This window comes from Mesorhizobium sp. WSM4983 (genome assembly GCF_029625765.1).
Taxonomy (GTDB): domain Bacteria; phylum Pseudomonadota; class Alphaproteobacteria; order Rhizobiales; family Rhizobiaceae; genus Mesorhizobium.
In genome coordinates this window covers 1-110048 of record NZ_JARTVM010000001.1, presented here as the reverse complement: position 1 = coordinate 110048, position 110048 = coordinate 1, and the positions used below count along the sequence as shown (strand labels likewise).

Genomic DNA, 110048 nt, shown 5'->3' with positions numbered 1-110048 from the left:
CGATCGGAATCCGGTTGCCGCCAATGATAATCGGCGAGGGCCAACTGGCTGGCCGCTTCGAGAGCAATTCAACCGCGGTGAGCTTGGAATCAGCGAAGCCGAGAATAGGCGTCACTTCTTCGCGGCCGGCCGCTTCCGGCGCGATTACGAGGTTGCGGGCGCCTATCAGGAGGACAGAGCCGATGAAGATTGGCGCGAGTTGCTTTTAGAGGCAACGCACCTGGCCGGCTTCGTTCCGATCGGCGAAAATGGGAACACCATAGTCTTCGATGAAGCGGCCGGTGACTGGAAGGACGGCGGCGAGATCATCTCCGACGTGGTCGACAACGGCGGGTTTAACCTGTTCCGCGATCTGCCATACGCCGCTGGGTCAATTCAAGCGCGGCAGGTGATCGCGCTCGCCGCGGACGTGCTGGGCTCGTGCTATCCGATTATTGTGGCTGGCGCCTGCCGCAACTGGACGTTATTGCAACTCGGCGAGACCGAAGCGGATATCGGATCCCCGCCAGCAACGCTGCGGTCAATTGGCAAAGGACTTCTGCGGGTGGCACTTCGGGATCTATCTGCCTTCTATGTGAAGCTGGATCGCGCTGAGGCCGGTGAGGCAACGCAACCAACGTGGCCACTGGTTGGCACGCCCGCCTGGCGGTTTGCAGACATGCCGACGCCAGCATGGCGACGAGGCGAAACCCAACCTGCATGGACGGACGGCGGCGCATTCGCCTACGAGCGCGATCTAGCCGCATAGCATCAACCCCATGTCGGCGAAGTGGAGTACAATAAGAATATAGAGTTTCGTTAGTGAGTGTGTTCCCCGCTTGCTGACACCCGGCTGCGTCGCCAGCGCACCGGCAACCCGTCATTGGTGCAGTTCACCAGACGGGACCAATCAAGCCGCCGCACCTTCGGGTGTGCGCGGCTTTTTTTGAAGCTTCAACTGACAATTTGGATTTAAACAATGGTCACGACTAAACAGGCCGTGGACGCGATCGCGCGCCATATCGGCTTTGATCCGCCGCGCGTTGCCGCGGTGGCTCGCCGCCTCACCGAGGCGGGTGTTCTGCCTTCTGGAGCGCCCAAGGCCCCGCCAGTACTCAACCCTGAGCATGTGGTTAGCATCATCATGGGCTCGGCCGGCGATGGATGGCCGCTGCACAAGACGGCAGCGGTGGTTGCCTCTCATCGCGATCTGACGCCTGCAGGCGTGTCGATCGACGCTCTACCGGGTCGCCTGCAGTTCACTGCCGGCAATTTTCTGGATGCGCTCGCTGACGAGCCCGAAAACGCGCGCCACCTTCGAATTGAGATCGTGTCAACCTGGCCAGAGATCGCAATCTTCTACGACGATGGCACGGTTAGACGCTTCGTCGAGCCTGGTGCCAATCCTAATCGTTGGCAGGGTAGCGGCCACCGTCGATCGACTACAATCAACGGACCCGCTTTTGCCGGGACCTTCCAAGACCTTTTCGGAGGCGCGAACTAGATGCCGATTTTCAACAAAACGAAAAAACTCAAGCCCGACGCTCGGCCGGCCAAGGTTGCACCGCGCGTGCTTAGTTTCGTTGCCCTGACGGCACGGCAGGCGCTGCCCTCGCTTGGCGAGGATGAAGACAGGCGCGAAGCCATTTTCAAAGACCGCGCAGCCCATGTCGTGGAGCGCAAGGCACTGCAGGCCGAGATTGAAGCCGACAAGACACTCGACATCGCGCCTGAGGTTGCCGCGCTGATCGGTGAGGCACCCTCAGCCAAGGCACAGAAACGCGAGCGGGTTGCTGAGTTGCGCCGCTTGGAAGCGGTGGCCGGCCAGGCAATCGAGTTGATCGAAAAACGCATCGCCGCTGCAAGGCCATTGGCTGAGCGCGCAATCTGCGCTGCAGCTCGCCCGGAGGCTGAGAAGCGCGTGTCTGCCCTTGTGGAGGCGCTGAACGCCGTTGATGCTGCACACAGCGAACTCCACGACCTAATCTTGGCGATCGAAGCGCAGGGCGTGTCGGCTGGTGGCCTGGGCCAAATCAAGCCGTTCTTCCTTGGCGCTCCCGAGGATCCGCAGCGCAAGATTGCTGAGTATTTCAAGGAACTGAAGGGGGCGGGCTATGCGGTCTGATCACGTTGATGAACGAGCCGAATACGCAGACCGGCGGCGCAAAGGCTCTGGCAGGCGATTGGTGAAACTGCCAGGCGATAATGGTTACATCACCAGGAGCGATACGCCGGAAGTCATTGCCGCACGCTTGAAGCTTGACGCCGCAGAGAAGAGGCATCGGCGAAATGGCGGCAAGTAGCAACACCGTCTCAGGCTGGGCCATTCGTTACAATGAACCGACCATGATAGGCGGCGCTTTCATTGAACGGATTGCGCCTGGCGCTTTCGCAAAGTCGCTCAATGATGTGGTTATGCTCTGGAGTCACGATGACGACCGACCACTTGCCAGGACGATCAGCGGCACGCTGTCGTTGCGCGACGAAGGTGGGATGGGTCTTTGGTTTTCGGCCGATTTGGATCCCGAGAATCCCGACGCCGCAGTAGCGCTGTCATCCATTGGCCGGCAGGACACTCGTGGCATGAGCTTCGGCTTCAGGGTACGAAAGGAAGCCTGGCTCGAGCCGGAAAGCTACGACGCCTTGCCCGAACGAACGATCCTCGAGGCAGACCTGTTTGAGATCAGCGCCGTGGTCCACCCTGCCTATCCGCAGTCCGAAGTCAGCCTCACCCGTGCCGATCACAATGCGATGGCCGCAAGCGGACGGCGAGCCGAGGCTGCTATGCGGCTGCGGGGGATCAACTAGACCCCCGTGGGCTATATCGACTCTCTGGCGCAGCGAAAATGCCGTACCGCCGTGGCCCGCTAGCGATAGTGCTATTACAGATTTTTCTATGAGGACGATTTGCGATTCACGTGCGCAAGCGCGCGCGAAGGGGTTAGAACCAATCAAACCACTGCAGCGCCGTTTGCAGCGCCGTTCCAAAACGCGTCATAGGCGGCTACCTTCAGGGGTATGATATCAAGGTCTTCCACTCGGCTTATGAGTGCTGGAGAGCGTTCTGCGAAATTCCTTAGGGATTGGCTTAGCGTGTACACCGATGCACCATCAATAAATATCAAGCGATCGTGCAGGTCGTGCTTGCCGGCTAGCCTAACCTCCAATGGTCTCTTGCTTCCGTACTGCTGAACGAACTTCTGAGCAGCGGGAATCAACGCAGCTTTGTACATCGGACTGCCAAGTAATTGGATATTGACCCCTTCATTCGCCAAGAGGGCAAATTCTGTAAGAGCCTTCTCGTCCATGTAGGGGTCAACAATGCGAACCTTAGCCTTGGCAGTCGTTAGCACCTTACCTACCGCCATCATCGCATCAAATGGCTTTCCGGCCACTACGAACGATCCTTGAGACGGCTGCGGCGCTTCCATTTCAGCTATGGCAAGTGTTGCGTATAGATGCATGTTCACGCTTTGAATGGTCTTTATAGTACCGTTGCTCTGCATGAACGTTCCAGCGTGCGCAATGCCGTTCGCATTACGATCTGACACTCCCTGAACTAGCGCCTGAGCACGCCCCATCCACCGCAATACGCTATGGATATCGGCTGCATCTGGCTGCTCCTCAATTAGACGCGCAAGGGCAGCGTAGCGTTCGGCGGCATTCATCAACCTTCAATCTCACCTTCTGCGCGCAAATATTCAGATCTTGAGGAGTACGGGCCGCTAGCCCGGATTGAAGTTACGGTCAACTGACACCACGACGGCGGAATGGCCGAACCCAACAACTAGACCATACTTATCCCGCGCCATTTCGGCGATGCTCACCTGACGTTCCTTTTTCCATCGGAAAGCGTTGTTCATGTCGTAAAATTCCGGCCAAGCGAACGTTACGACCTCGCTGCCTTTGGCGCGAAGTCTGGAATGCATCTCATCTACAACGGTGCTGATTGGCGTAGGCATTGTGTAACGTCTCCCCTAAGGTCTCTGTAAGCCTGTCGTAAGCTATTCCTAAGGCTCTCGTAACGCTGCTTACGGCTTCCGTCAACGTCGCCACCCCAAAAGGACAATCATGACCCCCCAATTCGAAGCGGCCTCCGCCGCGGCGGGCCGCGCCGCTGCGCGCTTGCTCGCCAAATACAAACAGGAAGACGTCGCTGCGGCACTGCTTGTCGCCGCGCTAGGCGTCGCTGCTGCGGACAAGGGCGAAGGCGCGCTGCTTGCCGCCAAGCTGATCCTGGCGAAAGTCGCAGGCGGTACGCATGGCTAGCGACGTCGAAAAGTTGTTAGTGCAACTTGAAGCCAAAACGACCCAATTCAACAACGCGCTAAACAAGGCCAACCGCACCGCGCAAACCCAACTGCGCAAGATCGAAACGCAGTTCGCTCAGACCAACAAAAAACTGACGCTCTCCGCGAGCTTTGCAGGTGTGGGAAACATTGGTGGACTCGTAAAGCGCGGCACCGCTGGATTGGCGGCCGCCTTGGCGACGGACAAAATCAAAGATTACGCAGATGCGTGGACCACGGCCGGCAATAAGATCGCAGCCGCTTCGGTCGTTAGCGGACAGCAGGCAAGGTCGCTGGATGATCTGAACAAGCTCGCCACCGTAACCCGCTCGGGTCTCGGCGAAACCGTTGACCTTTATGCCAAACTGCTAAAGGCAACATCGGGCGTCGCCAAGAGCGAGCAGGAGGTGGCTGACGCCACCGAGATCGTCAATAAGGCCTTTAAAGCCGGTGGCGCAGAGGCCAGCGAGCAGGCTGCGGGCATCCTGCAGCTTAGCCAGGCGCTATCGAGCGGACTCTTGCAGGGCGACGAGCTACGGTCAATTCGTGAGAATGCTCCGCTTATTGCGCAGGCAATTGCCAATGAGTTTAAGACCACAATCGGTGGTCTCAAGCAACTTGGTGCCGATGGCAAACTGACTGTCGATAGGGTCTTTAAGGCCATCCTTGACGCGAAGCCACTCATCGACAAGGCGTTCAACGCGACCAATGCAACGATTGGCGACAATATCGGCCTGGTCAATAATGCTCTGACCGCCTTCATTGGCAAATTGAGCGATGTGACTGGTGCTGGTGGCGAAGTCAGCCGCTTTCTCGGTCAGGATCTTGTAGCCGCCATCAACGGTCTTTCGGCGGGCCTGGATGAGCTTAAGAAGGGTGCTGGCGTTGGCTATCTCGAGAAGGTCGCCAATGTCCTCAATCGCATCAATGAAATTGCGCAAGGTCTGAAGGGCGGAATTGTCAGCCAGGCATTCAACGCCAACGTCGACAAGTCGTTTTTTGGAACCGGCGGCAACCCGTTCCAAGATATGCTGGACGGCCTGGAAAAGATCCAGCCAGCCTTTAAGGAAGTCCAAGCCCTAGACGCCGCCTTTGCCGACTTCCGCGATTCCGTTGCAGAGGTGAAGCCGGAAGCGGTCGTTGCATTCGACGCGCTGCAATCTGGGATTGACGAGGGCACGGTCAGTGCCAAGAAGGCAAAGCAGGCTCTTCGGGACCTGTTTGGCGACGACCCAATGTATAGTCGCTTGCTGGCCGTTTTTGACGAGCTTCTGGACAAGTTGCAGAAGGTTGAGGCGCTTGCTCGAGCGTCGAAAGCCGGCATCGACACTATGGCGCCTGATCCGCGGGCTGCCGGATTTGCCTTTCAGCACGATCGCGAGAAGGTTGACGACTTTTTCGACAAGCGCAACGCCGATGCCAAGCGCTCCGATCTGCAAAAAGAGATCGATGAGCGGGCTGCTAAAATCGTTGAAGCGGCAGGCAAAGTTGGCGTCGCCATAACCGATGCTGCCGCCAAAATTCAGGCGGCAAAGGAGCTTGCTGACGAGGAGGTAGCCAAGTCGAGCAGCAAGTCGATTGAGACGTCAGTCGATTTGATTAAGGAGTTTGAGGGGTTCATTTCCAAGCCGAAATGGGATGTCAACGCTTTTCGCGCTGGCTACGGCTCGGATACCGTGACCCTGGCTGATGGCTCAGTTCAAAAAATCACGCAAGGCATGTCGGTTTCAATCACCGACGCCAACCGTGATCTTGTGCGCCGCATCGGCGAATTTCAGGACACCATAAAAAGACAAATCGGTGCCGACACGTTTGCGAGCTTTGACCAAAAGCAGCAGGCCGCGCTGACGTCGATTGCGTACAACTACGGCTCACTGCCTGACCGTATCGTTGATGCCATCAAAACTGGAAATCAGCAGACAGTCGTTGAGGCCATCCGCGGTCTTGGCGGCGACAATGGCGGCATCAACAGAGCACGCCGCAATACCGAAGCGGACGTCTTTCTTGGCGGCGCGCCATCTGGCGTGCAAAAGGCAGTGAAAGGCCAAGACAGGTTCAACGAAAAGCTGTCTGACACTCAGTTGCAAATCGACCTTCTGAACAAGGAGGCCGAGGCGCTAGGGACCGTCAATCCGCTCATCAACGACTACGGCTACGCTCAGAGCAAGGCGGAAATCAAGCAGCGGCTCCTGAACGACGCGATGGATAACGGCGTGGAGATCACGCCGGAGTACGCCGCGAAGATTGACGAGCTCGCCGAGAAGTACGCACAAGCCGACGCGGCCCGCAATCAAATGCAGCAGGGCGTCGAAAACCTTAGCGAAAAGATGGCGGCGTCTTCCGCCTTCGGCAAGGATTTGCTTGGTGGCTTCATTCGTGATTTGCGAGACGGCAAGTCCGCATCCGAAGCCTTCGCCAACGCTCTAGGCAAGGTCGCCGACAAGCTCTTGGATATGGCCTTAAATGCCCTCTTCGATGGCGGCGGCATAGGGTCTACGCCTGGCGGCGGAATCCTTGGTGGGCTGTTCAAATTCCTCTTCGCGGATGGCGGATATACCGGAGCAGGCGGGAAGAACGAGCCAGCCGGCATTGTCCATAAGGGTGAGGTCGTCTTCAGCCAGGATGACGTTAAGCGTTTTGGCGGGCCGCGAAATGTAGAGCGTATGCGCCGCGGCTATGCTGACGGCGGCATTGTTGGGTTTCCTTCTGTGCCGAGCTACCTCGGGCGCATTCCGACGACACCCCGCATGCAGCGGGCTGCCAACGACAATGGCCGGCCGATGTCGGTAAGCATCACCGTTGTGACGCCCGACGCGCATTCCTTCGTAGAATCCCAAAACCAGATTGCCGCGCGCACCGCGGCCAGCCTCGAGCGCACGATGCGTACTCGCTGACGAATAAGGAGACTTGATATGGCAAGATCATTCGCAGGCGGAACTGACAGACTGCAATGGACCGTTCCGGGCAGCTTAAATGGCACGGCAGGGTGCTTTACCTTTCGCCTGAAAACCACGCAGACCACGACCAATGCGGCACCGATTGCCTATTGGAACACTTCCAGTCGTAACGGGCTCGGCTTTGTCCTTAACAACACGGCGAACAAGATACTTGCGCAGGGGTATTCATTCTCCGCGGCCCAAGTGAGCATTTCATCTACTTCGAACATCAACGACGGAAACTGGCGCTCCGTTGCCTTCAATTACAACCAGAATTCAGGAGGCGCGAATGCCCTTTTCATTGACGGCGTTCAAGAGGCCACCGTCAATACAGGCGCCAACTGGGGCATAAATGCCAACACCGATATTTGTGCCGGCGACTTGCTTGACAGTTTTTGGCCCTCATACGTGGGCGATATTGCAGAGATCGGCCATTGGAACACGCAACTCGACGCGGCGGAAATTGCGGCATTGGCCAATGGTTTTTCGCCGATGCTCGTTCGCCCGGCATCGCTGATCTTCTATGCGCCAGTGGTTCGGGAGACGCGGGAATTGAGGGCCGGGCTCGCAGGCAATACGACGGGCGGTTCCGTGTCCGATCATCCGCGCAAGATCGGTCCTGGTTGTTGATGCTAGCCGGCGATTGCCATTCCGATCGCGAAGCCAATGCCGATGGCAATGCCGGTGAAGAACTTGCCGGCAGCATCGAGGACCATGGCGCGGACCTTGCCCCAAACATCGCTGTGGGGCTTCCTGAGGGCACTGGAAAGGTCATCGAAGATCGCGTCCATAAGTTGAATCTTAGATCGAACTCGACTCGCCGTGAATCCCCCTTTTGTTCTCCTCCGTTAGCACCGGCCGTGAAACCTCTTAGCAACGGCTATGAAACGCACCTTTCAGCGACAGCTAACGGAACGGAAAGGTACCTTCGATATTGAATCAAATTCGAGTGTTGCGTTGGGGTTCGTATGCGTAAGCCTGCCGGCGGCGCCCGGCTATCCTTCATTAGGCCCCTGGACCCGATCCAGGTTGAAACACCGCCGATCAGCAACGATTGGCTGCACGAAATCAAATACGATGGGTTCCGCACACAGCTCGTTCTCGACTGGGCTGGCGCGCGCGCCTTCTCTCGAAATGGCCACGACTGGTCGAAACGGTACTGGCCGATCGTCGCCGCGGCCGAGAAGCTTCCGGCCAAGGCCTTTATCATCGACGGCGAGATGATCGCGCCCGATCCCGACGGCCGACCGAACTTCCACCGGATGCATTCGCGCATGGTCTGGAATGCCGAGCAGCTCGCCTTTGTCGCCTCCGACCTCCTGCACCTGGACGGCGAGGATCTTCGCGCCCTGCCGCTGGTCGAGCGCAAGGCGAGGCTCTGGAACCTGATCAAGCCGGCCGACGGGATCATTCAATACAGCGACCATGTAGAGGGCAATGGCGCTGCATTCTTCGAACAGGTCGAGAAGATGGGCCTTGAGGGCATGGTCTCGAAACGACGCGAGAGTCCCTATCGAAGCGGGAAGGTTGAATCCTGGGTAAAGACGAAATGTTGGGATGTCGACGACTTCGAACTGCTGGGCATCAGGCGAGAGCCTGGGAAGCCAGCAGCAGCGTTAATGGCGCGCGATGGTCGTTTTGCCGGCACAGCGTTCATAACGCTGCCCAGTGGCCTCAGGGAACGGCTGTGGAAGCGTGTCGAGGAGGCTAGGGCCTCGAAGCCGTCGCAACGGGTGCCGAGTGCCTTTGCCGATGATGTCGAGTGGGTTAAGCCCGGCATCACCGGCCGGGTGAAATTCCTTCGCGGCGAGCACACGCTACGCCACGCGACCCTGCAGGATTTCGAGGAAGGAACCTAAGGCAGCCTGCTAGCTTGACCTAGTATGAGCGCGCGAGCTTTGGAATTCCTGGATAGGTGGATGGCGGATCACCTGCCAAACGTCGTCGTCACGGATGATCCCGCCGCAATCAGCGATCTGGTCGATGAAATGATGGCGGCTGCGAAGCGAGAAGGCATCTCGCCCAAAGAGATCCACCAAGAGGTCGACAGCGTGTTCGAAGTCATCTTCGAGGCGATGAAACATCGGGAGGGCGGTTTGGCCGGCTGAAGACCCCTCTGCGGCCCGACCCGCCTAACCTAGGTGACACAGGATCATTGCGGGTCGGGCCCACCCCACCGCTTGAAGATGGGGAGCATTGATCCTGCATCTATATGAGCGGGATCGCAACTTTCGGTGTTTGCGACTGAAGTCCGATGGTAACCATGCTGCATCAATCGGGGTGCAGCCCGTCCCTCACAGACCAGATTGCACTGGGAAGGTTCCCATGTCCCATTATGGAACGAATTCACGGGTTGCTGATTAATAAGAAAGCGGTCGATTCCTTAAGGATGCAGCCGTCTCAGTGGCAACCTGAAAAGCCCGTCGCTTACGCTCATTAGCCGCGACGGGCTTTTCATTAGACAGCCATCATATCGGGGAACATTCCACCGTTCAGCAAGTTCGGGCTCGCGGCGCGCTTTTCGACCGAGAGGCAAACGCCGTAGGGTCCACCCCCGAAGCCCGCCCGCCATCCCTCAAGGCGAGCGGGCTTTTGCCGTTCTAGGTCCCATTTCGCTGTCTATACCTCGCCCAATGATTGCCGGGCGGACCCCCAATTGTGTTTTGACTATTTGGCTGCTCGGGCGCGTAAGATATCAGGTTCGCCCAACCGGGCGGACCAACTCAGGGAGGATGTTATGAAGATGAATCGACGTAATGCTCTCGCCCTTGCTGCCACCTCGATGGCCGCCCCTCTAATGGCCGCAAAGTTCACCCCGGTAGCGGCCAAGACCTATAGCCCGACTGAGGGCAAGGAGATTTTTCCTGGCGTTCGGCTAGTCGAGCGGGGGACACGAGACTCCCATATCAAGGGGTATAAGAAAATCGTCATGGAAGACGTGATCTATCAGCCGAAAGGAACTAGCCCGCTGGGGGATGTGATGGCCGACGACATGGTATGCACGGTCACTGAAGGCGAACTGGAAGTTACGGCCGGCGATATGAAGTTCACGGCCAAGGAAGGCGACGTTTGGAGCTGCGGCAAGGGCAGTACGAAAGAGGCTGCTACGAACAACGGAACAGTGGTCGCAGTGATGCGCGTCATTAACCTCAAGGTCGCATAAGTTCACAGGCCGGGAGATTTAGAGCTTTGCCAGGCCAAAAGCGGCGTTGGACATATCGATGACACGGGAGCGGCCCGGTAGCTCTTCTCTTTGGGTGGCAAAGGGGCGTGGCCACCGGGCCTTGGCCGGCAGGGGCCCGAGGGAGCGCGATGCCGACGAGCCAGTATATGCGCGTCTCCTAATAAATAGAAATTCAGCCAAAAGGCCGAGCAGCCTTGAATCGCCAACATGACGGCTGGACGCTTCAAGGACTGATCGACGCGGGTATGTCTGTCACGACGGGCTGCCTCGACTGCAATCGGCATCAGAAACTCGATCTTGCAGCGCTCCGCGATCGCTTCGGCGCCGATGCTCCGGCGATGGAATGGGATCTGCGGCCGAAGATGAAATGCGCGGTCTGCGGCGGAAAGCGTATCACGCTGACCTATTCGCCCGACACCAGCCCGAAGGATCTCAACCGTAAGACGGCTGGTCCGTAAAGCCGGCTCTTAGTTCGCAGATCCCTTTGCTCGGTCTCGAAGCTCTTGCCACGTTATAGAGTGGCCATCCTCGGAAATAGTGACGCGCTCGTCGCTTTTCATCAGCGCATCAACGGCGATCCACGCCTCGCGGGCCGATTCCTTTTCGACCATTTGTGGCTGAACACCGGCAATCCGGTTCAAAGGCTCATAGGTGATTTTGAAGGCCACGCCGCTTTCTCCTCAGTTCCCACCCCGCCGGCGGGGGTGGGATCGATGCTGTCATAGCGATCAAACCGAAGGCTGCCTTCATTGCTTCCGCAGCCTCACACCAGCGCCGCCGCCACGATGAGGCCTTGCGGCCATTGCTGATCATATATCCCGCCCGGCGGCGACGGCCAACCTATATTCGCTTTTGCGCCAAGCTTCGGGCGAAACCGATCAACACGGCGCCGATTGTTCCGAGAAGGCAAACAAGGATCCAGTTGAATAGCTGGGCCAGCATGCCGGGCGCAAAGATAGCACCGAAGGCAAACGGATTGACGTCAGGGTAATCGTAGGTAATCCATTGAAGAAAGGCGGCGACCAGAAACAGACCGCCAACCACTTTAAGAACCGCCACGCAGAGGGATTTCATCTCGCGCCGCGGTTTACCGGGCCTTCCTCGCCGGCTTGGCGACAGGCTTCCGTCCCAACCCGCTCGCCTTTGCCAACTCTGACCGCTGCGCCGCGTAGTTCGGCGCGACCATCGGATAGTCAGGCTTCAATCCCCACCTGGCCCGATACTCGTCTGGCGTCAGTCCATGGTCGGTCGACAGATGCCGCTTCAGCGACTTGAACTTCTTGCCGTCCTCAAGGCAGACGATGTAGTCGGGGAATACCGAACGCTTCGGATTTACCGCAGGTTCCTGTTGCTGCTGCTCAACTGCAGTCGCATGACCGATACCGGTGAGCGATGAATACACCGACGCGATCAGATCTGGCAGCCCTGACACGGGCAGAGGATTGTTGCTGACGTAGGCGGACACGATATCCGCGGTCAGGCTGATTACTTCGGCACGGTCTTCGGCTTGTTCCTGCAATTTACGAACTCCTGTTGCTGTTCAGTGTTCGTAGTAGCGAGGTGGGGAAAGCGCAAGTATGTCGTAGCAGTCAGCCTTGACCGCGACGGCTAGCCAGCCAGCACCCGCCCAACAGCAATACCAACACCGTTCGCAACGCCAGTCGCCAGGCTCTCAGCCAGGCGCAGTGCGAGCGCGCTGTAGCGGACGCGTGCGGGCCGCTGTGCTGTTAGGATGCTGGTGAGTTCATTGAAGGTGCGTTCCATGGCCTTTACTCCAGTTCGGGCGCGCGTACATGGATTCCACAGAACAACGTTGGAGTCCAGCGGAGAAGTGCCATAGGCGTTTTCGCCTAAACTACTTGCCAGCTTAGGCGGTTTCGCATATTTCAAAAAATAACTCCCAAAAATAATCTGTGATTGTGGTTTGACAAAACTGCGAATCTCGGCCAACTTGATCTCCAAGGGGAAGGGGTTTCCTGCACAAAAGTACGGCGGTGAAGAGACCTCTGGCCGGGGTGGCCAAGCCATGTCCAAGGCCAGAGCCTAAAAGCTTGCCGGCGCTCTCCAGGCGCCTCTCACCCCCGGCTTGCCGGTGCCTTGTCCGGCGCGGCCTGAGGGGCCTACTGGAGAACTTGCAGATGAACGCTCATGTATTGGCTGCCGCCGAGAACTGGCAGTTCGAAGTCGGCGCTTGGATCACCCACAAGGATCAGTCGATGCCGTCACTTGTCCTCGGTAGGATGCGAACGAGCCGGGGTGACGAGATCTATTCGGTGCGTTCATTCGCATTCGAAGATCCGAACCGAGATCGGATGATGCTTGGCGAGGCGCTGCGAACGATCGATGAAGCGGCATGGGCGGTGTGTTTGCTGACCCCAGAGTTGGCGGCTGAGTTGGCAGTAGCTTGACCCTTCAGATCGCGCGGCCATTGCCGCAGTGAAAACCACCGTCCGGTTGCCGCGCGGCGCCCGCCTCCCTTTCGGAAGGCGGGCTTGGCTATACACAGGATCGACGCGCGCTCACGCGCCGCCTTGCCGGATATGTCGGGCGAGCAGTTCTCTCGAAAGATCCAGAATGAGGTTCGCGCCTCGTTGATAGTTTTTCCCATCCACCGAATACATGTGGGTGAGATCCTGCATGAAAGAATAGCTCACCTCATTGTGACCAAGAACTGTTGCGAGGTTCACCAAGGTCTCTTCTATTTTCTCGCGCGATGATAGCTCCCGATTCCTGGTCGGCGATCGGACGCGCCCAGTCGACGTGCTTTTGATTAGCTTGGCTATGTTCATGAATGCCCTATTACATTTAACGCCTCGGCCCGACGAGCAATTCAGCGGCGGGCCGAGCCCCTTCTAGAATGAGATCCGCCCAAATTTGAGCCAGTTCCTTGCGTCGCTCTAGATGCAGCGCGCGGTTATAGGCTCCTTCGACCTTGTCCTTGGGGGTATGGGCCAGCATCAAGTCGATTACAGGCTTGTCGGGCCGAAAACCCTCATTCATCACCGAAGAGAACGTGGCGCGCCAACCATGCGGAACGTGCTTGCTGTGGTAGCCGGCGCGATTCAGGAGATAGCCGATCGCATTCTCGCTCATAGGCTTGTGCGCATGCCGGGTGTTGGGGAAGGCTAGGGGACCGCGGCCGGATATCGTGCGCAGAGCATCGATCGCCTCAATGGTCTGGCGGGATAGCGGCACGAAATGGTCGCGGGCTTCGTCATCCTTGTGCTGTAGCCGCAGCTTCATTCTTTCGGCCGGGATTTGCCACAGGTCGCCACCAGCGGGCCACTCGGCCCAAGGTGTCGCCGCCAGCGTGCCGGGGCGCACTGCCGTCAACGCCAGAATTCGGAGGGCAAGTTTGGTGACTGGATGCGCTGTCTCGGACTCAGCCTTAGCGAGCATTTCCCGCGCTTTGTCCAGATCAGTGATCGCAGGCTGCTTGCCCTTTTTCATTGGCGTCATGGCTTTCTTCACCATGGCTGCGGGATCATTGTCGGCTCGGTCAGAGGCGACCGCATAAACGAACACGGCGGACATGCGCTGCCGGATCCGGCGCGCTGTCTCCTTGGCGCCGCGCTTTTCGATAGGTCTTAAGCAGGCTAGCACATCGGCGGCGGAGATGTCTCTGATGGGCGCGCCACCGAGGGTTGGAAAGACTTCCGCCTCCAGGCTTTCGATAACGTCGGCGGCGTGGCGCGCAACCCATTGTTCTTTGTTCAGCGCGTACCATTCGCGAGCGATCGTCTCAAATGTGCCGTCGCCGCTTACCGCCTCCAACTTTCGGATCTTCTTCGCAACGGAAGGGTCTTTGCCGGCACGCAATTGAGCGCGAGCATCGTCCCGAGCGTATCGAGCCGCAGCCAGGGTAACCTCAGGGTAGGGGCCAAAGGAGAGCAGTTTTTCTTTGCCGCCGAACTGATATTTCATTCGCCAAAGCTTGCCGCCCGTTGAAGCGATGACGAGGTGCAGGCCGCCAGAGTCGTAAAGCTTGTAAGCCTTTTCGCGTTTCTCAGCCTTTCGGGCCACAACGTCAGTCAGCATGCTATCGCCCCGCGGTTGGATTCCAATTCGACTCCCACTTTACCCCAAATACCCCAACCTTCAAGAGGCGATACCCCACCTAATACCCCGGCACGGCGCAGGATTGCTTGCTATCGCTTGGGGCGGATTGGGACAAGGAAAACAACGCAAACTGTTTGTTTCTGCGCTGTTTTTGGAGTTTCTTTGGATTGCCTGGGAAAGGTCGTTGGCGGAGGGAGTGGGATTCGAACCCACGGTGAGCTTGCGCCCACGCCGGTTTTCAAGACCGGTGCCTTAAACCGCTCGGCCATCCCTCCAGCATGGTCTTTCAACCACTTAAGATCGTCGCTATCGGTCAATTTTCAATGGTCGGCGCAAACTTGACGCCGAGGCATTTGCGACCGGTTAGCGCTTCATTGCTGTAGTGCGGCGGTCAGGGCTGCGTCAACCACCGCGACGTGCCTTCCTGCGGTCGAGACAGACGATGCATTGCCCGGTTGCCTGGTTGGCCGGGCGCTTTTATGTCTGTGGCGAAAATGTCACGCAACCAGAATATGCGGCGGCTCAACCGTAGCGCGCTTATTATCCAGCCAAACGAGGCGTACCGTCCTTAGCGGGGCAAGGGGACGACCCAGACCGCAAGCGTCTCTCACTTCCTCCCGAACTAGCGCCCGCTACGAAAAACGTGGTGGGCGTCTTCTTGTCCAGTCCGAAGGCAACGCCTCCGGCTAAGGCGCGATAGCGTCTCCCAACTGATCCGTGAAACCACTGCTCATATGGATGAGCCGAGTTCATCCGTTCGATCTAGGCAGGCCTTGCGGACGCCCATGCTAAACTCCTGGTTGGCGCGGGCAATTCCAGCGCTGTGAGCGCCGGTTGGAAATGGAAGTCCCCCTCCAAAAAGCTGCCCCTCCATCCGGCGCTCATCCACGCAAGGCTCATCCTCGCCGGCAGTTTTTTCCCCGCCATAATCTCGCCCGGTTCCGGCCATAATCGATTAACATCGTAATAAACATTTCCTGTGCACAAAGATATTGGGGATCAAGGTGTTGCTGCATTCGGGGGCGCTTGGCTCCGATTGATGGCGGCGAGACTGTAGGGGACAATCGAAAACATGCAGACCTCGGCGCGCCCGCGTCTTCGTCGCGCTCCTGCCTTCGTGCTGTGCGCCCTCTCGGCGGTGCTGCTTGCCGGCTGTACGTCGACGCCGCAACCGAAAGGCATGGTCGACAAGCGGCCGCGCTCCAAGGAATATTTCGCCGAGTCCGAATATGGCGTGAAGGCGAGCCCGCGCGTTGCCTTCATGCGGCGCGGCGGCGGCCGCGACCAGCTCGGCAAGCCGTACCAGGTGCGCGGCAGGTGGTACTATCCCAAGGAAGATAAGAAGTACGCCAAGGTTGGCCTGGCTTCCTGGTATGGCGATGCCTTCCACGGCCGGCTGACCGCCAATGGCGAAGTCTATGACACGATGCAACTGACGGCGGCGCACCCGACAATGCCGCTGCCGAGCTATGCACGCGTCACCAATCTCGAGACCGGCAGTTCGATTATCGTCCGCGTCAACGACCGCGGCCCATATCATGAGGGCCGCATCATCGACGTCTCGGAACGTGCCGCGCAAATGCTCGACTATGGCAAGGTCGGCACGGCAAGGGTGAAGGTCGAATATGTCGGCAGGGCGCCTCTCGACGGCAATGACGACCAGTATCTGATGGCTTCCTACCGTCCCGGCAGCAGGCGGCCCGATCCGTCCGACGGCCTGCCGACGGGCGTGATGGTGGCCATGAACGGCCCGTCGCCCAGCCTGTCGATGAGCGATGCACCTCCAGCGGCCGTGCCGTTCCCCGGCAAGCTGACCAGTTCTGGGCAGGCTTTTGCCACGCAGTCGGGTCTGTCGGAGCAGCCTGCCGCGCAACCGGCGATGTCAGGGCAGGCGCAGGACGCCAGCGATGTAGTGCTGCCGGATTTCGGGCCGATCGTGCCGGAGCGGCCGCAGTTCAGGCTGCCGCCGAACTCGCCTTTCGCCATGGCGTCGCTGTCCTACGCGGATGAGCGCGTCAATCACGCCGACGTCTTTGCCGCCCTCGACGGCAGCGGCATGTCGCCGGCCGACATCCTCCAGTCGTGGAAGAAGTCGAACGGCCAGGAACAGGCGCCGGCCTCCGATTATGTGGCCGCCGGCTCTTTTGACAATGCGGCGCAGGCAAACCGCGTGGCGGCGGCGCTCGAGCCGTTTGGCAGGACTGAAATCCAGCGCACCGAGCTCGACGGCAACGACTGGTACGCGGTCAACGTCTATCCGGATGGCCATGGCAGCATCGCCGACCTGCTGCAGGCGGCCTGGTCGCACGGCGCGCCGGACGCATTGGTTGTGCGAAACTGATCAATTTCGCGCCCGCCGTTGATCCAGCGGAAAGAACCCTGATAGCTTGTCGACGCCAGCACGGCTAAGTGGGTCGATATTTCATGCAGTTCCGCATCGTTCAGCCTTTCGCCGGATTACTAGGCCTGGCGCTGATACTGCTTTGGGCAGCCCCGGTCGGTGCGCAGCTTTTCGAGACCAAGGCGGCCCAGGCCTTCATGATCGACGCCGATACCGGCACGGTGCTTTTCGCCAAGGATGCCGACAAGCCGATCCCGCCGGCTTCGATGGCCAAGCTGATGACGATGGAGGTGGTCTTCAACGCCATCAAATCGAATCGGATCACGCTCGACGATACTTTCGTGGTCAGCGAAAACGCCTGGCGCACCGGCGGCGCGCCGTCGGGCACCTCGACGATGTTTGCCAAGCTCAAATCGGCGGTCCGTGTCGAGGATCTGATCCAGGGCGTGACCGTGCAGGCCGCCAATGACGGCTGCATCGTGCTTGCCGAAGGCATGGCAGGCTCGGAGGCGAATTTCGCCGCGCAGATGACGGAGCGTGCCCGCGAGCTTGGTCTCTCGAAATCGACCTTCGTCAATTCGACCGGGCTGCCGGCAGATGGCCAGCAGACGACAGTGCGGGAGCTCACGATGCTGGCACTGCACATCTGGCGCGACTATCCCGAGTTCTTCCACTACTACGGCCAGCCCGACTTCACCTGGAACAAGATCTCCCAGCGGAACCGCAATCCGCTTTTGGCCATGGGCATCGATGCCGACGGCTTCGTGGCCGGGGCGAGCGAGTCCGCCGGCTTCGGGATTGTCGGCACGGTCAGCCACAACGGCATTCGGGTGATCGCGGCGCTGAGCGGTCTGGCGAGCGACCGGGAACGCTCCGAGGAGGCGCGCAAGCTGCTAGACTGGGGGTCGCGCTCCTTCCAGAAGACGGAGATCTTCGCCAAGGACGAGGTCGTCGGCGAAGCCGAAGTGTTCGGCGGCGCCAAATCCGGCGTGGCCTTGAAAGCCAAGGGCCCGGTGGACATCTTTCTGCCGATAACCAACCGCGACAAGCTGACCGCCAGAATTGTCTATGACGGTCCGGTGGCGGCGCCGGTGGAGGAGGGGCAACCGGTCGGGGAGCTGCGCGTTTGGATAGGCGACACGCTCAGCCAGCGAACGCCGCTTTTCGCCGCCGAGGCGGTGAAGGTCGGGACGTTGCCGCAGCGTGCGCTTGACGCCGCCAAGGAACTGGCTGTCGGCTGGCTGCGTCAGAAACATTTGTGATCGGGCAGGCTCGTGGACCTTTTGCCGGACGGGAGCTATGACAGCGGCCAGCACGGGCGAAGGCATTCACGATTGGCGAGCGGATTTTTCATCACCTTCGAAGGCGGCGAAGGAGCCGGCAAGTCGACGCAGATCGAGCGGCTGGCACGGCGCATGCGCGCCAAGAAATACGAGGTTCTGGTGACACGCGAGCCAGGCGGCTCGCCGGGCGCCGAGGCGGTGAGACATGTGCTTCTGTCCGGGGCCGCCGAGCCCTTCGGCCCGAAGATGGAGGCGATCCTCTTCGCCGCCGCACGCTCCGACCATGTCGAGCAAGTGATCCGGCCGGCGGTCGAGCGCGGCACGATCGTGCTTTGCGACCGTTTCATCGATTCCTCGCGCGTCTATCAGGGCGTCACCGGCGGGCTCGATCCGGATTTCATGGAAGCGCTGGAGGCGGTCGCCATCAACGGCATGGTCCCCGACATGACGCTGATCTTCGACATCGATCCGGCCGAAGGTCTGAAGCGCGCGGCGGCACGGCGCGGCGCCGGCGACAGCGCCGATCGCTTCGAGAAGGAGACTTTGGCCATCCACCAGCGCCGGCGGGAGGCTTTCCTGGCGATCGCCGAGGCGGAGCCGGACCGCTGCATTGTGATCGATGCGTCGGCCGATCCCGAAACGGTGGAAAACGTCGTCACCGCGGCCGTGTTCGCGGTGCTGGAAAAGCGGATGCCGGTGCAAAGGAAGCAGACGGCGCCGGCATGATCTTCGAACGCATCGCCCCCGAACAGCACGACACGCTTGACGGCGTTCCCGAGCCGTCGGAAACGTCGCGACTGATCGGCCACGTGCAGACGGCGGGCATGCTTGCCACCGCTTACCGCGCCGGCAAGCTGCCGCATGCGCTAATCCTCGCCGGGCCGCACGGCATCGGCAAGGCCACGCTCGCCTTCCACCTGGCGCACCACCTTCTCAGACATCCCAATTTTGCGGCTGCGCCCGAAGCGCTGGCCGTTCCAGATCCGGCCTCGTCGCTGTTTCGCCAGATCGCTACCGGCGCGCATCCTTCGGTGCTGCATCTCACCCGTCCGGCCAACGACAAGACCAAAAGCTTCAAGACGGTGCTAACCGTCGACGAGATACGCAAGGTCAGCCGCTTCCTGTCGATGACCTCGCATGACGGCAGCTACCGCGTCGTCATCGTCGATCCGGCCGACGACATGAACACCAATGCCGCCAATGCCTTGCTCAAGAATCTTGAAGAGCCTCCGGCGCGCACCCTGTTCATCCTCATCGTCCATGCGCCGGGCAGCCTCTTGCCGACGATCCGGTCGCGGTGTCAGATGGTGCGGCTGACGCCGCTTGCGCCGGACGAATTGATGGCTGTGCTGGAAGGCATCGAGCCGCCGCCGCCGGTCGACCCGTCGGCGCGCGCGGCTTTGGCCGAGCGGGCAGGGGGCAGCGCGCGCAATGCGATCCTGCTTACCCAGTATGGCGGGCTGGAAATCGCCGGCGCGCTCGACGCGCTGGTGGCGGCGCAAAAGCCGGACATTGCCGCTGCCCATCGGCTTGCCGAAGCCGTTGCCGGCCGCGACCAGGCGATCCAATTCGATATCTTCAACCGCCGCGCGCTCGATCTGCTGTCGGCCGCTGCCAGCGAAGCGGCCTTAGCCGGCGACCTCGCCAGGGCCAAAACGCTGTCCGACGCTTGGCACGAGGCCGTGAACACGATATCTGATGCAGAGACCTACAATCTCGACAAGAAGCAGCACGCCCTGACCATGATCGACCGCCTGAATTCTGTGATGCGAATGTGACGGTTTTCTTAGTGCATGCCGCTGCCCCAAAACCGGGCACCACTTTTGGGCGGCATGCATCGGGATGGCAATCGCCATGCCGATAGTTTATCCACCGCCACAACTCAGATTCAGACCTTCATGACGGTTCATTCATGTCACGCGAAAAATCCTACCTGACCACGCCGATTTTTTATCCGAATGGCAAGCCACATATCGGCCACGCCTATACGGTCATCGCCAGCGACGCGCTGGCCCGCTTCCAGCGTCTCGACGGCAAGGAAGTGTTCTTCCTCACGGGCACCGACGAGCATGGCCTCAAGATGCAGCAGACAGCCGAGAAGGAAGGCATCGCGCCGATAACGCTCGCCGACCGCAATTCGGCAATCTTCCGCTCGATGACCGAGACAGTCGGAGGCTCAAACGACGAATTCATCCGCACGACCGAACAACGTCACTACGCATCCTGCCAAGCGATCTGGAAGGCGATGGCCGCCAATGGCGACATTTATCTTGATCGCTACAGCGGCTGGTATTCGGTCCGCCAGGAAGCCTATTTCGACGAAAGCGAAACCACGTTCGGCGACGACGGCGTGCGCCGCGAGCCGCTTGGCTCGCCGGTTGAATGGAACGAGGAGGAAAGCTATTTCTTCCGGCTATCCGCCTATCAGGACAAATTGCTGGCACTTTATGAGAGCCGGCCAGACTTCATCGGTCCAGCGGAGCGCCGTAACGAAGTGATCAGCTTCGTCAAGTCCGGCTTGAAGGACCTGTCGATCTCGCGCACCACTTTCAAATGGGGCGTGCCTGTACCGGGCAACGACAAGCATGTGATGTATGTCTGGGTCGACGCATTGACCAACTACATCACGGCCGCTGGCTATCCCGACACCAAATCCGAGCAATGGCACTACTGGCCGGCGACGCATATCATCGGCAAGGACATCGTGCGCTTCCACGCGGTCTACTGGCCGGCCTTCCTGATGTCGGCCGGCATAGAATTGCCGAAGCGCGTGTTCGCCCACGGCTTCCTGTTCAACCGCGGCGAGAAGATGTCCAAATCGGTCGGCAATGTCGTCGATCCGTTCGCGATGATCGAGCATTACGGGCTCGACCAGGTACGCTATTTCTTCCTGCGCGAGGTGCCGTTCGGGCAGGACGGCAGCTACAGTCACGAAGCGATCGTCAACCGCACCAATGCCGATCTCGCCAACGGCCTCGGCAATCTGGCGCAGCGCTCGCTGTCGATGATCGCCAAGAACTGCGGCGGCACGGTGCCGAAGCGCGGCGAGCTCACCGAAGCCGACGCGGCGATCCTCGACCAGGCGGTGGAGGCGCTTGCGGTGGCGCGCAGAGCGATGGCGGAGCAGGGCATCCATCTGGCGCTGGCGGCGATCTTCGGCGTGGTGGCCGACGCCGACCGCTACTTCGCGTCGCAGGAGCCCTGGGCGCTGCGCAAGTCCGATCCGGAGCGCATGGAGACGGTGCTGTGGACGACGGCCGAGCTTGTCCGGCGCGTGACCTTGCTTTGCCTGCCCTTCATTCCCGGATCGGCGGCGAGGCTGCTCGACCTGCTGGCTGTGCCGGCGGATAAGCGCAATTTCGCGCATGTCCACGCAGACCATGCGCTGTTGCCCGGCACGGCGCTGCCGGTGCCTGAGGGCGTGTTTCCCCGCTACGTCGAGCAGGACACCAAAGCCTGATGCTTGTCGACAGTCACTGCCATCTCGATTTTCCGGATTTTGCCGAGGAGCGGGCGGCTATCGTCGCCCGCGCTCTCGCAGCCGGGATCGGCCGCATGGTGACGATCTCAACGCGCGTGAAGCGTTTTCAGCAACTCCTTCAAATCGCTGAAGCTTTTAGAGAGGTCTATTGCTCAGTTGGTACTCATCCGCACAATGCGGCGGAAGAGCTCGATGTGACCGCAGAGGAGCTGGTACGGCTTTCCGACCATCCCAAGGTGGTGGCGATCGGCGAAGCCGGCCTGGACTATTTCTACGACCGTGCGCCGCGCGAGGCACAGGCGCAAGGCTTCCGCACTCACATCGCCGCCGCGCGCCGGACCGGCCTGCCGCTGGTCATCCATTCGCGCGACGCCGACGGCGACATGGCGGCGATTCTCGAGGAGGAGACAGGGAAGGGCGCTTTCCCCTTCATCCTGCATTGTTTTTCGTCCTGGCGTCGGCTGGCGGAAGTCGGCGTGGCGCTGGGCGGCTATGTCTCCTTCTCAGGCATCCTGACCTTCAAGAACTCGACCGAGTTGCGCGCGATTGCCGCAGATGTGCCGCGCGAACGGCTGCTGGTCGAGACCGACGCGCCTTATCTTGCGCCAATCCCGCATCGGGGAAAACGCAATGAGCCCGCCTATGTCGCGAATACGGCGAAGGTGCTGGCCGAGACCATCGGCGTCAGCGAGGCGGAGATCGCCGACATCACCACCGAGAATGTCTTCCGGCTGTTTACCAAGATGCCGCGACCGGACGTGACGGCGGCCTGACATGGGCGACCAGCTGCGCCTCACCATTCTCGGCTGCGGCTCGTCGCCCGGTACGCCGCGCATCACCGGCGACTGGGGCAATTGCGATCCGGCCAATCCGAAGAACCGCCGCATGCGCACGGCTGCTCTTGTCGAGCGGATCGCAGGGAATGGCGGCCGCACCACCGTCGTCATCGACACCGGACCGGATTTTCGCGCGCAGATGCTGCTCGCCTCGGTCAAGCACATCGACGCGGTGGTCTATACCCATCCGCATGCCGACCACATTCACGGCATCGATGATCTGCGCGGCTTCGTGCTCGAGCAACGCCGTCGTATCGATATCCATGCCGACCAGCCGACCATGCTGCGGCTGCGCCAGGCGTTCGGCTACTGCTTCGAGACGCCCCCGGGCAGTTCCTATCCACCGATCGTAAGGCCGCATCTCATAGACCATGCCAGGCCGGTGGTGATCGAAGGCGAGGGGGGTCCCCTCACCCTTGAGCCGCTGCCGCAGATCCACGGCGACATCATTTCGCTCGGTTTCCGCGTGGGCGAGCTCGCCTATTGCCCCGATATCAGCGACTTTCCAGCTGCCACAGCAGAAAGGCTTGAAGGCCTTGACGTGCTGGTGATCGACGCGCTGCAGTACAACAGCCATCCAAGCCATCTGTCGCTTGCCGAGGCACTGGGCTGGATCGAGAAGCTCTCGCCGAAAAACGCGGTGCTGACGCATATGCATGTGCCGCTGGACTATGCCGCCGTGATGGCCGAGACGCCGGACCACGTGGTGCCGGCCTATGACGGCATGATGATCGAAATTCCTTTTGAGTCAGAGCGATAGAGACGCCTGTTCACTTTGGCGCTTAGTCGTCAATCCGATTCTCTTTGGTGCTTCGGAAACTGATCGATGGTTCAGAATGTGTTTGTTCTGCTGCTCGGTTTCCCTGGCGTCGTCAAGCTGACGATCGCACGGGAACTCGTAACGGCACTTTCCGGCCACGTCATCGACAATCACTGGATCAACAATCCTATATTGGCACTGCTTGCCGATGACGGTCGCCGCACATTGCCTGATGCCGTCTGGGAGCAGACCGCCAAGGTCCGTCAGGCTGTGTTGGACACCGTGGCAACACTTTGTCCTCCCGCCGCCAACTTCATCTTCACGAACTCCGGCATCCAAGGAGACGCGAGGAGCCTCGCGTCCTACCAGCAGATGAAAGATGCGTCGGATCGACGAGGCGCTCACTTCGTGCCTGTGCGCTTGCTTTGCGAAGAGGCCGAACTGGTTCGTCGCGTGATGTCGCCAACTCGACGTGACCGTCTCAAGTCTATCGATCCGGAAGCGGCGCGCCGCCGCAGCCGGACAGTCGCTGTCCTTGACCCGAAGCACCCGAACAGCCTGACGACCGACGTAACAACGATCAGCGCGGCGGAGGCGGCTACAAGGATTCACGAACACATCAAGGACCGCGCTGACGCCTCTGAAGCGCGCACGGAAAGCCCAGGAGAACCGTAGCAAAACCAGCTTCGTGCTACATACGTAAGTTCCATAATCTATCTTATGCGACTTTCTGATATGGATCACGTAGAGGCGATAAAGCGATCCTATCGACGTGCCCTCGCTGCGAGCGCTCACATTCGGACTATTGAACAATGACCTCTTCATCTTCCTTTCTTGGCTTTCCCGATTGCCTCGCCGGAGGCCGCGTGCCTCGCATGGTGATCTACGGTGCCGGTCATGGCAGCACCTATCCGCGAAAGGACAGCAGCGGCCATGCTCTGGCCGCCAACGCCATCCGCGCTGCGAGCCAGGACGATGCGCCGCTGGTCGAGCATTGGGATTTAGATCTCGGCGGTCCATTGTTCGACGGCAAGCCGGTCTGCTGCGTCGATGCCGGCAACATCTCGACGGTCATGCACGACAATGAGGGAAACCGGGCGCGGATCGAAGCGAAGACGCGCGAGGTCCTGGCCGCGTCGGCCGTGCCGATCCTGCTCGGCGGTGACGATTCCGTGGTAATTCCCTTTCTCGCCGGCTTTGCCGGTCACGGGCCGGTCTGGATCCTGCAGATCGACGCGCATATCGACTGGCGCGACGAGGTCGATGGCGAACGCTACGGCTATTCGAGCCCGATGCGCCGGGCGAGCGAGATGCCGCATATCGCCGGCCTCGTGCAAGTCGGCCTGCGCAGCGTCGGCAGCGCACGCCTGGCTGAAATCGAAGCGGCGCGACGCTATGGCAGCCGCTTTGTGACTGCCCGCGAGCTTCATGCCCAGGGCGTCGACGCAGCTCTCAGCCACATTCCGGACGGCGCGCGCGTCGTCGTGACCTTCGACTGCGACGGCCTCGATCCCAGCATCATGCCGGGCGTGGCGGCGCGCACGCCAGGCGGCCTCACCTACACCCAGGCGATCGACCTGATCGCCGGCCTCGGCAAGCGGGCCAGGATCGCAGGATTTGATCTGGTCGAATTCTATCCGCCTGCCGACCTTGACGGCCTGTCGGCGCTGACTGCAGCCCGGCTTCTCGTCAATGTCATCGGCACTGTCGTCCGGCAGGTTTAACTCAGATGGCCTGATGCCCCGACGAGATTCCCCGTTATGGCCGACCGATGTCGCTTCGAGCTCATGCCGGACCACCCTACCCGGTGGGACTGCGCTGCCGGCATCAGCGTTGACGCCACATCCGCGTTTATCTTTGCCAGAAGGGCAGCTTTCCGATCTCTTCCTCGGCCTGCTGTTTCGTCAGTCCGATATCGTCGATCAGATGCGGGTTGGCCTCTGATATCCGCTTCAGATCCCAGCGAAACCGTATCTGCTCGCGCCGGGCCGCGATCATGCCTCGCAGGGTCTGCAGGCTGTAGCGCCGGCGCGATGCCTGCCCGACCAGCGTTGCCAGCTGCGGGATCGATGCAAACGTGTCGTTCATGGCAACCTCCTATGGTTTGCGGCCCCATGCTTTTCGAGTTGGGGCCTTCCACCTGAATGAGGTTGGATTCTGCAGGATGCGGGCTGCGCCGTAATTAAGCGCATCCAAATAGTTCTCAAAACTTCCAAATCGGCCTGAGCGGTTCATCGGACATGACGAACTGCTCTACCCGTCTCACACTTTTCCTGGAATTGCTCTATAGATGCGCCGCATGCAGGGATCGCGCTTTGCCTTCGGCCCGTACGTGCTTGATTCAGCTGCGGGAACGTTGCTTCGGAACGATGTCCCCGTGGCCGCCGGCTATCGGGGGCTGAAGCTGCTTGCCGCGCTCGTGGAACGTCCCGGCGAAATCCTGGCCAAGGCCGAGCTGATGGACGCGGCATGGCCGGGCACGGCCGTCGAGGAAGGCAACCTCACCGTCCAGATCGCGCAGCTCAGAAAGCTGCTCGGCCCCGCCGCCGACGGCGGTGAATGGATCGCTACGGTGCCGCGCGTCGGCTATCGCTTCACGGGGGTCATCGAACAGCTTGGCGAGACGACACGAAAACCTTTGCCACTGCCCGGCAAGCCTTCGATAGCCGTGCTGCCCTTCGTCAATTTCGGCAATGATCCCGAGCAGGAATCCTTCGCGGACGGGTTGACCGAAGACCTGATCACTGACCTGTCCAGGAACGCGGGACTGTTCGTCATCGCGCGCAACTCGGTCTTCGTCTACAAGGGAAAGCCGATGGATGTGCGCGCGATCGCCGAGGACCTTGGCGTACGTTACCTACTTGAGGGGAGCGCAAGGCGCGCCGCGGGGCGTGTGCGCATCAACGCGCAGCTTGTGGACGCGGTGAGCGGTGAGCATCTGTGGGCGGAACGCTTCGATCGCAGCCTGGAAGATATTTTTGCCGTCCAGGACGAGGTAACGGCCAAGATCGTGGAGGCGCTGCTCGGCCGGCTGCGCACGCAGCCGCCGCGCAATCGGCCCAAGAATCTCGAGGCCTACGATCTGTGCGTGCGGGCGCGAAAACTGATCGACGACTCGCCTCAGACGGCGCGGGAGGCGCATCTGATGCTGACGCGCGCGGTCTCGCTCGATCCGGAGTATGCCGAAGCCTATCGCTGGCTCGCCATGAACCATTGGATGGGATGGGTGCATTGGGGCGAGCCTGTCGACCCCAACCGGAGCATTGCCTTGGAGTTGGCCCGCAAAGCCGTGACAATCGACCCAAACGACGCCGGCTGCCGCTGGGTGCTTGCTAACCTGCTTGCCTATGAGCATCGCTTCGGCGAGGCGGATGCCGAATTCGCCAAAGCGTTCGAGCTCGATCCGAACGAGGCCGACGCCTGGGCGACATTGTCCGACATCGAGGTCCTAGCCGGGCGGATCGAAGAGGGCCTTGAGCATATTCGCAAGGCGTTCCGGCTGAACCCGTTTCCGCCGAGTTGGTACTATCTCACGCTCGGCGCTGCGCAATATGCGGCCCGCGACTATGAAGCCGCCATCGAGACGCTGCGCCGGGACGAGACCTATCGGACCAGCTCACGCCGTTTCCTGGCGGCAAGCCTTGCGCAGCTCGGCCGGTTCGAAGAGGCGCGCGCGGAGGTCGAGATGTTCCTTATCGCCAACCCGCATTTCACGACCAGCCACTGGGTCTGGACCGAGCCGTTCCGCGACGACGCGATGCTCGAGCATTTCGTTGACGGATTCCGCAAGGCCGGGCTTCCGGACTGACGGCCAGAATGGAATGGCGCGACCTATTCTTCGAAGCGGCTCGTCGCCTCGCGATCGCGCTCGTATCGCTTGCTGACTGGAAACGGCGGCAGCCACGACTCGCGACGGATGATCCAGCTTTCGTAGGTCGGGGCTAGCTGGTCTGGGGCGTCCAGGGTCCCGAGATGCACTTCGATCTCGTCCGCGGTGCGTGCGAAAACGGACGAACCGCAGCGCGGACAGAAAAACCGCCCAGCATACTCGCGCGTCTCACCGTCGATCGTAACCGCGTCCTGAGGGAATACCGCCGAGGCATAGAAAAGCGCGCCATGATGTTTGCGGCAATCGAGACAATGGCAGATGCAGACCCTGTATGGGCGGCCCGACGCCACAAGCCGGACATTGCGACACAGGCAGCCGCCGGTGAATTGGTCCATGTTGCGTCTCCTTCAAAGCCGTGCGGTGGAACGTTAGCAGCGAACTCGCCCAGGCGTCCAAGGCTGAGACGTCTCGCTTGCGTGGCTCTCAAAAGCCGGATTCCATAGAGATCGATTTGATCCGTGGCTTGCCGTCTTAGAAAAACCCATCGAGAAAAGCCGCCGTCCCATGCGAGAGGCTGACGATCTTGTTCGTCGCCTGGCGATAGAATTTGAAGTTGAGCTCGGTCTCGGGCCTGCCATCGCTCCAGTCCTCGAACCGCTTGAGCTCGTCCCGACCCAATCGCCGCGTTGCCAATGCGGTGCGGCGGATGGCAACACTGACGCGCGGCGTCTGCCGTTCGCGGTCGGATCTTTTGGGAATGGCCTCGGATGACGTGACAACGCCCCGTGCGACCAGCCCCTGTCCGGCTTCGTTTTCGCTGGCGAACACAAAGATCGTGTCGCCTTCGGCGATATGCTTGCCGCCATACATGGTTTTCTGCGCCGCGAATGAGAATGTCTCGGCCAGCGGATCCTTGACCTCGGCCTTGATCGCGAACGCCATGCCTTACGCATCCCGGCTGATGGTGATCCGGTAGGTCAGCCTGCGCTTGGCGCCTGGCGGGATCAGCATCACGCCCGGCTTGTCGGCGAATTCGCCGTCGAAATCGACCGGGCTTGCAACGCCATGCCAGGGCTCGATGCAGAGGAACGGCGCGCCGCCGGGCTTGGACCAGATGCCCAATTCGTTGAATCCCTGCCACGACATTTCGATCGCCGGCCCCCGCCCGGCGGCATAGCGCACGCTGGTGCTGGCGGGCCGGTCCAGAATGACGGCGTCGTCATCGAACAGCCGCTCGGAGAGGGCAAGCGTCTTGCCCTCGACGGGCGTTGGCTGCGGCGTCGGCAGCATCAGCCCGTCCTTCAGGCGTCGTATCGGCGCAGGTTCATCGTCGGCAAAGGTCAGCCGGTAGGCTTCCTTGGGCAATTCCGGCAGCAAAGGCCAGTTGAAGGCCGGATGGGCGCCGACCGAGGCCGGCAGCACCTCGTCGCCTGTGTTGGCGACCTCGAAGGTCACGCCAAGCTGGCGGGGGCCGAGGCTGTAGCTTATGGCCAGCCGAAAGGCGAATGGGTAGCGGGTGCGGGTCTCGGTGTCATCGGTCAGGACCAGCGTGCAGGAGGAAGGTCCCTGCTCCACCCAGGCAAAGCGCCTGTCGCGGGCGAAGCCATGCTGCGTCATTGGATAGGCTTTGCCGCGATGGCGCAACTGGTCGCCTTTCAGCCGGCCGACTATCGGAAACAGCACCGGCGAATGACGCCGCCATTCAGGCCCCGCCTGCCACAGAAGTTGCGTGCCTTCGGCATCGCGCAAGGAGACCACCTCGGCCCCCTGCCCGACGATGGTCGCCGAGATGCCGTCACCGTCAAGCGTCAGCTGTTCCATGCGTCCTCGCGACTGGCTGGTCGGGCCGGCAGGCTAGCAAAAGGCCTCGCCTGATCTCAAGGGCAGCAGGCAGTGCGGCACCCCCTCAAGCAGCCGCCGCAAACGACCGACAGCGTTGCCACGCCAGACACGATGCCAAAAGACAAACCGTGGCCAGCGGTTTACCCGTCGGCCACGGTTCGAAGCTGTTGCCTGCTACGGTCCGGACTATTCGCGTTCGCCGGTGAAATTCAGCAACAGCTGGAAGATGTTGATGAAGTTCAGATACAGCGAGAAGGCGCCGAAGACGGCGAGCTTCTGTTGCGATTCCGCGTCGAAATTCTCGGCATACTGCTCCTTGATCGTCTGCGTGTCCCAGGCGGTCAGGCCGATGAAGACCGCAATGCCGATCACGGAGATGGCGAACTGCAGCGCGGTCGAGCCGAGGAACAGGTTGACGAGGCTCGCGATCACCACGCCGATCAGGCCCATGATCAGGAAGGACGAGAACTGCGTCAGGTCGCGCCTGGTCGTGTAGCCGTAGAGGCTGGTGGCGCCGAACATGGTGGCGGCTATGAAGAAGGTGCGCGCGATGCTGGTGCCGGTGAACACCAGGAACACGGAAGCCAGCGACAGGCCCATGACCGCGCAAAAGGCCCAGAACATCGCCTGAGCGCTCGCCGCCGACATCGTCTGCATCTTGAAGGAGAAGAACATGACGAAGGCGAGCGGCGCCAGCATCACCACCCATTTCAGCGGCGTGGAGAAGATCGGGACGTAGAGCGCCGGCGTCGAGGCCACAACAAGGGCGACGAGGCCGGTCACGACGAGCCCGAGGCCCATATAGTTGTAGACGCGCAGCATGTGCCGGCGCAGGCCCTCGTCATAGACGGCACCGGCCCGAACGCCGGTGCCCATTCGGTATCCAAGATTAGGGCTGTTCATTTCGTTTCTCCTTGGTTTGGTCGGTTCGATTGGCTGTTTCAATAGAGAGTGCGGGCGAGCTTTTCGGCGGCCCGGTCGAGATCGCCGGCATCGCCTTGTCCGACGACGGCGTAAGCGACCTCGCCGATCTGGAAATAGGCGGACGAAATATCGCCCAAGGGCGCGACGGTGGGCTTCACGACGTCGAACGTGCCTGGCCTGATCGCAAACAGCGACACCAGCCCGAGGTCCTTCGTTTCGAGTGCCATCTCGACGCTCGGCCCGAACCGCGACGGATAGATCTGAACATCGCGGATCCGCCAGTCGTCGGGCAATGACGGCATGACGATCGCGGTCGCGGCGCGGATCTCGTCGGCATTGTAATTCGGCGCCTCGGCCTGGGAGGGCATCGTCTCACGCACCAGCGTCGTCCGGTGGGCGCTCACCGCTTCCTCGACATAGGCGGGCGGCTGCGTCGAGGCGACCACCTTGCTGACGGCGATCGGCCCGAAGACGCCGTTCGCGAGCCACCCTGCCGCCACCAGCACGGCGGCGGCCGCGGCGCGCTGCAGCACGGAAAAGGCTCGGTCCCTGGCAAGCACCCTTTCCAGCCGACGCGCCGCATCGGTCGTCGCCGGGCGCGCCATTGCGCCTGGCCCGGCCAGCGCCACGCGCAACTCGTCGCGCGTTCTGAGATCCGACATCACACGCGCGGCCACTTCGGGACGAGCGGACAGGAACGCCTCGACCTCGATGCGGCGGGCGACGTCGAGCTGATCATCGACATAGGCGTCGAGATCGGCATCGGTCACCGGATCGACGATAGCGGTCATGATTCACCTCCCACGATCCTCAGGTGATTTTTGCCGCGCGCCGGAGCGCCCTCCTCCATCTCGCGCAGCGCCGCACGAGCGCGGCCGATGCGCGACATCAGGGTTCCGAGCGGGACGCCACTGACCTCGGCGGCCTCTGCGTAGCTCAACCCTTCGATGGCGACGAGATGCAGCGCGGCGCGCTGCTCTTCCGGCAGCGACAGGAAGGCTTCGCGCACCTGCGAAAGGCGCACCGAATGGTCCTGGGACGCCGGCATGTTTTGCTCGGCGAGACGGCCTGCCTGCTCGATGCGCGCTGTCTCGGACCGCCGCGAGCGCATGCGGTCGATGAAGATGTTGTGCAGGATCGCCAGCAGCCAGGCGCGCGGGTTGCCGCCCGAGCGAAAGGTGCCGCGCCGCTCATAGGCGCGCACCAGCGCGTCATGGACCAGATCCTCGGCATCGGCGCTGTCGCGCGTCAGCGAGCGCGCGTAGCGCCGCAGCGATCCCAACTGCCCGACGATATCGAAGCGTGCCATCGACCGTTTCATGCCCTGTTTACGGAGCATGTGGGGATTTTAATCCCTGGCTGCCGTTTCTTTTTGCGATTCCCGCGAGGAGTTGCGCCGGCCTCGGGTGAGCGAGCGCCCGAGCGGCATATGGAGGAAACCGCTGGCGAAGCGCGGCCGATTTGCGTATCACTCCGCCGCCACTGGAGCCCTATCGATGTTCGAGACCCTGCAGCCCGCGCCCGCCGACAAGATCCTTGCGTTGATCGGCCTTTACCACGCCGACACGCGCCCCGGCAAAGTCGACCTGGGCGTCGGCGTCTACAAGGATCGTAACGGCAGGACGCCGGTGATGCGGGCCGTGCGCGAGGCTGAGAAGCGGCTGCTCGCGGGCCAGGAGACCAAGACCTATCTCGGCCTCGCCGGCGACATCGGCTTCAACGCCGCCATGATCAGGCTTGCCTTCGGCGATAACGCCGATCATTCGCGCATCCGCGCAGCGCAGGCGCCGGGCGGATCGGGCGCCCTCAGGCTGGTGGCCGAGCTTCTGCAGCGCACGCGGCCGGGCGCGACGGTGTGGCTCTCCGATCCGACCTGGCCGAACCACCTGCCGGTGATGCGCGCCGCCGGCCTACAGGTGCGCGACTATCCTTATTTCGACGCTGTTTCCGGCGCTGTCCGTTTCGACGACATGCTGGCGGCACTCAAGACCGCCACTAGCGGGGATGTCGTGCTGCTGCATGGCTGCTGCCATAACCCGACCGGCGCCAATCTGGATGCTGCGCAATGGGCGAAGGTTGCCGACGTTCTGCTTGAGCGCGGCCTGCTGCCTTTCGTCGACATCGCCTATCAGGGCTTTGGCGAAGGGCTCGACGCCGATGCCGCCGGCCTGCGGCTGCTCGCCGGCAAGGTGCCCGAGATGGTCGTCGCCTCGAGCTGCTCGAAAAATTTCGCCGTCTATCGCGACCGCGTCGGTTCCGCCATGATCATGGCCAAGGACGGCGCACAGGCCGACGTGGCTATGAGCCAGATGCTGGCAGCGGCGCGAGCGCTCTATTCGATGCCGCCGGACCATGGCGCTGCGGCCGTACGCATGGTGCTGGAAGACGCCGATCTGAAGAAGGTCTGGGAGACGGAACTCGAGGAGATGCGGCTGCGCATGCTCAGGCTGCGTGTCGCCTTCGCCGAGGCGTTGCGCCGGCAATCCAACTCCGATCGCTTCGATTTCGTCGCCAGCCATCGCGGCATGTTCTCCCGCCTGGGGCTCACCGAAGCGCAGGTTGAGCGTCTGCGCACCGAGCACGCCGTCTATATGGTAGGTGACAGCCGCATCAATGTGGCAGGTCTGCCTGAGGACGGCATGGACGAGCTCGCCAAGGCGATCGTTTCGGTGCTCGACTGAGTGCCGGCGCAACTGTGGACAATCGGCTTTTGCCAGCCGGCGGGATTGGTCGCCCGCCGCGGCGCGCGCTAGGGTTTGTTGCATGAAACCCTCCAAAGACATCTCCCGTCTGATCGAGATCATGGCGGCACTCAGAGCGCCGAAGACCGGCTGCCCCTGGGACATCGAGCAGAACTTTTCCACCATCGCCCCCTACACGATCGAGGAAGCCTATGAAGTGGCGGATGCGATCGCGCGCGGCGACTTCGACGATCTGCGCGAGGAGCTGGGCGACCTTCTGCTGCAGGTCGTCTACCACGCGCAGATGGCGCAGGAGATTGGCGAGTTCGCGTTCGGCGACGTTGTCGAGGCGATCACCACCAAGATGATCCGCCGTCACCCGCATGTCTTCGGCGACGAGAAGGCGCGCAGCGCCGGCATGGCCAAGGGCATGTGGGAGAAGATCAAGACGGTGGAGAAGGCCGACAAGCGCAACGCCCGCATCGCGCGCGGCCTCGACCCGGAAGATCACGGCAAGGGCTATCTCGAAAGCGTGCCGGTTGCGCTCCCTGCGCTGACCCGCGCGTTGAAGCTGCAGGAGAAGGCTGCGCGCGTCGGCTTCGACTGGAGCGAGGCAGCACCCATCCTCGACAAGATAGAGGAAGAGATCGGCGAGCTGCGCGAGGCGCTGGCCACGGGCGACGCGGCACCCATCAAGGATGAGTTCGGCGACATGCTGTTTGCAGTCGTCAATCTCGGCCGCCATTTGAGACTTGATGCCGAAGCCGCGCTGAGCGGCACCAACGAGAAGTTCCGGTCGCGCTTCCATTATGTCGAGCGGGAGTTGGAGGCTTCCGGGAGGTCGTTGGAACAGGCGACTTTGGACGAGATGGAATCCCTCTGGCAGCAGGCCAAAAACGCAAGATAAGCAGCGGTCTAGCCGTGGTTCCTGCGGTTCAGCCGGGTCTCGATCTCCTGGCGGGTGCTGTGCGTGGCCGTCAGTGAGATGGTGACGCTGCCGTCCTCATTGTCGCTCCGCGAGACGACATCGCCATTGCGATAGAGCCAGTCGACCTGGCCGAGCTCAGCCGGGCTCAACGTCACCGTCATCGTTTCCAGCTCGCCCGACACTCTGGCCTCGATTAGCGCCTTGAGCGCATCGATACCCTCGCCGGTCGCTGCCGATATCGCGATCGGCGGCGCCTTGCCGCCGGCGCTCTCGGCAAGCAGGCGCTCGCGATTGCCTTCGTCGAGCAGGTCGATCTTGTTCCACACCTCGATCACGCGGCTGGTGTCCGCGGCATCGACGCCGAGATCGCCAAGGATGCGCTCGACATCCTCGGCCTGCGCTGCCGTATCCGGATCGGAGATATCGCGCAGATGCAGCACGAGATCAGCCTCGACAACCTCTTCCAGCGTCGCCCGGAAGGCCGCGACCAGATGAGTCGGCAAGTCCGAGATGAAGCCGACCGTGTCCGACAGGATGATCGGCGTGCCGTGCGGCAGGCGCACGCGGCGCAGCGTCGGATCGAGCGTGGCGAACAGCATGTCCTCCGCCAGCACCCCTGCCCCGGTCAGCCGGTTGAACAGCGTCGACTTTCCGGCATTGGTGTAGCCGACGATCGCAACTACCGGAAATGGCACCTTCTTGCGTTTTGCGCGGTGCAGGTCGCGGGTGCGGCGAACCGTTTCCAGCTCATGCTTGAGCTTGGTGATCTTGTCCTGCAGGATCCGCCGGTCGGATTCGATCTGCGTTTCGCCGGGACCGCCCAGGAAACCCGCGCCGCCGCGCTGCCGTTCGAGGTGGGTCCAACTGCGCACCAGCCGACCCTTCTGATAGTTGAGATGCGCCAGCTCGACCTGCAGGGTGCCTTCCTTGGTCCTGGCGCGCTCGCCGAAGATCTCGAGGATAAGCCCGGTGCGGTCGAGCACCTTGGCGTTCAGTTCCTTCTCGAGATTGCGCTGCTGCACCGGCGTGAGCGGATGGTCGACGATGACCAATTCCGCCTTGCGTTCCTTCACGATGTCGGCGAATTCGGCCACCTTGCCGCTGCCGAGCAGCGTTGCCGGGCGGGGATCGGTGACTGTCACCACCGCGGTGTGGACCGGGTCCAGGTCGATGGCGCTGGCAAGCCCGACCGCCTCGTCGTGGCGGGCATCCGCCGAGCGGCTCAGGCGCGGGCGGCTCGAATCGTCATCGCCCCGCGGCTGGCGCGCAAGCACCGGCACAATGACAACGGCCCGGGTCGGATCCTTGGCTTCCGGCCCAAGTTGATGTCCTTGTTTCCCGCGAACTCTGCGGTCCGCGTCCTGCTCACGTGCCAATCAGGCGCCCTGGCCTTCCTCGCCATCAAACATCTGAACCGGCTGGCTCGGCATGATCGTGGAAATGGCGTGCTTGTAGACGAGCTGGGAATGCCCGTCGCGCCGCAACAACACACAGAAATTGTCGAACGAAGTGACCACGCCGGTCAGCTTCACACCGTTGATGAGAAAGATGGTAAGTGGATTTTTGCTCTTGCGAACTGAATTCAGGAACAGGTCCTGAAGGTTTTGCGATCGTTCCGCCATTGTTTTTGTCTTTCGCCGATCCCCTTCGGTCTGCAGGCCAATGCGCCAAATTACGCGGCGCCTGTCAAGCGCGCAAACCCCCTCTTGCCGCCTAAACGACAAGCAGAACGAGATAGTTGAGGTTCATTCCACCTTTGCGGTTATCAGGCTGGACTTTTTTCCGCAATGTCAAAAAATGCCTGCCGCAACGAAAGTGTCATGGAGCCGGGGTGGCCGTTTGCGATCGGCGCGCCGTCGATTTCGACTACCGGCATAGCGATCGTGGTCGCGGAACTGATGAAAGCCTCGCGCGCTGCCTTGGCTTCGGCGATCGAAAACCCACGCTCCTCGATCTTCAGACCGAGCTTTTCGGCGACGTCGAACAGTGTCGTGCGGGTGATGCCGCGCAGGATGCCGTGTTCGGCCGGCCGCGTCACCAGAACGCCGTCGCGGGTGACGATCCAGGCATTGGACGAGCCGCCCTCCTTGACCGTGCCGTCGGAGTCGACGAACCAGGCCTCCTGGGCGCCGGCTTCCTTGGCCTTCTGCTTGGCGAGCACATTGGCAAGCAGGCCGGTGCTCTTGATGTCGACGCGGTCCCAGCGATTCTCCGGGACGGTGATGACCTTGATGCCGGTCTCAACCCGCTTGGCGGCAGCAGAGGGGTCGGCCTTCCGGGCGGTTATAACCAAGGACGGACGGGTGCCGGCTGCCGGAAAGACGAATTCACGGCTGGCGACGCCGCGCGTCACCTGGAGATAGACGAGGCCGTTGACGACGTTGTTGCGGCGCACCACCTCGCGCAGCAGCATCGGCAGGACGCCTTCCGAGACGGGCCATGCGATCGACAATTCCTTGAGCGAGCGCTTAAGCCGGGCCAGATGGCGCGGCATGTCGACGATAAAGCCGCGCGCCACCTCGCAGACCTCATAGACGCCGTCAGCGAACTGATAGCCGCGATCCTCGATATGGACCCGGGCTTCGGCATGGGCGACGTAGCGCCCGTTCACATAGGCAATGCGCGGCATGGGCTACCTCAGGGAAATGTCCGGCTCTCTTAAGCGATTCCGCCGCTGCCGTAATGAACAATCGCGTGGGCCAGCCGGCTTTGGGCAATTCCAGACGGAAGGGTACGGCGAAGCCGCCGACCCCAACCGGCGCTGCACACTTTTCCTGGATTGCCTTTACACGCCCAGCGACTTCAGCTTGCGGTGCAAGGCTGATCGCTCCATGCCGATGAACTCGGCCGTCTTCGAGATGTTGCCGCCGAAGCGGTTGATCTGTGCGATCAGATAGTCCTTCTCGAATTGCTCGCGCGCCTCGCGCAGCGGCAGCGCCATGATGTGCTGGTCCGACTGGTTGGGTGTGCGCGGCATGACGTCGCCGATCTCGGAGGGCAGAAGGTCAGCGGTGATCGGGGCGTCGACGTCTCCGCCTCGCGCCAGGATCATCAGCCGCTCGACATTGTTGCGCAGCTGGCGCACGTTCCCCGGCCAGTTGTGCGCCTGCAGCACGGCCAGCGCGTCGTCACCGATGCGGCGCGGCTTGATACCGGCCTGCCGCGCGATCTGCTTCATGAAATTGTCGACGAGATACGGAATATCCTCTCGCCGTTCGGCGAGACCCGGCACAGTGACGGGGACCACCGCCAAGCGATGATAGAGGTCCTCGCGGAAGCGGCCATCGGCAATCATGGCCTCCAGGTTTTGCGCTGTGGAAGAGATGATGCGGACGTCGACCTTGACCCGCTTTGTGCCCCCTACCCGCTCGAACTGCTGCTCGACCAGCACGCGCAGAATCTTGTTCTGCGTCTCGCGCGGCATGTCGGCGACCTCGTCGATGTAGAGGATGCCGCGATGCGCCTCCTCCAGCGCGCCGACCTTGCGTTCGGTGCCGTTCGATTCGGTGCCGAACAGCTCGATCTCCATACGTTCCGGGGTGATGGTGGCGGCGCTCAGCGTCACGAACGGCCCGTTCTTGCGCGCCGACAGCGCGTGGATGGCGCGCGCCGTCAGTTCCTTGCCGGAACCCGACGGACCGATGATCATGATGCGGCTGTTGGTGGGTGCGACACGCTCGATGGTCTGCCGCAGTTGGCTCATCGCTGACGACATGCCGATCAGGTCGAAGGTCTCGCCGCTGCGCAGCTTGAGGTCGGAGACCTCGCGCCGCAATTTCGAAGTTTCCAGCGCGCGCTCGGCGATCAGGATGAGACGGTCGGCCTTGAACGGCTTCTCGATGAAATCATAGGCGCCACGCCGGATGGCCGACACCGCCGTTTCGATGTTGCCGTGGCCGGAGATCATCACCACCGGCATGTTCGGATGCATCGTCTTGATCTCGTCGAGCAGCGCCAGGCCGTCGAGGCGCGAGCCCTGCAGCCAGATGTCGAGGAAAATCAGCCGTGGCGCGCGATCGGCAATCGCCGCCAGCGCGCTGTCGGCATCGTGTGCCGTGCGGGTTTCGTGACCTTCGTCGCTCAGGATACCGGCGACCAGTTCGCGGATGTCTTCCTCGTCATCGACGATGAGAATGTCAGACGCCATTACCGACCTTTTCAGTTTCTCGTTCGTGTTCGTCGCGGCCTTCGCCGCGTGGCGGCGCGGCGACGACCGCCGCCGGCGGCAGGATGATCGAGATCATCGCGCCCCGGCCGCCGTGGAAATCGGGCGGCGCGTCGTGCAATTCGAGCCGGCCGCCATGGTCCTCCACGATCTTCTTGACGATAGCGAGGCCAAGGCCAGTGCCTTTTTCGCGCGTCGTCATGTAGGGCTCGAGCAGTCGCTGCCGATTCTCGCGCGGCAGCCCTTTGCCGTTGTCGATAACATCGATTCTTATGGCGCCATCTTGGCGCCCGGCTTGAATCCGGATTGTGCCGTCGGAACGGTCTTGCGCATCAAGTCCGTCGATGGCCTCGGCGGCGTTTTTGATGACGTTGCCGAAGGCCTGCGCCATCAGGCGGCTGTCGAACGTTCCCTTGAGCGGCTCGTTGCCGAAATCACGCTGGAAAGCAATGTCGGAGCGGCTGACTTCCACCAGGAACGAAGCTTCGCGCAGCGACTCGCGCAGGTCTATCACCTTCATCTCCGGCTTCGGCATGCGGGCGAAGGCCGAGAATTCGTCGACCATGCGGCCGATGTCCTCGACCTGACGGATGATGGTGTCGGTGCACTGATCGAAGACTTCACGGTCCTCGGTGATGACCTTGCCGTAACGGCGCCTGATGCGCTCGGCCGAGAGCTGGATGGGCGTCAGTGGATTCTTGATCTCATGGGCAATGCGCCGCGCCACATCGGCCCAGGCCGAGGACCGCTGCGCCTGCACGAGATCGGTGATGTCGTCGATGGTGACGACATAGGATTTTTCCTCCGAGCCGTCGTCTCCGGCCTCGACGGTGACCTGGACATTGAAAGTCCGTTCCATGCCGGCGCGGAAGAAAGTCACCTGCTCGCGATAGACCGGCTTGCCGGATTGGCGCCCGATCTCGAAGACGCGACCGACATGCGGCAGGATGGCGGAGAGGTTCTGTCCGAGCGCGGCACTCGCCGAGATCGCCAGCATCGTTTCGGCCGAGCGATTGGCGATGGTAATGACGCCGTACGGATCGACGCCGATGACCCCTGCGGTCACGCCAGCCAGCACCGCCTCCGAGAACCGCCGCCGCTCGTCGATCAGGTCTTTGGCCGACAGCAGCTCGTTGCGCTGCGATTTGAGCTCGAGGATCATGTTGTTGAAGGTCTCGCCGAGCGAAGCGACGTCGCCGTCCGATTGACGCACGGGGACGGCGACGTCGAGATTGCCGGTGGCCACCTCGTCGGCCGCGCCGATCAGCTGGCGGATCGGCCGGACAATTCGATCCGCCACGGCGATGCCGGTCCAGATCGCCGACAGGATGACGATCAGGGTCAGCGACAGATAGGGCAGCGCGAACGCGACTTGCGAAGTGCGACGGTTCTCTTCCAGTCCGCGATACTCGTCGGTGTTCGACCGAACGATCTGCCGCGCCTTGATAACGTCCGGGTCGACGAGCCGGATCGTGTAGAGATAAAGACCTTCGATCTCGCGCAACTTGACGATGGCGCCCATGATGTTGCGGGTGCGCGGCTCGATCAGCACCGGCTTGCCGTCAGCGGCCGTGTTGACCGCGCCAGGGGGCGGCTCAGGCATGGCGAAGTCGGCGTCGGTCTTGGCGCTCATGACGAAAGAGCCGTCAGGCTTGATCAGCGCCGCATGCGCCAGTCCGCGGCCGACGGCCTCCTTGTTCATGAGGTCGAGGAAGCCGGTGCGGTCGAGCCCGTAGAGCGTGCGCGAGGCATCGAGGTCGTAGGCCATCGACAGGGTCGTGCCCTGCAGGTTGCGGGCATTTTCCTGGACATAGGCATCGGCGATCGACAGCGACGAATTGACGATCGTTTTGGTTCGGATCTCGAACCAGCGATCGAGGCCGATATCGAGCGTGATCGAGGCGATGATCGCGACCATGATCGCCGGGATGGCGGCGACCAGCGCGAACATGGCGACGATGCGCACATGCAGCCGCGATGCTGCACGGCCGTGCCTGCGGGCCATGACGATGCGGCGGATCTCGCGGCTGATCAGAGCGATCAGGAAGAGGACGAAGACGGCGTTGAGCGCGATCAACGCCCAGGTGGCGTTTGCATTCGGCGCGATCGGGGTCGCACCGACAAGGATTGCAAACGAGATCGCTGCGGTGATCATGGCGCCGACGATCGCGACCACGCCGGGCAGCGCCAGCAGCCGGCGGCCGTCGCGAACGCCGGCCCGGCTGAAAAGCGGTTGGTTCAGTGTCGGAGCCTCAGCAGCCATATCGCCGTCTAGAGTCGGTCATTGCGTCGGATGTATGCAACGCATTGTGGCGATTATGCAACAAGTATGGCCGGGACGGAAATCTTTCCCCGACTTAATCCCCAAAAGTGAAGGCAAAGTCAGGGCTGCCTGGCGGCCTTGTAGACGTTGACGCCAAGCTCGCGGATCTTCTTGCGCAGCGTGTTGCGGTTGAGGCCCAGAAGCTCGGCCGCCTTGATCTGGTTGCCGCGCGTCGCGGTCATCGAAGCCAGCACCAGCGGATATTCGACCTCGGCGAGGATGCGTTGGTAGAGCCCGGAGGGCGGCAGGTCGCCGGCGAAGGACGCGAAATAGCGCTGCAGGAAATGCTCGACCGCCTGGCCGATCGACAGGTCGTCGGGGATCAGCGCGCCGCCGTCCGGCACGACAGATCGCTCGCCGGTCTTCAGTTCGGCCTCGATGATCTCGGCCGAAATCTCGTCCTGCGAATAGAGCGCGGCGAGCCTGCGCACCAGATTTTCCAGCTCGCGCACATTGCCGGGCCAGGGATAGCGCTTCATCAGCTCGATGCCACCGGCGGAAATGCGCTTGGTCTGCAGGCCTTCGCTGGCGCCCTGCTTGAAGAAATGCCGGACAAGGTCAGGCACGTCTTCAGAACGCTCTCGCAACGCCGGAAGTCGCAGCGGCACGACGTTCAGGCGGTAGAACAGGTCCTCGCGGAACAGGCCCTGGTTGATCAAGGTCCGCAAATCCTTGTTGGTGGCGGCGACGATGCGCACGTCGGTCTTGATCGGCGTGCGGCCGCCGACGGTCGTGTATTCGCCCTGCTGTAGCACGCGCAGCAGGCGCGTCTGCGCCTCCATCGGCATGTCGCCGATCTCGTCGAGGAACAGCGTGCCGCCTTCGGCCTGCTCGAAGCGGCCGGTGGAGCGGTTCTGCGCGCCGGTGAAGGCGCCCTTCTCATGGCCGAACAGTTCCGATTCGATCAGGTCGCGCGGGATCGCGGCCATGTTGATGGCCACGAAAGGCCCGCCGCGGCGGCGGCCGTATTCGTGCAGCGCGCGCGCTACCAGCTCCTTGCCGGTGCCGGATTCGCCGCTGATCATCACCGTCAGGTCGGTCTGCATCATGCGGGCCAGCATGCGGTAGATGTCCTGCATGGCGGCCGAGCGGCCGACCAGCGGCATCGTCTCCGGCTGATCGTCGGCGCGGGAATCCAGCTTCGGCCGCTTCGGCTCTGCAAGCGCGCGGTTGACGATGTTGAGCAGCTCGGTCAGATCGAAGGGCTTCGGCAGATACTCGTAGGCGCCGGTCTCGGAGGCGCGGATGGCGGTCATGAAAGTGTTCTGCGCGCTCATGACGATGACCGGCAGCTCGGGTCGCGCCTTCTTGATGCGCGGCAGCATGTCGAAGGCGTTCTCGTCCGGCATCACCACATCGGTGATGACGAGGTCGCCCTCGCCGGCAGCCACCCAGCGCCACAGCGTCGAGGCGTTCGAAGTCACGCGCACTTCATGGCCGACGCGCGACAGCGCCTGGTTGAGCACGGTTCGGATCGCCGCATCGTCGTCGGCGACGAGGATATTGCCGCGAACGGTCATTTGCGGTCTCCTTCAGCTTCGTCGCCGGCGTTGGGCAAAGTGTCCTTCCAGGCCGGCATCAAGACGCGGAAAGTGGTTCCACGCTGCGTCGAAACGCATTCGATGATGCCGCCGTGCTCGCCGACAATTTTGGCGACCAGTGCCAACCCGAGGCCCGAGCCGTTCGGTTTGGTGGTGATGAACGGATCGAAGAGGATCGGCAGGATGTCCTCGGAAACACCGGGGCCGTTGTCGTGCACGCAGAATTCCAGCGGCAGCGAGACGCGGTCTTGCGTTCCCGGCACGGAAACGCGGATGCCGGGCCGGAAAGCCGTCGACAGCACGATCTCGCCCTGCGGGTCGGCGCCGATCGCCTCCGCGGCGTTCTTGACCAGGTTGAGGAACACCTGGATCAGCTGGTCACGGTTCGCATAGACTGGAGGAAGCGAAGGATCATATTCCTCCAAGATTTTGATTTTTTTTGCAAAGCCGTTCTTGGCGATCGCTTTCACATGATCCAGAACGACGTGGATGTTGACGGGAAAGCGCTCGATCGGCCGCTCGTCGGAAAACACTTCCATGCGGTCGACCAGCGACACGATGCGGTCGGTCTCGTCGGTGATCAAGCGGGTGAGCGCACGGTCCTCGTCGGAGGCTGAGAGCTCGAGCAGTTGCGCCGCGCCGCGGATGCCGGAGAGCGGGTTCTTGATCTCATGCGCCAGCATGGCCGCCAGGCCGGTGACAGAACGGGCCGCACCCCGATGTGTCATCTGCCGGTCGATCTTGTCGGCCATCGACCGCTCCTGGAACATCACCACGACCGAGCCGGGAAACTCCGGCACCGGGGCGACATAGAGGTCGACCATCTTCTCGATGCCGAGGCGCGGCGAAGAGACGTCGACGCGGTATTCGTTGACCGGCGCGCGGCGCTCGCGCACCTGGTCGACCAAGGTGAGCAGCGGACTGCCGAACGGGACCAGCTTGGACAACGTGTTGCGCGCCAGCATGGTCGCGCTGGAGCGGAAGAAATCCTCTGCATCCGCGTTGGCGAAGGTGATGAAGCCGTCGGCATCGACCATGATCACAGGGCGGCGAATGGTGTTCAGCACGATATTGGCGGCATCCGCGGTGTCGGCCGGCTGTGGGAGGTTCGTATTCATGCCGCGCTCCGCAATTCTGGCGATGCCGCGCTTTCGGTAAAGGTTTGGCGCAGCCCGGCGATCACTTCAGCCGGCTCGAAGGAAGTGAGGATGTGCTTGCGCCGTTCCGCCGAAGCACGAGTCGCGTGCCTGTCCAGATACCAGCCGAGATGCTTGCGCGCCTGGCGGAGCCCGCTTTCGACGCCGTAGAGCGAGAGCATGTCCTCGTAATGCGCAACCACGTAGTCAGCAAGCCTCTTGGGCGTTTCGGGAATATCGGTTGCAGACATGCCAGCGGCGGCTGCCGCGATGCTGCCGGCGGTCCACGGCGCGCCGTAATGGGCACGGCCGATCATCACCGCGTCGGCGCCTGATTGATCCAGGATCGTCGCAGCCGCTTCCGGCGAGCCGACATCGCCATTGGCCACCACCGGGATCGAGACCGCTTCCTTGACGCGCGCAATGGCACGCCAATCGGCCTTACCCTGATAGAACTGGCAGCGCGTGCGGCCGTGGACGGTCACCATGCGCACGCCGGCCAGCTCGGCGCGGCGCGCCAACATCGGCGCGTTGAGCGCGCTTTCGTCCCAGCCGAGCCGCATCTTGACCGTCACCGGCACCGAGACCGCACCGACCACCGCCTCGATCAGCGAGAGCGCGTGATCGAGATCGCGCATCAGCGCGGAGCCGGCATAGCCGCCCGTCACCTTCTTTGCCGGGCAGCCCATGTTGATGTCGATGATGTCGGCGCCCTCGCCCGCCGCGATTCGCGCGCCCTCGGCCATGTGCGCTGCCTCGCGGCCAGCAAGCTGCACCATATGGACGGGCAGTCCGGAATGGCGGATGCGCAGATCGCAGCCGGCCCTGCCCTTGGCCAGTTCGCCGCTCGCCACCATTTCCGACACGACCAGCCCGGCACCATGCGCATGCGCACGCCGACGGAACGGCTCGTCGGTGATGCCGGACATCGGCGCCAGGAACACGCGGTTGCGTATCCTTACGCCGCCGACGTCGAGCGGCGAAGCCAATGTGGTCAATTCAGGCATGCACAAAAACCAAGCATGTTCGATTGCTGCACATTGTGTAGCCAGAAGCAAGCCATTGTGCAACGCGCAATGACGTCACATTAAGGCGCATTTTGGAAAATGCTGGCCTTCCCTGCCAGCCGCGACTAAGCCTCTCGCCATGACTGACACAAGTGAAAAACCGGACGGCAAGGTCGGCGTGGTCATTGTCGCCGCCGGCCGCGGCGCCCGTGCCGGACAGGCCGAGGGGCCGAAGCAGTATCAGCGCATCGGCGGACGCGCCGTCATTGCGCATACGCTGGAAAGATTCCTGTCCCATCCAGCCGTCGGGCCAGTGGTGGTGGCGATCCATGCCGACGACCGCGAGCTGTTCGAGCGCGCGGCAAGAGGTAATGCCGCGCGCGCCCTCGTCGTCACGGGCGGTCCGTCCCGCCAGGCTTCCGTCCGGCTGGGACTTTTGGCTCTGAGGGAGCAGGCGCCGGCAAAGGTGCTGGTGCATGACGCGGTGCGCCCGTTCGTCGATCATGGGCTCATCGACCGAACCATCGAGGCCATCGGCGAGCGCCAGGGCGCCCTGCCGGCGCTGCCCGTCGCCGACACGCTCAAGCGGGAATCGGCCGAGGGCATGATCGAGGAGACGGTGTCAAGGGCCGGCCTGCACGCGGCGCAGACACCGCAAGGCTTCCCGTTCTGGCCGTTGCTGGCGGCGCACGAGAAGGCGCATCATCTCGGCAAAAGCGAGTTCACCGACGACGCGGCGATCGCCGAATGGGCGCATATTCCGGTCAAGATCGTCCAGGGCTCGCCGGACAACATCAAGCTCACCTGGGCAAGGGATATCGCGATGGCCGACCAGCGGCTCTCAAATGCGCTGCCGCGCTTTCCGGACATCCGCACCGGCAATGGCTACGATGTGCACGCGTTCGAAGCGGGCGACCATGTCACTCTGTGCGGGGTCACTATCCCCTATGACCGGAAACTCTCCGGCCATTCGGACGCCGATGTCGGGCTTCATGCGCTCACCGATGCGTTGCTCGCCACCTGCGGCGCCGGCGACATCGGCACGCATTTCCCGCCGTCGGACCCGCAATGGAAGGGCGTTGCCTCGAAAATCTTCGTCGAGCATGCGGCGACGCTGGTGCGCGAGCGCGGCGGGCGCATCGCCAATGCCGATATCACGCTGATCTGCGAGGCGCCGCGGGTGGGGCCGCATCGCGAGGCGATGACGGCGGCGCTGGCGGCGATGCTCGGGATAGCGCCGGAACGCGTTTCCATCAAAGCGACGACCAACGAGAAGCTCGGCTTTGTCGGGCGCGGCGAAGGCATTGCGGCGATCGCGACCGCCAGCGTCGTCTATCCGGGAGACGTGCCGGCATGAGCAACGCGGAATTAGTCAACGCCCTGCTCCAGGCTTGTCAGCAGCGCGGCATCATGCTGGCTACGGCCGAGAGCTGCACCGGCGGTCTGATCATTGCAGCACTGACCGACATTGCCGGCTCTTCCGCGGTGGTCGATCGCGGTTTCATCACCTACTCCAACGAAGCCAAGATGGAGATGCTCGGCGTCTCCGCGGCGACGCTTGAGGCGCATGGCGCGGTCTCTGGTGAGACGGTCAGGGAGATGGCGGCGGGCGCGCTGACGCATTCGCGCGCGAGCCTCTCCCTTGCCGTCACCGGAATTGCCGGCCCGAGCGGCGGCTCGTCGGAAAAGCCGGTGGGTCTCGTCTGGTTCGGGATAGCATTTGCCGGCCAGCCGGTCGTCGTCGAGCGCCAGCTGTTTGGTCATAAGGGGCGCGAATTCATCCGCCACGAGACGGTCCGGCACGCGCTGCAGCTTGGCCTGCGAGCGCTGGACTAGGCTATCCGCGGATCAGGCGTGCCTTGCGCTGCGCCGTAGATCACGTTCGCTCGCTTCTCGAATGCTTCGGAAAACATGCGGAAGGCGCGATCGAACATCGTGCCCATCAGCGCGCCGAGAATGCGGCTCTTGAATTCGTAGTCGATGAAGAAATGCACTTCGCAGCCGCCATCGGCCGGATCGAAGCGCCAGATGTTGCTGAGATATTTGAACGGGCCGTCGATGTATTTGACGTCGATGGCGTTCTCGTCGGGCTTCAGCAGCACCTGCGTCGTAAAGGTCTCGCGGATCGCCTTGTAGCCGATGCTCATGTCGGCGACGAGGATGGTGCGGCCGTCGCGCTCCTTGCGCGAGCGCACCGTCAGCGCCTCGCAGAGCGGCAGGAATTGCGGATAGGTCTCGATATCCGCCACCAGCGCGAACATCTGTTCCGGCGTGTAGGCGACGCGGCGGGTGGCTTCGAATTTCGGCATGAAAGCGTCAGCTGGCCTTCTTGAGCTGCGCCTCGCGCGCCGCGCGCAGCCTGGCGAAATCCTCGCCGGCATGATGCGAGGAGCGCGTCAGCGGGCTCGAAGCCACCAACAGGAAGCCCTTCGTCTTGCCGATCGTCTCAAAGGACTTGAACTCGTCCGGCGTGATGAAGCGGATCACCGGATGGTGCTTCTTCGAAGGCTGCAGGTATTGGCCGACGGTCATGAAGTCGACATTTGCCGAACGCAGGTCATCCATGAGCTGCAGCACTTCGTTCCGCTCCTCGCCGAGGCCAACCATGATGCCGGACTTGGTGAAGATCGACGGATCGAGTTCTTTCACGCGCTGCAGCAGCCGGATCGAGTGGAAGTAGCGGGCGCCGGGCCGCACCGTCAGGTAATTCGACGGCACGGTTTCCAGATTGTGGTTGAAGACGTCGGGCTTGGCGGCAACGACGATCTCAAGCGCGCCGTCCTTGCGCAGGAAGTCGGGCGTCAGGATTTCGATCGTCGTTGAAGGCGCGGCGGCGCGGATGGCGTGGATGACATCGGCGAAATGCTGCGCGCCGCCGTCGTCGAGGTCGTCGCGGTCGACCGATGTGATGACGACGTGGCTGAGGCCCATCTGCTTGACCGCATGGGCGACACGCGCCGGCTCGTCCGCGTCGAGGGCGGTCGGGATGCCGGTGGCGACATTGCAGAAGGCGCAGGCGCGCGTGCAGATCTCGCCCATGATCATGAAGGTGGCGTGCTTCTTGTCCCAGCATTCACCGATGTTCGGACATCCGGCCTCCTCGCACACCGTTACCAGCTTGTGCGACTTCACGATCTCGCGTGTCTCGGCGTAACCCTTCGAAACCGGCGCCTTGACGCGGATCCAGTCCGGCTTGCGCAGCACTTCCTGGTCCGGCCTGTGCGCCTTTTCGGGATGCCGCGGGCGCGGCGCATTGGCGATCGTGTCGAGAACAGTGACCATTTCGAACCCTTCGCGGCCGCCCGCGTCGCGGCCGCCTGTCTGCGTCATCTAGGACTTTTCGGAATAAAGAAAAAGGCCACGCCGGCGCATGCCGCCACGGCCATTTTCGCATAACGGACTTCGCTGGGGCTCAGCGCCGTACCAGCCGGCCGACAAAGATCAGCAGGCAGGCGCCGATGAAACCGGTGATGAGATAGGCGAACCAGCCGGCGCCGAAGGACTGGATGTTGAGAGCCTGTAAGATCGCATTCAGAACGATCGCGCCGACGATACCCAAAATGATGTTCATGAAGATGCCGGTGTTGCTCTTCATGACCATTTCGGCGAGCCATCCGGCCAAGCCTCCGATGATGATGGCTGCTATCCAGCCCACGCCATTCACGTCCATATGCCAATTCCTCCTTGATCAGGTGAAAATGCATCCGGATACGAACTGCTTTGCCCTCAGAATCCTCCGGCTGCCGCGTCTGAGTCTCGCGCGAGCAGTCTATCATGCGTTCAAAGCGCGGCCATAGGCGTCGAGCACGCTTTCCTTCATCATCTCCGACAGGGTCGGATGCGGGAAGATCGTGTGCATCAGCTCTTCCTCTGTGGTCTCCAGGTTCATCGCCACGACGAAACCCTGGATGAGCTCGGTCACCTCGGCGCCGATCATATGCGCGCCCAGCAGCTGCCCGGTCTTCTTGTCGAAGATGGTCTTGATGAAGCCCTGGTCCTCGCCGAGCGCGATGGCTTTGCCGTTGGCGCCGAACTGGAAGCGGCCGACGCGGATGTCCTTGCCCTCGGCCTTGGCCTTGGCTTCGGTCAGGCCGACCGAGGCGACCTGCGGGCTGCAATAGGTGCAGCCCGGGATCTTCAGCTTGTCGATGGCGTGCACGCCCGGGATATTGGCGATCTTCTCGACGCAGATCACGCCCTCGTGCTCGGCCTTGTGGGCGAGCATCGGCGGCCCGGCCACATCGCCGATGGCGTAGATGCCGGGCACGTTCGTCCTGCCGTAGCCGTCGACCGCGACACAGCCGCGATCCGTCTTGACGCCGAGCGCCTCGAGGCCGAGGCCCTCGATATTGCCTTGTACGCCGACGGCCGAGATCATGCGGTCGGCGGTGATCTTCTCGACCTTGCCGTCCTTCATCTCGACATGCGCGGTGACCGAGTTGGCACCCTTCTCGACCTTGGTCACCTTGGCCTCGAGCAGGATCTTCATGCCCTGCTTCTCGAACTGTTTCTGCGCGAATTTCGAGACCTCGGCATCCTCGACCGGCATCACCGCCGGCAAAAGCTCGACCACGGTCACATCGGCGCCCATGGTGCGGTAGAAGGAGGCGAACTCGATGCCGATGGCGCCCGAGCCCATCACCAGCAGCGACTTCGGCATCTCCTTAGGAACCATCGCCTCGAAATAGGTCCAAATCAGCTTGCCGTCCGGCTCGATGCCGGGCAGCGCACGCGGCCTGGCGCCGGTCGCCAGGATAATGTGCTTGGCGGTATAGGTTCCCTCGCTCTTGACGCCTTTCGGCAACGGCGGCTGCGGCTCCATCGGCTTCTTGGCGGTCTTGGCGACGACGACCTCGCCGGGCTTGGAAAGCTTCGCCTCACCCCAGATGACGTCGACCTTGTTCTTCTTCATCAGGAAGGCGACACCGCCATTCAGCCTGAGAGACACCTTTCGCGAGCGGTCGACGACGGCTGCGGTGTCGGGGCTGACCTTGCCGTCGAGCTTAAGGCCGTAATCCTTGAGGTGGTTCGAATAGTGCATGATCTCCGCCGAGCGCAGCAGCGCCTTGGTCGGGATGCAACCCCAGTTGAGGCAGATGCCGCCGAGATGCTCGCGCTCGACGATCGCCGTCTTGAAGCCGAGCTGGGCGGAACGCACAGCGGTGACATAGCCGCCGGGGCCTGAGCCGATGATAATGACGTCGTAGTTCTCAGCCACGGGTTTCTCCCTGATTTTTCTCGGGGTTAGAAGGAAAGCATCACACGCACGAGGGGCGCCAGCGCCTTGCCGATCTTGCGTGTGTTTTCGGCATCGAGATGGACGCCGTCGAGCGGCGTGGTGACGGCGACGGAGCCGGCGTCGAAGAAGCCGCAGCCGGCCTCGTCGGCAAGCGAGGAATATTGCGGCGCCAGCCGCTTCGAGGCGTCATCGCCGCCGGCGAACATTTCCTTGAATTCGGCATTCTCGGTGCGCGTCACCGCGGGCGGCGCGACAATGAGGATCTGCGGAGCCGGCCAGTCGAACGGATAGTCGTGGCCGCGCACGATATCGATCAGGCGCTGCATGCCCTGCTTGGCGGCAACGGGATTGCCGTGGATCCACGGCTTCATGTCGTTGGCGCCCAACATGATGATGATCAGGTCGAGCGGCGCGTGCGTCGTGAGGATCGTCGGCAGCATTCTCGCGCCGTTGCGGTCGGCACCGGCGAGGTGATCGTCAAAGGCAGTGGTGCGGCCGTTCAGCCCTTCGGCGATGACATCGATGCCGTCGCCCAGCGCCGTCTTGAGCACGCTCGGCCAGCGGTCCTCCAGCGCATGGCGCCCGAGGTTGGCAGCGTCGTAGCCCCAGGTCAGCGAGTCGCCGTAACAGAGAATAGTCTTCATGCGCTTGCCCCACCCCTGCCGAACCCTGCCGACGAGCGCTTGAGTTGCCGGCGCACGAACAGCCATTGCACGATGATCGCCGCTGCGCCCGGCAGGATCAGCCCGGCAACGATCGAAAGGTCATTTGCGGTCGCCCGGCTCTCGGCCGGCACCGAAAACGTCCAGCCCACCAGCGCCAGCAGCCCGAGACAGAAAAGCGCAAGCAGCAGCCACAGCATCCCATCGAGCGCCCGCACCGGCTTGCCTCGGAATTGAACGAGGAAGAAGGCGACCGTGACCACAACGACGATCATCACCGTGGCCGCGAAGACCAGAATGCATTCCTCTGTCGCGCCGGTGATGACCGCCAGCTCTTGAACGACAAGTACGCCGGCCAGACCGGAAAGAATGAAGGCGAAAAGGCTGGTGAAGAAATTCCGCACCGCCTTTTTCCCTTCCTTACACCAGCATGCCCATCGGGTTTTCGATCATGCGCTTGAAGGCGCCGAGCAGCTCCGCACCGAGCGCGCCGTCGACGGCGCGGTGATCGGTCGACAGCGTCACCGACATTATGGTCGCGATCTTGATCTCGCCTTTCTTCACGATGGCGCGCTCCTCGCCGGCGCCGACCGCAAGGATCGTGGCGTGCGGCGGGTTGATAACGGCGGCAAAATCCTTGACGCCGAACATGCCGAGATTGGACACGGCCGTGGTGCCGCCCTGGTACTCTTCGGGCTTCAGTTTGCGGCCGCGTGCGCGGCTTGCCAGATCCTTCATCTCGTTGGAGATGACGGACAGCGTCTTTTCGTCGGCATGGCGGATGATCGGCGTGATCAGGCCGCCGGGTATCGACACGGCGACGCCGACATCGGCGTGCTTGTGCTTGACCATGGCGTTTTCGGTCCAGGAGGCGTTGGCGTCCGGCACCGCCATCAGCGCCATCGCCATCGCCTTGATGACCATGTCGTTGACCGAGAGCTTGTAGGCCGGGACCTCGCCCTTCTCGGTTTTCCGCATTGGGGCCGCGGCGTTGAGCTGCGTGCGCAGCGCGAGCAGCGCATCGAGCTCGCAGTCGAGCGTCAGATAGAAATGCGGAATGGTGCTCTTGGCCTCGACCAGCCGGCGCGCAATGGTCTTGCGCATATTGTCGTGCGGAACGAGTTCGTAAGAGCCTTCCGCGAACAGCTTCAGCACCTGATCGTCTGACATCGGCTTCGGCGCGGGGGCAGGAGCGCCTGCGGGCGCACCGGCAGGAGCCTTGGCGGCAGGCGCAGCCTTGGCGCCGCCGGAAGCGATCGCCGCCTCGACATCGGCCTTCACCACGCGGCCATGCGGACCGGAACCGGCCAGCGCTGAAACGTCGACGCCGGCATCCTTCGCGATGCGGCGGGCGAGCGGCGAGGCAAACACGCGCTCGCCTCCGGCGTGGCCGTTGGCGACCGGTGCAGGCTCGGCCTTCGCCGGCGCGGCCGCCGGCTTCGGCGCTTCCTTGGGCGCCTCGGCCTTCGCAGGGTCCGCTTTCGGAGCCTCCGCCTTGGGCGCCGCACCGCCATCGCTCTTTGCGGCAGCACCGGCGTCCTCGCCTTCGCCTGCCAGAATGGCGATCACCGCATTGACCTTGACGCCTTCGGTGCCTGCCGGAACGACGAGCCTGGCGACTGTGCCCTCATCGACGGCTTCGACTTCCATCGTCGCCTTGTCGGTCTCGATCTCCGCGATCACGTCACCGGGCGCAACATGATCACCTTCCTTGACCAGCCACTTGGCGAGATTGCCCTCTTCCATCGTGGGCGAGAGAGCCGGCATGGTGATGTTGATTGGCATGTTGTCCTCCCGACCGGCTCAGCGATAGGTGACGGCTTTGACCGCCTCGACGACCTCGCCGACATTGGGCAACGCCAGCTTTTCGAGGTTCGCCGCGTAAGGCATCGGCACATCCTTGCCGGCGATCGTGATGACCGGCGCATCGAGGAAGTCGAAGACGCGCTGCGAGACTTGGCTGGCGATGTGATCACCGACCGAGCTCTGCGGGAAGCCTTCCTCCACCACGACCAGCCGGTTGGTCTTCTTGACCGAAGCGATGATCGTATCGAAGTCGAGCGGACGGACGGTTCTCAAATCGATGATTTCGGCATCAATGCCCATGCCGCGCAGTTCGGCCTCGGCCTTGACCGCATAGGTCATGCCGATGCCAAAGGAGACGATGGTGACGTCCTTGCCCTGCTTGTGGATGCGCGCCTTGCCGATCGGCAGCACGAAATCGTCGAGCTTCGGCACGTCGAAGGATTGGCCGTAGAGAATTTCGTTCTCGAGGAAGATGACCGGGTTCGGATCGCGGATCGCAGCCTTGAGCAGGCCCTTGGCGTCGGCTGCCGTGTAGGGCATCACCACTTTCAGGCCGGGGATATGGCTGTACCAGGCGGCGTAGCACTGCGAGTGCTGGGCGGCGACGCGGGCGGCAGCACCGTTCGGGCCGCGGAAGACGATCGGGGCGCCCATCTGGCCACCGGACATATAGAGCGTCTTGGCGGCCGAGTTGATGATCTGGTCGATCGCCTGCATGGCGAAGTTGAAGGTCATGAACTCGACGATCGGCTTCAGGCCCGCCATCGCCGCGCCCACGCCGACGCCGGCAAAGCCATGCTCGGTGATCGGGGTATCGACAACGCGGCGCGGACCGAACTCCTGCAGCAGGCCTTGCGTGATCTTGTAGGCGCCTTGGTATTCGGCAACTTCCTCGCCCATGACGAAGACATCGCCGTCGCGGCGCATTTCCTCGGCCATCGCGTCACGCAGCGCCTCGCGCACCGTGGTCGAGACCATTTCGGTGCCGGCAGGGATGTCCGGATCGGCCGCGACTTCCGCCTTCGGCGCGGCGGCGACTGGCGCAGCCGCTTCGCTTTTGGCCGCGGCGGGCGCCGGTGCCGGCGCGGCCGCTTCAGCCTTGGGCTCTTCTTCGCCGATGCCTTCGCCGGCCTTGTCGACGTCTTCGCCATCGACCGCAAGCACGGCGATCAGCGCGTTGACCTTGACGCCTTCGGTGCCGGCCGGAACCACGATCTTGGCGAGCGTGCCTTCATCGACGGCTTCGACCTCCATCGTCGCCTTGTCGGTCTCGATCTCGGCAATGACGTCGCCGGCGACGACCTTGTCGCCTTCGTTCTTCAACCACTTGGAAAGATTGCCCTCTTCCATCGTCGGCGAGAGAGCGGGCATGAGAATTTCGATCGGCATGTCCTTGCCCTCCTTAGAGTACGATGTCGGTCCAGAGCTCGGACGGATCCGGCTCGGCGTCGTGCTGGGCAAATTCGGCGGCGTCGGCGACGATGTCGCGGACCTCCTTGTCGATGGCCTTGAGATCGTCTTCGCTCGCCCACCTCTTATCGATCAGGCGCGCCTTGACCTGTTCGATCGGGTCGTGCTCCGAGCGCATCTTCTGCACTTCTTCCTTGGAGCGATACTTCGCCGGGTCGGACATCGAATGCCCGCGATAGCGATAGGTCTGCATCTCGAGGATCAGCGGGCCGTTGCCGGCGCGGCACCATTCGGCGGCGACGTCGCCGGCTGCCTTGACCGCGCGAACGTCCATGCCGTCGACCTGCATGCCGGGAATCTTGAAGGAAGCGCCGCGGTTGGAGAAGTCGGTCTCGGCGGATGAGCGCGACACCGATGTGCCCATGGCGTAGCGATTGTTCTCGATGATGTAGATTACCGGCAACTTCCACAGCGAGGCCATGTTGAAGCTTTCATAGACCTGGCCCTGGTTGGCGGCGCCGTCGCCGAAATAGGTCAGCGAGACATTCTTGTTGTCGCGGTAGCGGTTGGCGAAGGCCAGGCCTGTGCCCAGCGACACCTGCGCGCCGACGATGCCGTGGCCGCCATAGAAATGCTTCTCCTTGGAGAACATGTGCATGGAGCCGCCCTTGCCTTTCGACAGGCCGCCACGGCGCCCGGTGAGCTCGGCCATGACGCCGCGCGGCGACAGATCCATCGCCAGCATGTGGCCATGGTCGCGATAGGCGGTGATCATCTGGTCGCCCTCGATCAGCGCCATCTTCATGCCGGTAACGACGGCCTCCTGGCCGATATAGAGGTGGCAGAAGCCGCCGATAAAGCCCATGCCGTAAAGCTGGCCCGCCTTCTCCTCGAAGCGGCGAATGAGCAGCATGTGCCGGTAGGCGGAGAGCTCTTCTTCTTTGGTGAAGTCGGCTGGCTTGGGGGTGGAAAGGGCCGACGATTTGCCGTCGGATCTGAATTTGGACTTGGCAGGCGCTTTTCTGGCGGCGGTGGCCATACATCACTCCCTGTTGGCGTCTCTTCGCGGACATTCAAGGGAGAGCGACCCGTCTCCCCACCGATTTGAGCGAGGCTAACACGCAAGAATGCAATGCGCCATGCTGAAAAATGCATGGCTGACATGCATCCTAACCGATTGGAATCATTGCAAATAAGTTTTATTAACCGAAATTCGGTTATTTTGCCGAAGCCGGCAGCATGATGGTGATTTCGTCCGGATGGGACAGATTGAGCGCCTTTCGGGCCTGCTCGTCAAGCATGTCCTTTTCCAGCGTGCCTTCATGCATGAGCTGGACACGACGTTCGAAGTCGATCCGGCGCGCCTTGACCGCGTCGAGCTGAGTCTGGAGTTCGGCCGCCTGGGCCTGCAGCCGATATTTGGAGTAGATGCCGAACTCACCGTGATAGGCATGGAAGCCGAAATAGGCGAGAAACAGCACGCAGAGCGACGGAACGATCAGCTTGCCGGTGTTTCTCTGCTTGTGCTGACGTGTCCACATGACCCGACCCCTTTCGGCCGCGAGCGCAAGCGGCTGTTCGAGTCTTTTTTCGCCCGATTGTGCTTAATGGACGGTTACGGTTGGCTGGACTGAGACTTGCCGAAACAAAAAGAGGCGGGGAAACCCGCCTCTCCGCCTCTTTCAACAACCAAGAGAGTTTGTCCGGATCAGCCCTTGACCACCGACTTGCCGGCGTAGCGCGCCTGCCGGCCGAGCTCTTCCTCGATCCGGATGAGCTGGTTGTACTTGGCCATGCGGTCTGAGCGCGACAGCGAGCCGGTCTTGATCTGCCCGCAGTTGGTGGCGACGGCGAGGTCGGCAATGGTCGAATCCTCGGTCTCGCCCGAGCGGTGCGACATGACGGCGGTGTAGCCGGCCTTGTGCGCGGTCTCGACCGCGTCGAGCGTTTCGGTGAGCGAGCCGATCTGGTTGACCTTGACCAGGATCGAGTTGGCGACGCCCATGCGGATACCGTCGCGCAGTCGCGCCGTGTTGGTGACGAACAGGTCGTCGCCGACCAATTGGGTCTTCTTGCCGATCAGATCGGTCAGGTATTTCCAGCCCTCCCAATCGTCCTCGGCAAGGCCGTCCTCGATGGTGACGATCGGATAATCGGAAGCGAGCTTGGCGAGGTATTTGGCCTGCGCCTTCGGATCGCGGGTCTTCTTCTCGCCCTCATAGACGTAGTTGCCGTCCTTGAAGAACTCGGTCGCCGCGCAGTCGAGGCCGAGCGCCACGTCCTCGCCCGGCTTGAAGCCGGCCTTCTCGATCGATTCCATGATGAAATCGAGGGCCGACGGCGCGCTCTTCAGGTTGGGGGCGAAACCGCCCTCGTCGCCGACATTGGTGTTGTGGCCGGCATCCTTCAGCTTCTTCCTCAGCGTATGGAAGATTTCAGAGCCCCAACGCACGCCGTCGCGCAGCGTCGGCGCGCCGACCGGCAGGATCATGAATTCCTGAAAGTCGATCGGGTTGTCGGCATGAGCGCCGCCATTGATGATGTTCATCATCGGCACCGGCAGGATGTGCGCCTTGGCGCCGCCGACATAGCGGTAGAGCGGCAGCCCGGCGGCCTCGGCGGCGGCCTTGGCCACCGCCAGCGACACGCCGAGGATGGCGTTGGCGCCGAGCCGGCTCTTGTTCGGAGTGCCGTCGAGCTCGATCATCGTCTGGTCGATATGGATCTGGTTCTCGGCTTCCATGCCGCCGATCGCCTCGAATAACTCGCCGTTCACGGCCTCGACGGCGCCCTGGACTCCCTTGCCGAGATAGCGCGGCCCGCCGTCGCGCAGCTCGACCGCCTCATGCGCGCCGGTCGAGGCGCCCGACGGAACGGCGGCGCGGCCCATCGAGCCGTCTTCCAGCACCACGTCGACCTCGACGGTCGGATTTCCACGGCTGTCCAGGATTTCACGCCCGACAATGTCGATGATGGCGGTCATTGCGATGTCCCCGATTGATCGATTGAAGCGTCGCGCCCCTCTTAGCCAAAGCCCGGCAAAAGGCAATTGGGCGGTCCGCAATAATTGCCGGCGACAAGATTCACGAAGCGCAAATCTTTGTCATCATTAGTCATGCGCGCGACTCGCCCTTCTGATTTATGGTCGTGTTTGCGCGGGGCGAAACACGAGGAGTTTCGCCATGTCCCAGTTGAGCGGTATCGTGAGTTTGTTCCTGATCGCGGCGGCGTTCCTGACGTCCTGCGACACCCAGAAGCCTCAGCAGAACACCACGGAGCTATCCACCCTTCGGACCGCTGAATAGGTTCTCAACGCTCGAAGGCCCCCGGATCCGGGGGCCTTCTCGATTCTGAAGGCAGCCGATCAGGCCGATCAGTGCCAGTAAGGCTTCACGTGGTAGTATTCGAAAGATGCGTCGCGGGCCGCTTCACCATCGGCGCCGGTCAATTCCTCGATCGAGTAGGCCGGTGCCGCCTTGAGCTGTTCCTTGGTGAAAGGCACGACGTAGCCGCCCATGTTTTCATCATAGTCGAGGCTTGCCCACGGAATGGCGTGATACTTCTCGCCCATGCCGAGGAAGCCGCCGAAGCCGATGACCGCGAACATGATCCCGTTCGACATCTTGTCGAGCATCACGTCCTCGATGCTGCCGATGCTGTCGCCGGCGGTGTTGTAGACCGAGGTGCCGATGACGCGCGAGGCGGCAATGGCTTCGGTGTGGCCAGACGGAGTGGTCATTGTTGTGCTCCTCTCATTTGCTTGTCCGTTGTGGACAATGAGGGGAGCGGGCGAAGGTTCCAGATTTCGGCTGCCCTGCTACGGCCTCTTGGCGATCCGATCGAACGCCATCAGCCTTTCCAGCAATGCGGGAAGATTCTTCAAGGGCACCATGTTGGGGCCGTCGGAGGGGGCGTTGTCCGGATCCTGGTGGGTTTCGATGAACACGCCGGCAACGCCGATCGCCACGGCGGCGCGCGCGAGGGTCTCGACAAAGCGTCGTTCGCCACCGGTCGAGCCGCCCTGCCCGCCCGGCTGCTGCACGGAATGGGTGGCGTCGAAGATCACCGGCGCGCCGATCTCGGCCATGATCGGCAGCGCTCGCATGTCCGACACCAGTGTGTTGTAGCCGAAGGAGGCGCCGCGCTCGGTGACCAGCACGTTGGCGTTGCCGGAACCGGTGACCTTGGCGACGACATTCTTCATGTCCCATGGCGCCAGGAACTGACCCTTCTTGACGTTCACCACCTTGCCGGTGCGCGCCGCCGCAATCAGCAGATCCGTCTGCCGGCTGAGAAAGGCCGGTATCTGCAGCACATCCACATGCGGCGCGACCGATGCGCATTGCTCCTCGGTGTGGACGTCGGTCAGCACCGGCAGTCCGAACTCCTTGCGCAGGTCGTCGAAGATCGGCATCGCCGCCTCGATCCCGGCACCGCGCGCGCCGCCGAGCGAGGTGCGGTTGGCCTTATCGTAGCTCGTCTTGTACACCAGCCCGATACCGAGCCTTGTGGTTAGTTCCTTCAGTGCGCCGGCCATGTCGAAGGCGTGCTGGCGCGACTCGAGTTGACAGGGGCCTGCGATCAGCGACAAGGGCGCATTGTTGGCGAAAACCACCTTGCCGACGCTTACCGCGGCATTGGGCGCAAGGGGCTCGCTCATGGGATCTCCCGAAAGATGAAGGCCGCGCCCTGACCGGGTGCCGGCGGCACGACGACATCGTCGTCGCTCATGTTGTGCTCTATCGCGTTTGCCGCAAGTAGCTGGGTAGCTGCGGCGACGCTGCGAACCGCAAAGATGACGGCCGCAAATCGCAGGTCCGAAGGCTGCCCTGCCGAAGCACCGAACCGTGCGGCAAAAGCGTCGGGCGTCAGAACGGCCAGGGTCGCGTTTGGCAGGTCAGTCCTGTCGCCGTCGCTCGCGTCCTGGCCGGCAGCGATCGATATCAGTCCCCTCTGGCTCGAAGGCTCGTCGCTCACCGCCACGATCTCGACGATGCCGGTCACGCCATTGGCATGTGCCTGCAGTGCGGTGCGGTCGATCTGCGGCGCGTTGATGCGCTGGCAGGCGAACAGGAAGGCGTCCGGTGCTTTTCTATCGGCCGCGAATGCCAGTTTGAACGATGCCGTGTCGCTTTTGCCCGTGGTGTCGGTGAAGGCGCGCGAAAAGCTCAACATGTTGCCAGCCGACAGCCCCGCTTCGACATAGCGCGCGTGGTCGGCATCTGCATCGGCGGTCCCGAAGACGACCGCGGAGAAGCCCTCGTCGTCAAGCCTGCTGCGGTAAAGGCGGTCGCGCGCGACGAAGACGTTGCCTTCGCCCATCGCCCGATCGGCCGTTTTGTCATCGCCGACGGCCAGCGGTTCCAGATAGGTGCCGTCGGTGAAGAAGACACAAGCGTTCTCGGTCCCGAAAGGATGGACGCCGGTCGGGGCGACGACGAAGCCGAGCGACGAGAGGCGCTGCCTTGCAATGTGGAGGCTCCGCGTGGGCAGAACGAGATGGTCGAGCGGATGGGGCGGAGTTTTCGTCATGCCGGCGCGGTGTGCACCATTGCGGAAATCGGTTCAAGGCCTGGCGTCCAAGGCGAGCGGACGGCGCGGCTCAGGCGGCGGCCACGACGTCGGCCGAATAACGCAGCTCGCGCAACGGTTTAACCCTGCCTGTCGTCTCCGCATAGATCGGATGCGCCCTGTATGCTGCGAGCGCTGCCTCGTCCTCGAATTCGGCATAGACGACCACGTCGATCGCGTTTGAGAACAGATCGACCTTGGTATTGAGCGTCACCTCGAAGTGTTTCGAATGTGGAATCTTGCCCAGTTCCTGCAGCCCTGACCGGACGGCCTCCACATCCTCCTTGCGCCGCACGCTGAAGAAAACGATGTGCCGGATCAAACCCAGCCTCCTTGATCGACGGATGAACGCGTTTTGTGGGAGCAGGGCCGTCGCGTCAACCGGCAACGATGTCGCGCCCGCTATTTGAGCGGCAGCGTCGGGGCCTCAGGCAGCGCCGGTGACGTAACGCACGATGCGCGACATCTCCCTGACGGTCGCGTCGAGATATTGGCCCTGGTTGTAGAGGCCGTCCCAGATCAGGAAGAACGTGATGGCGACGATAACGATCACATAACGCATGGCTAAAGCTAGCGTATGTCCTCAAACCGAACCAGAGCGCCTTCACGGCAATCGTTCCAATTCACCGCTTTGTAATCGACGCACCTTTCCGGCGTCATGGGACCCAGCGCCGGCTACCTGGAGAGCTGCGGTGCGAGCACAAATGTCTCATGCGAACATGATGCAACCGCGATCGGACATCCGGCATTTTTCCGGCTGTCCGGCGCCGTCACTGCATCCTCGGGCGAGCGCCGAGCGTCGTTCGCAACAGGAGGCTTCCTTGAACCGCACCGTAGCCGTCGCCGTGCTGCTGCTTGCCGTGATCTCGGCAAGTGCCGCTGAAGCAAAAGTATCCTTGCCCACAGTCACCAATGACCCGCTGGGCGCGCTGACTGCCCCGACGCTGACACCGGGGGCCAGCGACCTTGTCAACAACACGCCGACATCGACCATCCAGGAGATTCGCCACCCGAGAGGAATGGCGCCGCTGACCGTGCCCAGCGATCCGCTCGGCACGTCGATCCAGCCGGCCTTCCCCGGGCCGCTCACCACGCCCGCGACCACCCCTTCGCCTTAGCCAAATCAGGCCGGCCCGGCCGCGGAACATCAAAGGGTAATGCGGTATTTGGCAAACCCCGCCTCACCCTCGCCCGCCGGCTCGATCTTCAGCGACTTCACCTGACCGATGAAATCCTTGGCCCTGGGTCCGGTCTCGAAGACAACGCTGGTTCCAGGCAGCGGCGCGAACGACCAGTTGTCGTCCGCCGACGGATTGATCGTGCCCTCGCTGATGACGTAGCGCACGATCACGTCGCGGTTGGTGTCCGGCGCCTCATAGATGATCTTCGAAGCATTGATATCAGGGAAATTGCCGCCGCCGCCAGCGCGGTAGTTGTTGGTGGCAACCACGAATTTCGCTGCCGGATCGAGCGGCTTGCCGCCGAATTTAAGATCGACGATGCGGCTGGAGCCGGCATTGGCGACGGCGCCCTTCGTATCGTATTTCGGTGGCTGCGACAGGTCGATCTTGTAGGTGATGCCATCGATGACGTCGAAATTGTAGGAGGGGAACTCGGTGTTGATCAGCGGCTGATCCGCCTTCCCGGGCTCGATCCTGTTGAAGATGCCGGCCGACATCTCCAGCCATTCCTTGACTTGCGAGCCGGTGATTTCGACCGCGCGCACGGTGTTCGGATAAAGATAGAGATCGGCGACGTTCTTGATGGCGATATCGCCGACAGGAACGTCGGTATAGTAGTCGGCGCCGTTGCGGCCGCCTGCTTTGAACGGTGCCGCCGCAGAGAGGAGCGGCACGTCCTTCCACTCTGTGCTCTTCAGAATATCCTTGAGATACCAGCTCTGCGCCTGATTGACGATCTGCACCGAGGGATCGTCGGCGACCAAAGCGAAATAGGAATAGAGCGGCGCGGACGTCTTGCCGACGGGGCGGCGGACATAGGCGAGCGTCGCCTCGTGATCCTGCTCGAGCGCCGCGATGATGCGTTTGTCGTCGCCGACCGTAGCCTTGTTCTTGCTGTCGACCCGCTCATAGATCGGCCGCGCCTCGGAGGTGGCCGAGACGACGCGCCATTTCGAGCCATCGCGCTCAAGAAGCAGGTCGATCAGGCCCATATGCGAGCCCCAGAAGCCGCCCATCACCGCCGGCTTGCCCTGCAGAGTGCCTTTTTCGGTGTCGACGCCTTCCAGCGCCTGGAAATCCTTCTTGCCGGGGAAGACGAGGTGCTGGTGCCCGGTGAAGACCGCGTCGATGCCTTCGACGCCGGCGACGAAGAAGGAGGCGTTCTCCATCATGTCGCCCTGCTTGATATCGATGCCGGAATGCGAAAGCGCAATGACGATGTCGGCGCCCTCCTCACGGATTTGCGGTACCCAGGCCTTGGCCGCCTGGACAATGTCGCGGGTCTGGACGTTGCCTTCCAGGTTTTTCAGGTCCCAGACCATGATCTGCGGCGGCACGAACCCGATGACCCCGATCTTGATCGGCTGTTCGGCGCCGGAGCCGTCCTTGATCTTCTTGTCGAGGATAACATAGGGCTTGAGGTAGAGCTTGTCGTCGCGCGGGTTCGTGGCGAGCGTGGTGCCCCGGATCAGGTTGGCGCATACGAAGGGGAAATTGGCGCCGGCCAACACCTTGTCCATGAAGGACAGGCCGTAGTTGAATTCGTGGTTGCCGAGGGTCGAGCATTCATAGCCGAGCAGGTTCATGCCCTTCATGATCGGATGCAGGTCGCCGTCCTTCATGCCCTTTTCATAGGCGATGTAGTCGCCCATCGGATTGCCCTGCAACAGGTCGCCGTTGTCGATCAGCATCGCATTGGTGGCTTGCTTGCGCACCCCGTCGATCAGCGAGGCCGTGCGCGACAGGCCCATCGTGTCGTTCGCTTTGTCGGCGTAATAATCATAAGGCAGCAAATTCACATGGATGTCGGTCGTCTCCATGATCCTCAGATGCGCCTGATTGGCTGCGGCCCGGACGGAGAACGGATGCAGCATGATCAGCGCTCCGCTGGCGGCGGCTCCGGCCAGGAATTCGCGGCGAGAGACGGGCAAAAGTGACATTGTTTTCCTCCTCTTAGACAACGCGACATGCCCTGCCCCTCAATCGGAACATGCCGCCGAAGGCATTTCGAGTCCATGTCTGTTGGATGTCTGTTGATCACGACAAGGTGACGCGTCGATGAAAAGCAATCAGCTCTTGTCGTCGTCACCCTGAGTGATCAGGCGCGCGCTGCGCTGTCCGGTAAAATATATCCATAGCCAGCTGAGCGACACTGCGAGCCGATTGCGGAAATCGATCAGGAAATAAATGTGCGCTATCCCCCAGAGCCACCATGCGAGCCAGCCGGTGAGCTTGATCCAGCCGAAATCGATGGCGGCCGCGCGTTTGCCGATCGTCGCCAGGTCGCCAGCATGCTTGTAGCGGAAAGGGCGTGGCGTTGCGTCGCCATCGAGCCTCGCTTTGATCGTTGCAGCAACATGCCTGCCCTCCTGCTTGGCGGACGGCGCCACGCCCGGTACCGGCTTGCCGTCCGGTCGCAGCAGATGCGCCGTATCGCCGATAACAAATATCTCCGGGCTGCCCGGCACGGTGAGATCGGGCTCGACCAGCACCCTGCCCGCCCGGTCGGCGGGCGCTCCCAGCCATTCCGCCGCAGGCGAAGCGGCGACGCCTGCTGCCCATAAAATCGTCTTTGCCGGCAGGTAGGTATCGCCAAAGACGACGCCCTCGGCATCCAACTGCGTGACGGCACGGCCAAGCTCGACCGTCACGCCAAGCCGCTCCAGCGCCTTTTGAGCATAGGCCGAGAGCTCCGGTGCGAAATTTGCGAGCACACGGTCACCGGCTTCGATCAGCACAACGCGTGCCTGCCGCGTGTCGATGTTGCGGAATTCGCCGCGCAGCGTGTCATGCGCAAGCTCTGCAATGGTGCCGGCAAGCTCCACGCCGGTCGGTCCGCCGCCAACGATGACCAGCGTCAGCAATGCCTGGCGCCTGGCGGGATCGGTCTCGCGCTCGGCTTGCTCGAAGGCGAGCAGGATGCGGCGCCGGATGGTGGTGGCATCTTCCAGCGTCTTCAGCCCGGGCGCGAATGGCTCCCATTCGTCATGGCCGAAATAGGCGTGGCGCGCGCCGGTGGCGAGCACTAGCGTGTCGTAGCCGACTGCGCTCCCGTCATCGAGCAGCACGCGTTTGCCTGCGCGGTCAACACCGATGACCGTACCCAGAAGCGTCGTCACGTCCTTGCGCTTGCGTAACAGATGACGGATCGGCCAGGCGATCTCGGAAGTCGCCAGCGCGGTGGTCGCCACCTGGTAGAGCAGCGGCTGGAACAAGTGGTGATTGCGCTTGTCGATCATGGTGATGCGCACCGGTGCGCCGGCCAGCGCGCGGGTAAGTTCGAGACCGCCGAACCCGGCGCCGACGATCACGACATGATGCTTGGCTTCGTCCATTTTCAGCCACCTCGCCCAAAGCAACCCGATTGCCTAGATGTAAGCTTTTTTGTGCACCGCAACAACGCCACCGCTGGCCATGTCAGTGCCCGGGAGTCGTCGCCCGGTGTCGTGTACGCGCATGTCGCCCCCGGAACGCCGGGTATAGCGTGGAGCAGAACGATAGGAGTGGAGCATGTCTGACAATCGCGATGACGACGGCCCGGCGCAATACGCTTCGCCGCCTTGTTTCATGCATGAGCTCGACCCGGCCTATCAGATGCCGCTGTCCGACTGGACCGATGTCCGGCGCTGGCGCAAGGCGGAGCGTGAGCGGCTGATCGGCGCGCGGCTTGCGGTTTCCGCCGATGCACGCGCGGCAATGTCACAGCGGATTGCCGAGGGCCTCGATATGCTGGTCGGCAAGGTTGCCGGCCTTATGGTCAGCCTCTACTGGCCGTTCCGCGGCGAGCCGGACCTGCGCGGCTTTATGGCGTCGATCAATGCGCGCGGCGGCCGCATCGCGCTGCCCGTCGTCATCGAGAAGGGCCAGCCTTTGGTGTTCCGCGCCTACGCGCCGGGCGACCGGCTGGAGAAGGGCGTCTGGAACATCCCGATCCCGGCCGAGGGTGATCCTGTCCTGCCCGATATCGTGATCTCGCCGGTAGTCGGCATCGATCCCAGCAACTACCGGCTGGGCTATGGCGGCGGTTTCTACGATCGTACGCTCGCCGCCATGCCGTTCAGGCCGCTGGTGATCGGCGTCGGCTACGAATTGCAGCGCATTCCCACCATCTATCCGCAACCGCACGACATCCCGATGACCAAGGTGGTCACCGAGGCGGCCGGAGCCTAATGCAGTTCCAAGAAAAGTGTGTAGCGGTTTTCCGTCCGTAATTGCGCAAAGCAAAGAAATGAGCGGTTCGGGGTTCCCGTGAAACGATGCAACGCTCTGACCTCAGCTAGGCCATTTCCGGCCTCAACCCCACCGCTGTCCTGTCGACGATCTCGCGCAGGGCGAAGGATGAGTTGATCTTCGTCACATGCGGCATCGCCGACAGCCATTCCTTGTGGATACGCTCATAGTCGGCAAGGTCCTTGGCCGCTATACGCAGGATATAGTCGTATTCGCCCGACATCAGATGGCAGGAAAGCACGTTCGGGCAGCGTTTGATCGCCGCTTCGAAATCGGACAGCGTCTTCTCGAACTGCCCCGACAACGATATATGCACGATTGCCGTCATCTGATGGCCGAGCGCGGCATTCGACAGCCGCGCGTGATAGCCGCGGATGGTTCCGGATTTCTCCAGATTGTCCAGGCGCCTGGAGCAGGCCGACTGTGACAGCCCAACCTTTTCGGCAAGCGCTGCATTGGGGATCCGGCCATCCTTCTGCAAGGTCTCCAGAATGGCGATATCAATCCTATCGAGCGGCATTTTTCGGGATTCCTGCGAATAATCCGGCATTTTGCGCAACGATTATCGAAGACCGGTCGCTGCCGCAAGTGCATTCGCAAACACATACGGAACGATTCATGCTTCACTGCGTCTCATGCATGTCGCCCAACTGCGCGGCGGTTTGGGGTTGGCGGCATGCCCGGAAATGTCAGGGAGAGCGCCCTTTCAAGGGCCGGACAGGAGAAGAAGATGCGCGTCGGCTGCCCCAAGGAAATCAAGAACCATGAATACCGTGTCGGTCTGACGCCCGGCTCGGTTCGCGAATATGTCGCGCACGGCCACGAAGTGCTTGTCGAGGCCGGCGCCGGCGCCGGCATAGGCGCCGACGACAACGCCTATCGCGCCGCCGGCGCCACGATCGCCAAGACGGCCGCCGACGTGTTCGCCAAGTCGGACATGATCGTCAAGGTCAAGGAACCGCAGCCCAACGAATGGGTGCAGCTGCGCGACGGCCAGATCCTCTACACCTACCTCCACCTCGCCCCGGATCCGGAGCAGACCAAGGGCCTGCTCGCTTCGGGCGTCACGGCGATCGCCTATGAGACGGTCACCGACGACCGCGGCGGTCTTCCCCTGCTCGCGCCGATGTCGGAAGTCGCCGGCCGCCTGTCGATCCAGGCCGGCGCGACCGCGCTGCAGAAGGCCAATGGCGGCCGCGGCGTGCTGCTCGGCGGCGTTCCCGGCGTGCTGCCCGGCAAGGTCACCGTGCTCGGCGGCGGCGTCGTCGGCCTGCACGCTGCCAAGATGGCTGCCGGCCTCGGCGCCGACGTCACCATCATCGACCGCTCGATCCCGCGCCTGCGCCAGCTCGACGACATTTTTGGCGGCCGTGTCCATACCCGCTACTCGACCGTCGAGGCGCTCGAAGACGAGTGCTTCTCGGCTGACATAGTCGTTGGCGCCGTGCTGATCCCGGGCGCCGCCGCACCCAAGCTGGTCACCCGCGAAATGCTCTCCGGCATGAAGAAGGGCTCGGTGCTCGTCGACGTCGCCATCGACCAGGGCGGCTGCTTCGAGACCTCGCACGCCACGACCCATGCCGACCCGACCTATGAGGTCGACGGCGTGATCCACTACTGCGTCGCCAACATGCCGGGCGCGGTTCCGGTTACCTCGGCGCACGCGCTGAACAACGCCACCCTGCATCACGGCCTGCAGCTCGCCGACAAGGGCCTGAAGGCGCTGGTCGACGACCATCACCTGCGCAACGGCCTCAATGTCCACAAGGGCAAGATCACCAATCGTGCCGTCGCCGAAGCGCTGGGTTACGAGATGGTCGAACCGAAGGCGGTGCTTGCCGCCTGAAATTATTTGTCACGCAATTCTGGAACCGTTACAGACCTTTCCTGGAATTGCCCTCGATAAAAGCTTCCTTCTGTCGCCCGCCGGTTCTTCCGGCGGGCGTTTTTTCTCGTGTTCCAACCGGTCTTGCGCGAAGAGTCCGGGCAACAAAAAAGCGGAGCCAGAGCCCCGCTTCCTCGATGTTGCGATGTGCCGCCGGTCCATCCGCGGTCGGCCATCGATCAACGACTGCCCTTCTAGCGCGGTTATGCGACGGGAGTACGATAGCTGGCGGGGGACGTGCGGGCCGCCGCTCAGCCCTGCGAGCGAATCCGGTGCCTCTTGTGTGAAATGCTTCACATTCGGGACCCGAGAAACCCGCCTAAAGAGATTTCGCTACCTGATGGCTACGGTCGCCCTCGGTTCCGGTGAAAACCGGCCCCGCCGGCGGCTCGGGCCGAAGGCTTCTGTCACAGACTTCCAACGACCCGCCAGACCACCGGCGGGTTTTTTTTGCCGGCGATCAAGCTCGTTCGATGCGGCACTGGTAGCAATTGTTCCGTGCCGAGCGGACGTGAATGTAGGCTATGTCGTCGCGCTCGAACAAAGTCTCGGCGCGGGCCGCGATATCGCCAGTCGGGACGACGGCGCCGCTGCCGTAGACGATGCGGTCGTCCTTGCCATAACCGCGCACTATGTAGTCGCTGCTTTGGAGCATCTCGGGCAGTGCATCCGCCTCCGCGGGGCGTTGGCATTCGTCCGCATGCAGGAAGATCGGTCCGGTCTCCGCGTAAGGCTGAAGCTCCGGGAACGGCCGGTAGGCGAGGATGAGATAGCTATCGCCGGTTGCGACGTTCTTCATGCAATGCCGGCACGGCACGCCATCGCCGTCCGAAATACTTCGCTCTGGCGTGTGGCCGTAAGCGTCGGGCCCTCCCCGCTGTAAGGCGCGCACGGCTTCGGTCGGCAGGGCTTTGAACTGGATGCTCATGGCAAAATTCTCCGGTGTCCTTGGCCGGAAACTATGCCGAGCCGACAGCGTCTCCCACCCGATTCCTGCCAAGCGCTTCGTGCGTCGCTCGAAGCGCAGTATCGAATTACGAACCCGAAATCACGATACTAGACTTATCGGACTCGCGATGGACCGCGCTCCGCGCCATGATGATCGCAGAAGAAGGGTGCGGCGCGGCCGGCTGAGGTCGGCGATCCGAGCATGATACGGCCCGCAGCGACGATCCGGACGACCAAGGCGCCCCGCTGGGCTTGCAACGACACGTCGCTGCCGACCTTCGAGGGCCAGCCGCCGGTTGCGTAAGCGGCGTCGAGGCAGCCGACTGCGCCGCGCTTCCCCTTAGCTACGGCCGCATGACGCTTGCGGAGCGCTCGGCGAAGGTCAGCGGATGCACGACCTCTTTCTTCTGCGCAACCGGCGTAAAGCCAAGCTTCTGGTAAAGCGGCAGTGCCGCCGGGTGGTCGAGCGTGCAGGTCTGCACCGTGATGCGCTTCGGCCCATACGACCATGCAGCCGAGATGGCCGCACCCAGGAACCAGCGGCCGATACCCTGGCCGTGCGCATGTTCCATCATACCGAAATAGGCGAGTTCCACTTCCTCGGGCAGATGCGGCTTGAGGTCGAAGAAGCCGGCGGGAGAGCCGTCGAGGTAGAGCACGCTGATGTCGCGGTCCTCACGATGCAGGCCGGCGGCCAGTTCCTCGTCGCTTAGTCTAAGCACATTGACCCAGTGCCATTTGCGCCCGACGCGATCCATCAGGTAGCGGTAGAAATGCAGCGGAATGTCCTTGGTCCTCAGCAAGGCGATCTGCCGGTTGTAGGGCAGCGGGGGAGATGAAGCCGGCGGTGCGTGCATTTCGAGGAATGTGACCGTGACATCGATATCCTTCGGTCCACCGTTTTCCATCGCCGTCATTCCTTGCCCGTCACCACGGGCGTGTCGCTCAGCCCACCCCATTCGGTCCATGAGCCGTCGTACAGCCTGTTGTCGGTATGGCCAAGCGTCTCCAGCGCCAACGTGATCGCCGCCGCGGTGATGCCAGATCCGCACGAGGTGACGACCGGCTTTGTAAGATCGATGCCGGCCTCCTCAATGACCATGCGCAAGCGGTCCTTGGGTAGCAGTTCGCCATTCTCGGCAAGCGCGGCAACCGGAACATTGCGAGCGCCCGGCATATGGCCGGAACGGACGCCGGGACGCGGTTCGGGATCGGTGCCGGCGAAACGCCCGGGTGAGCGCGCATCGGCGATCTGGCTTTCTCCGCTTCCAACGATCCGGCGCATTTCGTCGAGGCTGACAACCCGGCTTGCATCGAAATCGGCATAAAAGACGCAAGGCGCGATCCGGGTCTGCTCCGCCGTCACCGGCCGCCCTTCCGCCTTCCAGCGGTCGAAGCCGCCATTCAGGATATAGACCTGGAAAACGCCCATGACGCGGAACATCCACCAGGCGCGCGGCGCCGAGAAATAGCCTGGACCGTCATAGATGACGATCGTGTCGTCGGCCGAAACGCCCATCGAGCCGACATATTGCGCGAAATATTGGGGCGACGCCAATGTGTGCGGCAGCTTGGAATCCGGGTCCGAGACGGCGTCCTGATCGAGGAAGCGCGCAGCTGGAATATGGGCGTCGTCATACTCGGCGCGGGCGTCGCGTTTCTGCGCCGGCAGGTACCAGGACGCGTCAATGATGGTCAGTCCTGGCGTTCCCAACCGCTTCTCGAGCCAATCCGCGTCGACGATGAATGGGCTGTCTTCGGCCATTTTTCCTCTCCTGCCCGCTCCTCGCGACTTTGGTAGGTGTTGCTCGTCAATTCGTCGGCATCGGCCCGAAGCGGATGCGGAAGCGCCTGTTCTCGCGGCCCTTCTTTTCGATCTTGCCGATATGGATCTCGCCGATTTCGCCGGTGCTCTTCACATGGGTGCCGCCGCAAGGCTGACTGTCGATTGAGGCATTCTCGCCGATGCAGACCAAGCGAATGCGGCCGGTGCCGACGGGCGGCCGCACGTTCTTCGATTTGACAAGCCCGGGATTGGCCGAAAGTTCCTCGTCGGTGATCAGCCGCGTGAAGACGGGATGGTTGGCCCGCACAAGCTCCATCAACCTCGCTGTCACGTCCTCCTTGCTGAAGCCGGCATCGGGAATGTCGAAATCGACGCGGCTGTCGTCCTCGGCGACCGCTGCCCCGGTGATCGGAAACGGGCAGACGACGGTGAGCAGATGACACGCGGAGTGCATACGCATCAGAAGATGCCGCCGCCGCCAGTCGATGTCGAGCTTCAGCTTTTCACCGACGGCCGGTAGGACCTGTTCAGGCGCCGGCACATGGATGATCTCGTCTTTGGTTTCGCCGGTGATGGCGGCGGCGATCGCGATGCGGCTGCCGTCGGCGCGCTCCAACATGCCCGTATCGCCTGGCTGTCCGCCCGACGTGGCATAGAAGATCGTGCGGTCGAGAAGGATGCCGCCGCGGTCATTGATGGCGACGACTTGCGCCTCCGCCGTGCTCAGATAGGCGTCGTCGCGAAACAGCGCTTCGGTTCTCTGCGCCATCAGGCCACCTTTTCGAACGGCACCGGGATGCTGGGTTTTTCGTCCATCCAGCCTGGGACCGGCAGGTTCTTGCTTCGCAGGAACTCGGGATTGAACAGCTTCGACTGGTAGCGCGTGCCGTAGTCGGCGAGGATCGTCACGATGGTATGGCCGGGGCCAAGCTCGCGCGCCAGCCGAATGGCGCCGGCGATGTTGATGCCCGTCGAGCCGCCGACGCACAGTCCCTCTTCCTGGATCAGATCGAAGATGATCGGCAATGCCTCCTCGTCCGGTATCTGGTAGGAGAAGTCCGGCGTGAAGCCGTCGAGATTGGCGGTGATGCGACCCTGGCCGATGCCTTCGGTAATCGAGCTGCCGTCGGCTTTCAGCTCACCGCTGGTATAGAAGCTGTAGAGCGCAGCACCCAACGGATCGGCAAGTGCGATCTTGACGTGCCTGCTCTTGGCCTTGAGCCCGAGCGCAACGCCGGCGAGCGTGCCGCCGGAGCCGACGGCGGACACGAAGCCGTCGACCTTCCCGCCGGTTTGGGTCCAGATCTCCTCGGCAGTCGTGCGGATGTGGCCGTCGCGGTTCGCGACATTGTCGAACTGGTTCGCCCAGATCGCGCCGTTCGGCTCCGACCGTGCCATCTGCTCGGCGAGCCGCCCCGAAAGCTTCACATAGTTGTTCGGGTTCTTGTACGGCACGGCCGGCACTTCGATCAGCTCGGCTCCCAGGATCTTGATCGTGTCCTTCTTCTCCTGGCTTTGCGTGTCGGGGATGACAATGACTGTCCGGTAGCCGAGCGCCTTGGCGACCAGCGTGAGGCCAATGCCGGTGTTGCCGGCGGTCCCTTCGACGATGACACCACCGGGCCTCAGCAATCCGCGATGTTCGGCGTCCCTGATGATGAAGAGGCCTGCACGGTCCTTGACCGATTGTCCCGGATTCATGAATTCGGCCTTGCCCAGGATCTCGCAGCCGGTTGCGTCCGAAGCCTTGTTGAGCCGGATCAGGGGGGTGTTGCCGATCGCTTCGATCACATTACGGGGCATGGGGATTCCTTTATGCGTGCGGCGAGACCCTAAAAACCGGAAGCCGCGGTTTCAAGGCAAGATTTTGCCTGGTCCAGTCGCATTCGGGACGCTGCAATGCTCCCGAGCATTTCAACGATGTCATCCAAAAGCGCTCTTTTCATCCCATTTCTTCGCCGCTAGAGCACTAGCCCAGATAATTCGCAGGACTTCCAATGACACTCTACCGGGCCAACCCGAAAGACGGTGTCGCCTGGATCACGGGCGGCAGCAGCGGCCTCGGCCGGGCGCTGGCCAAGGACCTGGCGAGGCAAGGCTATGCCGTCGCGGTGACGGCGCTGGCCAGCGATCCAGCCGATACGCTGCTGGTTGAGACCGCGCAGATGGCCGGCCACGTGAAATCCTTTCCCTGCGATGTGACCGACGAAGAAGGGATGGCACGCACTGTCGCGGCGATCGAGAAAGACATGGGGCCGATCGTGCTCGCCGTCTTCAACGCCGGCAACTACATCGCCACCCCCGGTGAGCATCTCGTGGTGCGCGATTTTCATCGTTCCTTCGCCGTCAATTATTTCGGCATCGTCAACGGACTGGTGCCTGCGGTCGACTATATGCGCACGCGAGGACGCGGGCATGTCGTCCTGGTCGGGTCGGTCACGGCCTATTCCGGCTGGCCGACCACCGCCGCCTATGGCGGCACCAAAGCGGCAATCAACATCCTGGCGGAATCGCTGAAATACGACTTCGACAAGATGAACATCCGCATCCAGGTGATGAATCCGGGCTTCGTCGACACGCCGCTGACCGAGAAGAACATGCTGCCGATGCCGGGCCTGATGCCTGTTCACCGGGCATCGCGCCGCATGGCGCGCGGCATCCGGAGGGGAGGCTTCGAAGTTACCTTCCCCTATCACATAAGCTGGCCGCTGAAGCTGCTCGGCCTGCTGCCGCGACCCGTAGGCCGACTGGTGATCGGGCTGACCACCAGCTGGCGGGGACGGCCGTTGTATTTCGACCGCAAGACGCCGGGCGAAAAAAGTCCAACGGACAAAGCGGCGTAAAGCGCCTCGCGCTGAAACGCATTCAGGCGACGCGCTTTATGCCTTTGTATGCAAGTCGTTTCGCAAAACCGTCGCAGGCCTTTGCACGACATCCGCTGATCCGCGAGAGATTGCCTCTCGGTGGGCACCGCCATAGGTTGAGAATTGTTGCTTGGAGTCGGTCATGGGGCGACGGATCTTGCTTGCGGTACTGGGTCTCGTCGTTATCCTCCTCTCAGGCTTTTACCTCGGCCCACGCGTGGCGGTCGATACGACGATCCGTTTCGATCCTTCGGCGATCGGCGACGATCCGCAGGCCTATCTGGCGCGCGAAGAAGCGGCCGTGCCCAATATCCGTGACGGGTTGGACAAGGAGATCATCTGGGCGAATCCGTTGGTTCACGCCAAGACCAAGCTTGCGATCGTCTACATCCACGGGTTTTCGGCATCCAAGGGCGAGATCCGGCCGCTGCCGGACGACGTCGCCGGGGAGATCGAGGCCAATCTCTTCTACACCCGCCTGACCGGCCACGGGCAGGACGGCGCGGCCATTGCCGAAGGCAGCGTGAATGCCTGGATCAACGACTATGAGGAGGCACTGGCGATCGGGCGCGCGATCGGCGAGAAGGTGATCGTTATCGCCACCTCGACTGGCGCCTCACTGGCGACATGGGCTGCAGCCCAGCCTGGTGCTTCCGACGGCGTCGCGGCAATCGCATTCATCTCGCCTAATTTCGGCGTCAAGGCGTCGGGCGCCGAGGTCCTTACACTGCCTTGGGGCAGAGAGATTGCCGAGCTCGTCGGCGGCAGGGAGCGCAGTTTTCCGGCGCGCAATGCGCTGCACGAAAAATTCTGGACCACCAAATATCCGATCGCGGCGGCCTTGCCGATGGCTGCGCTCACCGAGCTCGCCTATCGCGCGCCGGTCGAGAAGGCGACCATCCCTGCCCTGTTCATCTTCTCGGATGCCGACAAGGTGGTCCGGCCGGACCGCACGCGCGAGGTCGCCGGCCGCTGGGGCGGTCCGCACGAACTGGTGCCGGTCGACGATACGGGCGATCCGGACAACCACGTCATTGCAGGCGATGCGCTATCGCCGCAGACCACGGGCTTTCTGACAGAGCGGATCGTGGTGTGGGTGAAGGCGCTGATGCAGCAGCAATCAAGTCCGTGAGACGACCAACGGCCGGAGCGTTGCTTCCGGCCGTTATGCGATTTCAATCAAACCTCGGTGCGACTTTAAGCGGCCCGGTTCGCAGGACGCTTGCCGCCGAAGCGGCGCTTGTTGTTGCCCTTGAAGCGCTTGAAGCCATCAGGCTTGTGCTCGCCATTCGGCTTGGCGCCCGCAGGACGTTCGCCTTGCGGCTTGGGCGCGAATTGGCGCTCGCCACCGGGCTTGCCGCCGAAGCGCTTCTTGCCGTTGTTGCCGCTGCCGGGACGGCGGCCGTCACGACGGCCGCCATGGTGCTCGCGGTCATTGGCCGGCTCGAAATGACGCTCGGTCCTTTCCTTCGGATCGCGCTGCGGGTCGGGGCTGCCGAGATGATCGGCAATGACGGGAAGCTTCATGCGGATGATGCGCTCGACCTGCCGCAGCTTGCCGTTCTCCGATGGATCGCAAAGCGTGATCGCGATGCCGTCCCTGCCGTTGCGGCCGGTACGGCCGATACGGTGGACATAGCTCTCCGCTTCGTCCGGCAGGTCGAAATTCACGACATGGCTGATGCCTGGGACGTCGATGCCGCGCGCGGCGATATCGGTCGCCACCAAAATACGCACCGAGCCGTCGCGGAAATCGTTGAGCGCCTTCTGACGCGCGTTCTGCGACTTGTTGCCGTGGATCACTGCGGCGTCGAAGCCGTCGCGGGCAAGGTCCTTGGTGACGCGGTCGGCGCCATGCTTGGTGCGCGAGAACACGATGACCGAGCGCATCGCCTCGTCGGCCAGCATCTTGGACAGCACTTGGCGCTTCTGCTTGGTGCGGGCAAGCACCACGCTTTGCACGATCTCGGCCGCCGTCGTGCTCTGCGGGGAGACTTCGATGCGGACGGCGTCCTTCAGCAAGCCCTTGGCGAGTTCCGCGATCTCGTTCGGCATGGTGGCCGAGAACAGCGCGGTCTGGCGGTTCGGCGCGGTCGCCTTGGCGATGCGCTTGACGTCGTTGATGAAGCCCATGTCGAGCATGCGGTCGCCCTCATCGAGCACCAGCCATTTGGTATCGGCAAGGATGAGGTCGCCTTCCCGCACCAGGTCGGTCAGCCGGCCGGGCGTGGCGATCAGGATATCGACGCCGGGTGCGATCTTCTTCACCTGGCTGTAGCGGGAGACGCCGCCGAGCACGAGCGCGGTCGAGATGTGCGCGCCCTTGGCGAGCAGCTTGATGGTGTCCTCGATCTGTACCGCTAGCTCGCGTGTCGGCGCCAGGATCAGCGCGCGCGCCGTCTTTGGCCGGCGCTTCGTGCCGAGCCCGATGATCTTCGACAGGATCGGCAGCGCGAAAGCCGCCGTCTTGCCCGAACCGGTCTGAGCAATGCCGAATATGTCGCGGCCTTCGAGCTGCGGCGGGATCGCCTGCACCTGGATCGGCTTCGGATCCGTGAAGCCCGCGGCATTGGCGGCCTTGAGCAGCGCGCCGGTGATTCCAAGGGTAGCGAAACCGTTCTGGTCCGCCTGATTTTCATTGGTCAAAATAGTCTTCTTTCACGCGGCCCTGTGGCCGCAAACATCATGGCGGCAGGAGCGCAACCTGCCGTCGAAAAATTGTCAGGAAACGACAAGGCGGCGGACGGGGAGCGTCCGCGCGGCTGCGCTGTCGTGCCCGCAGGCGTCATGCCCCGGGGCTCTTTCGCCAGCTTGCCGATCGACGGGAGGGCCCACCGGAAAGAGGGAAAACAGACGCAACCAGTCTCAATTGGTGGAGAAAGCCGAAGTTCGGCCCAAGCGCCTATGCGACCGCATATGGCCGAGTCCGCCGCAAAATGCAAGGGTGGATGTTGCAGCGCAACAAAACGCCGATCGAAAAGCGACGCTTGCGCTGCGCTCCCCTCACGATTACCACAAACCACCTTTCTATTGTGGGGGCAGCGATGAAGGACGTGCTGAAGGAACTCGAGCGCCGCCGCGAGATCGCCCGGATGGGCGGCGGCAAGCAACGGATCGAGGCCCAGCACAAGAAGGGCAAGCTCACCGCCCGCGAGCGCATCGACGTCTTCCTCGACGAGGGTTCGTTCGAGGAGTTCGACATGTATGTCGAGCACCGCTCAACCGACTTCGGCATGGAGAAAACCAAGATCGCGGGCGACGGCGTCGTCACAGGCTGGGGCACCGTCAACGGCCGTCCAGTCTACCTTTTTGCCAAGGATTTCACCGTCTTCGGCGGCTCGCTGTCTGAGGCGCATGCCGAGAAGGTGGTCAAGGTGCAGGAGATGGCGCTGCGCAATCGCGCGCCGATCATCGGCCTCTACGACGCGGGCGGCGCACGCATCCAGGAAGGCGTGGCCGCGCTCGGCGGCTATGCCGAGATTTTTCAGCGCAACGTGCTCGCCTCCGGCGTCATCCCGCAGATTTCGCTGATCATGGGCCCGTGCGCCGGCGGCGATGTCTATTCGCCGGCCATGACCGACTTCATCTTCATGGTGCGCGACACCTCCTACATGTTCGTCACCGGGCCGGACGTGGTGAAGACGGTGACCAATGAGACGGTGACGGCCGAAAGCCTCGGCGGCGCCACGGTACACACGACCCGATCCTCCATCGCCGACGGCGCCTATGACAACGACGTCGAGGCGCTGCTGCAGATGCGCCGGCTGATTGACCTGTTGCCGGCGTCCAATACCGCAGAGATTCCCGAGATCAAATGCTACCAGTCGGTGACGGACCATGACATGTCGCTCGACCGGCTGATTCCGGACAACGCCAACAAGCCCTACGACATCAAGGAACTGATCCTGAAGGTTGCCGACGAAGGCGACTTCTTCGAGATCCAGGCGAGCTTCGCCAGGAACATCGTCACCGGCTTCGGCCGTGTGGAGGGGCGAACCGTCGGCTTCGTCGCCAACCAGCCGATGGTTCTGGCCGGCGTGCTCGACTCCGACGCCAGCCGCAAGGCGGCGCGCTTCGTGCGCTTCTGCGACTGCTTCTCGATCCCGATCGTTACCTTGGTCGACGTTCCAGGCTTTCTGCCAGGCACCGCGCAGGAATATGGCGGGCTGATCAAGCATGGCGCAAAACTGCTGTTCGCCTATGCCGAAGCCACCGTGCCGAAGATCACCGTGATCACCCGTAAGGCCTATGGCGGCGCCTATGACGTGATGGCGTCGAAGCACCTGCGCGGCGACATGAACTATGCCTGGCCGACGGCGCAGATCGCGGTGATGGGCGCAAGGGGCGCGGTCGAGATCATCTACCGCAAGGACATCGGCAACGCGGAGAAGATCGCCGCCCACACCAAAGCATACGAGGATCGGTTCCTGTCGCCCTTCGTAGCGGCCGAACGCGGCTATATCGACGAGGTGATCATGCCGCATTCGACGCGCCGCCGGATCGCGCGGGCGCTGCGCATGCTGCGCAACAAGGATATGCAGAACCCCTGGAAGAAGCACGACAACATTCCGCTGTGAGGCGGTGGTGTCGCGACTGGTCCTTGTAGCTGGCAAGCATTTCGGCAGGTCCGCCGTTATTCTCGTTGCTTAGCCCCTCTCCTTCCGCTTGGCCTCGCGACGGGGAGTCGCCGACCATCTCAATCGGTGGAACCTCGAAAGCCGGCGGGCGGCTGGAACTCTGGCTTACGCAATCCGTCGTCGGAGGTTGACAACTGGCAACCTCTAATCACATTGAAATCACATCAATGTGATGACGGTGCTGAATGCTAATAACCCTTGCAACAATGGGCGTCGTTCCGTGCAAAGGCTACGGCGGGATAGAACGTCAGGTCGACTGGCTGGCCACTGAACTGGTCAGGCAGGGCCACCGTGTCGTCCTCGTGGCGGGCCCTGGATCGTCACATCCACTGTGCGAAGTCCGGCATGCTGTGAGCGATGCCGAGTGCCGCGCGGCGATCCCCAAGGACACCCAAATCGTCCACCTTCATGCGTGGAAGGTCGAGGTTGACTTCCCGACCCTCAACACCGAGCGGGGCCATTTACCGGATTATCCGCGGCCGCAACCGAACTGGAGCTTCATCAGCGCACGGCACGCCCAGCTGCACGGCCGCAAGACCTTCGTCTACAACGGCTTTCCGGTGGATGACTATCGGCTGGCCGAATCGAAGAGTGATCGCCTCCTCTTCATGGCGGCCATCGCACGCGCCGGAAAGGGCTTGAACCGGGCAGTCGAGCTCGCCAGGAAATTCGACTTTCCCCTCGATATCGCCGGCGGCTCGCGGTGGAAATTGCTCGGCCGAAGTCGGACCCGCCGCGAGGGGGTCTTTTTCAAGAGTCTTTCCCGCCGCTATCGCTTCAACGGCGTCGTCGACGGCGACGACAAGCTGCGCCTGCTGGGCGCATCGAAGGCCTTCCTCAATCCGATCGCCTGGGAAGAGCCTTTCGGCAATGCGCCGGTCGAGGCGATGCTGTGCGGCACGCCCGTTTTGACCACAGCGCGCGGCGCCCTGCCGGAGACGGTGGACACGGATACGGGCCGATTCTTCGAGAGCGACGAGGAGTTCGCCGAAGGTCTTGCCGAGGTCGCAGACCTGTGCATGCGCAAATGCCGTGAATCTGCCGCCGACAGATTTCCGATCGCGAAAACCGCGAAGGCCTATCTGGAACTCTATGCCCGCATCCTTGATGGCGAAGCGCTTCCGTGACAAGGAACCGGCATGCTCGCCGTTCGCGGCGACTGTGTCGGATCGAAAAGGTATCGCGCGTTGCGCCCCATTCTCGTGTTCTGCTTGCCGGCAATCGGCGACTTCATCCGCTGCCATTCGGCAATTCAAATCATAGCAGCGACGTTTCCTGGACAGCCGATCGACGTCATCACCTCGCCGCTGGCCGCGCCCCTGGCGCGCTTGATGCCGCATGTCCGGAAGGCCTGGACCGTTGAAAGGCATTGGAACCCCGGTCTCAAGGAGCGGGCGCGGCTGGCGCGCGAACTCCGCCAGGAGAATTATAACGCAGCCTATCTGCTCACCAGCAGCACCAAGGCGGCCCTGGTGCCGTGGCTGGCGGGCATTCCCGAGCGCATTGGATATCCGCGCGAGCTCCAGTTCGGCATCGTCAACCGACTGCCGTCGGGATGGCTGAGAACCTTCGTGGCCTTCGGCCCGCGCAAGACAAGGCTCGTCGAACAGGTCTGTGCGATCGCGCTCCTCGGCAAGCAGCCCGCCGAAGAAAAACAGCTGCCGGCCCCGCGGCTGGCGATTTCGTCCGAAGACGTTGCCAAGTGGCGCCGGCGCAACGGCGTCGATCCGGCAAGGCCGGTGCTTTCCCTCTATACTTCCGATTTCGAGAACATGCGCTCCTGGCCGCCCGAGCGCTTCGTCTCGGTCGCGCGAAAGCATATCGAACGGGGCTGGTCCGTCTGGCTTGTCGGCGGTCCGCGCGAACGCCAGGCTGCCGCCCAGATTCGCGCCTTGTTGCCTGAGGCGATCGACTTCACCTCGACGCCCGACATTGCGGAGGCCATGCACCAGATCGCGGCCTCCACCGTCTTTCTCGGTGTCGATGGCGGTGTGTCCCATGCAGCCGGCGCCTTAGGCATTCCAAGCGTGCTCATCTTCGGCTCGAACCGATCCTACGTGCATGGACCCTTGAACGAGCAGGTAACCTTCATCGAGCCTCCGATCTCGATACCGAGCTGGGTCCTGAACACGCGCGGTATCAGTGAGCAGCGTGTGCTCGAAGCGCTGGCGGCAAGCGTCGGAAAATACGCACCCCAACCGGTATGACCGCTTACTCCTCGGTGGCGCCAAAGCCCGCGCTCATGCTCGCGCGGGCGGTGTTCGTCCACGGCGTCGCATGATTGTCGATGCGCATCTGGAACAGGAAATAGGTCGGCGAGCAGAAGCCGATGCCCTTGACCCTGCCAGCACCCGGCGTGTCGGACGGCAGCGACTGGCACATATAATCCTCGCGGCAGAAACGATCGGCCGAGCAGGCCGGACGGTTACCGCGATTAACTGCGCCGCCGAGGCATTGGTCGAAATTGTTGGTCGCCACGCAAATATCGAACTTCTTGCCGCCGACCAGGCCGCAGATTTCGCTCGGCATCGGCTTGCCAGCCTTGAAAGCGGAGAAGGCCAGATCCTTCGCGTCGCAGCCGCGATAGGCGAAGCCGCCTGGCACACCGATCTTGGGCGGCCGGCAGGTATAGGCGGTGCGTGAAATGGCGGGCGCGAACGCCGCGAACTGGCCGGTGACGTTGTAACGGTCGTTGAAGGGCTGCGCGGTGTCGCTGGCAATCGTTCCGGTCAAGCAGGGATGGCCGGAAAAGATGTTCCGGCTCTCCTTCGGCAGCAGGCATTGCGCCAGTTTCGTCCTAACCCCTGTAGCGGTCGCGATCGGTGTGCAGACCGTGCCGGCTCCGCATTGCCAGCTGCTGCCGAAGCGGGCGGCGTCTTCCGGCACCAGGCACGGCATGGTCGTCTCGGCCGGCGTATAGGCGATCTCGCCGGTGTCTTTCCACGCGGCGGGTGGTGCGAAGGACAACGGGCGAAACCCGTTCGCTTCTCTGCCTTCCACAGTCGCCTGCAGCCACGCCTCGCGGCGCGGAATCTCGGCATGGAGATGCGGCGAGATGCCGACTTCGATGCGGTTGAGCGGCGAAGTCGTGCTATCGTCGAGGCCGATGAAATGGAATCCTGCGGTCGAGCCCGCCTGATGGCAGCCATGGCAGGCGCCGTTGTCGAGCCGCTCGATCAGGGCTTCAGCCGTGCGCGCTAATGTCAGTTTCGAATAGTCGACCCCGGCAAGCGCCTCCGGTTCGAACAGTGGCGTGAATGGATGATTGGCCTGCCTGGCACTGCCGAAGGTCGACCAGGAGATGACCTTCTTCGCTAGGAATTCATCCGGGATTTCGTAAACGCCGAGATCGATTGCACCGGCATTGGCGCGGACATAGTCCGTAAGCCTCGCCTTCAACCGCGCGTCTTGCGCAAGGCGGATGGTGTCCGGCGTATTTTCGAGCGGTTTCTGGCTGATTGTGGTGCCGTCGATACCGAAGATGCGCATGAGATAGGCGGCCTGACCGCCAAATTCGGTCTCCTGGCCGGAAGGAAAGCGCACCACCTGAGCGTTGAGTTCGAGCTGCTTGAAGGAGAGGCTCGCTTTATCCAGCGGTCCGCCGGACAGCCACCCGGCATCCGCCGCTTCGTCGATCTGCGGCGTCCAGCGCCCGGCGACGCCGGTACAGCCGCCGTCGGCGTCGGGAGCTGCGCGGTAGATGGCACTGAAATTGAACGGCAGCCTCGAGGCCAACACCTTGCCGTTCTTCCTGAAACTATAGGCAAGGCGGTAGATGAAGCGCACCTCGCCGCAGCCCACTTCCCCACCGAGCTTTGCGAAGTCACGCCGGTCGAGCCGGTTGACGACGCCGACCAGCCGGAAACGCGCAGCGTCGGTCTTCAGCCAGCGCATGTCGATGATGCGGCCGACATTGCCGTCGGTCACCTCATAGAGCGGCCGGCCGCCTGCTTTCAGGTCGGCGCGCAGTGCTGCGACATCGGCCGCTACGGTGTCGACGATGGCGTGGTAGGCCGGCGCCGCGTCATAGAGCGTTTTCAGATCATCCTTGCCGCTGATGCCAAAAATACCGGCGAATCCGAAGCCATCGGCGTCGAGCTTGGCGAGCACCTGCGGATCGTCCACGACCGTGACCGGACGACCGGCAGCATCAGCCGCCCGCACGCCAAGAACAGCGATGGCAGCGACCGCGACAAGGATCGCCAGCCTCATCATCGGGCAGCCATCCCATTCTCGACCAACGCGTGCAGCACAGGCACCATCGCCAAAGGCAAATCCTCGGCGATCAGGCCGGGTCCGAACCGGCTGCCGGCTTCGGCGTGTATCCAGACAGCCGCGCAGGCCGCTTCGAACGCCGGCATGCCTTGTGCCAGGAGCCCGGCGATGATGCCCGCCAGCACGTCGCCCGAACCCGCGGTGGCAAGCCACGGCGCGCCATTGCCGTTGATCGCGGCGCGGCCGTCTGGTGCTGCGATCACCGTGTCGGCGCCTTTGTAGACGATGACGGCGTTGGCTCGCGCCGCCGCCGCGCGGGCCTTGCCGAGTTTGGAAAGAGCCTTGTCGCCCGCGACCTTGGGCAACAGCCTGCCGAACTCGCCTTCATGCGGCGTCATCACCAGCGCCGGGGCGCCGGACTTTCGGGCAGCCTGGAAAAGCGTCTCAGCCACGTCGCGAAACGAGGTGATGCCGTCGGCGTCGAGCACCAGCCCTTCAACGCCGGTCTCCTGCGCGTGCCCGGCGCCGAGCAGCGCCAGGACAAAATCGCGCGCCTTTTCGCCGATGCCAAACCCCGGGCCGAGCACAAAGGACGAGGGGCGGCGGTCGGCAAGGAACGCACCGAGATCGGCAACTGCGTCGACCTTGCGCAGCATGATCGATGTCAGATGAGCGGCATTGACCTGCATGGCATTCGCCGGCGACAGCACCGTCACCGCCCCTGCCCCGCTTCTTGCGGCTGCGAGCGCCGACAGGCGCGCGGCACCGGTGGCCGCAGGACCGCCCGAAAAGACACTGACATGACCGCGCTTGTATTTGTGCGCATCGACGGCCGGAACCGGAAAGACAGGCAGCCAGGGCGCCGGCGCATTCTCGAAACTGCGCGGCGCGACTCGAGCGATGATGTCGTCACCGATGCCGATATCGGCGAGCACGATCTCGCCGCTCATTTCCCGCCCCGGCAGCAGCAGATGCCCCGGCTTCTTTCGCGCGAACGTCACGGTAACGACCGCCCGAAATGCGCTGCCGAGGATGGCGCCGCTTTCGCCGGAAACGCCCGAGGGCAGGTCCACGGCGACGACCGGCAAGCCGAGAACCGCAACGACCTGGACGGCCCGGCCGGCATCGCCCGACAGTGCTTTCGAGAGCCCCGCTCCGTACAGCGCGTCGACCACCAGCGATCCCGGTTCGGCCGCGAAGGCAGATAGCGGTCGTGGCTCCAACGGGCAATCGGCTGCAGCCAGCGCGGCATCGCTGCCCGCGCGCGGTTCGCCCGATCGCCACAACGCAACGTCGACACCGCTCTTCCGGAGCAGGCTCGCCACGACATAGCCGTCGCCGCCGTTGTTGCCGGGTCCGCAAAGCACGTGCACCCGTGCCGCCGCCGGATAGCGCGCCATGAGCACGGCCGCCACGGCCTCGCCGGCCCGGCGCATCAATCCGTAGCCGTCGAGCGGACCTTGTGCGATCGCCAGCCGGTCGGCTTCGGCCATTTCGGACGGGGAAAGAAGTTCATTGCGCATGGGATTGCCGATCTCCATCCGATCAAGCATTGTCCGATTTGCGGCTCGAAGCAAACAGCGGCGGGCGTATGCATCCCAGAGCGGTGGGCGCCCGGAGGGGAATCTGCCTGCAAATTGCGCTATCTGCTCAAGTTTTGCGCAGACGGATGGAGGAGCGATGTATAGGCTTTGGGCGTCGATGACGCATCCGATGCAGCGGATGACGCGGATTTGCATTCGGGTGCAGCAAGGCATGGAAATCGCCCGATACCGCCCTCAACCTCTGGTAATTGGCACGCTTCGTGCTTGATGAAGGCGCAAGCGGGGCGCGCAACCCGGCTCTTTGGCAGTGGAGGCCACTTTCTACATGAAAAAGATCGAAGCGATCATCAAGCCATTCAAGCTGGACGAAGTGAAGGAAGCGCTTCAGGAAGCCGGGCTGCAAGGCATCACCGTCACCGAAGCCAAGGGTTTCGGTCGGCAGAAGGGCCATACCGAGCTTTATCGGGGCGCCGAGTATGTCGTCGACTTCCTGCCCAAGGTGAAGATCGAGGTCGTGCTCGGCGACGACGCCGTCGAAGGCGCCATCGAAGCCATACGCAAGGCGGCGCAGACCGGCCGCATCGGCGACGGCAAGATCTTCGTCTCCAACATCGAGGAAGTCGTCCGCATCCGCACCGGCGAGACCGGCATGGACGCGGTCTGACTCCACCCGTCTTCCTGAACCGTCATCATCAAAAAACGTCAGCACACAGGGATACATGACATGACGACAGCCAAAGACATCATGAAGCAGATCAAGGACAACGATGTAAAATTCGTCGACCTGCGCTTCACCGATCCGAGGGGCAAGCTGCAGCATGTGACGATGGACGTCGTCGAGGTCGAGGAAGACATGTTCGCCGACGGCGTCATGTTCGACGGCTCCTCGATCGCGGGCTGGAAGGCGATCAACGAGTCCGACATGGTGCTGATGCCGGACACGGATACGGTCCACATGGATCCGTTCTTCGCCCAGTCGACCATGGTGATCCTGTGCGACATCCTCGATCCGATCTCGGGCGAGGCCTACAATCGCGACCCGCGCGGCACCGCCAAGAAAGCCGAAGCCTACATGAAGTCGGAAGGCATCGGCGACACCATCTATGTCGGCCCGGAAGCCGAGTTCTTCGTGTTCGATGACGTCAAGTACAAGGCCGATCCCTATAACACCGGGTTCCGCCTGGACTCGACCGAGCTGCCGTCCAACGACGACACCGACTATGAGACCGGCAATCTCGGCCATCGGCCGCGCATCAAGGGCGGCTACTTCCCTGTGCCGCCGATCGACTCCTGCCAGGACATGCGTTCCGAGATGCTGACAGTGCTCGCTGAAATGGGCGTGCGCGTCGAAAAGCATCACCACGAGGTCGCGGCCGCCCAGCACGAACTCGGCATCAAGTTCGACACGCTGGTGCGCAACGCCGACAAGATGCTGATCTATAAGTATGTCGTGCACCAGGTCGCCAATGCCTATGGCAAGACGGCCACTTTCATGCCGAAGCCGGTGTTCGGCGACAACGGCTCGGGCATGCACGTGCACCAGTCGATCTGGAAGGGCGGCAAGCCGACCTTCGCCGGCAACGAATACGCCGGCTTGTCGGAAACCTGCCTCTTCTACATCGGCGGCATCATCAGGCACGCCAAGGCGATCAACGCCTTCACCAACCCGCTCACCAACTCCTATAAGCGTCTGGTGCCGGGTTACGAAGCGCCGGTGCTGCTCGCCTATTCGGCGCGCAACCGTTCGGCCTCCTGCCGCATTCCGTTCGGCTCCTCGCCGAAGTCGAAGCGCGTCGAGGTCCGCTTCCCCGATCCGGGCGCGAACCCCTATCTCGGCTTTGCCGCCATGCTGATGGCGGGTCTCGACGGCATCAAGAACAAGATTCATCCCGGACAGCCGATGGACAAGGATCTCTACGACCTGCCGCCGAAGGAATTGAAGAAGATCCCGACGGTCTGCGGCTCCCTGCGCGAAGCGTTGCAGAACCTCGACAAGGACCGCGGCTTCCTGAAGGCAGGCGGCGTCTTCGACGACGACCAGATCGACTCTTATATCGAGCTCAAGATGGCCGAGGTGATGCGCTTCGAAATGACCCCGCACCCGGTCGAGTACGACATGTACTATTCGGTGTAAGCGACTGCATTCCCGACAGAAAACAACCCCGGCGAAAGCCGGGGTTTTTTCGTGAACAGCTCGCCAGAGGGCGGAAAGGCCGCAGGACGGGCCTCGTCAGAACAGCAGGCCAGCACTGTCGCGAGAGCGAGGCTTCTCATGGCCGCCAAGCGAGCCAGGCCTATAAAAAAGCCCCGGCATTTTCGCCAGGGCTTTTTAATCTTCGATGGTCTGGCGGGGAATGCCGCCGACGCAGTTAAGGCATCACGCCGCAGCCGAGACCTTCGCGTCGGTCGCGACCTCCGAGATCGTCTTCAAGACCTGCGAGGCGATCTGGTAGGGGTCGCCCTGGGAGTTCGGGCGGCGGTCTTCCAGATAGCCCTTGTAGTCGTTCTTGATGAAGGAGTGCGGCACGCGGATCGAGGCACCGCGGTCGGCAACGCCATACGAGAACTTGTTCCAAGGCGCGGTCTCATGCTTGCCGGTCAGGCGCTTGTCGTTGTCCGGACCATAGACGGCGATGTGATCCATCAGGTTCTTTTCGAACTGGGCCATCAGCGCCTCGAAATAGGCCTTGCCGCCGATTTCGCGCATGTACTTGGTCGAGAAGTTGCAGTGCATGCCCGAGCCGTTCCAGTCGGTATCGCCGAGCGGCTTGCAGTGGAACTCGATGTCGATGCCGTACTTTTCGGTAAGGCGCAGCAGCAGGTAGCGCGCCATCCAGATCTGGTCGGCGGCCTTCTTGGAGCCCTTGCCGAAGATCTGGAACTCCCACTGGCCCTTGGCCACTTCGGCGTTGATGCCTTCATGATTGATGCCGGCTGCGAGACAGAGGTCGAGATGCTCCTCGACGATCTGGCGCGCGACATCGCCGACATTCTTGTAGCCGACGCCGGTGTAATAAGGTCCCTGCGGCGCCGGATAGCCGCTCTCGGGGAAGCCGAGCGGGCGGCCATCCTTGTAGAAGAAATATTCCTGCTCGAAGCCGAACCAGGCGTCCTCGTCGTCCAGGATGGTCGCGCGGCTGTTCGAAGCATGCGGGGTGACGCCATCGGGCATCATGACTTCGCACATGACGAGAACGCCGTTGGTGCGCGCCGGATCCGGATAGAGCGCGACCGGCTTCAGCACGCAGTCGGAGCTGCGGCCTTCGGCCTGGTTCGTGGAAGAGCCGTCGAAGCCCCACAGTGGCAGCTGCTCGAGCGTCGGGAACTCGGCAAACTCCTTGATCTGGGTCTTGCCGCGCAGATTGGGGGTCGGGGTGTAGCCGTCGAGCCAAATATACTCGAGTTTGTATTTGGTCATTCCAGTGCCTCTCGTTGCTTGGACGCCGGGGCGGCATCAACGCATGGCCGGACCGAGCCGGCCTGCCGTGCGCTAAAATGCAATTCGTATGCCACTCTCCTCGTCCAGGGTGCGGCAAAATGGTCATCGCAAAGCGTTGATTTTGCTGAGCCTGCGCAGCAATGCGCGGCGATCGTTCAGGCGCGCTTTCTGCATAAATATTGTGCAGCGACTGATCTTTTTGTGAGCATATTGCCTAAATGAATCGCAGAACCTATCTTGGGAACAGATTTGAATCGACTTGCTCCTGAAGAGGTAGGAGGCCGCCAATGGATGTCACCACGTCCCGTCCTTCGGCAAAGATCCTGATGTTCCCGCTTGCAGGCCGGGCGTCTGCCTCAAATTTAGGCGCAAAGGCGAAATTCGCGGCAGAGCTTGCCTCGTTGCGCAATACGCACGCAGATTTCGACGGCTGGTACCATCAGGCGGCAATCGAGGAAGAACACAAGCAGCGCAAGAGCTGACCAATTCTTTCCAGCTCGAGACGAGAAAAAGCCCGGCGCGATCGCTCGCGCCGGGCTCTTCATTTGCCGAGGATCGGCTACTGCTTGGCGTCCAGATCGGTGCCAAGCGTATCCCTGACGAAGATCATGCCGATGATAAGCGACATCGCGGCGATCACCACCGGGTACCAGAGGCCGTAATAGATGTCGCCCTTGTAGGCGCTGAGTGCGAACACCGTTGCCGGCAGCAGGCCGCCGAACCAGCCATTGCCGATATGGTAAGGCAGCGACATGCCGGTATAGCGGATGCGGGTCGGGAACATCTCGACCAGGATTGCGGCGATCGGCCCGTAGACCATGGTCACGAACACGACCAGGATGAACAGGATGCCGATCGTCACCGGCCAATTCACCGCCTCCGGATCGGCGACCATGGCAAAGGCACCACCGCCCGGGATGTTGTAGACGGTGACCTCGGGGGCGCCGGCCGCTTCCTCCTTGGTCAGCAGCTTGTCGGCCACCGCCTTGTCGGTCGGAACGGTCGTTTTCTCGCCGCCGCGGATCGCCGCGGCATCGAGCTTCAGTTCCGGATTGGCTGCGACGAAGGCGTCGAGCTTCTGGTCCGGCACCTTGGCCGCGGCCCGCTTCAGCGGATAGCCGCCATCCTGCAGGGACATGTTGACGGCCTTTTGGAAGGCGGCCTCCTTGGCCTTGGCCTGATCGCCGGCGGCGACGGCGTCATAGGACTGCACCGTCTCGTTGCCGATCTTGACCGTGGCGGCCGTGCCGGGTGCCGCGGTCGAAACGACGTCGTAAGGCACCGAGTTCTTGGTCAGGAACGAGGTCGCGATATCGCAGGATGTCGTGAACTTCGCCGTGCCGACCGGATTGAACTGGAACCTGCAGTCGCCGGGGGCCGCGGTCACCGTTGCGCGCGTGTTCTGCTGTGCGGTGGCCAGCGCCGGATTGGCGGCCCAGGTCAGCGCCTTGAACAGCGGGAAGGTGCAGACGATTCCCAAAGCAAGGCCGGCCATGATGATCGGCTTGCGGCCGATCTTGTCGGACAGCCAGCCGAACACGACGAAGAAGATCGAGCCGACGGCAAGCGCGATCGCGATCATAACGTTGACCGACCACGCGTCGACCTTCAGCACGTTCTGCAGGAAGAACAGCGCGTAGAACTGGCCGTTGTACCAGATCACGGCCTGGCCTGCGGTGAGGCCGAGCAGCGCCAGAAGCGCGATCTTGGCATTCTTCCACTGGCCGAAGGCTTCTGACAGCGGCGCCTTGGAGCCCTTGCCCTCCTCCTTCATGCGCTGGAAGGTCGGCGACTCCGAAAGCGACAGCCGGATCCAGATCGAAATGGCAAGCAGCAGGAAGGAGACGATGAAGGGAATGCGCCAGCCCCAGGCAGCGTAGGTTTCCTTGCTGAGCGAACCCTGGACGATGAGGATGACGATCAGCGACAGGAATAGGCCGAGCGTTGCCGTCGTCTGGATCCAGGAGGTGTAGAAGCCGCGGCGATCGTCCGGCGCGTGCTCTGCGACATAGGTTGCGGCACCGCCATATTCGCCGCCAAGCGCCAGCCCCTGCAGCATGCGCAGCCCGATCAGTATCACCGGCGCCGCGATGCCCCAGCTGGCATAGCCGGGCAGCAGGCCGACCAGGAAGGTCGACAGGCCCATGATCGTCATGGTGACGAGGAAGGTGTATTTGCGGCCGACGAGGTCGCCGATGCGGCCGAACACAAGCGCGCCGAAGGGACGGACGAGGAAGCCGGCGGCGAAAGCCAGCAGCGCGAAGATGTTGCGCGTCGCCTCGGGGATGGTCGGGCTGAAGAAGGTCGCGCCGATGAAGGCGGCCAGCGAACCGTAAAGATAGAAATCGTACCATTCGAAAACGGTACCGAGCGAGGAGGCGAAGATGACCTTCTTTTCCTCCCGCGTCATGCCGCGGCTTTTTCCGCCGGCGGTCGATGCCATTGCCATTGATATATCCTCCCGTGGATCCCGTCTGTCCTCGATGGCTGCGCGCCACCGTCCGCAATTCCTCCGAACGCGGACTCAAAAACGCGGCCAACGAAGGAAAAAATGGCAGAAAGCGCCCCGGAAAGGCACCGCGACGATGGGATTATGACTTTGGTATTAGATGCAATGCGAAGCGGCGCTCAGGCTTTGAGCGACTCAAGCAGGCTGACTGCCGCCATCATGTCGCGCTTGCGGGCGGAGCGGCGCGCGACGGCTTCGGCATCCTGGCCCCAGTGCTCGATCTGCCAGTCTTCGTCGACATGGCCGGCGGCCCAGGCCTCCTCGCCGTCGAGCTCGCCGAAGTCGACGGCAAGCGCCAGCAGCGCTGAGCCGGTCAGCGAGGTCATGACGTGGATCGCGGCCAGACGCAGCGGCTCGGCGCGCTGGGCAAGATGAGCGCCAAGGACGGCGATCGTCTCGCGCGGCTGCTCGACATGGATGACACCTTCGGCGAGGTTGAAGCGCACGCCGAGGTTGCTTCTTGCCCAATCGAGAACCGGATCCCAGAGCCTGTTCTGACGGTCTACCAGCCCCTGCGGGCCATCGGCTCGGTAGCAAAGCAGGTCCGACGAAGCGAAGCGCAGGACATCCTCCAGCACCGCTTGCGGGTCGCTGGCCACACCGTCGAGTGCCGTGTTGGCAAGGCGCATCACCGGCATGGTCACAGGGTCGATGATCTCGCGCTGGGCGGAAAATTCGTCAGCAACCAGCGTCGCGGCTCCTTCAGTCGGCAACACCAGCAGCGCCTTTCCCGGCGTGCGGACCGGCCTGCCGTCCAGATGGACGGCAAAACCGCCTTCGACCGGCACTACCGAAACCGCCTTGTAGAAGCGCTTCGGCAGCGGCGTCTTCATCTGGATCTGGGCGCGGCGCACCGGATCGGGATCTGAAAGCTGCTTTCCCGCTTCGAGGTCGTTGAGGATGTCGCGCATCTCGAACTCCTTACGCTGGGACCTGCTTGCGCGACGGCCGATTGACGATGATCAGCCCGGCCGCGATCAGGCCCAGTGCCAGGAAGATCCTGATCGTCAGCGGCTCGCCCAAAAGCACGGCGCCGCACAGAACACCGAACACCGGCGACAGGAAGGCGAAGCTGGACAGGCCTGCCGCCGGATAGCGCGTGAGCAGCCAGAACCACAAAACATAGGTGAAAGCGACGATATAGAAAGACTGGAACATCAATGCCAGTGTCGGCAATGCAGCGATTTCGCGGATCGGCGGGCCGGCGAACGGCATCACAAGGGCACCGACGACGGCGGCGCCCGCGAGTTGATAGAGCAGAAGCTTCTCGGCGCTGGTTTCGACCAGCTTCGATCGCTTGATGACGATGCTGGTCAACGCCCACAGGATGCCCGAGCCAAGACTGAGGAGATCGCCCGTCAGCGTCGCGTCATTGCCGGCGAAGATGCCGTCTGAGAACACGGCCAGAAGGCCGCAGAAGGCAAGCACGAGGCCCCCAAGCTTGCGCGCGTTGATGCGCTCGCCGAGTAAAAAATGGCCGCCGATCAGGACCCAGAACGGCATGGTGTTGACCAGGAGCGTGTTGCGAGCGACGGTCGTGTATTCCAGCCCGATATAGAGAAACAGGAACTCGACGCCGAAGAGCACGCCGACGACAATACCGGCGCTGAGCGTCCCATCCGCTTCAAACAGCTTGATGCCGCGCAACCGGCACCAGCCGAGAACGCACAGCCCGCCGATGATCGAGCGCGCGATCGATACGAAGACCGGATCGTAGCCGGCATAGGAGACCTTGGCGGCGACGTAGTTCAGGCCCCAGGACAATGTCAGCCCGACCATCATGGCGGCCGCGGTCATGTCGACCGCGTCGCGTCGGCCGAATGTATCGGCAGCACCGCTCAATTGTCGTCCTCCGCGCTCTGCTCATCGAAGCCGAGCAGGTTCCAGCTTTGGCGCATATGCGGCGGCATCGGCGCGGTAACATCGATGACGCCCTGGTCTGGATGCGGGATAACGATGCGGCGCGCGTGAAGATGAAGGCGGTTCTGGATGCCGCCGGGAAACTCCCAATTCGTGTCGGCCTCGAAATATTTGGGATCGCCGATGATCGGGCAGCCGATATGGGCGGCATGGACGCGAAGCTGGTGGGTGCGGCCGGTATAAGGTTCCATTTCCAGCCAGGACAGCGACTGCGCCGCCTGCTCGACGACGCGGTAATAGGAAACGGCATGGTCGGCGCCCTTCTCGCCATGCTTGGCGATGCGCACGCGGTCGCCGTCCGGCGTCGCCTCCTTGACAAGCCAGGTCGAGATCTTGTCCTCGCGCTTCGGCGGCACGCCCTTGACCAAGGCCCAATAGGTTTTCTTCGTCTCGCGCGCCCGGAACGCTTCCGACAGCTTCATCGCGGCAAGGCGGGTGCGGGCAACGACCAGCACGCCGGAAGTGTCGCGGTCGAGGCGATGGACGAGGCGCGGCTTCTCGCCCTTCTGGTTGCGCCAGGCCTCGAGCATGTCGTCGACATTGCGCGTGACGCCGGAGCCGCCCTGCACGGCAAGCCCGGCCGGCTTGTTGAAGACGAAGACTTTCGGGCCCTCGTGCAGCAGCATCTTGGCCAGCACATCGGCATCGCCCTGGTTGCGGATCGAATGGCCGGTGAGCGCGGCGTCGCCCTTCTTGTCGACTTCGAGCGGCGGAATGCGCACGGTCTGCCCGGGCTCGACGCGCGTGTCGGCCTTGACGCGGCCGCCATCAACGCGGACCTGGCCCGAGCGCAAGAGCTTTTGCAGGTGACCGAAGCCAAGGCCCGGATAATGGACCTTGAACCAGCGGTCGAGCCGCATGCCCGCTTCGCCGGCCTCCACCGTGATTTGTTCGACACCTGCCATGGTTACGCTTTTCCGGTTGAAAGCGGCGCCATAGCACTAAGGCAGAGAGGTTGCGAGCCAAAGACCCAACAACGGACAAAGATCGCGCCAAAGAGCGTTGCGCAGCCGCGGGCGCGGACGCCTCAGTTTGCGGCCGCCTTCTTGGCCTTGGACGAGCCGATCATCTTCCAGTTCTTGTAGAACATGGAATTGACGCGCTCGACGCTGACCGAGACGATGGCGAGAAGGTTGGCGATCAGGCCGGGGAATGGCGATGGACGGATGATATCCATGAACACGCAGTAGCGGCGTCCGTCATATTCGTTCACTGAACGGTGCAGCAGCGTGTCGTCGAAAATGTAAAGCGGGTTGTCGTGCCAGTAGTTCCTGGCGCCGTTGCACTCGACGAAAATCTCAGCCTTGACCGGCAACAGGTTGTAGAGGATGCGCAGGCTGAGCCGCAGCGGCCCGAAATGCCAGGAAGTCGATTCCTTGCCTCTGAAGACTGAGACGGCGATGGTCTTGATGTATTTGAAGTCCTTGTTGAATTCCGCGACGTTGTCGATCTTGTGCTTGCCATACCACTGATAGACATACATGCCGCGCCGACCGGTGCCGAAATTGGCGTCGATATCGGCGATGATCTCGTCCTTGCGAGCCTTGAAGACGTCGAGAACCTCGTTGACCTCGCGCTGATAGTCTGCAGGGAACTGCTCCAGCTTCCATACGCCCGGGTTCCGATAGCAAAGCAGGTCGACCAAAAGGTTGAATGGCGACAGCAGCCAGGTGAAGATGCCGTTGCCCAGGAAATAGCCGCGGAACAACGACAGATCCTTGTTTGCATTGCGCATCACGTCGATCAGACCGCAGACGATCCAGATCGTGGTCAGGATCGGGATAAAATAAAAGCCAAGCGCGAGAAGCGGGACTGCGATAGCAGCCTGACGAAGAGTCTTACGGGTTTGCTTTGTCATAGTCTTTCGCTTGGGAGCGCGATCCTGTTCGCATGAGCCAAATCACGGCGACCCCCGCCAGCCGTGCGCCTTCATAGGATTTTTCATGACGCGGCACAATCTGGAACAGGTTTGCCCGCTCACGATCGCGCCAGCATCTCGACTTTGCTGTCATGCCGACGAAGCTTCGCCGCGAAGCACCCGAGCCCGCCGAGTCGCGGAAGCGGCTATTCCCGCTCTTTGCGCAGCTTTGCCCAGTATTCCAACCGCTTCTTGACCTCGCGCTCGAAGCCGCGCTCGGGCGGATCGTAGAAAGTGCGGCGGCCCATCTTTTCCGGGAAATAGTCCTGGCCGGAAAAGGCATCCGGCTCGTCGTGGTCGTAGCGGTAGCCGGCGCCGTAATCCTCTTCCTTCATCAGCTTGGTCGGCGCGTTGAGGATGTGCTTGGGCGGCAGCAGCGAGCCGAATTCCTTGGCCGCTTGTGTCGCCGCCTTGAAGGCGGTGTAGACGGCATTCGACTTGGGCGCGGTGGCGAGATAGACGGTGGCCTCGGCGAAGGCGAGTTCGCCCTCGGGCGAGCCGAGATAATCGTAGGCGTCCTTTGCGGCATTGGCGACGACCAGGGCCTGCGGATCGGCAAGCCCGATATCTTCCACCGCCATGCGCACCAGCCGGCGGCCGAGATAGAGCGGATCCTCACCGGCATCGAACATGCGGGCGAGGTAATACAGCGCAGCGTCCGGATCCGAGCCGCGCACCGATTTATGCAGCGCCGAGATCAGGTTGTAATGGCCGTCCTGGCCCTTGTCGTAGATCGGCGCGCGACGCTGGATGACGCGCTGCAGGCCTTCGGGCCCAAACACCTCGCCCGGCTTGGCGGCGCGCCAGACTTCCTCGGCGAGCGTCAGCGAGGCACGACCGTCGCCATCGCTCATGCGGATGAGCATGGCCCGCGCCTCGTCGTCGAGCGGCAGCGCCCTGCCCTCGGTCGCCTCGGCCCGCTCCAGCAGCTTGGCGATGCTCTCCTCGTCCAGCGAGCGGAAGACGAGCACCCGCGCGCGGGACAGAAGCGCCGCGTTCAGCTCGAAGGACGGGTTCTCCGTCGTGGCGCCGACCAGCACCACCGTGCCGTCTTCCATGACCGGCAAGAAACCGTCCTGCTGGGCACGATTAAAGCGATGGATCTCGTCGACGAAGAGCAGCGTCTGGCGGCCATTGGTCCGGCGCAGTTTTGCTGCCTCGAATACTTTCTTCAGGTCGGCGACGCCGGAAAACACCGCCGATATCTGCTCGAAGGCAAGGTGGGTTTCGCCGGCGAGCAACCGCGCCACCGTCGTCTTGCCGGTGCCGGGCGGGCCCCAGAAAATCATCGAGCCGAGCGTGCCGGACTTGATCAGCCGCGTCAGCGCGCCATCCGGGCCGGTCAAGTGCTCCTGGCCGACAACCTCGCCAAGGGTCTTCGGGCGCAACCGGTCAGCCAGCGGCCGGCCGGGCGGCGCCTTCTCCGGTTCATCGACGCTGAACAGATCGGCCATGCGCTTTTATTTGGTTGGAACGCGGCCCCTTTTCCAGAGCCTGCTCAGTAACGCAACACTTGGCGCAGTATCTGCCCACCGCGCTCGACGGTAAACCGCCACCACCGCGTGTCCTGCTGCGCAATCTGTGCCAGCGTCGCCGCCTTATCGATGCTCGTGCCGTTCACTTCGCGCACGATGTCGCCCGGTTGGAAGCCGAAATCGGCGGCCGGTGAATCGCGGTTGATGTCGACCACGGTGACCCCCTTCATGTCGGTGCGCAGCCCGAGACGCTGGGCAAGGCGCGGCGAAAGCTCTGCCACCTTGGCGCCGGCGAAGGGGCTGCGGCCATGCAGCGTGACCTCGCTCGGCTTCGCGCCTTCGGGGGCGCGCTCCAGCGCAATCTCAAGCGTTGCCTGCTGGCCCTTGCTCAGCACTGCGAAGGTCGCCTTGGTACCGATCGACAGCGTCGCCATGCGGTAATCCAGCGCCTCGATGCTTTCGACCGGGGTGTTGTTGAGCGACAGCACGACGTCGCCGGGCTTGAGCCCCGCCTTGCCGGCCGGTCCGGCCCCATCGACCGACGAGACCAGCGCGCCTGTCGGCTTTTCCATGCCAAGCGATTCCGCGATCTGGGGTGTCACGGCTTCAAACTCGGCGCCGATATAGGGCCGCTCGAAGAAATCCAGGCCGGCTTTGGCGGCGTCGGCGAAAGCCCTGACCATGTTCGACGGAATGGCGAAACCGATACCGATCGAGCCGCCGCTGCGGCTATAGATAGCCGTGTTGATGCCGACCAGCTGGCCGCCCATGTTGATCAGCGCGCCGCCGGAATTGCCGGGATTGATGGCGGCATCGGTCTGGATGAAATAGCCGGAGTCGGAAACGCCGATATGGCTGCGGGCAAGCGCCGAAACGATCCCGCTGGTGGTCGTCTGGCCGACGCCGAAGGGATTGCCGATGGCGAGCACCAGGTCGCCGACCTCGAGCGCGTCGGAATCGCCGATGGCGATCACCGGGAACGGCTTGTCGGCGGAGATTTTGAGCACGGCAAGATCCAGTGTCTCGTCCTTCAGCATCACCTTGGATGTGAACTCGCGCCCGTCGGCCGTCGCGACCTTCACCTCGTCGGCATCCTTGATGACATGGTAGTTGGTGACGATCACGCCGCTCGGATCGACCAGCACGCCGGAACCGAGCGAAGACTGCGCGCGCGGCTGCGCGCGGCCGAAGAACTCCTCGAAGAAGGGATCGCCCTCGAATGGCGAGGTCACCTTTGCGGTCTGCGAGGCGTAGACGTTGACCACGGCCGGCGCCGTCTGCTTGACCAGCGGCGCAAACGAAAGCTGCACCTCCTCGCGGCCGAACGGCACGCGCTTGTCGGGCCCGGAAGTGGAGTTCTCGCCCTCGACGCCATGCAAGAGATCGGTCAGCACGTCGGAAAGGCCAGGGTCGGCCGGCTTGGCGGCATCTTCTGCGAATGCCTGTCTGACGCTAGGAGCCGCGGCGAAAGCGGCAAGCGTGCAAACCGCAATAAGAAACAGCCGTTTGAGGTGCATTCCGAATCCTCCAGATCAGGCGCCATTGTCCCGACGATTGTGCAGAATGAAAGGCTAAGGCGATGATATCGAATTATTTTCAGCCAGTAGCCGGCTATAGCTACAGGCGCAATCGGGTACCGCGGTTCGTCTGATGAAAAAACAGGTCGCTTCCTTCTGCGATTTCTTGGCAACCGGAACCTTGGGGCCGCTTTCCCCTGAGATGAAGCTGATCGATGTCGCGAAGGTGCTTGGCACGCCCGACGACTGGGACGTCGATGATGATGGTGACGTTCCGCTCTATTGGTGTTTCGGCAAGGTGGAGATTTCGTTCGACATTGCCGCTCCCTACCGGATGAACTGGTTTCAGGTCGAAGGCGCGGCCCAACTCAAGGGCAAATTCGAGCCTGTGACGGAACGGCTAAAGCTGTCCTTGGACAGATTCAGTGGAAAGACAAAACCCTCGGAGTTTCTTTCCGCCGGGCTCTGGGACCTTCAACGCACAAAGGTCCACTACGCCGCACTGAGCGATAGTGTCCTGCTAAACATTTGCGCCGGCTGCATCAAGGTGCACTTTCAAGTCGATACATCATTCATAGGTGATGGCGACCCGGTCAGGCATCTGGAAGAAGCAAAGCTAGGTCGGCTTTTGCGGGATATCGATCCCCGAACCAAGGTCGACAGCATCTATTCATATCCGCAACCTGCCGCCGAGGAGGTGCCTGGGGTGCTCAATTGGCGCGCGTTGTCCGGCCGTGACTATTTGGATATTCTCGGATAGCGCCAGACACAAGAACGCAAAAAGGGGCCCGAGGGCCCCTTGAATTCATTCGCTGAAAACCTGGCCTTATGCGGCCGCGGCTTCCTCGTCGCCGCCTTCGGCTTCGAGACGCGCGCGGTCGGCGGCGCCCTTGGCCGAGGTGTCGCGGTCGACGAACTCGATGACCGCCATGGCGGCATTGTCGCCGTGGCGGAAGCCCGCCTTCATGATGCGCAGGTAGCCGCCGTTGCGGCTGGCGTAGCGCGGTGCGATGGTTTCGAACAGGCGCTTGACGACGCCTTCATTGCCGATCTGCGCGATCACTTGGCGGCGGGCGTGCAGGTCGCCGCGCTTGCCGAGCGTCACCAGCTTCTCGACGATCGGACGCAGGTCCTTCGCCTTCGGCAGGGTGGTGACGATCTGCTCGTGCTCGATCAGAGACACGGCGAGGTTGGCGAACATCGACTTGCGGTGGCTTACGCTGCGGGCGAAGCGACGGCCTTTGAAACCGTGGCGCATGGCTCTTTTCCTTCTTTAGTTGTTCAAGAGGCCACGGCCTCTGATGGTTTTCCGCATGACCGTCGGATCGAGCGGCTCGCGCCGCCGATCCTTGGAATTCATGCTCAATACTGATCCTCGTAACGCTTGGCGAGGTCTTCAATGTTTTCCGGTGGCCAGTCCGGCACTTCCATGCCGAGGTGCAGACCCATCGCCGCCAGCACTTCCTTGATCTCGTTCAGCGACTTGCGGCCGAAATTCGGAGTGCGCAGCATCTCGGCTTCGGTCTTCTGGATCAGGTCGCCGATATAGACGATGTTGTCGTTCTTCAGGCAGTTGGCCGAACGCACCGAAAGCTCGAGTTCGTCGACCTTCTTGAGCAGCGCCGGGTTGAAGGCCAGCTCGGTGACGGCCTCGGTGGCGACTTCCTTCTGCGGCTCGTCGAAGTTGACGAACAGGCTGAGCTGGTCCTGCAGGATGCGGGCCGCGAAAGCCACGGCGTCCTCGCCCGAGATCGAACCGTCGGTCTCGATGGTCATGGTCAGCTTGTCATAGTCGAGAACCTGGCCCTCGCGGGTGTTCTCGACCTTGTAGGAGACCTTCTTGACCGGCGAGTAGAGGCTGTCGACCGGGATCAAGCCGATCGGCGCGTCCTCGGCGCGGTTGCGCTCAGCCGGCACATAACCCTTGCCGGTGTCGACGGTGAATTCCATGCGGATCTCCGCGCCCTCGTCCAGCGTGCAGATCACGTGGTCGGGGTTGAGGATCTCGACGTCGCCGACGGTCTGGATGTCACCGGCAAGCACGGCGCCCGGGCCCTGCTTGCGCACGACCATGCGCTTGGGACCATCGCCTTCCATGCGGATGGCGATTTCCTTGATGTTGAGCACGATGTCGGTCACGTCCTCGCGCACGCCGGCGATGGACGAGAACTCATGCAGCACGCCGTCGATCTGCACGGCGGTGACGGCCGCGCCGCGCAGCGAAGACAGAAGCACGCGCCGCAACGCGTTGCCGAGCGTGAGGCCGAAGCCGCGCTCGAGCGGCTCGGCCACGAGCGTGGTCAGCGTCTTCTTCTTCGACGAGAACTCGATCTTGTTCGGCTTGATCAGTTCCTGCCAGTTTTTCTGGATCATGGTGTCTTCCTTCCTTTGACCCGCCACCATCCAATCGTGGCGGGCAGCCTGGAATTGCCGCGGAGGAGCGCCCTGGCGCTCACGCGGCGTTCAAAAATATTAGACGCGGCGCTTCTTGCGCGGGCGGCAGCCATTGTGCGGGATCGGCGTCACATCGCGGATCGAGGTGATGGTGAAGCCGGCCGCCTGCAGGGCGCGCAGCGCCGATTCACGGCCGGAGCCGGGTCCGCAGACCTCGACCTCGAGCATGCGCATGCCGTGTTCCTGTGCCTTCTTGGCGACGTCCTCGGCGGCCATCTGGGCGGCGAACGGGGTCGACTTGCGCGAACCCTTGAAGCCCTGGGCGCCGGCGGAGGACCAGGCGATCGAATTGCCCTGCGCGTCGGTGATGGTGATCATCGTGTTGTTGAAGGTCGAATTGACGTGGGCAACGCCCGACGAGATGTTCTTGCGTTCGCGACGGCGAACACGAGCGGCTTCCTTGGCCATGGTAGTCCTTTCAGTTGATCTCTACACCGCCGTAGCGCCAGCGGCTCCACCTTCGTAAGGGAGTAGGGGAATAGGGCAGTAAGGGAGTAGGGAAATGAACGATCCGATTTCGGACTATTCCCTACTGCCTTATTCCCCTACTCCCTTATTCCCCTAATTACTTCTTCTTGCCGGCGATCGCCTTGGCCGGGCCCTTGCGGGTGCGCGCATTGGTATGCGTGCGCTGGCCGCGGACCGGCAGCGAGCGGCGGTGACGCAGGCCGCGGTAGCAGCCGAGGTCCATCAGCCGCTTGATGTTCATCGAGACCTCGCGGCGCAGGTCGCCTTCGACCTGGTAGTCGCGGTCGATCGTCTCGCGGATCTGCAGCACTTCCGCGTCGGTCAACTGGTTGACGCGGCGGTCTGCCGGGATGCCGACCTTGTCGACGATCTCCTGGGCAAACTTCTTGCCGATGCCGTGAATGTACTGAAGCGCAATGACGACGCGCTTGTTGGTCGGAATGTTGACGCCGGCTATACGAGCCATGTTCTTTCATCTCCATTTGGGCCGGCCATCCTTCAAAAAGGCAGGCCTGGCGCTATCTAAGTTGCCCCGCGTCCGGTGGAGGCCGGCCCTTGCGGGAGTTTCCTGGTTCAAAACAGATGCCCTGCCCTTGCGGGCAAGCAAAGTCCATGCCTGATAGGAAGACGGGCCGCCATACCCCAATGGCTTCTTCCAGTCAAGCGCAATCTTTGCTTGTCGGAGCGGCCTAGCTCACCGCCGCCGTGAGCACCTTCTCGATCTCCGCGGTCACCGCGTCGATGCTGGCCATGCCGTCAACGCTCTTCAGCCTGCCTTTGGCATAGTAGTAGCCGGTCAGCGGCGCCGTCTTCTTGTAATATTCTCGCAGGCGCTCCTCGAACACCGCCGGGTTGTCGTCCTTGCGCACCGGCTGGCCGGCCGCCTTGGCATCCTCGGCCCGCTTGACGATGCGCCCGACCAGCGCCTTGTCGTCGACGACGAGCTCGATGACGCTGTCGAGCGCGATGTTGCGCTCGGCGAGCATGGCTTCGACGGCATCGGCCTGCACCAGCGTGCGCGGATAACCGTCGAGGATGAAGCCCCTGGCGCAGTCGGGCTGGTCGATCCGCTCGGCAACGATCGCATTGACGATCGCGTCCGATACCAGCTCGCCGGCATCCATAACCGCCTTGGCCCGCTTGCCGACTTCGGTTCCGGTCTGGACGGCGGCACGCAGCATGTCTCCCGTCGAAAGCTGGGGTATGCCGTGTTTTTCTACCAGTCTCTGTGCTTGCGTCCCCTTGCCCGCTCCTGGCGGCCCAAGCAATATCAGCCTCATCTGCTCCTCTTACCCCCGCGCAACTTCGACTTCTTGATCAGGCCCTCATACTGGTGCGCGATCAGGTGACCCTGAATCTGCGCCACCGTGTCGAGCGTGACACTGACCACGATCAGAAGCGATGTGCCACCGAGATAGAAAGGTACGCCAGTCGCTGAAATCAGGAACTCAGGCAGCAGACACACCAGCACCAGGTAGATGGCGCCGATGACGGTGATCCGCGTCAGAACATAGTCGATATATTCGGCGGTGCGCTCGCCCGGACGATAGCCCGGGATGAAGCCGGAATGCTTCTTGAGCTGGTCGGCCGTGTCCTTCGGGTTGAAGACGATCGCCGTGTAGAAGAAGGCGAAGAAAATGATCATCGCCGCATAGAACGCCATATAGAGCGGCTGGCCGTGGCCCAGCGCCGCAAGAACCGTGCTCGCCCAGGCAGGCAGGTTGGTGGTCTGCGAGAAGCCGGCAACCGTTGCCGGGAGAAGCAGCAGCGAGGAGGCGAAGATCGGCGGGATGACGCCCGAGGTGTTGAGCTTCAGCGGCAGATGCGAGGTGTCGCCTTGGAACATGCGGTTGCCGACCTGCCGCTTCGGATACTGGATGAGCAGGCGGCGCTGGGCGCGCTCGAAGAAGACGATGACGCCGATGACGACGACGGCGAGCACGATGATCGCGAGAATCAGGCTCGTGGACAGCGCACCGGTGCGGCCGAGTTCCAGCGTGCCTGAAATGGCGTGCGGCAGACCGGCGACGATGCCCGAGAAGATGATCAGCGAAATGCCGTTGCCGATGCCGCGCGCGGTGATCTGCTCGCCGAGCCACATCAGGAACATGGTCCCGCCGACAAGCGTGACGACGGTCGAGATGCGGAAGAACATGCCGGGATCGGTGACGATACCGTTGCCGCCCTCCAGCCCGACCGAAATGCCGTAGGCCTGCACCAAGGCCAGCAGCACGGTGCCGTAGCGCGTGTACTGGTTGATGATCTTGCGGCCCTGCTCGCCTTCCTTCTTCAGCGCTTCCAGCGACGGGATGACCGAGGTCATCAGCTGCATGATGATGGAAGCGGAGATGTAGGGCATGATGCCGAGCGCGAAGATCGCCATGCGCTGCACGGCGCCGCCGGCAAACATGTTGAACATGCCGAGCACGCCCTTGCTCTGCGAGGAGAAGGCCTGCGCGAAAGCGTCGGGATTGATCCCGGGAAGCGGGATGTAGGTGCCGAGGCGGTAGACGAGCAGCGCGCCGACGGTGAACCAGATGCGCTTCTTCAGATCCTCGGCCTTGGCGAAGGCCGCAAAATTCAGATTGGAGGCTAGTTGTTCAGCAGCCGAAGCCATGCCTGATTTTCTCCGCTAGAGCATGATGCCGAAAAGTGTGAAGCGGTTTTCGGAAGACATCATGCTCTACTTCATTGATTATGCTCTACTTCATTGATTTCTATGTCGCGCTCGATGCCCGCAGCTCAGGCGGCGCGTGTCACCGAAGCTCACGAGATAAGCTCCGGACCGTCAACATGCAAGCGGCCGCGTTGACGCGGCCGCCTAATTGATCAGATCAAAGCGCGGACGGGCGGCAAAAATGAAATCATACCCGCCGGCCGCGCTTCAAATCGCCGTTACTCGGCGGCGGCCGCTTCCGGCAGCTTCACCGAACCGCCGGCCTTCTCGATCTTCTCGATCGCAGCTTTGGAGGCGCCGGCGACGTCGAAGCTGAGCTTGGCCTTGAGCTCGCCGTCGGAGAGCACGCGCACGCCGTCCTTGGCGCGGCGGATGACGCCGGCAGTGATCAGGGTCTCAGCCGTCACGGTCTCCTTCGCGTCGAGCTTCTTGGCATCGACGGCAGCCTGGATGCGAGCAAGCGACACGACGGTGAAGCTCTTGGCGAACAGGTTGTTGAAGCCGCGCTTCGGCAGGCGCCGGTAAAGCGGCATCTGGCCGCCCTCGAAGCCGTTGATGGCAACGCCCGAGCGTGCCTTCTGACCCTTGACGCCGCGACCGGCGGTCTTGCCAGAGCCGGAGCCGATGCCGCGACCGAGGCGCTTCCTGGAGTGCGTGGCGCCATCCTTGTCACGCAGATCGTTGAGTTTCATGTTTCTGTCTCCTGCGCTTCCGTTCAGGCCTCGTCCACAACGCGGACGAGGTGCTGGACGGCGGCGATCATGCCGCGCACCGAAGGGGTGTCTTCCAGCGTACGCCGCTTGTGCATCTTGTTGAGGCCGAGGCCGACCAGCGTCGCGCGCTGCTCCTTCGGCCGGCGGATCGGCGAACCGATCTGCTCGACGGTGATGGTCTTGGTAGCTTTCTTGGCCATGGTCGAAATCCCTGGTCAGCGTCGACTATTCTTCGGCCGCGACGGCGGTGCCGCGGCGGGCCTGAAGGGTCGAGTACTTGATGCCGCGCGCAGCAGCCACATCCTTCGGATGCATCTGGCTCTTCAGCGCGTCGAAGGTGGCGCGAACCATGTTGTATGGGTTCGACGAACCCATCGACTTGGCGACCACGTCGTGCATGCCGAGTGTCTCGAAGACGGCGCGCATCGGGCCGCCAGCGATGATGCCGGTACCCTGCTTGGCGGCGCGCAGCAGAACGCGTCCGGCGCCCCAGCGGCCCTCGACGTCGTGATGCAGCGTGCGGCCAGAACGCAGCGGCACGAAGATCATGTCGCGCTTGGCCGATTCGGTCGCCTTGCGGATCGCCTCCGGCACTTCGCGCGCCTTGCCGTGGCCGAAGCCGACGCGGCCCTTCTGGTCGCCGACGACGACGAGCGCGGCAAAACCGAAGCGACGGCCGCCCTTCACCACCTTGGCGACGCGGTTGATGTGGACAAGCTTGTCCACCATGCCGTCGTCGCGCTCTTCGCGTTCACGCTCGCGGCCGCGGCCGCCTTCCCTACGTTCCTGTGCCATATCCTAGTCCTTGTTCTTTTCCGGAAGCACGGGTTGCTGTTTGCCGGCGCCTCTATCGACACCGGCGGTGAATTTCTCCTTTGCATGATCTTGTCCGAAAAGTCTGCAACTTTTCGGGATCATGCATTAGAAGCTCAGACCGCCTTCGCGGGCAGCCTCGGCCAGCGCCTTGACGCGGCCGTGATAGATGTACGGGCCACGATCGAAGACGACTTCCTTGACGCCGGCCTTCGACGCGCGCTCGGCGATCAGCTTGCCGACCGCGGCAGCAGCGGCGCTGTCGGCGCCGGTCTTGAGCGAGCCCTTCAGCTCCTTCTCCAGCGTCGAGGCGGCGGCCAGCGTGTGGCCCTTGGCGTCGTCGATGACCTGGACGTAGATGTGCTTCGAGGTGCGATGCACCGAAAGCCGCGGCCGCTCGCCGGCGACCTTCTTGAGCTGGCGGCGCACGCGCTGCGCGCGGCGCTGGGTGGTTTCTTTGGGGCTAGCCATCGTGTCTGTTCCTTGCCTTCAGAAAACGGGGGCAACCGTGTGCGGTAGGCCAAGCCTCCCGCGGTCGCGCCCCGCGGCGATCAAAAGTCTTACTTCTTCTTGCCTTCCTTGCGGACAATCCGCTCGTCGGCGTAGCGAACGCCCTTGCCCTTGTAGGGCTCGGGGCCACGATACTCGCGGATCTCGGCCGCGACCTGGCCGACCTGCTGCTTGTCGATGCCGGAGACCGTGATTTCGGTCGGCTTCGGCACCGAGATCGTGATGCCCTGCGGCGTCTCATAGACCACGTCGTGGCTGAAGCCGAGCGCCAGCTGCAGGTTCTTGCCCTGCATGGCGGCGCGATAGCCGACGCCGGTGATCTCGAGCTTCTTCTCGAAGCCGTCCTTGACGCCCTGCAGGATGTTGACGATCTGCGTGCGCGACATGCCCCACTTGGCCCGAGCGGTCTTGGTCTGGTCGCGCGGCTCCACCGAAATCTCGGCGCCTTCCATCTTGACCAGCACTTCGTCGTTGACCACGAACTTCAGCTCGCCCTTGGGGCCCTTGGCCGTCACGGTCTGGCCGTTGACGGTCGCGGAGACGCCCTGCGGCAGCGAAACGGGTTTCTTTCCGATACGAGACATTGTTGTCTCCTCTTTCCTTTACTGCTGTGAATGGTGAATGGTGAAATGGCGAACGGCGCGGTCAAAGTCCCGTGCAGTCTCACCATTCACTATTCACCATTGACCATTCACCCTTAGAAAATCTGGCAGAGGATCTCGCCGCCGACATTCTGCTCGCGCGCTTCGTGATCGGCCATGACGCCCTTCGGCGTCGAAAGGATGGCGATGCCGAGGCCGTTGGCGACATGCGGGATCGACTTGGCCGAGACATAGACGCGGCGGCCGGGCTTCGAGACGCGCTCGATTTCGCGCACGACCGGAGCGCCGTCGAAATACTTCAGCTCGATCTCGATTTCCGACTTGCCGTTCTCGAAGTCGGTCTGGCTGTAGTCGCGGATATAGCCTTCCGACTTCAGCACTTCGAGGACGCGGGCGCGCAGACGCGAGGCCGGAGTCGAGACGGTCGACTTCTTGCGGCCATAGGCGTTGCGGATGCGGGTCAGCATATCGCCGAGAGGATCGCTCAATGACATCTCAGTGTCTCCTTACCAGCTCGACTTGACCAGGCCCGGGATCTGGCCGTTGTTGCCCAGATCGCGAAGCGCGATACGCGAAAGCTTGAGCTTGCGATAGTAGGCGCGAGGACGCCCCGTCACTTCGCAGCGGTTGCGGATGCGGATCTTGGCCGAGTTGCGCGGCAGCGCCGAAAGCTTCAACTGGGCGCGGAAACGCTCTTCCATCGGCTTGGACTGGTCCATGACGATGTCCTTGAGCGCCTTGCGCTTGGCGGCGTACTGACCGGCAAGCTTGCGGCGCCGGTTGTTCTTCTCGACTGAGCTGGTCTTTGCCATTTCAGATTTTTCCTTTTTCGCTGCCGTTACTGGCGGAAGGGGAAGTTGAAGGCCTTGAGCAGCGCCCTGGCCTCGTCATCCGTCTTCGCCGTCGTACAAACGATGACGTCCATGCCCCAGACCTGATCAACCTTGTCGTAGTTGATCTCCGGGAACACGATGTGCTCCTTGATGCCCATGGCGTAGTTGCCACGGCCGTCAAAGCTCTTCGGGTTCAGTCCGCGAAAGTCGCGAACGCGCGGCAGCGCGATGTTCACGAGGCGGTCGAGGAACTCGTACATGCGTTCCTTGCGCAGCGTGACCTTGGCGCCGATCGGCATGTTCTCGCGCACCTTGAAGCCCGCGATCGAATTGCGGGCGCGGGTGACGACAGCCTTCTGGCCGGCGATCAGCGCGAGGTCCTCGGCCGCGACCGAGGGCTTCTTGGAATCGCCGGTCGCTTCGCCGACACCCATGTTCAGCACGATCTTGTCGATGCGCGGAACCTGCATCTCGTTGTCATAGCCGAACTGCTCCTGTAGCGCCTTGCGGATGGTCTCCTGATAGACCTTCTTGAGGCGCGGCTCGTTCTTGGCAGCTGCCTGCTTGGTTTCAGCTTTAGCCATTGATGACTTCTCCCGAACGCTTGGCGACGCGCACCTTCTTGCCGTCCTTCTGGATGGCGAAGCCGACGCGGGTCGGCTTGCCGTCCTTGGGGTCGGCCAGCGCGATGTTCGACAGGTGGATCGGCGCTTCCTTGGTGATGATCCCGCCCTCTTGGGACTGGGTCTGCTTCTGGTGACGGCGAATGAGGTTCACGCCGCGGACCAGCGCGGTGTCTTCCTTCGGCTGCACCGACAGGACTTCGCCCGAACGGCCCTTGTCCTTGCCGGCAAGCACGACGACCTTGTCGCCTTTTCTGATCTTTTGCATGGGTCCGGCTCCTTACAGCACTTCAGGCGCGAGCGAGATGATCTTCATGTGGTTCTTGGCGCGAAGCTCGCGCGGAACCGGCCCGAAGATACGTGTGCCGATCGGCTCTTTCTTGTTGTCGACGAGAACGGCCGCGTTCTTGTCGAAACGGATCACGCTGCCGTCCGGACGGCGGATGTCCTTGGCCGTGCGAACCACGACCGCCTTCATCACGTCGCCCTTCTTAACGCGGCCGCGCGGGATGGCTTCCTTGATCGACACCACGATGATGTCGCCGACGGAGGCATACTTCCGCTTCGAACCGCCCAGCACCTTGATGCACATGACACGACGGGCGCCGGAATTGTCCGCGACGTCGAGGTTTGTTTGCATCTGAATCATGACTGGCCGCCTTCTTCTTTTCTAACGGGACGGGCTTTCACCCCTCCCCGGTCTGTCCAAAATTCGTTTCGTTCGCCCGGATCAAGCCTGATCCGCGGTGATGACGACCCAGCGCTTGTCCTTGGAGATCGGCTTCGATTCCTGGATGAACACCTGGTCGCCGACCTTGTGGGCGTTGTTCTCGTCATGCGCCTTGTACTTCTTGGTCAGGCGCACGGTCTTCTTCATCACGGGATGCGTGAAGCGCCGCTCGACCTTGACGACGACCGTCTTCTCGTTCTTGTCGCTGACCACGGTGCCCTGCAGGATGCGCTTTGGCATGGTTCTCGTCCTTAAGCCTTCTTGGCCGCGGCTTTTTCCGCGGCGATGGTCTTGATGCGCGCGATGTCCCTGCGGACCTGCTTCACGCGTGCGGTCTTCTCGAGCTGGCCGGTGGCCTTCTGGAAGCGCAGGTTGAACTGCTCCTTCTTGAGGGCGGCCAGGTCGTCGGCCAGCTGATCCTGGGTCTTGGTCCGGATATCTTCGGCTTTCATGATCGCCTGTCCTTATTCTGCGATGCGCTGCACGAAGCGCGTCTTGACCGAGAGCTTGGCGGCGCCGAGACGCAGCGCCTCACGCGCGGTTTCTTCGCTGACGCCGTCGATCTCGAACATGATGCGGCCAGGCTTGACGCGCGCCGCCCAGTAGTCGACGGCGCCCTTGCCCTTACCCATGCGCACTTCGGTCGGCTTCGAGGTGACCGGCAGATCCGGGAACACCCGGATCCAGACGCGGCCGGCGCGCTTCATCTCGCGGGTGATCGCGCGGCGGGCCGCCTCGATCTCGCGCGCGGTGACGCGGTTCGGCTCAAGCGCCTTCAGCCCGAAACCGCCGAAATCCAGATTGGTGCCGCCCTTGGCGGTACCGTGGATACGGCCCTTGAACTGCTTGCGGAACTTTGTGCGCTTTGGCTGCAGCATCGTTCTAACTCCAAATTCTCAAATTTCTCAGGCGTTCTCGCGACGGCGACCGCGCTCACGCTCGCCGGTCTGACCGCCGTGATCGCCTTCCGTGGCGCGACGCTCCGACGCCATCGGGTCGTGCTCGAGGATCTCGCCCTTGAACACCCACACCTTGACGCCGCAGATGCCATACGCCGTGTTCGCCTCGGCCGTGCCGTAGTCGACATCGGCGCGCAGCGTATGCAGCGGCACGCGGCCTTCGCGGTACCACTCCATGCGCGCGATTTCGGCGCCGCCGAGACGGCCGGAGCAGTTGATGCGGATGCCTTCGGCACCAAGACGCATGGCCGACTGAACGGCGCGCTTCATGGCGCGACGGAACGCGATGCGGCGCTCGAGCTGCTGGGCGATCGACTGGGCGATCAGCGTGGCGTCGATTTCCGGCTTGCGCACTTCAACGATGTTGAGGTGCGTCTCGGACTTCGTCATCTCCATCAGCTTCCTGCGGAGCTTCTCGATGTCGGCGCCCTTCTTGCCGATGATCAGGCCCGGACGCGCGGCATGGATGGTGACGCGGCACTTCTTGTGCGGACGCTCGATCACGACCTTGGAGATCGCGGCCTGCTTGAGTTCCTTCTCAAGATACTTACGGATCTTGATGTCTTCATGCAGCAGCTGACCGTATTCGCCGGTGTTCGCGAACCAGCGCGAATCCCAGGTGCGGTTGATGCCGAGACGCAGCCCGATCGGATTGACTTTCTGGCCCATTAAGCGGCCTCCCCTTTTTCCTCGACTTCACGAACGACGATCGTGAGGTGCGAGAACGGCTTTTCGATACGGCTGGCGCGACCACGGCCACGCGCGTGGAAACGCTTCATGACGATCGACTTGCCGACATAGGCTTCCGATACGATCAGTGCGTCGACATCGAGGTCGTGGTTGTTTTCCGCGTTGGCGATCGCCGACTCCAGGGTCTTCTTGACCGTGCCGGAAATCCGCTTGGCCGAGAATTCGAGGTCGGAAAGCGCTGTCGCGACCTTCTTGCCGCGGATCAGCGCGGCAACCAGGTTCAGCTTCTGCGGGCTGATACGGATGGTGCGCAGAACGGCGCGCGCCTCGTTGTCAGCAAGCCTGCGCGGAGCTTTGGCCTTGCCCATGATTATTTCCTCTTCGCCTTCTTATCCGCGCCATGACCGTAGTAGGTCCGGGTCGGAGCGAATTCACCGAACTTGTGGCCGACCATGTCCTCGTTCACGGAGACGGGAACGTGCTTCTGGCCGTTGTAGACACCGAAGGTGAAGCCGACGAACTGCGGCAGGATGGTGGAGCGACGGCTCCACATCTTGATCACCTCATTGCGACCGCCTTCACGAACCTTGTCCACCTTCTTGAGAAGGTAGCCGTCGATGAAGGGGCCTTTCCAAATCGAACGAGTCACTTGGCGTTACCTCTTCTTAGCTCTTGCGCTGATGGCGCGAGCGCACGATGAACTTGTCGGTCGCCTTGTTGGACCGCGTCTTCTTGCCCTTGGTCGGCTTGCCCCAGGGCGAAACCGGGTGACGGCCACCCGAGGTGCGGCCTTCGCCACCACCGTGCGGATGATCGACCGGGTTCATGGCCACGCCGCGATTGTGCGGGCGCTTGCCACGCCACACCGTGCGGCCGGCCTTGCCGTCGTTGATGTTGCCGTGATCGGGGTTCGACACGGCGCCGACGGTGGCCATGCACGAGCCGTGCACGACGCGCTGCTCGCCCGAGTTGAGGCGCAGGATCGCCATGCCCTGGTCGCGGCCGACGAGCTGGGCGTAGCCGCCGGCCGAACGGGCGACCTGGCCGCCCTTGCCCGGCTTCAGCTCAATATTGTGGACGATCGTGCCGACCGGCATCGAGGCCAGCGGCATCGCGTTGCCCGGCTTCACGTCGACCGCTTCGCCGGCCACGATCTTGTCGCCGGCAGCCAGACGCTGCGGCGCCAGGATGTAGGACAGCTCGCCGTCGTCATACTTGATCAGCGCGATGAAGGCGGTGCGGTTCGGATCGTATTCGATGCGCTCGACCGTGCCGACGACGTCGTACTTCTTACGCTTGAAGTCGATGATGCGGTACGAACGCTTGTGACCGCCGCCGATGAAGCGGGCCGTGATGCGGCCGTAATTATTGCGGCCGCCCGACTTGGTCAGGCCTTCGGTCAGGCCCTTGACGGGCTTGCCCTTGTAGAGGCCCGAGCGGTCGACGATGACCAGCTGACGGGTGCTCGGCGTTACCGGGTTGAATTTCTTGAGTGCCATTGTCCTGTCCTCGCGGCCTTGCTCAGAGACCCGTCGCGACGTCGATCGACTGGCCGTCGGCCAGCGTCACAACCGCCTTCTTGACGTCGCCCTGGCGGCCAACCGTGCCGCGGAAGCGCTTGATCTTGCCCTTGCGGACGAGCGTGTTCACGGCCGTAACCTTGACGCCGAAGAGAGCTTCCACGGCAGCCTTGATTTCCGGCTTCGACGCCTTCTTGGCGACATTGAAGACGACCTGGTTCTGCTCGGAAGCCATGGTCGACTTTTCGGTGATCGCCGGCGAGACGATCACGTCGTAGTGACGGAGGTCGGTCATTTGAAGCGCTCCTCGAGAGCCTCGACGGCGGCCTTCGAAAGGACCAGCGTGCCGCGGCGCAGAATGTCGTAGACGTTGATGCCCTGGATCGGCAGCACGTCGATGTTGGGAATATTGGTCGCCGCCAGCCTGAAGTTCTGGTCAAGCTCGGCGCCGCCAATCACCAGGGCATTGGTGAGCCCGAGCGTCTCGAGGCTCGCCACCAGCGCCTTGGTCTTGGCTTCGGCGAGCTTCAGCTCGTCAACGATGATCAGCGAAGCGCTCTTGGCCTTGGCCGAGAGAGCGTGCTTCAAGCCCAGCGCGCGCACCTTCTTCGGCAGCTCGTGCTCATGGCTGCGCACGACCGGGCCGTGCGCCTTGCCACCGCCGCGGAACTGCGGAGCGCGAGCCGAATGGTGACGGGCGCGGCCCGTACCCTTCTGCTTGTACATCTTGGCGCCGGTGCGCGCGATCTCGGCGCGGCCCTTGGCCTTGTGCGTGCCCTGCTGCTTCTTGGCCAGCTGCCAGCGCACCACGCGCTGCAGGATGTCCTCACGCGGGTCAAGGCCGAAGATCTCCTCGGAGAGCTTTACCTTGCCAGCGTCCTTGCCGCCGAGGGTTGTGATCTTGAGGTCCATTATTCCGCTCCCTCATTGGCCGGGGCATCGTTCTTGGCGGCAGCGGCACGGATCGCGGCTGGCTTCGGCGCGTTGGCCGGCAGCGCAACCTTGGCCGCGTCACGGACCAGGATCCAGGCGCCCTTCACTCCCGGGACGGCGCCGCGGATCAGGATCAGGCCGCGGTCGGCATCGGTCGAGACGACCTCGACATTCTGGGTGGTGACGCGGACGTCGCCCATGTGGCCGGCCATCTTCTTGCCCTTGAACACCTTGCCGGGGTCCTGGCGCTGACCGGTCGAGCCGTGCGTGCGGTGCGAGACCGAGTTACCGTGCGTGGCGCGGCCGCCACCCATGTTGTGCCGCTTGATCACGCCCTGGAAACCCTTGCCGGTCGAGGTGCCCGTCACGTCGACCTTCTGGCCGGCGACGAAGTGCTCGACGGTGAGCTCGGCGCCGACGTCGATCATGTTGTCGGCGGAGACGCGGAACTCGGCGAGCTTCGCCTTTGGCTCGACGGAGGCGGCAGCGAAATGGCCGCGCATCGCCTTCGACGTGTTCTTCACCTTGGCAAGGCCAACGCCGAGCTGGACGGCGGTGTAGCCGTTCTTCTCCTGCGTGCGCTGCGCCACGACCTGGCAGTTCTCCATCTGGAGAACGGTGACGGGAACGTGTTCCCCGGCATCGTTATAGATGCGGGTCATTCCCACCTTCTTTGCAATCACACCTGAACGCATCGGTTCAATTCCTTTAGAGTTCCCTGTCGGGGCTGACGCCCCTCCACGCCTCTTGCTTCCTTCAGAGTTCCGGGTCGCCCCGCCCTCTTGTTCCTTAGAGCTTGATCTCGACGTCGACACCGGCGGCCAGGTCGAGCTTCATCAGAGCATCGACCGTCTGCGGGGTCGGATCGACGATGTCGAGCAGCCGCTTGTGGGTGCGCATCTCGAACTGCTCGCGGCTCTTCTTGTCGACGTGAGGCGACCGGTTGACCGTGAACTTTTCGATCCGCGTCGGCAGCGGAATGGGGCCGCGGACGTTGGCGCCGGTGCGCTTGGCGGTCGACACGATTTCGCGCGTCGAGGCGTCGAGCACCCGGTGGTCAAACGCCTTAAGGCGGATGCGGATATTCTGTCCGTTCATGCGTCAATTCCTTGTTCTGGCGCGGCGCGGGCAGCCCCGCGCCCGCGACAGATCCGTTTCGTCCAATTATTCTTTGATGGTGACGACGATGCCGGCACCGACGGTGCGGCCGCCTTCACGGATGGCGAAGCGCAGCTTCTCTTCC

Annotated in this window: 125 protein-coding genes, 1 tRNA gene and 1 pseudogene (1 of these 127 running past the window's edge); 39 read left to right on the top strand and 88 right to left on the bottom strand. The window is 62.5% G+C overall.

The window, feature by feature from the left end; genetic code table 11:
- From P9254_RS00635 to P9254_RS00620, 4 genes are all read left to right on the top strand, one after another.
- On the top strand, positions 1–748 hold the 3' portion of the coding sequence (locus P9254_RS00635; protein WP_278055797.1) for a hypothetical protein. It extends 11 nt beyond the left edge of the window; only the last 748 of its 759 coding nucleotides appear in the window; its start codon lies beyond the left edge, outside the window; it ends in the stop codon at positions 746–748.
- A gap of 210 nt (positions 749–958) precedes the next feature.
- Complete coding sequence (locus tag P9254_RS00630; protein ID WP_278055799.1) at positions 959–1483, top strand: hypothetical protein; 525 nt, start codon at positions 959–961, stop codon at positions 1481–1483.
- Positions 1484–2104, top strand: coding sequence for a hypothetical protein (locus P9254_RS00625; RefSeq protein ID WP_278055801.1), 621 nt, complete (start codon positions 1484–1486; stop codon positions 2102–2104).
- A gap of 134 nt (positions 2105–2238) precedes the next feature.
- A complete protein-coding gene (locus P9254_RS00620; RefSeq protein WP_278103866.1) occupies positions 2239–2787 on the top strand; it encodes an HK97 family phage prohead protease in 549 nt (182 codons plus the stop codon).
- 143 nt (positions 2788–2930) lie between these two features.
- Here the strand turns inward: P9254_RS00620 and P9254_RS00615 are convergent, their stop codons facing one another.
- Positions 2931–3650 carry a phosphatidylserine/phosphatidylglycerophosphate/cardiolipin synthase family protein gene (locus P9254_RS00615; RefSeq protein WP_278103865.1) on the bottom strand — a complete coding sequence of 240 codons (720 nt, stop codon included), beginning with the start codon at positions 3648–3650 and terminating at the stop codon, positions 2931–2933.
- A gap of 54 nt (positions 3651–3704) precedes the next feature.
- Positions 3705–3941, bottom strand: coding sequence for a hypothetical protein (locus P9254_RS00610; protein ID WP_278055808.1), 237 nt, complete (start codon positions 3939–3941; stop codon positions 3705–3707).
- A 109-nt stretch (positions 3942–4050) separates the two neighbouring features.
- Between P9254_RS00610 and P9254_RS00605 the strand changes: the two genes are divergently transcribed.
- From P9254_RS00605 to P9254_RS00595, 3 genes are read left to right on the top strand one after another with little or no spacing between them, the layout of a single operon-like run.
- Positions 4051–4248 (top strand): hypothetical protein, encoded by a 198-nt coding sequence (locus P9254_RS00605; protein ID WP_278055810.1) that lies wholly within the window; start codon positions 4051–4053, stop codon positions 4246–4248.
- Entirely contained in the window at positions 4241–7162 is a 2922-nt protein-coding gene (locus P9254_RS00600) for a tape measure protein (RefSeq protein ID WP_278055812.1), read from the top strand. Before P9254_RS00605 ends, P9254_RS00600 begins: the two co-directional genes overlap by 8 nt.
- Before the next feature lie 18 nt (positions 7163–7180).
- On the top strand, positions 7181–7834 hold the full coding sequence (locus P9254_RS00595) for a LamG-like jellyroll fold domain-containing protein (RefSeq protein ID WP_278055814.1): 654 nt from the start codon (positions 7181–7183) through the stop codon (positions 7832–7834).
- Between the two features lie 2 nt (positions 7835–7836).
- Here P9254_RS00595 and P9254_RS00590 read toward each other — a convergent pair whose 3' ends face one another.
- The gene (locus tag P9254_RS00590) at positions 7837–7995 is read right to left on the bottom strand and encodes a hypothetical protein (RefSeq protein WP_278055816.1); all 159 of its coding nucleotides are present in this window, start codon (positions 7993–7995) and stop codon (positions 7837–7839) included.
- 177 nt (positions 7996–8172) lie between these two features.
- Here P9254_RS00590 and P9254_RS00585 point away from each other — a divergent pair, with 177 nt between their 5' ends.
- The 4 genes from P9254_RS00585 to P9254_RS00570 all read left to right on the top strand — a co-directional run bounded on the left by P9254_RS00585 (position 8173) and on the right by P9254_RS00570 (position 10846).
- On the top strand, positions 8173–9063 hold the full coding sequence (locus tag P9254_RS00585) for an ATP-dependent DNA ligase (protein WP_278055818.1): 891 nt from the start codon (positions 8173–8175) through the stop codon (positions 9061–9063).
- 24 nt (positions 9064–9087) lie between these two features.
- The gene (locus P9254_RS00580; protein ID WP_442920284.1) at positions 9088–9312 is read left to right on the top strand and encodes a DUF768 domain-containing protein; all 225 of its coding nucleotides are present in this window, start codon (positions 9088–9090) and stop codon (positions 9310–9312) included.
- A gap of 629 nt (positions 9313–9941) precedes the next feature.
- Positions 9942–10367, top strand: coding sequence for a hypothetical protein (locus tag P9254_RS00575; RefSeq protein WP_278055822.1), 426 nt, complete (start codon positions 9942–9944; stop codon positions 10365–10367).
- A 266-nt stretch (positions 10368–10633) separates the two neighbouring features.
- The gene (locus P9254_RS00570; protein ID WP_278055824.1) at positions 10634–10846 is read left to right on the top strand and encodes a hypothetical protein; all 213 of its coding nucleotides are present in this window, start codon (positions 10634–10636) and stop codon (positions 10844–10846) included.
- Positions 10847–10855: 9 nt separating this feature from the next.
- On the opposite strand, the gene P9254_RS00565 is transcribed toward P9254_RS00570, so the two are convergent.
- From P9254_RS00565 to P9254_RS00550, 4 genes are all read right to left on the bottom strand, one after another.
- Positions 10856–11056, bottom strand: coding sequence for a hypothetical protein (locus P9254_RS00565; RefSeq protein ID WP_278055826.1), 201 nt, complete (start codon positions 11054–11056; stop codon positions 10856–10858).
- A gap of 172 nt (positions 11057–11228) precedes the next feature.
- A complete protein-coding gene (locus P9254_RS00560; RefSeq protein ID WP_278055828.1) occupies positions 11229–11462 on the bottom strand; it encodes a hypothetical protein in 234 nt (77 codons plus the stop codon).
- A 13-nt stretch (positions 11463–11475) separates the two neighbouring features.
- Entirely contained in the window at positions 11476–11907 is a 432-nt protein-coding gene (locus P9254_RS00555; RefSeq protein ID WP_278055830.1) for a MucR family transcriptional regulator, read from the bottom strand.
- 89 nt (positions 11908–11996) lie between these two features.
- Positions 11997–12338, bottom strand: a complete 342-nt coding sequence (locus tag P9254_RS00550) for a hypothetical protein (RefSeq protein WP_278055832.1) — start codon at positions 12336–12338, stop codon at positions 11997–11999.
- 188 nt (positions 12339–12526) lie between these two features.
- Here P9254_RS00550 and P9254_RS00545 point away from each other — a divergent pair, with 188 nt between their 5' ends.
- Positions 12527–12796, top strand: coding sequence for a hypothetical protein (locus tag P9254_RS00545; RefSeq protein ID WP_278055833.1), 270 nt, complete (start codon positions 12527–12529; stop codon positions 12794–12796).
- Between the two features lie 111 nt (positions 12797–12907).
- On the opposite strand, the gene P9254_RS00540 is transcribed toward P9254_RS00545, so the two are convergent.
- The 3 genes from P9254_RS00540 to P9254_RS00530 all read right to left on the bottom strand — a co-directional run bounded on the left by P9254_RS00540 (position 12908) and on the right by P9254_RS00530 (position 14722).
- Positions 12908–13075 carry a hypothetical protein gene (locus tag P9254_RS00540; RefSeq protein ID WP_278055835.1) on the bottom strand — a complete coding sequence of 56 codons (168 nt, stop codon included), beginning with the start codon at positions 13073–13075 and terminating at the stop codon, positions 12908–12910.
- Between the two features lie 118 nt (positions 13076–13193).
- Positions 13194–14426 carry a tyrosine-type recombinase/integrase gene (locus P9254_RS00535; RefSeq protein WP_278055837.1) on the bottom strand — a complete coding sequence of 411 codons (1233 nt, stop codon included), beginning with the start codon at positions 14424–14426 and terminating at the stop codon, positions 13194–13196.
- Positions 14427–14632: 206 nt separating this feature from the next.
- Positions 14633–14722: transfer RNA gene (locus tag P9254_RS00530), tRNA-Ser, on the bottom strand.
- 797 nt (positions 14723–15519) lie between these two features.
- Here P9254_RS00530 and P9254_RS00525 point away from each other — a divergent pair.
- From P9254_RS00525 to P9254_RS00485, 9 genes are all read left to right on the top strand, one after another.
- Positions 15520–16788: a septal ring lytic transglycosylase RlpA family protein gene (locus P9254_RS00525; RefSeq protein WP_278055839.1), complete on the top strand. Its 1269-nt coding sequence runs from the start codon at positions 15520–15522 to the stop codon at positions 16786–16788.
- An 83-nt stretch (positions 16789–16871) separates the two neighbouring features.
- Positions 16872–18050 carry a D-alanyl-D-alanine carboxypeptidase family protein gene (locus P9254_RS00520; protein WP_278055841.1) on the top strand — a complete coding sequence of 393 codons (1179 nt, stop codon included), beginning with the start codon at positions 16872–16874 and terminating at the stop codon, positions 18048–18050.
- Between the two features lie 72 nt (positions 18051–18122).
- Positions 18123–18797, top strand: coding sequence for a dTMP kinase (gene tmk, locus P9254_RS00515; RefSeq protein ID WP_127248207.1), 675 nt, complete (start codon positions 18123–18125; stop codon positions 18795–18797).
- On the top strand, positions 18794–19849 hold the full coding sequence (locus P9254_RS00510) for a DNA polymerase III subunit delta' (RefSeq protein ID WP_278055843.1): 1056 nt from the start codon (positions 18794–18796) through the stop codon (positions 19847–19849). The genes tmk and P9254_RS00510 overlap by 4 nt, the downstream gene beginning before the upstream one ends.
- Positions 19850–19983: 134 nt before the next feature.
- A complete protein-coding gene (metG, locus tag P9254_RS00505; protein WP_278055845.1) occupies positions 19984–21531 on the top strand; it encodes a methionine--tRNA ligase in 1548 nt (515 codons plus the stop codon).
- Entirely contained in the window at positions 21531–22325 is a 795-nt protein-coding gene (locus P9254_RS00500; RefSeq protein WP_278055847.1) for a TatD family hydrolase, read from the top strand. Before metG ends, P9254_RS00500 begins: the two co-directional genes overlap by 1 nt.
- A 1-nt stretch (position 22326) precedes the next feature.
- Positions 22327–23148: an MBL fold metallo-hydrolase gene (locus P9254_RS00495; RefSeq protein WP_278055849.1), complete on the top strand. Its 822-nt coding sequence runs from the start codon at positions 22327–22329 to the stop codon at positions 23146–23148.
- Positions 23149–23214: 66 nt separating this feature from the next.
- Positions 23215–23823 (top strand): chloramphenicol phosphotransferase, encoded by a 609-nt coding sequence (locus tag P9254_RS00490; protein WP_278055851.1) that lies wholly within the window; start codon positions 23215–23217, stop codon positions 23821–23823.
- A 137-nt stretch (positions 23824–23960) separates the two neighbouring features.
- The gene (locus P9254_RS00485; RefSeq protein WP_127240454.1) at positions 23961–24872 is read left to right on the top strand and encodes an agmatinase; all 912 of its coding nucleotides are present in this window, start codon (positions 23961–23963) and stop codon (positions 24870–24872) included.
- A 127-nt stretch (positions 24873–24999) separates the two neighbouring features.
- Here P9254_RS00485 and P9254_RS00480 read toward each other — a convergent pair whose 3' ends face one another.
- Positions 25000–25236, bottom strand: coding sequence for a hypothetical protein (locus P9254_RS00480; RefSeq protein ID WP_095800710.1), 237 nt, complete (start codon positions 25234–25236; stop codon positions 25000–25002).
- A gap of 202 nt (positions 25237–25438) precedes the next feature.
- Between P9254_RS00480 and P9254_RS00475 the strand changes: the two genes are divergently transcribed.
- Positions 25439–26956: a winged helix-turn-helix domain-containing tetratricopeptide repeat protein gene (locus tag P9254_RS00475; protein WP_278055854.1), complete on the top strand. Its 1518-nt coding sequence runs from the start codon at positions 25439–25441 to the stop codon at positions 26954–26956.
- 23 nt (positions 26957–26979) lie between these two features.
- Here the strand turns inward: P9254_RS00475 and P9254_RS00470 are convergent, their stop codons facing one another.
- From P9254_RS00470 to P9254_RS00445, 6 genes are all read right to left on the bottom strand, one after another.
- The gene (locus P9254_RS00470; protein WP_067321329.1) at positions 26980–27372 is read right to left on the bottom strand and encodes a GFA family protein; all 393 of its coding nucleotides are present in this window, start codon (positions 27370–27372) and stop codon (positions 26980–26982) included.
- 136 nt (positions 27373–27508) lie between these two features.
- The gene (locus P9254_RS00465; protein WP_278055857.1) at positions 27509–27919 is read right to left on the bottom strand and encodes a hypothetical protein; all 411 of its coding nucleotides are present in this window, start codon (positions 27917–27919) and stop codon (positions 27509–27511) included.
- A 3-nt stretch (positions 27920–27922) separates the two neighbouring features.
- On the bottom strand, positions 27923–28798 hold the full coding sequence (locus P9254_RS00460) for an aldose 1-epimerase family protein (RefSeq protein WP_278055859.1): 876 nt from the start codon (positions 28796–28798) through the stop codon (positions 27923–27925).
- Between the two features lie 207 nt (positions 28799–29005).
- The gene (locus P9254_RS00455) at positions 29006–29722 is read right to left on the bottom strand and encodes a Bax inhibitor-1/YccA family protein (protein ID WP_066989741.1); all 717 of its coding nucleotides are present in this window, start codon (positions 29720–29722) and stop codon (positions 29006–29008) included.
- 38 nt (positions 29723–29760) lie between these two features.
- On the bottom strand, positions 29761–30534 hold the full coding sequence (locus P9254_RS00450; protein ID WP_067321338.1) for an anti-sigma factor family protein: 774 nt from the start codon (positions 30532–30534) through the stop codon (positions 29761–29763).
- Positions 30531–31052, bottom strand: coding sequence for a sigma-70 family RNA polymerase sigma factor (locus tag P9254_RS00445; RefSeq protein ID WP_245307415.1), 522 nt, complete (start codon positions 31050–31052; stop codon positions 30531–30533). Before P9254_RS00445 ends, P9254_RS00450 begins: the two co-directional genes overlap by 4 nt.
- Positions 31053–31239: 187 nt before the next feature.
- On the opposite strand from P9254_RS00445, the gene P9254_RS00440 reads away from it, so the two are divergent.
- Complete coding sequence (locus P9254_RS00440) at positions 31240–32424, top strand: amino acid aminotransferase (protein WP_278055862.1); 1185 nt, start codon at positions 31240–31242, stop codon at positions 32422–32424.
- Positions 32425–32506: 82 nt separating this feature from the next.
- Positions 32507–33331, top strand: coding sequence for a nucleoside triphosphate pyrophosphohydrolase (gene mazG, locus P9254_RS00435; protein ID WP_278055863.1), 825 nt, complete (start codon positions 32507–32509; stop codon positions 33329–33331).
- Between the two features lie 8 nt (positions 33332–33339).
- On the opposite strand, the gene hflX is transcribed toward mazG, so the two are convergent.
- The 8 genes from hflX to dusB all read right to left on the bottom strand — a co-directional run bounded on the left by hflX (position 33340) and on the right by dusB (position 43524).
- Positions 33340–34728 carry a GTPase HflX gene (gene hflX, locus P9254_RS00430; protein ID WP_278055865.1) on the bottom strand — a complete coding sequence of 463 codons (1389 nt, stop codon included), beginning with the start codon at positions 34726–34728 and terminating at the stop codon, positions 33340–33342.
- The gene (hfq, locus tag P9254_RS00425) at positions 34729–34974 is read right to left on the bottom strand and encodes an RNA chaperone Hfq (RefSeq protein WP_066989720.1); all 246 of its coding nucleotides are present in this window, start codon (positions 34972–34974) and stop codon (positions 34729–34731) included.
- A 143-nt stretch (positions 34975–35117) separates the two neighbouring features.
- Positions 35118–35981: a D-amino-acid transaminase gene (locus tag P9254_RS00420; protein WP_127241722.1), complete on the bottom strand. Its 864-nt coding sequence runs from the start codon at positions 35979–35981 to the stop codon at positions 35118–35120.
- Positions 35982–36137: 156 nt separating this feature from the next.
- The gene (gene ntrX, locus P9254_RS00415) at positions 36138–37499 is read right to left on the bottom strand and encodes a nitrogen assimilation response regulator NtrX (protein ID WP_066989715.1); all 1362 of its coding nucleotides are present in this window, start codon (positions 37497–37499) and stop codon (positions 36138–36140) included.
- On the bottom strand, positions 37489–39780 hold the full coding sequence (locus P9254_RS00410) for a sensor histidine kinase NtrY-like (RefSeq protein ID WP_127324963.1): 2292 nt from the start codon (positions 39778–39780) through the stop codon (positions 37489–37491). The genes ntrX and P9254_RS00410 overlap by 11 nt, the downstream gene beginning before the upstream one ends.
- Positions 39781–39899: 119 nt before the next feature.
- A complete protein-coding gene (gene ntrC / locus P9254_RS00405; RefSeq protein ID WP_066989709.1) occupies positions 39900–41360 on the bottom strand; it encodes a nitrogen regulation protein NR(I) in 1461 nt (486 codons plus the stop codon).
- Positions 41357–42499, bottom strand: coding sequence for a two-component system sensor histidine kinase NtrB (locus tag P9254_RS00400; RefSeq protein ID WP_278055867.1), 1143 nt, complete (start codon positions 42497–42499; stop codon positions 41357–41359). The genes ntrC and P9254_RS00400 overlap by 4 nt, the downstream gene beginning before the upstream one ends.
- Positions 42496–43524 carry a tRNA dihydrouridine synthase DusB gene (dusB, locus tag P9254_RS00395; RefSeq protein ID WP_278055868.1) on the bottom strand — a complete coding sequence of 343 codons (1029 nt, stop codon included), beginning with the start codon at positions 43522–43524 and terminating at the stop codon, positions 42496–42498. Before dusB ends, P9254_RS00400 begins: the two co-directional genes overlap by 4 nt.
- A 139-nt stretch (positions 43525–43663) precedes the next feature.
- On the opposite strand from dusB, the gene P9254_RS00390 reads away from it, so the two are divergent.
- Positions 43664–44881, top strand: coding sequence for a bifunctional 2-C-methyl-D-erythritol 4-phosphate cytidylyltransferase/2-C-methyl-D-erythritol 2,4-cyclodiphosphate synthase (locus tag P9254_RS00390; RefSeq protein ID WP_278055869.1), 1218 nt, complete (start codon positions 43664–43666; stop codon positions 44879–44881).
- Entirely contained in the window at positions 44878–45360 is a 483-nt protein-coding gene (locus tag P9254_RS00385; RefSeq protein WP_127241554.1) for a CinA family protein, read from the top strand. The genes P9254_RS00390 and P9254_RS00385 overlap by 4 nt, the downstream gene beginning before the upstream one ends.
- Here the strand turns inward: P9254_RS00385 and P9254_RS00380 are convergent.
- From P9254_RS00380 to eno, 11 genes are all read right to left on the bottom strand, one after another.
- Positions 45357–45833 carry a type II toxin-antitoxin system RatA family toxin gene (locus P9254_RS00380; protein ID WP_066989693.1) on the bottom strand — a complete coding sequence of 159 codons (477 nt, stop codon included), beginning with the start codon at positions 45831–45833 and terminating at the stop codon, positions 45357–45359. The two genes, P9254_RS00385 and P9254_RS00380, sit on opposite strands and share 4 nt — an antisense overlap.
- Positions 45834–45840: 7 nt before the next feature.
- Positions 45841–46806, bottom strand: coding sequence for a lipoyl synthase (gene lipA / locus P9254_RS00375; protein ID WP_278056090.1), 966 nt, complete (start codon positions 46804–46806; stop codon positions 45841–45843).
- A 130-nt stretch (positions 46807–46936) separates the two neighbouring features.
- On the bottom strand, positions 46937–47194 hold the full coding sequence (locus P9254_RS00370; RefSeq protein WP_067321367.1) for a GlsB/YeaQ/YmgE family stress response membrane protein: 258 nt from the start codon (positions 47192–47194) through the stop codon (positions 46937–46939).
- Positions 47195–47296: 102 nt separating this feature from the next.
- Entirely contained in the window at positions 47297–48742 is a 1446-nt protein-coding gene (gene lpdA / locus P9254_RS00365) for a dihydrolipoyl dehydrogenase (protein WP_278055871.1), read from the bottom strand.
- A gap of 26 nt (positions 48743–48768) precedes the next feature.
- On the bottom strand, positions 48769–49407 hold the full coding sequence (locus P9254_RS00360) for an SGNH/GDSL hydrolase family protein (RefSeq protein ID WP_278055873.1): 639 nt from the start codon (positions 49405–49407) through the stop codon (positions 48769–48771).
- Positions 49404–49829, bottom strand: a complete 426-nt coding sequence (locus tag P9254_RS00355; RefSeq protein WP_278054507.1) for a hypothetical protein — start codon at positions 49827–49829, stop codon at positions 49404–49406. Before P9254_RS00355 ends, P9254_RS00360 begins: the two co-directional genes overlap by 4 nt.
- A 16-nt stretch (positions 49830–49845) precedes the next feature.
- Positions 49846–51210, bottom strand: a complete 1365-nt coding sequence (locus tag P9254_RS00350) for a pyruvate dehydrogenase complex dihydrolipoamide acetyltransferase (protein WP_278055876.1) — start codon at positions 51208–51210, stop codon at positions 49846–49848.
- An 18-nt stretch (positions 51211–51228) separates the two neighbouring features.
- Positions 51229–52620 (bottom strand): pyruvate dehydrogenase complex E1 component subunit beta, encoded by a 1392-nt coding sequence (locus P9254_RS00345; protein WP_127248193.1) that lies wholly within the window; start codon positions 52618–52620, stop codon positions 51229–51231.
- A gap of 13 nt (positions 52621–52633) precedes the next feature.
- Positions 52634–53680: a pyruvate dehydrogenase (acetyl-transferring) E1 component subunit alpha gene (gene pdhA / locus P9254_RS00340; protein WP_278055877.1), complete on the bottom strand. Its 1047-nt coding sequence runs from the start codon at positions 53678–53680 to the stop codon at positions 52634–52636.
- Between the two features lie 178 nt (positions 53681–53858).
- The gene (locus tag P9254_RS00335; RefSeq protein WP_066989670.1) at positions 53859–54182 is read right to left on the bottom strand and encodes an FtsB family cell division protein; all 324 of its coding nucleotides are present in this window, start codon (positions 54180–54182) and stop codon (positions 53859–53861) included.
- 167 nt (positions 54183–54349) lie between these two features.
- Positions 54350–55624, bottom strand: coding sequence for a phosphopyruvate hydratase (eno, locus tag P9254_RS00330; RefSeq protein WP_066989668.1), 1275 nt, complete (start codon positions 55622–55624; stop codon positions 54350–54352).
- A 199-nt stretch (positions 55625–55823) separates the two neighbouring features.
- On the opposite strand from eno, the gene P9254_RS00325 reads away from it, so the two are divergent.
- The gene (locus P9254_RS00325; RefSeq protein ID WP_278055878.1) at positions 55824–55946 is read left to right on the top strand and encodes a hypothetical protein; all 123 of its coding nucleotides are present in this window, start codon (positions 55824–55826) and stop codon (positions 55944–55946) included.
- A 68-nt stretch (positions 55947–56014) separates the two neighbouring features.
- On the opposite strand, the gene P9254_RS00320 is transcribed toward P9254_RS00325, so the two are convergent.
- From P9254_RS00320 to P9254_RS00300, 5 genes are all read right to left on the bottom strand, one after another.
- Entirely contained in the window at positions 56015–56380 is a 366-nt protein-coding gene (locus P9254_RS00320; RefSeq protein ID WP_066989666.1) for a PRC-barrel domain-containing protein, read from the bottom strand.
- A 78-nt stretch (positions 56381–56458) separates the two neighbouring features.
- Entirely contained in the window at positions 56459–57301 is an 843-nt protein-coding gene (gene kdsA, locus P9254_RS00315) for a 3-deoxy-8-phosphooctulonate synthase (protein ID WP_278055880.1), read from the bottom strand.
- A complete protein-coding gene (locus tag P9254_RS00310; RefSeq protein WP_278055882.1) occupies positions 57298–58173 on the bottom strand; it encodes a VOC family protein in 876 nt (291 codons plus the stop codon). Before P9254_RS00310 ends, kdsA begins: the two co-directional genes overlap by 4 nt.
- Positions 58174–58243: 70 nt before the next feature.
- A complete protein-coding gene (locus P9254_RS00305; protein ID WP_066989660.1) occupies positions 58244–58534 on the bottom strand; it encodes a Dabb family protein in 291 nt (96 codons plus the stop codon).
- A 105-nt stretch (positions 58535–58639) separates the two neighbouring features.
- Positions 58640–58774, bottom strand: a complete 135-nt coding sequence (locus tag P9254_RS00300; protein WP_259979787.1) for a hypothetical protein — start codon at positions 58772–58774, stop codon at positions 58640–58642.
- A gap of 259 nt (positions 58775–59033) precedes the next feature.
- Between P9254_RS00300 and P9254_RS00295 the strand changes: the two genes are divergently transcribed.
- Positions 59034–59330, top strand: coding sequence for a hypothetical protein (locus tag P9254_RS00295; RefSeq protein ID WP_095825439.1), 297 nt, complete (start codon positions 59034–59036; stop codon positions 59328–59330).
- 29 nt (positions 59331–59359) lie between these two features.
- Here the strand turns inward: P9254_RS00295 and P9254_RS00290 are convergent, their stop codons facing one another.
- Both P9254_RS00290 and P9254_RS00285 read right to left on the bottom strand, forming a co-directional pair.
- On the bottom strand, positions 59360–61333 hold the full coding sequence (locus P9254_RS00290; protein WP_127240739.1) for a bifunctional 2',3'-cyclic-nucleotide 2'-phosphodiesterase/3'-nucleotidase: 1974 nt from the start codon (positions 61331–61333) through the stop codon (positions 59360–59362).
- A gap of 129 nt (positions 61334–61462) precedes the next feature.
- Positions 61463–62728, bottom strand: coding sequence for an NAD(P)/FAD-dependent oxidoreductase (locus P9254_RS00285; RefSeq protein WP_127216617.1), 1266 nt, complete (start codon positions 62726–62728; stop codon positions 61463–61465).
- Between the two features lie 175 nt (positions 62729–62903).
- Here P9254_RS00285 and P9254_RS00280 point away from each other — a divergent pair, with 175 nt between their 5' ends.
- Positions 62904–63563, top strand: a complete 660-nt coding sequence (locus P9254_RS00280; protein WP_082953743.1) for a 5-formyltetrahydrofolate cyclo-ligase — start codon at positions 62904–62906, stop codon at positions 63561–63563.
- 106 nt (positions 63564–63669) lie between these two features.
- On the opposite strand, the gene P9254_RS00275 is transcribed toward P9254_RS00280, so the two are convergent.
- Positions 63670–64143, bottom strand: coding sequence for an Lrp/AsnC family transcriptional regulator (locus tag P9254_RS00275; protein ID WP_059188527.1), 474 nt, complete (start codon positions 64141–64143; stop codon positions 63670–63672).
- A gap of 210 nt (positions 64144–64353) precedes the next feature.
- Here P9254_RS00275 and ald point away from each other — a divergent pair, with 210 nt between their 5' ends.
- The gene (ald, locus tag P9254_RS00270; protein WP_067321621.1) at positions 64354–65469 is read left to right on the top strand and encodes an alanine dehydrogenase; all 1116 of its coding nucleotides are present in this window, start codon (positions 64354–64356) and stop codon (positions 65467–65469) included.
- Between the two features lie 499 nt (positions 65470–65968).
- Here the strand turns inward: ald and P9254_RS00265 are convergent, their stop codons facing one another.
- From P9254_RS00265 to P9254_RS00245, 5 genes are all read right to left on the bottom strand, one after another.
- Positions 65969–66436: a DUF1203 domain-containing protein gene (locus P9254_RS00265; protein ID WP_127248188.1), complete on the bottom strand. Its 468-nt coding sequence runs from the start codon at positions 66434–66436 to the stop codon at positions 65969–65971.
- A gap of 364 nt (positions 66437–66800) precedes the next feature.
- On the bottom strand, positions 66801–67364 hold the full coding sequence (locus P9254_RS00260) for a GNAT family N-acetyltransferase (protein ID WP_067321624.1): 564 nt from the start codon (positions 67362–67364) through the stop codon (positions 66801–66803).
- Between the two features lie 5 nt (positions 67365–67369).
- Positions 67370–68221 carry a 3-mercaptopyruvate sulfurtransferase gene (gene sseA, locus P9254_RS00255; RefSeq protein ID WP_127239787.1) on the bottom strand — a complete coding sequence of 284 codons (852 nt, stop codon included), beginning with the start codon at positions 68219–68221 and terminating at the stop codon, positions 67370–67372.
- A gap of 46 nt (positions 68222–68267) precedes the next feature.
- On the bottom strand, positions 68268–69011 hold the full coding sequence (locus tag P9254_RS00250) for an alanyl-tRNA editing protein (RefSeq protein WP_127324071.1): 744 nt from the start codon (positions 69009–69011) through the stop codon (positions 68268–68270).
- Complete coding sequence (locus tag P9254_RS00245) at positions 69011–70045, bottom strand: cysteine synthase A (protein WP_127324070.1); 1035 nt, start codon at positions 70043–70045, stop codon at positions 69011–69013. The genes P9254_RS00250 and P9254_RS00245 overlap by 1 nt, the downstream gene beginning before the upstream one ends.
- Positions 70046–70239: 194 nt before the next feature.
- Here P9254_RS00245 and P9254_RS00240 point away from each other — a divergent pair, with 194 nt between their 5' ends.
- Positions 70240–71085, top strand: coding sequence for an SDR family oxidoreductase (locus P9254_RS00240; RefSeq protein ID WP_066989643.1), 846 nt, complete (start codon positions 70240–70242; stop codon positions 71083–71085).
- Between the two features lie 163 nt (positions 71086–71248).
- Positions 71249–72238: an alpha/beta hydrolase gene (locus tag P9254_RS00235; RefSeq protein WP_095825446.1), complete on the top strand. Its 990-nt coding sequence runs from the start codon at positions 71249–71251 to the stop codon at positions 72236–72238.
- Between the two features lie 65 nt (positions 72239–72303).
- Here the strand turns inward: P9254_RS00235 and P9254_RS00230 are convergent, their stop codons facing one another.
- Positions 72304–73752: a DEAD/DEAH box helicase gene (locus P9254_RS00230; protein ID WP_278055890.1), complete on the bottom strand. Its 1449-nt coding sequence runs from the start codon at positions 73750–73752 to the stop codon at positions 72304–72306.
- 398 nt (positions 73753–74150) lie between these two features.
- On the opposite strand from P9254_RS00230, the gene P9254_RS00225 reads away from it, so the two are divergent.
- The 3 genes from P9254_RS00225 to waaF all read left to right on the top strand — a co-directional run bounded on the left by P9254_RS00225 (position 74151) and on the right by waaF (position 77950).
- Entirely contained in the window at positions 74151–75683 is a 1533-nt protein-coding gene (locus P9254_RS00225; RefSeq protein WP_127403587.1) for an acyl-CoA carboxylase subunit beta, read from the top strand.
- A gap of 410 nt (positions 75684–76093) precedes the next feature.
- Positions 76094–76870 (top strand): glycosyltransferase, encoded by a 777-nt coding sequence (locus P9254_RS00220; RefSeq protein WP_245322435.1) that lies wholly within the window; start codon positions 76094–76096, stop codon positions 76868–76870.
- Between the two features lie 60 nt (positions 76871–76930).
- A complete protein-coding gene (waaF, locus tag P9254_RS00215) occupies positions 76931–77950 on the top strand; it encodes a lipopolysaccharide heptosyltransferase II (RefSeq protein ID WP_127216686.1) in 1020 nt (339 codons plus the stop codon).
- Positions 77951–77954: 4 nt separating this feature from the next.
- Here waaF and P9254_RS00210 read toward each other — a convergent pair whose 3' ends face one another.
- On the bottom strand, positions 77955–80072 hold the full coding sequence (locus tag P9254_RS00210) for a hypothetical protein (RefSeq protein WP_442920299.1): 2118 nt from the start codon (positions 80070–80072) through the stop codon (positions 77955–77957).
- Positions 79955–81481: an NAD(P)H-hydrate dehydratase gene (locus P9254_RS00205; RefSeq protein WP_278055895.1), complete on the bottom strand. Its 1527-nt coding sequence runs from the start codon at positions 81479–81481 to the stop codon at positions 79955–79957. The genes P9254_RS00210 and P9254_RS00205 overlap by 118 nt, the downstream gene beginning before the upstream one ends.
- 346 nt (positions 81482–81827) lie before the next feature.
- On the opposite strand from P9254_RS00205, the gene P9254_RS00200 reads away from it, so the two are divergent.
- Positions 81828–82166 (top strand): P-II family nitrogen regulator, encoded by a 339-nt coding sequence (locus P9254_RS00200; RefSeq protein WP_006205430.1) that lies wholly within the window; start codon positions 81828–81830, stop codon positions 82164–82166.
- Positions 82167–82226: 60 nt separating this feature from the next.
- Complete coding sequence (glnA, locus tag P9254_RS00195) at positions 82227–83636, top strand: type I glutamate--ammonia ligase (protein WP_066989632.1); 1410 nt, start codon at positions 82227–82229, stop codon at positions 83634–83636.
- 243 nt (positions 83637–83879) lie between these two features.
- Here glnA and P9254_RS00190 read toward each other — a convergent pair whose 3' ends face one another.
- Positions 83880–84920 (bottom strand): glutamine synthetase beta-grasp domain-containing protein, encoded by a 1041-nt coding sequence (locus tag P9254_RS00190; protein ID WP_278055897.1) that lies wholly within the window; start codon positions 84918–84920, stop codon positions 83880–83882.
- A gap of 308 nt (positions 84921–85228) precedes the next feature.
- Between P9254_RS00190 and P9254_RS00185 the strand changes: the two genes are divergently transcribed.
- Complete coding sequence (locus P9254_RS00185) at positions 85229–85423, top strand: DUF2735 domain-containing protein (RefSeq protein WP_067321438.1); 195 nt, start codon at positions 85229–85231, stop codon at positions 85421–85423.
- 77 nt (positions 85424–85500) lie between these two features.
- On the opposite strand, the gene P9254_RS00180 is transcribed toward P9254_RS00185, so the two are convergent.
- The 7 genes from P9254_RS00180 to P9254_RS00150 form a co-directional block, all read right to left on the bottom strand.
- The gene (locus tag P9254_RS00180) at positions 85501–87390 is read right to left on the bottom strand and encodes an MFS transporter (RefSeq protein WP_067321442.1); all 1890 of its coding nucleotides are present in this window, start codon (positions 87388–87390) and stop codon (positions 85501–85503) included.
- A 179-nt stretch (positions 87391–87569) separates the two neighbouring features.
- Positions 87570–88361 carry an ATP12 family chaperone protein gene (locus P9254_RS00175; RefSeq protein ID WP_278054547.1) on the bottom strand — a complete coding sequence of 264 codons (792 nt, stop codon included), beginning with the start codon at positions 88359–88361 and terminating at the stop codon, positions 87570–87572.
- 10 nt (positions 88362–88371) lie between these two features.
- Positions 88372–89247 (bottom strand): DMT family transporter, encoded by an 876-nt coding sequence (locus P9254_RS00170; protein ID WP_067321630.1) that lies wholly within the window; start codon positions 89245–89247, stop codon positions 88372–88374.
- A 41-nt stretch (positions 89248–89288) separates the two neighbouring features.
- Positions 89289–90275, bottom strand: coding sequence for an RluA family pseudouridine synthase (locus P9254_RS00165; protein WP_278054548.1), 987 nt, complete (start codon positions 90273–90275; stop codon positions 89289–89291).
- Positions 90276–90397: 122 nt separating this feature from the next.
- The gene (locus tag P9254_RS00160; RefSeq protein WP_067321452.1) at positions 90398–91228 is read right to left on the bottom strand and encodes an aspartyl/asparaginyl beta-hydroxylase domain-containing protein; all 831 of its coding nucleotides are present in this window, start codon (positions 91226–91228) and stop codon (positions 90398–90400) included.
- 206 nt (positions 91229–91434) lie between these two features.
- Entirely contained in the window at positions 91435–92742 is a 1308-nt protein-coding gene (locus P9254_RS00155) for a replication-associated recombination protein A (RefSeq protein ID WP_278055900.1), read from the bottom strand.
- A gap of 44 nt (positions 92743–92786) precedes the next feature.
- A complete protein-coding gene (locus P9254_RS00150; protein WP_095825450.1) occupies positions 92787–94280 on the bottom strand; it encodes a DegQ family serine endoprotease in 1494 nt (497 codons plus the stop codon).
- Between the two features lie 133 nt (positions 94281–94413).
- Between P9254_RS00150 and P9254_RS00145 the strand changes: the two genes are divergently transcribed.
- Positions 94414–95040 carry a hypothetical protein gene (locus P9254_RS00145; protein ID WP_278055901.1) on the top strand — a complete coding sequence of 209 codons (627 nt, stop codon included), beginning with the start codon at positions 94414–94416 and terminating at the stop codon, positions 95038–95040.
- 66 nt (positions 95041–95106) lie between these two features.
- On the opposite strand, the gene rplQ is transcribed toward P9254_RS00145, so the two are convergent.
- From rplQ to P9254_RS00005, 28 genes and pseudogenes are all read right to left on the bottom strand, one after another.
- Positions 95107–95538 (bottom strand): 50S ribosomal protein L17, encoded by a 432-nt coding sequence (gene rplQ, locus P9254_RS00140; RefSeq protein ID WP_095800672.1) that lies wholly within the window; start codon positions 95536–95538, stop codon positions 95107–95109.
- A gap of 104 nt (positions 95539–95642) precedes the next feature.
- The gene (locus P9254_RS00135) at positions 95643–96653 is read right to left on the bottom strand and encodes a DNA-directed RNA polymerase subunit alpha (RefSeq protein ID WP_059188661.1); all 1011 of its coding nucleotides are present in this window, start codon (positions 96651–96653) and stop codon (positions 95643–95645) included.
- 99 nt (positions 96654–96752) lie between these two features.
- A complete protein-coding gene (rpsK, locus tag P9254_RS00130; protein WP_006205444.1) occupies positions 96753–97142 on the bottom strand; it encodes a 30S ribosomal protein S11 in 390 nt (129 codons plus the stop codon).
- A gap of 157 nt (positions 97143–97299) precedes the next feature.
- Positions 97300–97668 carry a 30S ribosomal protein S13 gene (gene rpsM / locus P9254_RS00125; RefSeq protein WP_027170351.1) on the bottom strand — a complete coding sequence of 123 codons (369 nt, stop codon included), beginning with the start codon at positions 97666–97668 and terminating at the stop codon, positions 97300–97302.
- Positions 97669–97891: 223 nt separating this feature from the next.
- Positions 97892–98482: an adenylate kinase gene (locus P9254_RS00120; RefSeq protein ID WP_127242068.1), complete on the bottom strand. Its 591-nt coding sequence runs from the start codon at positions 98480–98482 to the stop codon at positions 97892–97894.
- On the bottom strand, positions 98479–99819 hold the full coding sequence (gene secY / locus P9254_RS00115; RefSeq protein WP_066989608.1) for a preprotein translocase subunit SecY: 1341 nt from the start codon (positions 99817–99819) through the stop codon (positions 98479–98481). The genes P9254_RS00120 and secY overlap by 4 nt, the downstream gene beginning before the upstream one ends.
- Positions 99820–100097: 278 nt before the next feature.
- The gene (rplO, locus tag P9254_RS00110) at positions 100098–100571 is read right to left on the bottom strand and encodes a 50S ribosomal protein L15 (protein ID WP_067321465.1); all 474 of its coding nucleotides are present in this window, start codon (positions 100569–100571) and stop codon (positions 100098–100100) included.
- 23 nt (positions 100572–100594) lie between these two features.
- Positions 100595–100792 (bottom strand): 50S ribosomal protein L30, encoded by a 198-nt coding sequence (gene rpmD / locus P9254_RS00105; protein ID WP_027170355.1) that lies wholly within the window; start codon positions 100790–100792, stop codon positions 100595–100597.
- Positions 100793–100817: 25 nt separating this feature from the next.
- On the bottom strand, positions 100818–101387 hold the full coding sequence (gene rpsE, locus P9254_RS00100; protein ID WP_027046810.1) for a 30S ribosomal protein S5: 570 nt from the start codon (positions 101385–101387) through the stop codon (positions 100818–100820).
- Between the two features lie 126 nt (positions 101388–101513).
- A complete protein-coding gene (rplR, locus tag P9254_RS00095) occupies positions 101514–101876 on the bottom strand; it encodes a 50S ribosomal protein L18 (protein WP_066989604.1) in 363 nt (120 codons plus the stop codon).
- 89 nt (positions 101877–101965) lie between these two features.
- The gene (gene rplF, locus P9254_RS00090) at positions 101966–102499 is read right to left on the bottom strand and encodes a 50S ribosomal protein L6 (RefSeq protein WP_067321468.1); all 534 of its coding nucleotides are present in this window, start codon (positions 102497–102499) and stop codon (positions 101966–101968) included.
- A gap of 113 nt (positions 102500–102612) precedes the next feature.
- Positions 102613–103011 (bottom strand): 30S ribosomal protein S8, encoded by a 399-nt coding sequence (rpsH, locus tag P9254_RS00085; protein ID WP_095800670.1) that lies wholly within the window; start codon positions 103009–103011, stop codon positions 102613–102615.
- 12 nt (positions 103012–103023) lie between these two features.
- A complete protein-coding gene (rpsN, locus tag P9254_RS00080; protein ID WP_059188495.1) occupies positions 103024–103329 on the bottom strand; it encodes a 30S ribosomal protein S14 in 306 nt (101 codons plus the stop codon).
- A 26-nt stretch (positions 103330–103355) separates the two neighbouring features.
- On the bottom strand, positions 103356–103934 hold the full coding sequence (rplE, locus tag P9254_RS00075; protein ID WP_095777622.1) for a 50S ribosomal protein L5: 579 nt from the start codon (positions 103932–103934) through the stop codon (positions 103356–103358).
- On the bottom strand, positions 103927–104241 hold the full coding sequence (gene rplX, locus P9254_RS00070) for a 50S ribosomal protein L24 (RefSeq protein ID WP_059188493.1): 315 nt from the start codon (positions 104239–104241) through the stop codon (positions 103927–103929). Before rplX ends, rplE begins: the two co-directional genes overlap by 8 nt.
- A gap of 12 nt (positions 104242–104253) precedes the next feature.
- Positions 104254–104622 (bottom strand): 50S ribosomal protein L14, encoded by a 369-nt coding sequence (gene rplN, locus P9254_RS00065; protein ID WP_006205457.1) that lies wholly within the window; start codon positions 104620–104622, stop codon positions 104254–104256.
- Positions 104623–104703: 81 nt separating this feature from the next.
- Positions 104704–104943 carry a 30S ribosomal protein S17 gene (gene rpsQ, locus P9254_RS00060; protein WP_040970380.1) on the bottom strand — a complete coding sequence of 80 codons (240 nt, stop codon included), beginning with the start codon at positions 104941–104943 and terminating at the stop codon, positions 104704–104706.
- Positions 104944–104954: 11 nt separating this feature from the next.
- Positions 104955–105155, bottom strand: a complete 201-nt coding sequence (gene rpmC, locus P9254_RS00055; RefSeq protein WP_040970379.1) for a 50S ribosomal protein L29 — start codon at positions 105153–105155, stop codon at positions 104955–104957.
- A 12-nt stretch (positions 105156–105167) separates the two neighbouring features.
- On the bottom strand, positions 105168–105581 hold the full coding sequence (gene rplP, locus P9254_RS00050) for a 50S ribosomal protein L16 (RefSeq protein WP_027170364.1): 414 nt from the start codon (positions 105579–105581) through the stop codon (positions 105168–105170).
- 27 nt (positions 105582–105608) lie between these two features.
- Positions 105609–106331 (bottom strand): 30S ribosomal protein S3, encoded by a 723-nt coding sequence (gene rpsC, locus P9254_RS00045; RefSeq protein ID WP_066989596.1) that lies wholly within the window; start codon positions 106329–106331, stop codon positions 105609–105611.
- The gene (rplV, locus tag P9254_RS00040; protein ID WP_066989594.1) at positions 106331–106720 is read right to left on the bottom strand and encodes a 50S ribosomal protein L22; all 390 of its coding nucleotides are present in this window, start codon (positions 106718–106720) and stop codon (positions 106331–106333) included. The genes rpsC and rplV overlap by 1 nt, the downstream gene beginning before the upstream one ends.
- A 2-nt stretch (positions 106721–106722) precedes the next feature.
- Positions 106723–107001 carry a 30S ribosomal protein S19 gene (gene rpsS, locus P9254_RS00035; protein ID WP_006205463.1) on the bottom strand — a complete coding sequence of 93 codons (279 nt, stop codon included), beginning with the start codon at positions 106999–107001 and terminating at the stop codon, positions 106723–106725.
- Between the two features lie 16 nt (positions 107002–107017).
- Complete coding sequence (gene rplB / locus P9254_RS00030; protein WP_040970375.1) at positions 107018–107851, bottom strand: 50S ribosomal protein L2; 834 nt, start codon at positions 107849–107851, stop codon at positions 107018–107020.
- A gap of 22 nt (positions 107852–107873) precedes the next feature.
- Positions 107874–108167: a 50S ribosomal protein L23 gene (locus tag P9254_RS00025; RefSeq protein ID WP_040983033.1), complete on the bottom strand. Its 294-nt coding sequence runs from the start codon at positions 108165–108167 to the stop codon at positions 107874–107876.
- On the bottom strand, positions 108164–108784 hold the full coding sequence (gene rplD / locus P9254_RS00020; protein WP_278055907.1) for a 50S ribosomal protein L4: 621 nt from the start codon (positions 108782–108784) through the stop codon (positions 108164–108166). The genes P9254_RS00025 and rplD overlap by 4 nt, the downstream gene beginning before the upstream one ends.
- Complete coding sequence (gene rplC, locus P9254_RS00015; protein WP_067321479.1) at positions 108784–109500, bottom strand: 50S ribosomal protein L3; 717 nt, start codon at positions 109498–109500, stop codon at positions 108784–108786. Before rplC ends, rplD begins: the two co-directional genes overlap by 1 nt.
- A gap of 94 nt (positions 109501–109594) precedes the next feature.
- Entirely contained in the window at positions 109595–109903 is a 309-nt protein-coding gene (rpsJ, locus tag P9254_RS00010) for a 30S ribosomal protein S10 (RefSeq protein ID WP_006205468.1), read from the bottom strand.
- A 66-nt stretch (positions 109904–109969) separates the two neighbouring features.
- A pseudogene (locus P9254_RS00005) lies at positions 109970–110048 on the bottom strand (EF-Tu/IF-2/RF-3 family GTPase); the annotation flags it as partial.

Coding starts and splice junctions, on each gene's coding strand:
- P9254_RS00630 (WP_278055799.1), top strand. CDS start 959: ATGGTCACGACTAAACAGGCCGTGGACGCGATCGCGCGCCATATCGGC.
- P9254_RS00625 (WP_278055801.1), top strand. CDS start 1,484: ATGCCGATTTTCAACAAAACGAAAAAACTCAAGCCCGACGCTCGGCCG.
- P9254_RS00610 (WP_278055808.1), bottom strand. CDS start 3,941: ATGCCTACGCCAATCAGCACCGTTGTAGATGAGATGCATTCCAGACTT.
- P9254_RS00605 (WP_278055810.1), top strand. CDS start 4,051: ATGACCCCCCAATTCGAAGCGGCCTCCGCCGCGGCGGGCCGCGCCGCT.
- P9254_RS00600 (WP_278055812.1), top strand. CDS start 4,241: ATGGCTAGCGACGTCGAAAAGTTGTTAGTGCAACTTGAAGCCAAAACG.
- P9254_RS00595 (WP_278055814.1), top strand. CDS start 7,181: ATGGCAAGATCATTCGCAGGCGGAACTGACAGACTGCAATGGACCGTT.
- P9254_RS00590 (WP_278055816.1), bottom strand. CDS start 7,995: ATGGACGCGATCTTCGATGACCTTTCCAGTGCCCTCAGGAAGCCCCAC.
- P9254_RS00585 (WP_278055818.1), top strand. CDS start 8,173: ATGCGTAAGCCTGCCGGCGGCGCCCGGCTATCCTTCATTAGGCCCCTG.
- P9254_RS00580 (WP_442920284.1), top strand. CDS start 9,088: ATGAGCGCGCGAGCTTTGGAATTCCTGGATAGGTGGATGGCGGATCAC.
- P9254_RS00575 (WP_278055822.1), top strand. CDS start 9,942: ATGAAGATGAATCGACGTAATGCTCTCGCCCTTGCTGCCACCTCGATG.
- P9254_RS00570 (WP_278055824.1), top strand. CDS start 10,634: ATGTCTGTCACGACGGGCTGCCTCGACTGCAATCGGCATCAGAAACTC.
- P9254_RS00560 (WP_278055828.1), bottom strand. CDS start 11,462: ATGAAATCCCTCTGCGTGGCGGTTCTTAAAGTGGTTGGCGGTCTGTTT.
- P9254_RS00545 (WP_278055833.1), top strand. CDS start 12,527: ATGAACGCTCATGTATTGGCTGCCGCCGAGAACTGGCAGTTCGAAGTC.
- P9254_RS00535 (WP_278055837.1), bottom strand. CDS start 14,426: ATGCTGACTGACGTTGTGGCCCGAAAGGCTGAGAAACGCGAAAAGGCT.
- P9254_RS00525 (WP_278055839.1), top strand. CDS start 15,520: ATGCAGACCTCGGCGCGCCCGCGTCTTCGTCGCGCTCCTGCCTTCGTG.
- P9254_RS00520 (WP_278055841.1), top strand. CDS start 16,872: ATGCAGTTCCGCATCGTTCAGCCTTTCGCCGGATTACTAGGCCTGGCG.
- P9254_RS00510 (WP_278055843.1), top strand. CDS start 18,794: ATGATCTTCGAACGCATCGCCCCCGAACAGCACGACACGCTTGACGGC.
- metG (WP_278055845.1), top strand. CDS start 19,984: ATGTCACGCGAAAAATCCTACCTGACCACGCCGATTTTTTATCCGAAT.
- P9254_RS00500 (WP_278055847.1), top strand. CDS start 21,531: ATGCTTGTCGACAGTCACTGCCATCTCGATTTTCCGGATTTTGCCGAG.
- P9254_RS00495 (WP_278055849.1), top strand. CDS start 22,327: ATGGGCGACCAGCTGCGCCTCACCATTCTCGGCTGCGGCTCGTCGCCC.
- P9254_RS00490 (WP_278055851.1), top strand. CDS start 23,215: ATGGTTCAGAATGTGTTTGTTCTGCTGCTCGGTTTCCCTGGCGTCGTC.
- P9254_RS00485 (WP_127240454.1), top strand. CDS start 23,961: ATGACCTCTTCATCTTCCTTTCTTGGCTTTCCCGATTGCCTCGCCGGA.
- P9254_RS00480 (WP_095800710.1), bottom strand. CDS start 25,236: ATGAACGACACGTTTGCATCGATCCCGCAGCTGGCAACGCTGGTCGGG.
- P9254_RS00475 (WP_278055854.1), top strand. CDS start 25,439: ATGCGCCGCATGCAGGGATCGCGCTTTGCCTTCGGCCCGTACGTGCTT.
- P9254_RS00470 (WP_067321329.1), bottom strand. CDS start 27,372: ATGGACCAATTCACCGGCGGCTGCCTGTGTCGCAATGTCCGGCTTGTG.
- P9254_RS00465 (WP_278055857.1), bottom strand. CDS start 27,919: ATGGCGTTCGCGATCAAGGCCGAGGTCAAGGATCCGCTGGCCGAGACA.
- P9254_RS00460 (WP_278055859.1), bottom strand. CDS start 28,798: ATGGAACAGCTGACGCTTGACGGTGACGGCATCTCGGCGACCATCGTC.
- P9254_RS00455 (WP_066989741.1), bottom strand. CDS start 29,722: ATGAACAGCCCTAATCTTGGATACCGAATGGGCACCGGCGTTCGGGCC.
- P9254_RS00450 (WP_067321338.1), bottom strand. CDS start 30,534: ATGACCGCTATCGTCGATCCGGTGACCGATGCCGATCTCGACGCCTAT.
- P9254_RS00445 (WP_245307415.1), bottom strand. CDS start 31,052: ATGGCACGCTTCGATATCGTCGGGCAGTTGGGATCGCTGCGGCGCTAC.
- P9254_RS00440 (WP_278055862.1), top strand. CDS start 31,240: ATGTTCGAGACCCTGCAGCCCGCGCCCGCCGACAAGATCCTTGCGTTG.
- mazG (WP_278055863.1), top strand. CDS start 32,507: ATGAAACCCTCCAAAGACATCTCCCGTCTGATCGAGATCATGGCGGCA.
- hfq (WP_066989720.1), bottom strand. CDS start 34,974: ATGGCGGAACGATCGCAAAACCTTCAGGACCTGTTCCTGAATTCAGTT.
- P9254_RS00420 (WP_127241722.1), bottom strand. CDS start 35,981: ATGCCGCGCATTGCCTATGTGAACGGGCGCTACGTCGCCCATGCCGAA.
- ntrX (WP_066989715.1), bottom strand. CDS start 37,499: ATGGCGTCTGACATTCTCATCGTCGATGACGAGGAAGACATCCGCGAA.
- P9254_RS00410 (WP_127324963.1), bottom strand. CDS start 39,780: ATGGCTGCTGAGGCTCCGACACTGAACCAACCGCTTTTCAGCCGGGCC.
- ntrC (WP_066989709.1), bottom strand. CDS start 41,360: ATGACCGTTCGCGGCAATATCCTCGTCGCCGACGACGATGCGGCGATC.
- P9254_RS00400 (WP_278055867.1), bottom strand. CDS start 42,499: ATGAATACGAACCTCCCACAGCCGGCCGACACCGCGGATGCCGCCAAT.
- dusB (WP_278055868.1), bottom strand. CDS start 43,524: ATGCCTGAATTGACCACATTGGCTTCGCCGCTCGACGTCGGCGGCGTA.
- P9254_RS00390 (WP_278055869.1), top strand. CDS start 43,664: ATGACTGACACAAGTGAAAAACCGGACGGCAAGGTCGGCGTGGTCATT.
- P9254_RS00385 (WP_127241554.1), top strand. CDS start 44,878: ATGAGCAACGCGGAATTAGTCAACGCCCTGCTCCAGGCTTGTCAGCAG.
- P9254_RS00380 (WP_066989693.1), bottom strand. CDS start 45,833: ATGCCGAAATTCGAAGCCACCCGCCGCGTCGCCTACACGCCGGAACAG.
- lipA (WP_278056090.1), bottom strand. CDS start 46,806: ATGGTCACTGTTCTCGACACGATCGCCAATGCGCCGCGCCCGCGGCAT.
- P9254_RS00370 (WP_067321367.1), bottom strand. CDS start 47,194: ATGGACGTGAATGGCGTGGGCTGGATAGCAGCCATCATCATCGGAGGC.
- P9254_RS00360 (WP_278055873.1), bottom strand. CDS start 49,407: ATGAAGACTATTCTCTGTTACGGCGACTCGCTGACCTGGGGCTACGAC.
- P9254_RS00350 (WP_278055876.1), bottom strand. CDS start 51,210: ATGCCAATCAACATCACCATGCCGGCTCTCTCGCCCACGATGGAAGAG.
- P9254_RS00345 (WP_127248193.1), bottom strand. CDS start 52,620: ATGCCGATCGAAATTCTCATGCCCGCTCTCTCGCCGACGATGGAAGAG.
- pdhA (WP_278055877.1), bottom strand. CDS start 53,680: ATGGCCACCGCCGCCAGAAAAGCGCCTGCCAAGTCCAAATTCAGATCC.
- P9254_RS00335 (WP_066989670.1), bottom strand. CDS start 54,182: ATGTGGACACGTCAGCACAAGCAGAGAAACACCGGCAAGCTGATCGTT.
- eno (WP_066989668.1), bottom strand. CDS start 55,624: ATGACCGCCATCATCGACATTGTCGGGCGTGAAATCCTGGACAGCCGT.
- P9254_RS00325 (WP_278055878.1), top strand. CDS start 55,824: ATGTCCCAGTTGAGCGGTATCGTGAGTTTGTTCCTGATCGCGGCGGCG.
- P9254_RS00320 (WP_066989666.1), bottom strand. CDS start 56,380: ATGACCACTCCGTCTGGCCACACCGAAGCCATTGCCGCCTCGCGCGTC.
- kdsA (WP_278055880.1), bottom strand. CDS start 57,301: ATGAGCGAGCCCCTTGCGCCCAATGCCGCGGTAAGCGTCGGCAAGGTG.
- P9254_RS00310 (WP_278055882.1), bottom strand. CDS start 58,173: ATGACGAAAACTCCGCCCCATCCGCTCGACCATCTCGTTCTGCCCACG.
- P9254_RS00300 (WP_259979787.1), bottom strand. CDS start 58,774: ATGCGTTATGTGATCGTTATCGTCGCCATCACGTTCTTCCTGATCTGG.
- P9254_RS00290 (WP_127240739.1), bottom strand. CDS start 61,333: ATGTCACTTTTGCCCGTCTCTCGCCGCGAATTCCTGGCCGGAGCCGCC.
- P9254_RS00285 (WP_127216617.1), bottom strand. CDS start 62,728: ATGGACGAAGCCAAGCATCATGTCGTGATCGTCGGCGCCGGGTTCGGC.
- P9254_RS00280 (WP_082953743.1), top strand. CDS start 62,904: ATGTCTGACAATCGCGATGACGACGGCCCGGCGCAATACGCTTCGCCG.
- P9254_RS00275 (WP_059188527.1), bottom strand. CDS start 64,143: ATGCCGCTCGATAGGATTGATATCGCCATTCTGGAGACCTTGCAGAAG.
- ald (WP_067321621.1), top strand. CDS start 64,354: ATGCGCGTCGGCTGCCCCAAGGAAATCAAGAACCATGAATACCGTGTC.
- P9254_RS00265 (WP_127248188.1), bottom strand. CDS start 66,436: ATGAGCATCCAGTTCAAAGCCCTGCCGACCGAAGCCGTGCGCGCCTTA.
- P9254_RS00260 (WP_067321624.1), bottom strand. CDS start 67,364: ATGGAAAACGGTGGACCGAAGGATATCGATGTCACGGTCACATTCCTC.
- sseA (WP_127239787.1), bottom strand. CDS start 68,221: ATGGCCGAAGACAGCCCATTCATCGTCGACGCGGATTGGCTCGAGAAG.
- P9254_RS00250 (WP_127324071.1), bottom strand. CDS start 69,011: ATGGCGCAGAGAACCGAAGCGCTGTTTCGCGACGACGCCTATCTGAGC.
- P9254_RS00245 (WP_127324070.1), bottom strand. CDS start 70,045: ATGCCCCGTAATGTGATCGAAGCGATCGGCAACACCCCCCTGATCCGG.
- P9254_RS00240 (WP_066989643.1), top strand. CDS start 70,240: ATGACACTCTACCGGGCCAACCCGAAAGACGGTGTCGCCTGGATCACG.
- P9254_RS00235 (WP_095825446.1), top strand. CDS start 71,249: ATGGGGCGACGGATCTTGCTTGCGGTACTGGGTCTCGTCGTTATCCTC.
- P9254_RS00225 (WP_127403587.1), top strand. CDS start 74,151: ATGAAGGACGTGCTGAAGGAACTCGAGCGCCGCCGCGAGATCGCCCGG.
- P9254_RS00205 (WP_278055895.1), bottom strand. CDS start 81,481: ATGCGCAATGAACTTCTTTCCCCGTCCGAAATGGCCGAAGCCGACCGG.
- P9254_RS00200 (WP_006205430.1), top strand. CDS start 81,828: ATGAAAAAGATCGAAGCGATCATCAAGCCATTCAAGCTGGACGAAGTG.
- glnA (WP_066989632.1), top strand. CDS start 82,227: ATGACGACAGCCAAAGACATCATGAAGCAGATCAAGGACAACGATGTA.
- P9254_RS00190 (WP_278055897.1), bottom strand. CDS start 84,920: ATGACCAAATACAAACTCGAGTATATTTGGCTCGACGGCTACACCCCG.
- P9254_RS00185 (WP_067321438.1), top strand. CDS start 85,229: ATGGATGTCACCACGTCCCGTCCTTCGGCAAAGATCCTGATGTTCCCG.
- P9254_RS00180 (WP_067321442.1), bottom strand. CDS start 87,390: ATGGCAATGGCATCGACCGCCGGCGGAAAAAGCCGCGGCATGACGCGG.
- P9254_RS00175 (WP_278054547.1), bottom strand. CDS start 88,361: ATGCGCGACATCCTCAACGACCTCGAAGCGGGAAAGCAGCTTTCAGAT.
- P9254_RS00170 (WP_067321630.1), bottom strand. CDS start 89,247: ATGACCGCGGCCGCCATGATGGTCGGGCTGACATTGTCCTGGGGCCTG.
- P9254_RS00165 (WP_278054548.1), bottom strand. CDS start 90,275: ATGGCAGGTGTCGAACAAATCACGGTGGAGGCCGGCGAAGCGGGCATG.
- P9254_RS00160 (WP_067321452.1), bottom strand. CDS start 91,228: ATGACAAAGCAAACCCGTAAGACTCTTCGTCAGGCTGCTATCGCAGTC.
- P9254_RS00155 (WP_278055900.1), bottom strand. CDS start 92,742: ATGGCCGATCTGTTCAGCGTCGATGAACCGGAGAAGGCGCCGCCCGGC.
- P9254_RS00150 (WP_095825450.1), bottom strand. CDS start 94,280: ATGCACCTCAAACGGCTGTTTCTTATTGCGGTTTGCACGCTTGCCGCT.
- P9254_RS00145 (WP_278055901.1), top strand. CDS start 94,414: ATGAAAAAACAGGTCGCTTCCTTCTGCGATTTCTTGGCAACCGGAACC.
- rplQ (WP_095800672.1), bottom strand. CDS start 95,538: ATGCGCCACGGTTTCAAAGGCCGTCGCTTCGCCCGCAGCGTAAGCCAC.
- P9254_RS00135 (WP_059188661.1), bottom strand. CDS start 96,653: ATGATCCAGAAAAACTGGCAGGAACTGATCAAGCCGAACAAGATCGAG.
- rpsK (WP_006205444.1), bottom strand. CDS start 97,142: ATGGCCAAGGAAGCCGCTCGTGTTCGCCGTCGCGAACGCAAGAACATC.
- rpsM (WP_027170351.1), bottom strand. CDS start 97,668: ATGGCTCGTATAGCCGGCGTCAACATTCCGACCAACAAGCGCGTCGTC.
- P9254_RS00120 (WP_127242068.1), bottom strand. CDS start 98,482: ATGAGGCTGATATTGCTTGGGCCGCCAGGAGCGGGCAAGGGGACGCAA.
- secY (WP_066989608.1), bottom strand. CDS start 99,819: ATGGCTTCGGCTGCTGAACAACTAGCCTCCAATCTGAATTTTGCGGCC.
- rplO (WP_067321465.1), bottom strand. CDS start 100,571: ATGAAACTCAACGATCTGCGTGACAAGGATGGCGCCACGCACTCCAGG.
- rpmD (WP_027170355.1), bottom strand. CDS start 100,792: ATGGCCAAGAAAGCTACCAAGACCATCACCGTCGAGCAGATCGGTTCG.
- rpsE (WP_027046810.1), bottom strand. CDS start 101,387: ATGGCACAGGAACGTAGGGAAGGCGGCCGCGGCCGCGAGCGTGAACGC.
- rplR (WP_066989604.1), bottom strand. CDS start 101,876: ATGGCTAGCCCCAAAGAAACCACCCAGCGCCGCGCGCAGCGCGTGCGC.
- rplF (WP_067321468.1), bottom strand. CDS start 102,499: ATGTCTCGTATCGGAAAGAAACCCGTTTCGCTGCCGCAGGGCGTCTCC.
- rpsH (WP_095800670.1), bottom strand. CDS start 103,011: ATGTCATTGAGCGATCCTCTCGGCGATATGCTGACCCGCATCCGCAAC.
- rpsN (WP_059188495.1), bottom strand. CDS start 103,329: ATGGCAAAGACCAGCTCAGTCGAGAAGAACAACCGGCGCCGCAAGCTT.
- rplE (WP_095777622.1), bottom strand. CDS start 103,934: ATGGCTAAAGCTGAAACCAAGCAGGCAGCTGCCAAGAACGAGCCGCGC.
- rplX (WP_059188493.1), bottom strand. CDS start 104,241: ATGCAAAAGATCAGAAAAGGCGACAAGGTCGTCGTGCTTGCCGGCAAG.
- rplN (WP_006205457.1), bottom strand. CDS start 104,622: ATGATTCAGATGCAAACAAACCTCGACGTCGCGGACAATTCCGGCGCC.
- rpsQ (WP_040970380.1), bottom strand. CDS start 104,943: ATGCCAAAGCGCATCCTGCAGGGCACCGTGGTCAGCGACAAGAACGAG.
- rpmC (WP_040970379.1), bottom strand. CDS start 105,155: ATGAAAGCCGAAGATATCCGGACCAAGACCCAGGATCAGCTGGCCGAC.
- rplP (WP_027170364.1), bottom strand. CDS start 105,581: ATGCTGCAGCCAAAGCGCACAAAGTTCCGCAAGCAGTTCAAGGGCCGT.
- rpsC (WP_066989596.1), bottom strand. CDS start 106,331: ATGGGCCAGAAAGTCAATCCGATCGGGCTGCGTCTCGGCATCAACCGC.
- rplV (WP_066989594.1), bottom strand. CDS start 106,720: ATGGGCAAGGCCAAAGCTCCGCGCAGGCTTGCTGACAACGAGGCGCGC.
- rplB (WP_040970375.1), bottom strand. CDS start 107,851: ATGGCACTCAAGAAATTCAACCCGGTAACGCCGAGCACCCGTCAGCTG.
- P9254_RS00025 (WP_040983033.1), bottom strand. CDS start 108,167: ATGACCGACCTCCGTCACTACGACGTGATCGTCTCGCCGGCGATCACC.
- rplD (WP_278055907.1), bottom strand. CDS start 108,784: ATGGACCTCAAGATCACAACCCTCGGCGGCAAGGACGCTGGCAAGGTA.
- rplC (WP_067321479.1), bottom strand. CDS start 109,500: ATGCGTTCAGGTGTGATTGCAAAGAAGGTGGGAATGACCCGCATCTAT.
- rpsJ (WP_006205468.1), bottom strand. CDS start 109,903: ATGAACGGACAGAATATCCGCATCCGCCTTAAGGCGTTTGACCACCGG.